The 115,343-nt window shown below is 63.8% G+C and carries 101 protein-coding genes, 1 tRNA gene and 2 riboswitches (2 of these 104 cut by a window edge); of the genes, 61 read left to right on the forward strand and 41 right to left on the reverse strand.

Features of this window, described 5'->3' with window-relative positions; all coding sequences use genetic code 11:
* The 6 genes from PI93_RS23650 to PI93_RS23675 all read right to left on the reverse strand — a co-directional run.
* On the reverse strand, positions 1-705 hold the 5' end (the start) of the coding sequence (locus PI93_RS23650) for a ShlB/FhaC/HecB family hemolysin secretion/activation protein (protein ID WP_236105672.1). It extends 936 nt beyond the left edge of the window; 705 of the gene's 1,641 nt are visible here — the first part of the coding sequence; it begins with the start codon at positions 703-705; its stop codon lies off the left edge, out of view.
* Positions 706-1,029: 324 nt separating this feature from the next.
* Positions 1,030-2,325, reverse strand: a complete 1,296-nt coding sequence (locus PI93_RS23655) for an NAD(P)/FAD-dependent oxidoreductase (RefSeq protein WP_039372953.1) — start codon at positions 2,323-2,325, stop codon at positions 1,030-1,032.
* On the reverse strand, positions 2,312-2,824 hold the full coding sequence (locus PI93_RS23660; RefSeq protein WP_144400466.1) for a c-type cytochrome: 513 nt from the start codon (positions 2,822-2,824) through the stop codon (positions 2,312-2,314). The genes PI93_RS23655 and PI93_RS23660 overlap by 14 nt, the downstream gene beginning before the upstream one ends.
* A gap of 29 nt (positions 2,825-2,853) precedes the next feature.
* Positions 2,854-3,627: a BON domain-containing protein gene (locus PI93_RS23665; protein ID WP_039372951.1), complete on the reverse strand. Its 774-nt coding sequence runs from the start codon at positions 3,625-3,627 to the stop codon at positions 2,854-2,856.
* 115 nt (positions 3,628-3,742) lie between these two features.
* Positions 3,743-4,330, reverse strand: a complete 588-nt coding sequence (locus PI93_RS23670) for a phosphoheptose isomerase (RefSeq protein ID WP_039372947.1) — start codon at positions 4,328-4,330, stop codon at positions 3,743-3,745.
* A gap of 145 nt (positions 4,331-4,475) precedes the next feature.
* Positions 4,476-4,829, reverse strand: coding sequence for a YraN family protein (locus PI93_RS23675; protein ID WP_039372945.1), 354 nt, complete (start codon positions 4,827-4,829; stop codon positions 4,476-4,478).
* Between the two features lie 95 nt (positions 4,830-4,924).
* Here PI93_RS23675 and rsmI point away from each other — a divergent pair, with 95 nt between their 5' ends.
* Positions 4,925-5,809 carry a 16S rRNA (cytidine(1402)-2'-O)-methyltransferase gene (gene rsmI / locus PI93_RS23680; protein ID WP_039372943.1) on the forward strand — a complete coding sequence of 295 codons (885 nt, stop codon included), beginning with the start codon at positions 4,925-4,927 and terminating at the stop codon, positions 5,807-5,809.
* Positions 5,810-5,940: 131 nt separating this feature from the next.
* Here the strand turns inward: rsmI and PI93_RS23685 are convergent, their stop codons facing one another.
* From PI93_RS23685 to PI93_RS23700, 4 genes are all read right to left on the reverse strand, one after another.
* Positions 5,941-6,735, reverse strand: a complete 795-nt coding sequence (locus PI93_RS23685; protein ID WP_039372940.1) for an ABC transporter ATP-binding protein — start codon at positions 6,733-6,735, stop codon at positions 5,941-5,943.
* A gap of 2 nt (positions 6,736-6,737) precedes the next feature.
* On the reverse strand, positions 6,738-7,646 hold the full coding sequence (locus PI93_RS23690; protein WP_039372936.1) for an ABC transporter permease: 909 nt from the start codon (positions 7,644-7,646) through the stop codon (positions 6,738-6,740).
* Between the two features lie 231 nt (positions 7,647-7,877).
* Complete coding sequence (locus PI93_RS23695) at positions 7,878-8,864, reverse strand: ABC transporter substrate-binding protein (RefSeq protein ID WP_039372934.1); 987 nt, start codon at positions 8,862-8,864, stop codon at positions 7,878-7,880.
* A gap of 440 nt (positions 8,865-9,304) precedes the next feature.
* Positions 9,305-9,901 carry a septal ring lytic transglycosylase RlpA family protein gene (locus tag PI93_RS23700; protein ID WP_052240841.1) on the reverse strand — a complete coding sequence of 199 codons (597 nt, stop codon included), beginning with the start codon at positions 9,899-9,901 and terminating at the stop codon, positions 9,305-9,307.
* 258 nt (positions 9,902-10,159) lie between these two features.
* Between PI93_RS23700 and PI93_RS23705 the strand changes: the two genes are divergently transcribed.
* Both PI93_RS23705 and PI93_RS23710 read left to right on the forward strand, forming a co-directional pair.
* The gene (locus PI93_RS23705; protein WP_039372932.1) at positions 10,160-10,816 is read left to right on the forward strand and encodes an MBL fold metallo-hydrolase; all 657 of its coding nucleotides are present in this window, start codon (positions 10,160-10,162) and stop codon (positions 10,814-10,816) included.
* A gap of 8 nt (positions 10,817-10,824) precedes the next feature.
* Positions 10,825-11,574: a 3'-5' exonuclease family protein gene (locus PI93_RS23710; protein WP_224786205.1), complete on the forward strand. Its 750-nt coding sequence runs from the start codon at positions 10,825-10,827 to the stop codon at positions 11,572-11,574.
* Between the two features lie 109 nt (positions 11,575-11,683).
* On the opposite strand, the gene arsC is transcribed toward PI93_RS23710, so the two are convergent.
* Positions 11,684-12,040, reverse strand: coding sequence for an arsenate reductase (glutaredoxin) (gene arsC, locus PI93_RS23715; protein ID WP_039372929.1), 357 nt, complete (start codon positions 12,038-12,040; stop codon positions 11,684-11,686).
* 344 nt (positions 12,041-12,384) lie between these two features.
* Here arsC and PI93_RS23720 point away from each other — a divergent pair, with 344 nt between their 5' ends.
* The 5 genes from PI93_RS23720 to PI93_RS23740 all read left to right on the forward strand — a co-directional run bounded on the left by PI93_RS23720 (position 12,385) and on the right by PI93_RS23740 (position 17,342).
* Entirely contained in the window at positions 12,385-13,620 is a 1,236-nt protein-coding gene (locus PI93_RS23720; RefSeq protein WP_039372927.1) for a dienelactone hydrolase family protein, read from the forward strand.
* 102 nt (positions 13,621-13,722) lie between these two features.
* The gene (locus tag PI93_RS23725; protein ID WP_039372924.1) at positions 13,723-14,238 is read left to right on the forward strand and encodes an energy transducer TonB family protein; all 516 of its coding nucleotides are present in this window, start codon (positions 13,723-13,725) and stop codon (positions 14,236-14,238) included.
* A 57-nt stretch (positions 14,239-14,295) separates the two neighbouring features.
* Positions 14,296-15,084 carry a 2-oxo-tetronate isomerase gene (otnI, locus tag PI93_RS23730; RefSeq protein WP_039372922.1) on the forward strand — a complete coding sequence of 263 codons (789 nt, stop codon included), beginning with the start codon at positions 14,296-14,298 and terminating at the stop codon, positions 15,082-15,084.
* 763 nt (positions 15,085-15,847) lie between these two features.
* Complete coding sequence (locus PI93_RS23735; protein ID WP_052240854.1) at positions 15,848-16,321, forward strand: CoA-binding protein; 474 nt, start codon at positions 15,848-15,850, stop codon at positions 16,319-16,321.
* 82 nt (positions 16,322-16,403) lie between these two features.
* The gene (locus PI93_RS23740) at positions 16,404-17,342 is read left to right on the forward strand and encodes an alpha/beta hydrolase (protein WP_039372918.1); all 939 of its coding nucleotides are present in this window, start codon (positions 16,404-16,406) and stop codon (positions 17,340-17,342) included.
* Positions 17,343-17,353: 11 nt separating this feature from the next.
* Here PI93_RS23740 and PI93_RS23745 read toward each other — a convergent pair whose 3' ends face one another.
* Positions 17,354-18,157: a transporter substrate-binding domain-containing protein gene (locus PI93_RS23745; RefSeq protein WP_039373053.1), complete on the reverse strand. Its 804-nt coding sequence runs from the start codon at positions 18,155-18,157 to the stop codon at positions 17,354-17,356.
* Between the two features lie 291 nt (positions 18,158-18,448).
* Here PI93_RS23745 and hemE point away from each other — a divergent pair, with 291 nt between their 5' ends.
* The 7 genes from hemE to PI93_RS23780 all read left to right on the forward strand — a co-directional run bounded on the left by hemE (position 18,449) and on the right by PI93_RS23780 (position 31,619).
* On the forward strand, positions 18,449-19,519 hold the full coding sequence (gene hemE, locus PI93_RS23750) for a uroporphyrinogen decarboxylase (RefSeq protein ID WP_039373050.1): 1,071 nt from the start codon (positions 18,449-18,451) through the stop codon (positions 19,517-19,519).
* A gap of 395 nt (positions 19,520-19,914) precedes the next feature.
* A complete protein-coding gene (locus tag PI93_RS23755; RefSeq protein ID WP_080759310.1) occupies positions 19,915-22,392 on the forward strand; it encodes a primosomal protein N' in 2,478 nt (825 codons plus the stop codon).
* A 129-nt stretch (positions 22,393-22,521) separates the two neighbouring features.
* Entirely contained in the window at positions 22,522-23,835 is a 1,314-nt protein-coding gene (gene sorA / locus PI93_RS23760; RefSeq protein WP_236105674.1) for a SorA family sulfite dehydrogenase catalytic subunit, read from the forward strand.
* A 14-nt stretch (positions 23,836-23,849) separates the two neighbouring features.
* The gene (sorB, locus tag PI93_RS23765; protein WP_052240838.1) at positions 23,850-24,191 is read left to right on the forward strand and encodes a SorB family sulfite dehydrogenase c-type cytochrome subunit; all 342 of its coding nucleotides are present in this window, start codon (positions 23,850-23,852) and stop codon (positions 24,189-24,191) included.
* 137 nt (positions 24,192-24,328) lie between these two features.
* Positions 24,329-28,252: a trifunctional transcriptional regulator/proline dehydrogenase/L-glutamate gamma-semialdehyde dehydrogenase gene (gene putA / locus PI93_RS23770; protein ID WP_039372915.1), complete on the forward strand. Its 3,924-nt coding sequence runs from the start codon at positions 24,329-24,331 to the stop codon at positions 28,250-28,252.
* A 471-nt stretch (positions 28,253-28,723) separates the two neighbouring features.
* Positions 28,724-30,268 (forward strand): sodium/proline symporter PutP, encoded by a 1,545-nt coding sequence (gene putP, locus PI93_RS23775; protein ID WP_039372913.1) that lies wholly within the window; start codon positions 28,724-28,726, stop codon positions 30,266-30,268.
* A gap of 208 nt (positions 30,269-30,476) precedes the next feature.
* Entirely contained in the window at positions 30,477-31,619 is a 1,143-nt protein-coding gene (locus PI93_RS23780) for a branched-chain amino acid ABC transporter substrate-binding protein (protein ID WP_039372911.1), read from the forward strand.
* 184 nt (positions 31,620-31,803) lie between these two features.
* Here the strand turns inward: PI93_RS23780 and PI93_RS23785 are convergent, their stop codons facing one another.
* The 9 genes from PI93_RS23785 to PI93_RS23825 form a co-directional block, all read right to left on the reverse strand.
* A complete protein-coding gene (locus PI93_RS23785; protein WP_039366571.1) occupies positions 31,804-32,733 on the reverse strand; it encodes a hypothetical protein in 930 nt (309 codons plus the stop codon).
* A 261-nt stretch (positions 32,734-32,994) separates the two neighbouring features.
* Positions 32,995-34,434 (reverse strand): alanine/glycine:cation symporter family protein, encoded by a 1,440-nt coding sequence (locus PI93_RS23790; RefSeq protein ID WP_039366569.1) that lies wholly within the window; start codon positions 34,432-34,434, stop codon positions 32,995-32,997.
* Between the two features lie 267 nt (positions 34,435-34,701).
* Positions 34,702-36,519, reverse strand: coding sequence for a hypothetical protein (locus PI93_RS23795; RefSeq protein ID WP_144400384.1), 1,818 nt, complete (start codon positions 36,517-36,519; stop codon positions 34,702-34,704).
* Between the two features lie 214 nt (positions 36,520-36,733).
* Positions 36,734-38,656, reverse strand: a complete 1,923-nt coding sequence (locus tag PI93_RS23800; RefSeq protein ID WP_039366565.1) for a hypothetical protein — start codon at positions 38,654-38,656, stop codon at positions 36,734-36,736.
* 221 nt (positions 38,657-38,877) lie between these two features.
* A complete protein-coding gene (locus PI93_RS23805) occupies positions 38,878-40,281 on the reverse strand; it encodes an L-serine ammonia-lyase (protein ID WP_039366563.1) in 1,404 nt (467 codons plus the stop codon).
* Between the two features lie 139 nt (positions 40,282-40,420).
* Entirely contained in the window at positions 40,421-43,348 is a 2,928-nt protein-coding gene (gene gcvP, locus PI93_RS23810; RefSeq protein ID WP_052240432.1) for an aminomethyl-transferring glycine dehydrogenase, read from the reverse strand.
* A 111-nt stretch (positions 43,349-43,459) separates the two neighbouring features.
* On the reverse strand, positions 43,460-43,843 hold the full coding sequence (gcvH, locus tag PI93_RS23815; protein ID WP_039366561.1) for a glycine cleavage system protein GcvH: 384 nt from the start codon (positions 43,841-43,843) through the stop codon (positions 43,460-43,462).
* A 78-nt stretch (positions 43,844-43,921) separates the two neighbouring features.
* Positions 43,922-45,028, reverse strand: a complete 1,107-nt coding sequence (gene gcvT, locus PI93_RS23820) for a glycine cleavage system aminomethyltransferase GcvT (RefSeq protein WP_039366559.1) — start codon at positions 45,026-45,028, stop codon at positions 43,922-43,924.
* A 145-nt stretch (positions 45,029-45,173) separates the two neighbouring features.
* Positions 45,174-45,310: riboswitch (glycine riboswitch) on the reverse strand.
* 8 nt (positions 45,311-45,318) lie between these two features.
* Positions 45,319-45,415: riboswitch (glycine riboswitch) on the reverse strand.
* A 151-nt stretch (positions 45,416-45,566) separates the two neighbouring features.
* Positions 45,567-46,553, reverse strand: a complete 987-nt coding sequence (locus tag PI93_RS23825) for a zinc finger Ran-binding domain-containing protein (protein WP_144400382.1) — start codon at positions 46,551-46,553, stop codon at positions 45,567-45,569.
* 268 nt (positions 46,554-46,821) lie between these two features.
* On the opposite strand from PI93_RS23825, the gene PI93_RS23830 reads away from it, so the two are divergent.
* Together PI93_RS23830 and PI93_RS23835 are read left to right on the forward strand one after the other, a co-directional pair.
* Positions 46,822-48,927, forward strand: coding sequence for a UvrD-helicase domain-containing protein (locus PI93_RS23830; protein WP_039366552.1), 2,106 nt, complete (start codon positions 46,822-46,824; stop codon positions 48,925-48,927).
* A 480-nt stretch (positions 48,928-49,407) separates the two neighbouring features.
* The gene (locus PI93_RS23835) at positions 49,408-50,184 is read left to right on the forward strand and encodes a metallophosphoesterase (RefSeq protein ID WP_039366550.1); all 777 of its coding nucleotides are present in this window, start codon (positions 49,408-49,410) and stop codon (positions 50,182-50,184) included.
* Between the two features lie 91 nt (positions 50,185-50,275).
* Here PI93_RS23835 and PI93_RS23840 read toward each other — a convergent pair whose 3' ends face one another.
* Complete coding sequence (locus tag PI93_RS23840; protein ID WP_039366548.1) at positions 50,276-51,172, reverse strand: c-type cytochrome; 897 nt, start codon at positions 51,170-51,172, stop codon at positions 50,276-50,278.
* A gap of 378 nt (positions 51,173-51,550) precedes the next feature.
* On the opposite strand from PI93_RS23840, the gene PI93_RS23845 reads away from it, so the two are divergent.
* The 5 genes from PI93_RS23845 (at position 51,551) to PI93_RS23865 (ending at position 56,485) form a co-directional block, all read left to right on the forward strand.
* A tRNA-Arg gene (locus PI93_RS23845) sits at positions 51,551-51,626 on the forward strand.
* 605 nt (positions 51,627-52,231) lie between these two features.
* Positions 52,232-53,875, forward strand: a complete 1,644-nt coding sequence (locus tag PI93_RS23850; RefSeq protein ID WP_224786208.1) for a flavin monoamine oxidase family protein — start codon at positions 52,232-52,234, stop codon at positions 53,873-53,875.
* A gap of 73 nt (positions 53,876-53,948) precedes the next feature.
* Positions 53,949-54,335, forward strand: a complete 387-nt coding sequence (locus PI93_RS23855) for a c-type cytochrome (RefSeq protein WP_039366546.1) — start codon at positions 53,949-53,951, stop codon at positions 54,333-54,335.
* A 140-nt stretch (positions 54,336-54,475) separates the two neighbouring features.
* Positions 54,476-54,970, forward strand: coding sequence for a RidA family protein (locus PI93_RS23860; RefSeq protein ID WP_039366544.1), 495 nt, complete (start codon positions 54,476-54,478; stop codon positions 54,968-54,970).
* Positions 54,971-55,414: 444 nt separating this feature from the next.
* Positions 55,415-56,485: a porin gene (locus PI93_RS23865; RefSeq protein WP_039366542.1), complete on the forward strand. Its 1,071-nt coding sequence runs from the start codon at positions 55,415-55,417 to the stop codon at positions 56,483-56,485.
* 198 nt (positions 56,486-56,683) lie between these two features.
* Here the strand turns inward: PI93_RS23865 and PI93_RS23870 are convergent, their stop codons facing one another.
* On the reverse strand, positions 56,684-58,096 hold the full coding sequence (locus PI93_RS23870) for an MFS transporter (protein WP_052240431.1): 1,413 nt from the start codon (positions 58,094-58,096) through the stop codon (positions 56,684-56,686).
* Between the two features lie 329 nt (positions 58,097-58,425).
* On the opposite strand from PI93_RS23870, the gene PI93_RS23875 reads away from it, so the two are divergent.
* The 4 genes from PI93_RS23875 to PI93_RS23890 are packed head-to-tail and all read left to right on the forward strand — an operon-like array spanning position 58,426 to position 61,609.
* Positions 58,426-59,448, forward strand: coding sequence for a DODA-type extradiol aromatic ring-opening family dioxygenase (locus tag PI93_RS23875; RefSeq protein WP_039366540.1), 1,023 nt, complete (start codon positions 58,426-58,428; stop codon positions 59,446-59,448).
* A 50-nt stretch (positions 59,449-59,498) separates the two neighbouring features.
* Positions 59,499-60,179: an RraA family protein gene (locus tag PI93_RS23880; RefSeq protein ID WP_039366538.1), complete on the forward strand. Its 681-nt coding sequence runs from the start codon at positions 59,499-59,501 to the stop codon at positions 60,177-60,179.
* Positions 60,180-60,224: 45 nt separating this feature from the next.
* A complete protein-coding gene (locus PI93_RS23885) occupies positions 60,225-60,887 on the forward strand; it encodes an RraA family protein (RefSeq protein ID WP_039366536.1) in 663 nt (220 codons plus the stop codon).
* A 50-nt stretch (positions 60,888-60,937) separates the two neighbouring features.
* Positions 60,938-61,609, forward strand: a complete 672-nt coding sequence (locus tag PI93_RS23890; RefSeq protein WP_039366648.1) for an RraA family protein — start codon at positions 60,938-60,940, stop codon at positions 61,607-61,609.
* A 186-nt stretch (positions 61,610-61,795) separates the two neighbouring features.
* Here PI93_RS23890 and PI93_RS23895 read toward each other — a convergent pair whose 3' ends face one another.
* Positions 61,796-62,545, reverse strand: a complete 750-nt coding sequence (locus PI93_RS23895) for a FadR/GntR family transcriptional regulator (protein WP_052240429.1) — start codon at positions 62,543-62,545, stop codon at positions 61,796-61,798.
* A gap of 49 nt (positions 62,546-62,594) precedes the next feature.
* Complete coding sequence (locus PI93_RS23900; RefSeq protein WP_039366534.1) at positions 62,595-63,689, reverse strand: CobW family GTP-binding protein; 1,095 nt, start codon at positions 63,687-63,689, stop codon at positions 62,595-62,597.
* A 359-nt stretch (positions 63,690-64,048) separates the two neighbouring features.
* Here PI93_RS23900 and PI93_RS23905 point away from each other — a divergent pair, with 359 nt between their 5' ends.
* The 7 genes from PI93_RS23905 (at position 64,049) to PI93_RS23935 (ending at position 72,211) form a co-directional block, all read left to right on the forward strand.
* Positions 64,049-65,437 (forward strand): aromatic ring-hydroxylating dioxygenase subunit alpha, encoded by a 1,389-nt coding sequence (locus PI93_RS23905; RefSeq protein WP_080759039.1) that lies wholly within the window; start codon positions 64,049-64,051, stop codon positions 65,435-65,437.
* Positions 65,430-66,452, forward strand: coding sequence for a DODA-type extradiol aromatic ring-opening family dioxygenase (locus tag PI93_RS23910; RefSeq protein ID WP_039366532.1), 1,023 nt, complete (start codon positions 65,430-65,432; stop codon positions 66,450-66,452). Before PI93_RS23905 ends, PI93_RS23910 begins: the two co-directional genes overlap by 8 nt.
* Positions 66,453-66,515: 63 nt before the next feature.
* Positions 66,516-67,793: a Rieske 2Fe-2S domain-containing protein gene (locus tag PI93_RS23915; RefSeq protein ID WP_039366529.1), complete on the forward strand. Its 1,278-nt coding sequence runs from the start codon at positions 66,516-66,518 to the stop codon at positions 67,791-67,793.
* A gap of 82 nt (positions 67,794-67,875) precedes the next feature.
* A complete protein-coding gene (locus PI93_RS23920; protein ID WP_039366526.1) occupies positions 67,876-68,895 on the forward strand; it encodes an amidohydrolase family protein in 1,020 nt (339 codons plus the stop codon).
* Between the two features lie 24 nt (positions 68,896-68,919).
* Positions 68,920-69,897, forward strand: coding sequence for a PDR/VanB family oxidoreductase (locus PI93_RS23925; RefSeq protein WP_039366639.1), 978 nt, complete (start codon positions 68,920-68,922; stop codon positions 69,895-69,897).
* 51 nt (positions 69,898-69,948) lie between these two features.
* Complete coding sequence (locus tag PI93_RS23930) at positions 69,949-71,406, forward strand: aldehyde dehydrogenase family protein (RefSeq protein ID WP_052240428.1); 1,458 nt, start codon at positions 69,949-69,951, stop codon at positions 71,404-71,406.
* Positions 71,407-71,431: 25 nt separating this feature from the next.
* The gene (locus tag PI93_RS23935) at positions 71,432-72,211 is read left to right on the forward strand and encodes an HD domain-containing protein (RefSeq protein WP_201278417.1); all 780 of its coding nucleotides are present in this window, start codon (positions 71,432-71,434) and stop codon (positions 72,209-72,211) included.
* A gap of 81 nt (positions 72,212-72,292) precedes the next feature.
* Here PI93_RS23935 and PI93_RS23940 read toward each other — a convergent pair whose 3' ends face one another.
* Together PI93_RS23940 and PI93_RS23945 are read right to left on the reverse strand one after the other, a co-directional pair.
* Positions 72,293-72,826 (reverse strand): hypothetical protein, encoded by a 534-nt coding sequence (locus PI93_RS23940; RefSeq protein ID WP_039366523.1) that lies wholly within the window; start codon positions 72,824-72,826, stop codon positions 72,293-72,295.
* The gene (locus PI93_RS23945) at positions 72,826-73,527 is read right to left on the reverse strand and encodes a flagellar basal body L-ring protein FlgH (protein WP_052240427.1); all 702 of its coding nucleotides are present in this window, start codon (positions 73,525-73,527) and stop codon (positions 72,826-72,828) included. The genes PI93_RS23940 and PI93_RS23945 overlap by 1 nt, the downstream gene beginning before the upstream one ends.
* A 287-nt stretch (positions 73,528-73,814) precedes the next feature.
* On the opposite strand from PI93_RS23945, the gene PI93_RS23950 reads away from it, so the two are divergent.
* The 4 genes from PI93_RS23950 (at position 73,815) to PI93_RS23965 (ending at position 77,242) form a co-directional block, all read left to right on the forward strand.
* Complete coding sequence (locus tag PI93_RS23950) at positions 73,815-74,933, forward strand: ATP-binding protein (protein WP_052240426.1); 1,119 nt, start codon at positions 73,815-73,817, stop codon at positions 74,931-74,933.
* A gap of 71 nt (positions 74,934-75,004) precedes the next feature.
* Positions 75,005-75,802, forward strand: coding sequence for a response regulator (locus PI93_RS23955; protein ID WP_039366624.1), 798 nt, complete (start codon positions 75,005-75,007; stop codon positions 75,800-75,802).
* A gap of 41 nt (positions 75,803-75,843) precedes the next feature.
* Entirely contained in the window at positions 75,844-76,317 is a 474-nt protein-coding gene (locus tag PI93_RS23960) for a hypothetical protein (RefSeq protein WP_039366520.1), read from the forward strand.
* 322 nt (positions 76,318-76,639) lie between these two features.
* On the forward strand, positions 76,640-77,242 hold the full coding sequence (locus tag PI93_RS23965; protein WP_039366516.1) for a BPSL1445 family SYLF domain-containing lipoprotein: 603 nt from the start codon (positions 76,640-76,642) through the stop codon (positions 77,240-77,242).
* Positions 77,243-77,328: 86 nt separating this feature from the next.
* On the opposite strand, the gene PI93_RS23970 is transcribed toward PI93_RS23965, so the two are convergent.
* The 3 genes from PI93_RS23970 to PI93_RS23980 all read right to left on the reverse strand — a co-directional run bounded on the left by PI93_RS23970 (position 77,329) and on the right by PI93_RS23980 (position 80,264).
* Positions 77,329-78,198 (reverse strand): ABC transporter permease, encoded by an 870-nt coding sequence (locus tag PI93_RS23970; RefSeq protein ID WP_052240425.1) that lies wholly within the window; start codon positions 78,196-78,198, stop codon positions 77,329-77,331.
* Between the two features lie 95 nt (positions 78,199-78,293).
* Complete coding sequence (locus tag PI93_RS23975; protein WP_052240424.1) at positions 78,294-79,127, reverse strand: ABC transporter ATP-binding protein; 834 nt, start codon at positions 79,125-79,127, stop codon at positions 78,294-78,296.
* Between the two features lie 186 nt (positions 79,128-79,313).
* Positions 79,314-80,264, reverse strand: a complete 951-nt coding sequence (locus PI93_RS23980; RefSeq protein WP_370834582.1) for an ABC transporter substrate-binding protein — start codon at positions 80,262-80,264, stop codon at positions 79,314-79,316.
* Between the two features lie 351 nt (positions 80,265-80,615).
* Between PI93_RS23980 and PI93_RS23985 the strand changes: the two genes are divergently transcribed.
* The 11 genes from PI93_RS23985 to PI93_RS24035 all read left to right on the forward strand — a co-directional run bounded on the left by PI93_RS23985 (position 80,616) and on the right by PI93_RS24035 (position 92,772).
* Positions 80,616-81,287 carry a response regulator transcription factor gene (locus tag PI93_RS23985; protein ID WP_039366513.1) on the forward strand — a complete coding sequence of 224 codons (672 nt, stop codon included), beginning with the start codon at positions 80,616-80,618 and terminating at the stop codon, positions 81,285-81,287.
* Positions 81,280-82,674, forward strand: a complete 1,395-nt coding sequence (locus PI93_RS23990) for a sensor histidine kinase (protein ID WP_039366510.1) — start codon at positions 81,280-81,282, stop codon at positions 82,672-82,674. The genes PI93_RS23985 and PI93_RS23990 overlap by 8 nt, the downstream gene beginning before the upstream one ends.
* A gap of 370 nt (positions 82,675-83,044) precedes the next feature.
* Positions 83,045-83,932 carry a sensor histidine kinase gene (locus PI93_RS23995; RefSeq protein ID WP_052240423.1) on the forward strand — a complete coding sequence of 296 codons (888 nt, stop codon included), beginning with the start codon at positions 83,045-83,047 and terminating at the stop codon, positions 83,930-83,932.
* Positions 83,929-84,588 carry a response regulator gene (locus PI93_RS24000; RefSeq protein ID WP_039366508.1) on the forward strand — a complete coding sequence of 220 codons (660 nt, stop codon included), beginning with the start codon at positions 83,929-83,931 and terminating at the stop codon, positions 84,586-84,588. The genes PI93_RS23995 and PI93_RS24000 overlap by 4 nt, the downstream gene beginning before the upstream one ends.
* 496 nt (positions 84,589-85,084) lie before the next feature.
* A complete protein-coding gene (locus tag PI93_RS24005; RefSeq protein WP_039366505.1) occupies positions 85,085-86,515 on the forward strand; it encodes a flagellin N-terminal helical domain-containing protein in 1,431 nt (476 codons plus the stop codon).
* 156 nt (positions 86,516-86,671) lie between these two features.
* Positions 86,672-88,717, forward strand: coding sequence for a flagellar filament capping protein FliD (gene fliD, locus PI93_RS24010; RefSeq protein ID WP_080759037.1), 2,046 nt, complete (start codon positions 86,672-86,674; stop codon positions 88,715-88,717).
* Positions 88,718-88,756: 39 nt separating this feature from the next.
* A complete protein-coding gene (fliS, locus tag PI93_RS24015) occupies positions 88,757-89,191 on the forward strand; it encodes a flagellar export chaperone FliS (RefSeq protein ID WP_039366498.1) in 435 nt (144 codons plus the stop codon).
* Complete coding sequence (locus PI93_RS24020; protein WP_039366495.1) at positions 89,184-89,522, forward strand: flagellar protein FliT; 339 nt, start codon at positions 89,184-89,186, stop codon at positions 89,520-89,522. Before fliS ends, PI93_RS24020 begins: the two co-directional genes overlap by 8 nt.
* A gap of 24 nt (positions 89,523-89,546) precedes the next feature.
* Entirely contained in the window at positions 89,547-90,959 is a 1,413-nt protein-coding gene (gene fliK, locus PI93_RS24025) for a flagellar hook-length control protein FliK (protein ID WP_039366493.1), read from the forward strand.
* Positions 90,956-91,321 (forward strand): EscU/YscU/HrcU family type III secretion system export apparatus switch protein, encoded by a 366-nt coding sequence (locus PI93_RS24030; protein ID WP_080759036.1) that lies wholly within the window; start codon positions 90,956-90,958, stop codon positions 91,319-91,321. The genes fliK and PI93_RS24030 overlap by 4 nt, the downstream gene beginning before the upstream one ends.
* Before the next feature lie 254 nt (positions 91,322-91,575).
* Positions 91,576-92,772: an ATP-binding protein gene (locus tag PI93_RS24035; protein ID WP_039366490.1), complete on the forward strand. Its 1,197-nt coding sequence runs from the start codon at positions 91,576-91,578 to the stop codon at positions 92,770-92,772.
* Between the two features lie 147 nt (positions 92,773-92,919).
* Here the strand turns inward: PI93_RS24035 and fliE are convergent, their stop codons facing one another.
* A complete protein-coding gene (gene fliE, locus PI93_RS24040) occupies positions 92,920-93,255 on the reverse strand; it encodes a flagellar hook-basal body complex protein FliE (protein ID WP_039366487.1) in 336 nt (111 codons plus the stop codon).
* Positions 93,256-93,592: 337 nt separating this feature from the next.
* Here fliE and fliF point away from each other — a divergent pair, with 337 nt between their 5' ends.
* The 13 genes from fliF to fliR all read left to right on the forward strand — a co-directional run bounded on the left by fliF (position 93,593) and on the right by fliR (position 105,216).
* Complete coding sequence (gene fliF, locus PI93_RS24045; protein ID WP_039366484.1) at positions 93,593-95,281, forward strand: flagellar basal-body MS-ring/collar protein FliF; 1,689 nt, start codon at positions 93,593-93,595, stop codon at positions 95,279-95,281.
* Positions 95,268-96,266, forward strand: coding sequence for a flagellar motor switch protein FliG (fliG, locus tag PI93_RS24050; protein ID WP_039366481.1), 999 nt, complete (start codon positions 95,268-95,270; stop codon positions 96,264-96,266). Before fliF ends, fliG begins: the two co-directional genes overlap by 14 nt.
* Before the next feature lie 19 nt (positions 96,267-96,285).
* On the forward strand, positions 96,286-96,945 hold the full coding sequence (gene fliH, locus PI93_RS24055) for a flagellar assembly protein FliH (protein WP_039366477.1): 660 nt from the start codon (positions 96,286-96,288) through the stop codon (positions 96,943-96,945).
* On the forward strand, positions 96,939-98,678 hold the full coding sequence (gene fliI, locus PI93_RS24060; RefSeq protein WP_236105675.1) for a flagellar protein export ATPase FliI: 1,740 nt from the start codon (positions 96,939-96,941) through the stop codon (positions 98,676-98,678). Before fliH ends, fliI begins: the two co-directional genes overlap by 7 nt.
* 12 nt (positions 98,679-98,690) lie before the next feature.
* Positions 98,691-99,143: a flagellar export protein FliJ gene (gene fliJ, locus PI93_RS24065; RefSeq protein WP_039366474.1), complete on the forward strand. Its 453-nt coding sequence runs from the start codon at positions 98,691-98,693 to the stop codon at positions 99,141-99,143.
* 17 nt (positions 99,144-99,160) lie between these two features.
* Entirely contained in the window at positions 99,161-100,603 is a 1,443-nt protein-coding gene (locus PI93_RS24070) for a flagellar hook-length control protein FliK (RefSeq protein ID WP_052240421.1), read from the forward strand.
* A gap of 201 nt (positions 100,604-100,804) precedes the next feature.
* Positions 100,805-101,287, forward strand: coding sequence for a flagellar basal body-associated protein FliL (gene fliL, locus PI93_RS24075; RefSeq protein ID WP_039366471.1), 483 nt, complete (start codon positions 100,805-100,807; stop codon positions 101,285-101,287).
* A gap of 7 nt (positions 101,288-101,294) precedes the next feature.
* Complete coding sequence (fliM, locus tag PI93_RS24080; RefSeq protein ID WP_039366468.1) at positions 101,295-102,293, forward strand: flagellar motor switch protein FliM; 999 nt, start codon at positions 101,295-101,297, stop codon at positions 102,291-102,293.
* Positions 102,293-102,733: a flagellar motor switch protein FliN gene (fliN, locus tag PI93_RS24085; protein ID WP_039366465.1), complete on the forward strand. Its 441-nt coding sequence runs from the start codon at positions 102,293-102,295 to the stop codon at positions 102,731-102,733. Before fliM ends, fliN begins: the two co-directional genes overlap by 1 nt.
* Positions 102,730-103,326 carry a flagellar biosynthetic protein FliO gene (gene fliO, locus PI93_RS24090; RefSeq protein WP_144400380.1) on the forward strand — a complete coding sequence of 199 codons (597 nt, stop codon included), beginning with the start codon at positions 102,730-102,732 and terminating at the stop codon, positions 103,324-103,326. Before fliN ends, fliO begins: the two co-directional genes overlap by 4 nt.
* Complete coding sequence (fliP, locus tag PI93_RS24095) at positions 103,326-104,126, forward strand: flagellar type III secretion system pore protein FliP (RefSeq protein ID WP_039366462.1); 801 nt, start codon at positions 103,326-103,328, stop codon at positions 104,124-104,126. The genes fliO and fliP overlap by 1 nt, the downstream gene beginning before the upstream one ends.
* 16 nt (positions 104,127-104,142) lie before the next feature.
* A complete protein-coding gene (fliQ, locus tag PI93_RS24100; RefSeq protein ID WP_010807718.1) occupies positions 104,143-104,412 on the forward strand; it encodes a flagellar biosynthesis protein FliQ in 270 nt (89 codons plus the stop codon).
* Between the two features lie 12 nt (positions 104,413-104,424).
* Positions 104,425-105,216, forward strand: coding sequence for a flagellar biosynthetic protein FliR (gene fliR, locus PI93_RS24105; RefSeq protein WP_039366456.1), 792 nt, complete (start codon positions 104,425-104,427; stop codon positions 105,214-105,216).
* 122 nt (positions 105,217-105,338) lie between these two features.
* On the opposite strand, the gene flgL is transcribed toward fliR, so the two are convergent.
* From flgL to flgC, 10 genes are all read right to left on the reverse strand, one after another.
* On the reverse strand, positions 105,339-106,577 hold the full coding sequence (gene flgL, locus PI93_RS24110; protein ID WP_080759035.1) for a flagellar hook-associated protein FlgL: 1,239 nt from the start codon (positions 106,575-106,577) through the stop codon (positions 105,339-105,341).
* A 13-nt stretch (positions 106,578-106,590) separates the two neighbouring features.
* Entirely contained in the window at positions 106,591-108,579 is a 1,989-nt protein-coding gene (gene flgK / locus PI93_RS24115; protein ID WP_039366452.1) for a flagellar hook-associated protein FlgK, read from the reverse strand.
* A 175-nt stretch (positions 108,580-108,754) separates the two neighbouring features.
* A complete protein-coding gene (gene flgJ, locus PI93_RS24120; protein WP_052240419.1) occupies positions 108,755-109,642 on the reverse strand; it encodes a flagellar assembly peptidoglycan hydrolase FlgJ in 888 nt (295 codons plus the stop codon).
* Position 109,643: 1 nt separating this feature from the next.
* On the reverse strand, positions 109,644-110,813 hold the full coding sequence (locus tag PI93_RS24125) for a flagellar basal body P-ring protein FlgI (RefSeq protein ID WP_370834583.1): 1,170 nt from the start codon (positions 110,811-110,813) through the stop codon (positions 109,644-109,646).
* 8 nt (positions 110,814-110,821) lie between these two features.
* The gene (locus PI93_RS24130; RefSeq protein ID WP_039366449.1) at positions 110,822-111,535 is read right to left on the reverse strand and encodes a flagellar basal body L-ring protein FlgH; all 714 of its coding nucleotides are present in this window, start codon (positions 111,533-111,535) and stop codon (positions 110,822-110,824) included.
* Between the two features lie 43 nt (positions 111,536-111,578).
* Positions 111,579-112,361 carry a flagellar basal-body rod protein FlgG gene (gene flgG, locus PI93_RS24135; RefSeq protein ID WP_039366446.1) on the reverse strand — a complete coding sequence of 261 codons (783 nt, stop codon included), beginning with the start codon at positions 112,359-112,361 and terminating at the stop codon, positions 111,579-111,581.
* A 66-nt stretch (positions 112,362-112,427) separates the two neighbouring features.
* Positions 112,428-113,171, reverse strand: coding sequence for a flagellar basal body rod protein FlgF (locus tag PI93_RS24140; protein WP_039366443.1), 744 nt, complete (start codon positions 113,169-113,171; stop codon positions 112,428-112,430).
* A gap of 40 nt (positions 113,172-113,211) precedes the next feature.
* Positions 113,212-114,468: a flagellar hook protein FlgE gene (gene flgE / locus PI93_RS24145; protein WP_039366441.1), complete on the reverse strand. Its 1,257-nt coding sequence runs from the start codon at positions 114,466-114,468 to the stop codon at positions 113,212-113,214.
* A 79-nt stretch (positions 114,469-114,547) separates the two neighbouring features.
* Positions 114,548-115,279, reverse strand: coding sequence for a flagellar hook assembly protein FlgD (gene flgD / locus PI93_RS24150; protein WP_052240417.1), 732 nt, complete (start codon positions 115,277-115,279; stop codon positions 114,548-114,550).
* Between the two features lie 23 nt (positions 115,280-115,302).
* A protein-coding gene (gene flgC / locus PI93_RS24155) for a flagellar basal body rod protein FlgC (RefSeq protein WP_023598365.1) crosses the window boundary here: on the reverse strand, positions 115,303-115,343 show its end. Its footprint extends 364 nt past the window's final position; only the last 41 of its 405 coding nucleotides appear in the window; the start codon falls outside the window, past its right edge; the stop codon is at positions 115,303-115,305.

The raw sequence follows: 115,343 nt of genomic DNA on the forward strand, positions 1-115,343 counted from the left end.
AATCTGTTCGCCAAGCGGTGTGAGCGCGTTGCTCGACACGGTAAATACGCCGCGAATGCCCGGGTTGTTATACGAGAGCGACGTGCCCAGCGCCACGGGCTGACGCGACACATCCAGCGAAAGCTCGGTCGCGCCGTCGGTCTGCGTGGGTGGCTGCACGTCGGCCTTGATCTTCATGCCGGGCACGAGCGTGAGCAGATTCAGATACCGCTCGAACGTCGCACGCTTGAGCGGACGCTCCGCCTCGATATGCGCCGCGATATCGCGCAGGCGCTGCTCGGACGGCCCCGGCTTGCCGGTGATTTTCGTGCTCGAGATATAGCCTTCGACCACGGTCACGCGCACGAAGCCGTCGTTGAAATCCTGCGCCGGGACGAACGCGAAGGACAGCAGGTAGCCCGCGTCCTGATACATCTTCGTGACCTGATTGGCTTTCTCGACCAGATCGCCGATGGTCACTTCCTTACCCGCCATCGGCGCGAACAATCCCGCCACCGACTCGAAAGGCAGGGACTTGACCCCTTCGATACCGAAACGCTGAGGCGTGATCTTGCGGGCGAGCAGCGACTTGAGGGCGTCTTCCTGCGTCGGCGCCTGAATGTGCAGTGTCGGGGCGGCGGCTTTAGGGACGTCAATCTTCGGAAGACTTTGCAGCGGATCGCCGCGCACGGGGCTGGCGTCGGCCCAGGCTTGCTGCGTGCCCAACAGGCTGATGGCTGAGAGTGATACGGCAACAAATCGAACGACGACTTTGCGGTTGCGAACAGACTTGCCCGAGCCCCCACGCGCAATGCGTGACGCTAGACGGGACTCTCCCTGGCGATGCGCCATCCCTATGCCCCCCAACGCTTATTTTTTCGTCCGGCCAGTGTAACCGAGAGGCGTGAGGCCCCGTCAACGGGGGATTTCGGGGAGATTCGGCACCGACACAACAACCGGATCGTGCGCGTCGGCAGCACGTACATGGCGTCGCTTAGAGACTATCCTCCAAACGCATTTCGACAGCAGTGCATGCCGCCGACATCCCCGTCAGGCCAGCATGTCTGCCCAGATGCCTTGTGCCCATGCGAGTCCCAGCGCGAATTCGTCTCGCGTGGCGCGCGGCGAGGCGCCGCCTGTGCCCGGCACCGGGAGCATGGTGCGCTGTGCCGCGTCATATCGGTGAACGCTCGCCACGTGCATCGCTTCGGTGGCCGACACGAACGTGTAGCAAGTGTTGCTATAGAGCGGCGCGGAGTTGACCGTGCGGCCGGACAGGGTCGCCACGATGGCGGCGGCACAGACCTTGCCGTGCTGGTTCGCCATGTGGCCCGACTTCGGCATTTGCGGCGCGATCTGGATGGCGTCGCCGAGAACATGAATGTCGGCGTGCGCCTTGGAAGCGAACGTCAGGAAATCGACATCGCACCAGCGGCCGTTGGCCGTAGCGAGTCCGCTCTCGACGGCAATATCGCCTGCCCGCATGGGCGGGATCACGTTGAGCACATCGGCCCGGACCTCCTCCCCTAGTTCGAAGCGCGCGATCTGCCGGGTGCCGTCGATGGCCACGTCGGTGCAATTGAACTGCGGGTGATACTCGACGATACCGGCGAACTGCGTGCGCCAGACCTCTTGAAACTGCTCCGCTTCGGCAAGCACCTGATCGTTGGCGTCGAAGACGAGCACCTTCGCCCTCGGCTTGTGCTGCTTGAGCCACGCGGCCACCTGACACGCGCGCTCGTAGGGCGCGGGGGGGCAGCGAAACGGCGCGTCGGGAATGGTGATGGCGAATACACCGCCGTCGGGCATCGCTTGCAGGCGGGCGTGCAATGCAGTGCTTTCGCGTGCATCGGTCCATGCCACCGGCAAGGCGTCGCGGATCGCCGGATCGGAGAGCCCGGCGATAGCATCGCGGCGCAACGATACGCCGGGGGCAACGATCAGTTTGTCGTAGGAGAGGCGGTTGCCGTCTGCCAATTGCACGTGTTTGCCGGCGGCGTCGATGGCGGCGGCTCGCGTGCGCCGCCAGACCACGCCGTGGCGCGCGACGAGCGCGTCGTATGACACCGTCAGGTCGCTGACCCGCAGATTTCCACCGACCACCAGATTCGATAACGGCGACGAGACGAATGCCGGATTCGGTTCAACAAGCGTGACATCGATCGTGTTGCCGGAGAGCACGCGTAATGCCTTCGCGGCCGTGGCCCCGCCGAACCCGCCACCGATGACGACCACGCGCGCGCGCCCCTTTACCGGCGTCGGCCAGAGAGGTGCGGCCCTCGTGGGAGTGGCACCGGCCAATGCCGCCGTCGCGCCCAATCCGAGAAGAAAATTACGGCGACGCATCGTGTCCGCCTGATGAAGATTGACGCTCGGATGCTGACGGCATTTTCGCTGCCGGCTGCGCCGCGAAATACGCGGCGATGCGCTGCAACTCGTCGTCGCGGTAGCCTTTGAGAAGCTGTGGCATCAGTGTGGCGGGCCGCCGCCCGTCACGCATGGCCTGCAATAGCGTCATGAGTTCCGCCGCCGGGCGGCCCTCCAGCGTTGGTAGCGCCGGCTGACCGGCACTCACTGGCGCCGACGCATTGTGACAACTCATACACGCCATCGCCCAGTCGCGGGCCTGCCAGTCGGGCCGCGACGTTTGCGAAGCCGTTTGCGCGGCAGCCACCGGAGACGCGGCACGCGCGCCGGACGCGGGGGCAGCGAACGCGGCACCCGTGACGGCGAGCCATGCGGCGCTCGTCAGAACGAACGCCGCCGCTATCGACGGGTTCGTCATGGCATGACGAGGTCGATAGCGGCGGCTTCCTGCTGAGTCGATGTCAGCACGCATGCGCACGGAGGAATCCGGGGCGTGGGGTGCGTGCGTCAGTTACCGGTCTTGGTCGACGGGCCCGGCTTGACGGGGCCCTCGCTGATCGGGGCAGGCGAGGACAGCGGCTTGGCCGTCACCGTGTCGGTGCCGATCGGCGTGGTCGTGACCGTCGCGGCGTTCGCGTCGTCCGCCTGAGCCGGCGCCGGGTTCTTCTCGGCTTCGGTCGACAGGCGCTGCGCCTCTTCAGGCTTCACGTATTCGTAGAGCTTGATCACCTTCTGCACACCATCGATCCGGCTCGCTACGTTCGCCGCGATACGGCCTTCCTCTTCGGAGACCAGACCCAGCAGATAGACGTCGCCCCGCTCGGTGACCACCTTGAAGACGTTGGCCGAGATTTCCTTGGTGTTGATCAGGTTGGCCTTCACTTTGCTGGTGATCCAGGCATCGTTCGAGCGGGAGCCGAAGGAACTCTTCGGTCCAATGGCGATTTCGTCGACGATGCCGCGCACATTGCTGATCTGCTTGACGATGTCCACCGCGCGTTGCTTGCTCTTGTCGTCGGGCACTTCGCCGGTCAGCAATACGCGACGGTTGAAGACGGTCACGTTCACATGGACGGCGTCGTCGGTCAGGGTATTGGCGATGTTGGCTTCGGCCTTGACCTGAATTTCGCGGTCTTCCGTCTGCGCGCCGACGGAACGACGATCGGTGGCGACCAGTGCGCCGGTCGCAGCGCCGCCGAGGATGATAGGGGCGCAGCCGCCCAGGGTTGCAACAATCAACGCTGCCGCAGCAAGCGGCTTAACCACGCGTTGGAAACTCATCGGGCTTTCTCCTTATTGGATGGTCGAACGGGGCGGCCCCCGCCGCACTCAGCCGGCACCGCCCGCCCCCGCGACCCGATGCCCGTCATGTTGACGCCCTACGATGACAATTGGTTCATTCGTCGCCGAGCAGCAACGAGTCAATCAGATCGCAAAGGCAGTGAATTGTCAGCAGGTGAACTTCCTGAATTCGCGCGGTACGATCGGCCGGCACGCAGATGTGTACGTCGAGCTCGCCGAGCACATCGTTGACCTTGCCGCCGCCCTTGCCGGTGAGGGCAATCACATGCATGTCACGCTCGTGCGCGGCTTCGATCGCGGCGAGCACATTGCTGGAATTGCCCGATGTGGTGATGGCGAGCAGCACGTCGCCTTCCCGGCCGAGCGCCCGCACCTGCTTGGAGAAGATGGCGTCGAAGTTGTAATCGTTGCCTACGGCCGTGAGGATCGACGAGTCTGTCGTCAGCGCAATGGCCGGCAGTTCCGGACGCTCGCGCTCAAAACGCCCGACCAGCTCCGCCGCGAAATGCTGACAGTCGGCCGCCGAGCCGCCGTTACCGCAAGCGAGAATTTTATTGCCGTTGGAAAGCGCTTCCACCATGAGGTCTGCCGCTGCGGCGATGTACTCCGGCAGCGCATCGCGCGACGCCTCTTTGGTAAGGACGCTATCCGTGAAGTGTTGCTGAATTCGTTCGATCGACATGGTCGTTTGCCAGGGTATCGGAAAAGCTGCCGGCCTCGCGTGGAAACCCCTTGAGGACTTGTCTGCGTCGGCCGGCATTCACAGGCCATCAGTCTTGAAAACGGCACTTTCGCAAGTGTAACAGGGCCGGGGGACGCGGGTTTCGTCAACCGTCGTCGGCGCCAAAGGCGTCAGGCAGCCAGCGCACCACCGGCGGATGGCCATCGAACGCCACGACGTCGAAGCGGCAACGCCCCGCAGGACGCCGCAAAAGGTAATGACGCGCGGCGAGCATCAGGCGACGTCGCTTGGCACGCGTAATGCTCTCGGCCGCTCCGCCAAAGTCGCTGCGCGCGCGGGCGCGCACCTCGACGAATACCAGTACCCCGGCGCGATCCCGCATAATGAGGTCGATTTCGCCGCCGCGACACCGATAGTTGCGCGCGACAAGCCGCCAGCCGCGTCGCTCCAGCAGCGTCTGCGCGCGGCCCTCGAACGATTCTCCAAGCTGATTCGACATGGTTGTTCCGATGTTTACCCAGACCGGCGATGCCGGTATTCCCCACGCCCGCAGACCCCGCGAGGCAGCCCTTTCGTTGGCGGGAGCCCTTCGACATGGATGATCGTCTGATGTCGCTGGCCGAAGGCCAGCATTACCCGACCGGCACGCTGTACGTCGTGGCCACGCCGTTGGGCAATACCGCCGACATCACCGTGCGAGCGCTTCACATCCTCGGCCTGGTCGACGCCATCGCCTGTGAAGATACCCGTAACAGTGCGCAGTTGCTGCAACGGTATGGCATCGACAAGCCGCTGATTGCGGCCCATCAACACAACGAGAATGAGGCGGCAACGCGACTCGTCGAGCGCCTGCGCGGCGGCGAGCGCATCGCCTACATTTCGGATGCCGGCACGCCCGGCATCTCGGACCCAGGTGCGCGGCTGGTCGACGCCGTGCGGGCTGCGGGCCTCGCCGTGGTGCCGGTGCCGGGCGCAAGCGCGGTGATCACGCTGCTCTCGGCGGCCGGCGCCTGGGTGGAGTCGTTCACGTTCGTGGGATTCCTGCCGTCGAAGGCGCAGCAGCGGGCTCAGGCGATTGCAGCACTCGCGGCGTCGACGTCGGCGCAGGTCTTCTACGAGGCGCCGCATCGGATCGTGGAGACGGTCGCCGCACTGGCTGACGGCCTGAGCGGCGATCGACGACTGTTGATCGGGCGCGAATTGACCAAGCGCTTCGAAGACATTCACGAGTGCGCGCTGAGTGAAGGGGTGACGTGGCTGAAGGCCGACGCGAATCGTCAACGCGGCGAATTCGTGCTGGCGGTTTCCGGTGCGACGGCGAGTGCGAGCGAAGACGGCGTCGACGCCGAAGCGCAACGCGTCCTCGCGCTCCTCGTTGCGGAACTGCCGACGAAAAGCGCCGCCAAGCTCGCGGCAGCGATTACCGGCGCCCCAAAGAATGCCCTTTACGAACGCGCGCTCGCGTTGAAAAACGGTTGATTGCCGGGACGCGGGAAGCGGTGTCCTGAGACGTCAGGAATCGGAAGCTTCCGATACCGATTGCTCCGTTCCCCAAGCGCCGCCAAATAAAAAAGCCCGCCGAAGCGGGCTTTTTCATCGCGTAACGACGATCAGCTCAGCAGCAGCGCGTCGTCGTCGAGTTGTTCGCCACGCGTGCGTTCGAACATTTGCAGCAGATCGGGCACATCCAGGCCCTTACGCGCCTCGCCCGACACGTCCAGCACGACCTTCCCCTGATGCAACATCACGGTGCGGTCGCCGTAATCGAGTGCCTGACGCATGCTGTGCGTGACCATCATCGCCGTGAGCTTGCTTTCCTGCACAATGCGCGCCGTCAACTCCAGCACGAACGCCGCCGTTTTCGGGTCCAGCGCGGCCGTATGTTCGTCGAGCAGCAGAATTCGCGATGGCTGCAACGACGCCATCAACAGACTCACCGCCTGACGCTGACCGCCGGAGAGCAACCCGATACGGTCCGACAGCCGGTTCTCCAACCCGAGATTAAGCAGACTCAGCTTCTCGCGGAACCGCTCGCGCAGCCCCCGATTCAGCGCAAAGCCGAAGCCCCGGCGCTCGCCGCGCTTGACCGCCAACGCCATGTTTTCCTCGATGGTCAACGCCTCGCACGTCCCCGCCATCGGGTCCTGAAACACGCGCGCCACCTGACTCGCGCGCTGCCACGCCGTTTTCTTCGTCACGTCGTTGCCGTCGATGGAAATCGTGCCCGAATCCACCGACAAGTCACCGCTGATCGCGTTCAGGAAGGTGGATTTGCCGGCACCGTTCGAACCGATGACCGTCACGAACTGGCCCGTCGGGATCTCGAGCGACATGCCTCGCAGCGCGCGGTTCTCGATGGGCGTGCCCGGGTTGAAAGTGATCTTGAGGTCTTTTGCGCTCAACATGATCAGGCGCCTCCGTTCTTACGGGCGAACAGCTTGCGACGCGTCGCCGGCAGCACCAACGCCACCGCGACGAGCAAGGCCGTCACCAAATTGAGGTCCTGCGCTTTCAGACCGATGAAATCGCTGTTGAGCGCCAGCGCGATGAAGAAGCGGTACAACACCGCCCCGACGACCACCGCGAGCGTGGTGAGAATGAGGCGTCGCGCCGGCAGAATCGTCTCGCCGATGATCACCGCCGCCAGACCGATCACGATGGTACCGATCCCCATCGAAATATCCGCACCGCCCTGAGACTGTGCAAACAGCGCACCGGCGAGTGCCACCAGCGCATTCGACAGCGCCATGCCGGCCAGAATCTCGTGTCCCGTGTTCACGCCCTGTGCACGAGCCATGCGCGAATTCGCGCCCGTCGAACGCATGGCGAGACCCTGCTGTGACGAGAAGAAATAGTCGAGACCGAGCTTCGCTACGACCACCACCACCAGCAGAAGGAGCGGACGCAGCACGAAGTCCGGCAGCCAGTCCGGTGCATTCTCCGGCAGGATCATCGTGAAGACCGTCGGCGACGTGATCAGCGGCACGTTCGGCGCGCCCATCACACGCAGGTTCACGGAATAGAGCGCGATCATCATCAGGATACTGGCGAGCAGATCCATGATCTTCAGACGCACATTGAGCCAGCCCGTGATGAAGCCCGCCAACGCCCCGGCCGCCATCGCCGCGACGGTCGCCGCAAAGGGATTGGTGCCGCCGGCGATCAGCGTCGCCGCCACCGCGCCGCCAAGCGCGAAGCTGCCGTCAACGGTCAGATCGGGAAAATTGAGGATGCGGAAGGAAATCAGCACCCCGAGCGCCACGAGGCTGAAGATCAGACCGATCTCCAGTGCGCCCATCATAGAAAAAAGGGACATTTTCGTTATTCCACTGCGCAAGACGGCCCATGCCGGGTCTCGGCATCAGCGCTCGCACGGCCGACATAGGCCAGTTCGGGTCATAGCCGGTCGTTGTGCGACCGCGTTCGGGGGGAGCCGTCCCACCCATTCGATAGGAAAAGAGCGGCGGGGACAGATCGTGTCCGGACGCCGCCCTGTCACTCGCCGGTGCCGCAGGCATTCGCCCGCCTCACCGGTGTCGCGCGCACTTTACTGCTTGATGACCGTCTTGGCTTCCTTCACCAGATCGTCCGACAGCGTCACGCCTTGCTTGGCGGCCGCAGCCGTGTTCACGAACAGTTCCAGATTCGAGCTGGTCTGCGAAGCGATCGCACCCGGCTTCTCGCCCTTCAGGATACGGCCGACCACCTTGCCCGTCTGACGGCCCAGGTCGTAATAGTTGATGCCCAGCGCCGCAATGGCCCCACGCTTCACGCTATCGGTATCCGACGCCACCAGCGGGATCTTGCGGTCGTTAGCCACCTTCACCAGCGATTCGTAAGCCGACACGACGTTGTTGTCCGTGTTGGTGTAGATCACGTCGACCTTGCCGGCCAGGCTGCTGGCAGCCGAGCTGATGTCGACGGTGCGCGGTGCAGCGGCTTCGACCAGCGTCAGGCCGGCGGCGGGCAACAGCTTCTTCAGCTCGTTGACGACCACGACCGAATTGGCTTCACCCGGGTTGTACACCATGCCCACGCGCTTGGCGTTCGGCACCACGCGCTTGATCAGCGCGACCTGCTTGTCCAGCGGCAGCTTGTCCGACACACCGGTCACATTGGTGCCCGACGGCTCCCAGCTCTTGACCAGTTGTGCGGCGACCGGATCGGTCACGCCCGAGAACACCAGCGGCACCGACTTGGTGGCGGCCGCGACGGCCTGTGCCGTCGGCGTGGCGATGCCGATGATGGCGTCCGGCTTGTCGCCCACAAACTTGCGGGCGATCTGCGCGGCCGTGCCGACATTGCCCTGTGCGCTCTGGTATTCCCACTTGAGGTTCTTGCCGACCTCGTAGCCTTCCGCCTTGAGTTCGTCGCGCGCGCCATCACGGATGGCGTCGAGTGCCGGATGCTCCACGATGGCGAGCACGGCCACCGACTTCGTCGTTTGCGCGAATGCCGCGCCGGTCGTCCCCAACAACGCTGCGGCCACGGCGCACAGCAGAGTGCGCTTGGCGTGTTTGCCCATTGTCGACATCAAAACTCCTCCAGGAATACTTTTTGATAGGTGCGCCGTGCCCGGGTCTCTGCGGGCCTCATTCGGATGCACACAAAGCGTGCACCTGCGCGTGGGGCACAGTCTACCCACATCCCCGGCAGCGAACAACGGTTGCCAGCGCAACGGCCCCGGAGGCCCGCGGAACGTCGGATTGCGCCCAATTGGTGGCAGATTGATGCGGCAATCGGAAAAAAAATAGACGATTCGGTCGCCCATGATCGTCAGCACGCACGTTCATGCGATGCGTTCAATCCATGAGATACGCCAAAAAACGAAATAATTCGGATAATTCCAATGAGAACGTGCGCTTTCACACAATAAATGCGCGAGCGGCGTCCCATTTTTTAAGAGGGTTCCGAGGCAGATTCGGAATGAGGTTCAGAGATGAGATGCGGCGACAAACCGCAAATGGGGGCGCGTCAGGGCGTGTTGCTGTCCAGGCCGAGGGCCGCGACTTCGCTGCGGGACAGGCGACGGATTTCGACCTTGGCGTGGCCGGCACGAATGAAGTCGAGTTGCTTTGCCGCGCCAAACGACAGATCGATGATGCGATTTCGGGCATAGGGCCCGCGATCGTTGATTTTGACGACGACGGTCTTGTTATTGGCGACGTTGCGAACCAGCGCGAAGCTTCCCAGCGGCAACGTCGGATGCGCGGCGGTCGGCTCGTTCATGTCGAACGCTTCCCCTGTAGCCGTGCGTCGGCCGTGGAATTTCTTGCCATACCAGGACGCCATACCGCTCTGAAAGAACGTGCCGGCATCGGCGCGCAGACGAGCTTCACCGTCGCGATCCGGTGCATCGGGGTCGCCGGGATTGAGGCCTTCGGCGCGATACGACCGGCCCGGCCAGTGCAAATCGAAGCTCGAGCCGACCGGTGCGTTGGCTTCGCGCGCACGGGCGCGCTCGCCTGTCGCCGAAGTGGCGGCAGCCGTTTGGCTGGGGGGTTCGAGCGGCGTTGTGCAGGCTGTCAACGTCAGGGCGAGGACGCAACCAACCGCGAACCGTGTGAGCATGTCGCGTGTTCGCATAGCCTGCGAGTTTAACACGTCGTCAAAGTCAACCCATCAGCGAGCGTTCACTTACATGGAGAGACTTGTTTACAAAGCGTTACCTCATTCGACAGTTCACGCTGTCCGGACGCTTTTGGAAACGCCTGGCATCCCCTCCGGCAAGGGCGCGACACTCGTCGGGTGCATCGGGCTCGCGCGGGACGCCGGGCGGTGGCACCCCCGCCCGAATTACAATAGCGAAAACTGCGTCCCCGATAACTCATGAACGTCACCCTGATTCCTGTCACGCCTTTCCAGCAAAACTGCACCCTGCTCGTCTGCGATGCGACGAAGCGCGCCGCCGTGGTCGACCCCGGTGGCGATATCGACCGGATCGCGGGCGAGATCGAACGCCAGGGGGTGACGCTCGAAAAGATCTTCCTGACGCACGGCCATCTGGACCATTGCGGTGGCGCAGGCGCACTCGCGGCGAAGTACAACGTGCCGATCGAGGGCCCCCACCCGGACGACGCCTTCTGGATCGACCAGCTCGAGGCGCAAAGTGCGCGATTCGGCTTCCCCGAGCCCGAGCCGTTCACCCCCGACCGCTGGCTGGGTGACGGCGATACCGTCCAGTTCGGCGACGTCACCCTGGACGTGTTCCATTGCCCCGGCCATACACCGGGCCATGTGGTGTTCTTCTCGGCAGACGAGCGTCTGGCGAGCGTCGGCGACGTCCTGTTCGCCGGCTCCATCGGCCGCACCGACTTTCCGCGCGGCAATCATGCCGACCTGATCGCCTCGATCCGCGACAAGCTCTGGCCGCTCGGCAGCGACGTGACGTTCATTCCGGGACACGGCCCCGTGTCCACGTTCGGTCAGGAGCGCGAGACCAATCCTTATGTTGCCGACGCCGTACTCGCCCGGAGCGCCGTATGAGTGAGGCCATGTCCCGCACCCCGTCGCGCATCATTCCCGTGGACGAGGAGATTTTCGTCAGCACCGATGTCGAAGCCGACGGCCCGATCCCCGGGCCGCATTCGATGCTGAGCTTCGCCTCGGCGGCCTACACGGCGGACAAGGAATTGATCGGCACCTTCAGCGCCAACCTCGAGTGCCTGCCGGATGCGAAGGGCCATCCGCTGACGATGAAATGGTGGAAGACCGAGCCCGAAGCGTGGGCTGCTTGCCGCGTCGACCCGGAAGATCCGGCCAAAGCGCTCAAGGCGTATGTGAAGTGGGTAGAGAAGCTACCGGGCAAACCGGTGTTCGTCGCTTACCCGGCGGGGTTCGATTTCACCTTCATGTTCTGGTACATGATGCGTTTCGTCGGACGTTGTCCGTTCTCGTGGTCGGCGCTCGACATCAAGACGCTCGCGTTCGCGATGACCGGCATGCCCTACCGCAAGTGCATCAAGCCGCGCTTGCCGCAAGTCTGGCTCGACCCGCTGCCGCACACGCACGTGGCGCTCGACGACGCGCTCGAACAAGGCGCGCTCTTCTGCAACATGCTCGCCGAGCTGCGCGAACAGCAGAAGACGTTGTCCGAACTCCCGGGCTGGCGGGGTGCCGGACTCACGGCCAACGCCGATGCGCCGGTATTCGGATCGGCGGCGGCAGCGCAGGCATCCGTCGCCGAAGCGGACGCCGAATCGCCTGAAACCGGGCCCGGCAAAGACAGCACGGCCCACGGCTGAAGCGCCGCGCGGCCCTGGTCACTCCCGCGGACCACACCCGCTCAACCCACACAGCCCATCGCGCGACGTGTCATGCGTCGCGCGTCCTTCTCCTTCTGACGCCGGCCGCTTACAGCACGTTGTTCGCCAACTCGGGCGGACGTGCAATCACGGCTTTGTCTCCGTTCACCACGATAGGACGCTGCAATAGCTTCGGGTGCTTTGCCACGGCGGCGAGCAACGCGTCGTCGGTCAGCGTCGTGTCGGCCAGCCCCAATTCCGCATACTCGGCTTCGTTGCTGCGAATCATGTCGCGCACAGGCACGCCAAGCAGTTTGTGCAGACGCTTGAGTTCGGCCAGTGTGGGCGGCGTCTTCAGATATTCGATGATTTGCAGATCGCTGCCCCCCACGGCCGGAGACCCCTCCACCAGGGCCAGTGCTTCGCGCGACTTCGAGCAGCGCGGGTTGTGATACACGGTAATCATGGTCACTCCATTGCGTACAAAAAGCGTCCGACGCGACATCGTCGTTCGCGTCTGGAACGTGCGTTCCGAGTATGCATGGTATCGTCAGATGCCGCTACCCAAGGGCCTCCCAGGTAGCAGTGGCCGCATCTCCCCGGCTTTCCCCCTTAACTTCACGCATCGTCCGACGTACGCTTCGCCGCAGGGCTTCACGTGCTTGTGATGCCATGTGCCGCGTTCTACGTGTCGCCCATTACGTGCTGCCTTCTACGTGTTAACCGCGCTGCGGGACACGCATGGGCCACCTAAGATAGGCAGAGAGCGCACTGTGCGTCGCACGATCCGGTGTTTCAGGAGACAGTGACATGGCAGGACGCTTCATCAGCATCAAGTCGCGCGACGGCAAAACCTTTCAGGCCTATCTGGCGCTTCCCAAAGGGCCGGGAAAAGGTCCGGGACTGGTGCTGTGTCAGGAGATTTTCGGCGTGAACGCTTACATACGCGAGCTTGCCGATCGATACGCCGAAGAGGGCTACGTCGTGCTGGCGCCCGATCTGTTCTGGCGCATCGAGCCGGGTATCGAGCTGGGCTATTCGTCCGGCGACTGGCAGCGCGCGTTCGCCTTGTTCCAGAGCTTCGATGTAGACCTTGGAATGGAAGATGTCGGCGCGAGCGTCGACGCCTTGCGTGCGTTACCCGAATGTGTCGGGGGTGTGGGGGTCGTCGGCTACTGCCTTGGCGGCAAGCTGGCCGCCCTGTCGGTCACGCGCACGAGCGCAGACGTGGCCGTGGGCTATTACGGCGTGGGGTTGGAGCAGCACATCGACGAACTGGCCGGCGAGCACCCGCCACTCGTGCTGCACATTGCCGAACTCGACAAATATGCACCCGCCGAAGTCCGGGAGACCCTCGCCACACGGTTGGGCGAGCACGCCAACATCACGCTCTACAGCTATCCCGACGCCGATCATGCCTTCGCCCGCCCCGGCGATCACTTCAACCGGGCGGCGACGCAGCTCGCGCATCAGCGCACCATCGGTGCCGTGCGTCGTGTCCTGGGCCCGCACTATGACTTCGCGTCGCTCTGGGAGACGCATTGCGCGTATGAGTTCGCCATCCGCGAGATCGATCCGTTGATGAAGACGATGGTGGCCGAGCCGTATGTCAATCACATTCCGACGATGACGGGCGGGGTGGGCCATCAGCAACTGGCGCACTTTTACCGGAACCACTTCGTCAACAGCAATCCACCAGACACCAAGCTGATTCCGATTTCGCGAACGATCGGCGCGACGCAACTCGTCGACGAATTGCTGTTCTGCTTTACGCATACGACGCCGGTCGACTGGATGTTGCCGGGTGTCGAGCCCACCGGACGCCGCGTCGAGATTCCGCTGGTCGCCATCGTGCGGTTCCGGGGCGACAAGCTCGAGCATGAGCATATCTATTGGGATCAGGCGAGCGTGCTGGTGCAGATCGGCCTGCTGGACCCCACCGGTTTGCCGGTGTCTGGCGTGGAGACGGCGCGAAAGTTGCAGGACGAGAATCTGCCGTCCAACACGCTGATGCCGAATTGGTCATTCGGGACGCGACCGCACTGACCGCAAAGGTGTTTTCCCCGTCGCGCGGCAATAGACGCTGCGTGACGGGCGCAAGCGTGTGAATTACAAGAACAGTGTCGCGAACGTTGCGGGAGACAGCGCATGAATACGCAACTTTCCCGGTGCCAGCGGGCACCGTCCGCCGCCGCATGGCTCGTCATCGTTGCCGGGATTTCGGGCGTTCTGGCCGTCGCCGGTTGCGCCAATCCGGATTTCGAACCCAAGAAGCCGCTCATCCTGAATCTGTCACCCGGTCAGCCACCGGTCACGGCGCTCGATCAGTACAAGATCGTGGCCGCGCAACGCGTGACGGAAGTGAACGCGAAGGAAATCACACCGGGCAATCCACAGCCGATGTTGCGCTCGGTGGTCTCGCTCGAGTATTGGGTCGACCGTAGCGGAAACGTGACAAGCGTCGCGCTCTATCGCAGCAATGGCGATCGCGAGGCGGAGCGCATCGCGGTGGCCAGCCTGCGACGGGCCAGCCCGTTGCCGGCCCCCAGCCGGGCGTTGGTCGACAGTAGCGGACGTGTGCGCGCCGTCGAGACCTGGCTCTTCAACAACGATGGCCGGTTCCAGTTGCGCAGCGTGGCGGCGCCTCAGATCGACGGGCAATGATATTGTGACGGGCATAGGCCCACCCAGCCCGGCCCGCATCGGGCGACGGAGACTCTCATGCCGCGATTTGCCGCGAATCTGACGCTGCTTTATCAGGAATTCCCGTTTCTGGACCGCTTTCGCGAAGCGGCGAGCGATGGCTTCCGGGGCGTCGAATTCCTGTTCCCCTACGACCATCCCGCGCAAGCGATCCGCGCGCGTCTGAACGACGCCGGACTGACGCAGGTGCTGTTCAATACGCCGGCGGGCGACTGGGCAAGCGGCGAGCGCGGACTGGCCGCCCTGCCGGGTCGCGAAGCGCAATTTCGTGATGGCGTCGAACTCGCGCTCGACTACGCCGACGCCCTCGGCTGTCGTCAATTGCATGTGATGGCCGGATGCCCCGACGCCTCGGCCTCACCCGATCGCTGCCGCGAGGTCTATCTCGAGAACCTCGCTTACGCGGCCGGGCAAGCCGCCGCCCACGGCGTCACGATCCTGATCGAACCCATCAATCCGCGCGACTTCCCCCGTTACTTCCTTACGCGTCAGGATCAGGCGCATGCCATTCGTCAGGAAGTGGGCGCCAGCAATCTCAAAGTGCAGTTCGACGCCTATCACTGCCAGATCGTCGAAGGCGATCTGGCAGTCAAGCTACGTCAATACATCGCGAACATCGGACATGTGCAGGTGGCGGGCGTCCCCGCGCGTCACGAACCGGACACCGGCGAGGTCAACTACCCCTTCCTGTTCCGTCTGCTCGACGAGTTGAACTACGCGGGATGGATCGGGTGCGAATACCGGCCGCAAGGCGCAACACGCGACGGGCTGGGCTGGCTCAAACCCTGGCTCAGAGCCACACGGTGAGCCGACCTTGAAGGTGGATTCGGAACGGATGACGCAGCAGAACGTCGCGTCGTTTCTCAGGCAATCCCGACACTCGGCCGGCATTGCCGCCGCCAATTTACGCAGGAGTGAATCGATTTCCGGAAATGAGTCGGAGGGCGAATCAATTCAGGGGAAATGTCGGAGAAAGGTTTAGGAAAGATGTAGGTCTTCGCAGGCAAAAAAAATGGCGGGACACACGGGCCCGCCAAAACCACACGCTACGGGGTTAGCGCGAGGAGACCAGATTCGGAGCACTGCATCGAATTGCGCTGCAAATTGCGCCGGGGGACGCCATCTGCCGATACAGTCGCGCTGCTGTGTTACCGGGGGATAAGCACATCAGCGTTGAGATGCATTGTGGTGGAAACGTTTGGCGTGAGGGGTAACAAAGTGTTTCAGGTTGTAACACCTAGAGCGTGCCACCCACGTTGCAAGCCGTTGCCCGGCCTTGCGCGACAAGGACTTCACGATTGCCCTCGTCACTGCGACTTGGTTCGCCATCCTGAATAACTCGTCGGGCGAAACATCCTCCCTCGAGTGACATGAAGACGGGCCGCTCCACCGGGACCCGCCATGGCACCGCATTTCACGCCCGATTCCCCGATGTGCTAAGTTCATTCTTTGTGCGTGGCAACAAAGTAGGCGTGCGCGATACGGACGCGCCAACTTCATGGCGCAACAGCGCACCGAGAGCAAGCATTTCGTCCAACGACAGCACCGGCCCGAACGAGGCCGCACCCGCATGGAAACCATGGAACGTCTGGGGAAGATACTGGCGCGCGACCGCGTTATCGGGGTTGTGGGCCTGTCGCCGCGGCCCGACCGGCCGAGCTACACCACATCTCGCTATATGCAGCAGCAGGGATACCGGATCGTGCCGGTCAACCCGCAGGCGGCCGACTCCGGCGAGAAGATTCTGGGCGAGACCGTCTACGCCAGCCTGACGGACGCCGCCGAAGCCCTGCGCGCCGAAGGGGTCCGGATTCAGATGGTCGACTGCTTTCGCCGCAGCGGCGACATTCCGCCGATTGCGGAAGAGGCCATCGCTATTGGCGCCCACAGTTTATGGATGCAGTTGGGCATCGAGAACGACGAGGCGGCAGCCGTTGCGCTGGCCGCCGGGCTCGACGTCGTGATGGATCGCTGCGTCAAGATCGAGCACCAGCGCTGGCAGATGCAGGGCGGCGACGCCCCCGCGCAAGCGAACCGCCGCTGAGTCGGTCGCCCCGTCCGCCGCTGCCGAACCAACACAAGACCGCCTTCTCCTCCAACCGCTTTTACGCCACTCGCCTGCCGACATGACCATCGACGCCGATCTACTCGCCTACTACGACCAAATGGCGCGCAAGTATCCCGACGCGGCCGACGCGCCAACGCCCAGCCCGCAGGACGTGCGCGCCAAGTTCGCCACCGTCGCTGTCGAGGCATTGCGCCCATTACCGGCCGGGTTGAAAAGCGAGACCTTTGACATTCCGCTGCCGGGCCGCAATCTGCGCGCACGACTATATCGGCCGGTCGGCCGCGAAGTGCCGCTGGTCGTGTATTTCCACGGCGGTGGCTGGGTCGTCGGCGACGTCGATACGCATGGCACGCTGGCCGCCTTCCTCGCGCAGGACGGCGACGTGGCAGTGCTGAGCGTCGATTACCGGCTCGCGCCGGAGCACCCGTTCCCCGTCCCCGTGGACGACGCACGCGAAGCGTTGGCGTGGGCGGCAGAGCAACGCGCCCGGTTGGGCGTGCGCGTCGATCGTCTGGCAGTTGCCGGCGACAGCGCGGGAGGCCATCTGGCGGCGCAGGCGGCCGCCTGGTTCAACGATCAGCATCCAGGAATCGTGGACGCGCAATTGCTGATCTACCCGGTCGTGCAGTACCGGTTCGACACCCCGAGCTACGACCGTCTGGCCGACGGTGTGGGTCTGACGCGCGACGAAATGCGTTGGTACTGGCGCGAATTCCTTGGCGGCGTGGAACCGTCGGCAGACGATGTGCGCATCAATCTGACGGCGCAGGCCCCGCGTCACCCGTTGCCGAACGCGCTGGTGATTGCGGCGGAATATGACCCGTTGCATGACGAAGCCGTGTCATACGCACAGTTCGTGGCGCAGTCGGGTGGCCGGGCGGAGATCATCGAAGCGCCCGGCCTCACGCACAGTTTTGCGAGGCTACAGCCGTTTGTCCCGCAAGCGAGACTGATCATGCACGACGCCGCACAGCGTCTGCGCGACTGGCTGGGCTGAGCCCCGCGCGCTCACTTGAGCCACTTGTCCACGACGGCCTGATATTCCCCGGTCTTCTGCGCGAGGTTGAGCCACTGGTCGACGTATTGCTTGAGGATGTCGTCGCCGCGCGGAATCAGATAAGCCTTCTCGCCGAACTGAAGCGGCTTGTCGGGATTGACCGGGCACAGCGAAGGAATGAGCTTGTGTTGCAGCAGGGTTTCGGACGTGTCCGTGACCATCACGTCGGCGCGACCTTCGGCAATCTGCTGAAAGATCGTGACGTTGTCGGGATAGATCGTGAGCGTGGCTTTGGGCAGGGACTGACGGGCGAAGCGTTCGTTCGTGCCGCCCGGATTGGCGATGGCCCGCGTGCTGGGCTGGTTCAGATCGGCGAGCGTCTGATACTTCGCTACGTCGGCGCAGCGCACGATCGGAGACTTGCCGTCGACCATCACCACGCTGCTGTAATAGGCGCGTGCCGCACGATCGAGCGTCACGGAGATACCGCCCACCGCGATATCGCACTTGCCGGCGGTGAAATCGTCCATCAGCCCTTTCCACGTCGTGGGGACGATCACCGGCTTCACGCCGAGCGACTTCGCCAGCGAGGCGACCAGATCCACGTCGATCCCCTCGAACTGGCCGTCCGCACGGCGATAGGTATACGGCTTGTAGTCGCCGGTCGCGCAGGCGCGCAGCGTGCCCGACTTCACAATGTCGTCGAGCCGGGAGTGCACGGCAACGGGAGCGACAGGGCTGGCGGCGGCCGATTGTGCGTGAGCGGTGAGGGAGGTAGCGATGGTGGCAATGGCGGCGAGCGCCGCCCCGGCCATGAGAACCGCGCGGGCGGCCTTCTTCGTGGCTTTCATACTTGTCTCCAGAGTTTTGACGTGATGACGCACGTATTTCGCGAACTGTCTGACGCAGCTCGTGGGGCTCAATACTAATGACTCGCCTGCCCGACGCCAACCGTCACGACGCAAGCCCTCCCGATCCCCGTCGCAAGACCGCCAACCCTTACCGCCAACCGCTTATGTGCGGCATAACGGCCCGCAAAGCGACCGGCCCCCGGATACCCGAGTAAAATGGCCGCTTGCTCAAATCATCCAACCCACCGCCGCGACGTGTCCCAAGCTCTGCAAAACGATACTTTCCTGCGCGCCCTGCTGCGCCAGCCGACCGAGTACACGCCGATCTGGCTGATGCGCCAGGCGGGCCGGTACCTGCCCGAATACAACGCCACCCGCGCCAAGGCCGGTAGCTTCCTGGCGCTGGCCAAGAACCCCGCCTACGCCACCGAGGTCACGTTGCAGCCGCTCGAGCGCTTCCCGCTCGACGCCGCCATCCTGTTCTCGGACATCCTCACCATTCCCGATGCCATGGGCCTCGGTCTGTCGTTCGAAGCCGGCGAAGGGCCGCGCTTCGCGCGTCCGCTGCGCACCGAAGACGACGTGCGCCGTCTTCAGGCCCCGGACCTCGACAGCCTGCGTTACGTGTTCGACGCCGTGACCGAGATCCGCCGTGCCCTGAACGGACGCGTGCCGCTGATCGGTTTCTCGGGCAGCCCATGGACGCTCGCGTGCTACATGGTCGAGGGCGCCGGGTCGGCCGACTTCCGTACCGTCAAGACGATGATGTACGAGCGTCCCGATCTGATGACGCATATCCTCGAGACCAATGCCCGCGCCGTGGCGGCCTATCTCAACGCCCAGATCGAAGCGGGCGCACAGGCCATCATGGTGTTCGACACCTGGGGTGGCGCGCTGGCCGACGGCCTCTACCAACGGTTCTCGCTCGCTTATATGCAAAAGGCACTGGCAGGCGTGCACCGAGAGTGGAACGGCGCGCGGATTCCGCACATCGTCTTCACCAAAGGCGGCGGCCAGTGGCTCGAAGCCATTGCCGACACCGGCCCCGACGCGATCGGCCTGGACTGGACCGTCGATCTTGCCGCCGCGCGCCGTCGCGTGGGCGAGCGTTGTGCACTGCAAGGCAATTTCGACCCGACCGCGCTCTTTGCATCGCCCGAGGCCATCCGCACCGAAGTGCGCCGGCTGCTCGACGCCTATGGCAATGCACCGGGCCATGTCTTCAATCTGGGCCACGGGATCTCGCAGTTCACCCAGCCCGAGCACGTCGCGGCGCTTGTCGACGAAGTGCATAGCTACAGCCGAAAGCTGCGCCAGACGGTGTAATCGGCCATCCTCACAAGCGGTGGTGCGGGTTCGCGGGGCATTTCGCTGCGCAAACCCAACCGCCGTTTCAAGTGGGGAATGTCAAGGGAAACGCAGTGGAATAACCCCTCCAATTTGCGGAGTTGTCCCGAAGACTTATGCACAAATTCTCGCTGCGCCGCCGCAAGTGAGAGTCTTTGGGGATGCCCCTTCGGGGTTATTCATAAGCTATTGATCAAAAAGCATTTTTGATTCTGGCAAAGTCCAGGCGTTACGCGATGTGAGGGCCGCGCCGCGTGGCAAGCGGACGATAATCCCCACAGTTCTCAACATAGTTATCCACAAGCGTTTTGCCTCCGCCGGAAAGCCGACTCAAATCCGGGGTTTAGCGAAACTTCTCAGGATTCACTTTAAGTTTGACCCGCGCCGACGCCCTGTCCGAACCGTCTTGCGCATCGACCGACGATGCGTTGTCTCCGGTAGCCAATCCACGCACCGGCACGCCGGCGATCGCCCGCGTGGCGCTCGACACGCCGCTGCTGACGCTTTTCGACTACCGGCTCGATCAGGCCGCGAGCCTCGGTCAGTTGGTGCAGGTGCCGTTTGGACGACGACAGGTCGTAGGGGTCGTCTGGGAATTGACGCAGCGCAGCGAAGTCGACCCGGCAAAACTGCGCGATGTGACAGCCGTCTGGCACGAATTGCCACCGCTCGGCGACGACTGGCGCGACCTGATGCAATTCGCGGCACGCTATTACCAGCGCGGCGTCGGCGAAGTCGCGCTGCCCGCCATCCCGGGCCATTTGCGCACGCCGATGCGCTGGCCGCGACTCCTCGCTCAGCGCGGCGTGCAGCGCTACCGGATCGCCGACGGCGCCCTGCCAACGCTCATGGACAACGTGCCCGCCCGGTTGCGGGCGCAGCGTCGACTGGCCGAAGGGCTCGCGCAAGCCGGCACACTCGATGCCGACGAGGCCAAAGCCCTCTGCTCGAAAGCCGCCGACGTGCTCAAGCAATGGGCCGCCGCCGGATGGGTCACGGTTGAAACCGTGCCGTTCCACGAAACGATACGTGAGGACGATGAGGCGCACGCAACGCACGCAACGCAGATGGATGACGCGTCGGACGCCGCACAGACCGACCCGGGCGTCGATCCCGTCGCGGGCGACACTCCCGGCGTCACCAAAACGCTCACCGCCGGACAGGCCGATGCGGTCGCAGCGATTCACGACGCCCTCGAAGCGGCAGGCGCCCAGCGCCTCGATCCTTCGCCGCTGGCGGTTGAGGGCACGGGCGAAGGGGCCGACACCCCCGCCTGCGCGCCTTTCCTGCTCTACGGCGTGACCGGCAGCGGCAAAACCGAAGTCTATCTGCGCGCCGTCGCCGAAGCGCTTCGTCAACCCGACGCGCAAGTGCTCGTCCTGGTGCCGGAAATCAATCTGACGCCGCAACTCGAAGGCGTCTTCCGCAAGCGATTCCCCGACGAGACGCTCGTCACCCTGCACAGCGCACTGGCCGAAGGCGAACGCGCCCGGCATTGGCTCGCGGCGCATCGCGGCGAAGCGCGCATCGTCCTCGGCACACGGCTCGCGGTCATGGCGTCGCTGCCGCATCTGCGCCTGATCGTCGTCGACGAAGAGCACGATCCGTCATACAAGCAACAGGAAGGATTGCGCTACTCGGCCCGCGACCTCGCCATCTGGCGCGCGAACCGGCTGCGCATTCCCGTGGTCCTCGGCTCTGCCACGCCGTCGCTCGATAGCTGGCGACGGGCCGAGCAGGGCCGCTACGTGCGCCTCGCGATGCCCGAGCGCGCCACGCCCGACGCCGTGCTGCCACGCGTCTCGCTCATCGACATGGAGATCGAGCGAAAGCGACAGCGCGCAGTGCACGAAGGACTATCGCAGCCCCTGCTCGCCGCCATTCGCGCGCGCTTCGAAGCCGGCGAGCAAAGTCTGCTGTTCCTGAATCGTCGCGGTTACGCGCCGGTGCTCAATTGCGACGCCTGTGGCTGGATCAGCGACTGCCGCCGATGCAGCGCGCACATGGTGCTACACAAGCCCGAACGGCGGCTGCGCTGCCACCATTGCGGCGCGGAGTCGCGCATTCCGCATGCGTGCCCCGACTGCGGCAATCAAGACCTCGCGCCGCTGGGACGCGGCACGCAGCGCATTGAAGAAGCGCTGGCCGAGCACTTCCCCGACGCACGTCTCGCCCGCATCGACGCCGACAGCACGCGCCGCAAGGGCAGCGCTCAGGCGTTGTTCGCACAGGTGCATGCGGGAGAGGTCGACATCCTGATCGGCACGCAAATGGTCGCCAAGGGGCACGACTTCCGCAACGTCACGCTCGTGGGTGTGGTCAACGCCGACAGCGCGCTGTTCTCGCACGACTTCCGGGCAGCCGAGCGTCTCTTCGCACAACTGATGCAAGTGGCCGGACGTGCCGGTCGCGCCGCCCGCGCCGACGGCCCCGGCGATGTGCTGATCCAGACACGCTACGCATCCCACCCGTTGTTCGCGTCGCTCATGCGTCACGACTACGCGGGCTTCGCCGCACAACAACTGGAGGAACGCCGCGTCGCCCTGCTGCCGCCGTACACCCATCAGGCGCTGCTGCGCGCCGAAGCACGGCGTCTCGACGACGCCATGACGTTCCTCAAGCAAGCCCGCGAAATCGCCGCCACGCCCGCGTTGAACGACCCGCGCATTTCCCTTTGGGACCCGGTGCCGATGACCATGGTGCGGATCGCCGGCACCGACCGCGCGCAGCTCGTGGTCGAGAGTCCGCATCGCGGCGCCCTGCAACGCTTCCTCACGCATTGGATGGGCGAGTTGCGCGCACTCAAGGCCCCCGTGCGCTGGCATCTTGAAGTCGACCCGCTCGAAATATAAATCGGTATATAGCGTTCCGGAAATTTGACAACATCGTCAGAATCTCCGACGATGCGGCCATTAGTCGAACGCCGCATGTCGCACGATTCCAGTCATCCGCACGACAAGAAGTCCTACAGGAGACACACGATGAAGTCGCACGACCGGAGCGCCGCCCCCACGGCGCCGCACCTCGCCACCCCGTCCCTCCCACCGTCCGAATCCCCGCTGGCCGAAGCCTCGCGTCGTCGCTTCCTGCGACGCGCCGGTGCACTGGGCGTCGGCGCCAGTCTCGCGGGACGCGCACTCGATGTCCTCGCCGCCACCGCCGCGCCGCAGACGGTCACGCTGCCGTTTGCGAACGGCGAGCGCGACCTCGTGGCGTATCCGCAGAAACGGCCGCTGATCCGGCTCACGGCACGGCCGCCGCAACTGGAAACGCCGTTCGAAGTCTTCAACGACGGCCTGATTACGCCGAACGACGCGTTCTTCGTGCGCTATCACCTCGCGGGCATTCCCACCGACATCGATCCGGCGAAACACCGGATTCGCGTGGGCGGCAGCGTTGCCAGGCCGCTCGACATCTCGCTTGCGTCGCTCAAGAAGGATTTCGGCGCGCCGGTGGAAATCGTGGCGGTGCATCAGTGCTCGGGCAACAGCCGCGGGTTTTTCGAGCCGCGCGTCGGCGGCGGGCAGATCGCCAACGGGGCGATGGGCAACGCGCGCTGGCGCGGCATTCCGCTCAAGCGGATTCTCGAGCGCGCCGGGGTGTCGTCCAGCGCAAAGCAGGTCACCTTCGAAGGCCTCGACCGGCCGATCGTTCCGGCGACGCCGGAGTTCGTGAAGGCGCTCGACCTCGATCACGCGATGGATGGCGAAGTGATGATCGCATTCGCCATGAACGGGAAGGATCTGCCGATGCTCAACGGCTTTCCCGTGCGTCTGGTCGTGCCCGGCTACTACGGCACGTACTGGGTGAAGCATCTGGCGGACATCAACGTCGTGGACAAGGTGTTCGACGGCTTCTGGATGGCCACCGCCTATCGCATTCCGGACAACGACTGCAATTGCGTCGCCCCCGGCAAGGCACCCGAGAAAACCAAACCGATCGGACGCTTCACCGTGCGCTCGTTCGTCACCAGCCACACCGACGGGCAGCACGTTGCGGCGGGCCAGGCCACGCGCGTGCGCGGCATCGCCTTCGATGGCGGCGAAGGGATTCGCGACGTGCAGTTCTCGGCCGACGGCGGCCAGACATGGCAGGCCGCGCAACTGGGCAGCGAGTTGTCCAGGTATTCGTTCCGCGAGTGGACGGTGTCGTTCACACCGCCGCAGCCGGGCGAATACGCGTTGAAAGTCAGGGCAACGAATCGCGCAGGGGTCTCGCAACCGCTGCAATCGCTGTGGAATCCGGCCGGCTATCTGCGCAACGGGGTGGAAACCGTGCGCGTGATCGCGGCATGAGACGGGGGACGATCATGAACGTTTCGAAGTTCGCCAACCGCGTCACTTGCGCGGCCGCACTGCTCGGTCTGGCCGGCGCGCTCGCCACCGCCCCGGCGCATGCGCTCGACATCAAGCTGCCGCAGGAGACATCCCAGCTGAAAGCCTCGACCCTTGCGGGCCATCAGTCGGCCAGCGCGTGGTGCGTGATGTGCCACTCGGTCGATTACATCAACAGCCAGCCACCGATGCCGGCGGCCTTCTGGAGTGCGGAAGTCACCAAAATGGTGAAGGTGTACGGCGCACCCATCCCGGAAGACCAGGTCAAGCTGATCTCGGAGTATCTGGGAACGGCCTACGGCAGCGATTCGAAGTAACCCCACCCGGGGGTCTACCACGGCATTAGGTGCAACCCGAATATTGATGCTGGTTGCACCTCTTATCAAACCCGGTTACGATGCCGCAATTCACCCGCTATGGGTGTCACGTTTTCGCGTCATCAGGTAACCCTTCCATGGCTAACACCACTCTTGGCGTCAAGGTCGACGACGTCCTGCGCACCCGGCTGAAAACGGCCGCCCAGCAAATCGAGCGCACGCCGCACTGGCTCATCAAACAGGCAATCTTCGCCTATCTGGAGCGCATCGAAAGCGGCGCGCTGCCGCCCGAACTGAGTGGTGCCGTCCAGTCCGGGACCGAGGTGATCGACGGCCACGCGGGCGACGACACGGTGCCGCATCCGTTCCTCGAGTTCGCGCAGAACGTGCAACCGCAGTCGGTGTTGCGCGCGGCGATCACGGCGGCCTACCGCCGGCCCGAGCCGGAGTGCGTGCCCGTGCTGGTCGGTCAGGCCAAGCTGGCCCCGGCGACCGCCACGTCGGCGTCCGACCTCGCCCGCAAGCTCGTTGTCGCCCTGCGCGGCAAGAGCACCGGCGGCGGCGTGGAAGGTCTGATTCACGAGTTCTCGTTGTCCAGCCAGGAAGGTGTGGCGCTCATGTGCCTCGCCGAAGCGCTGCTGCGCATTCCCGACAAGGCCACGCGCGACGCGCTGATCCGCGACAAGATCAGCAAGGGTGACTGGCACGCCCACATGGGCAACTCGCCATCGATGTTCGTCAACGCTGCCACCTGGGGGCTGATGATCACCGGCAAGCTCGTCACCACGACCAGTGAAGCCGGTCTCACCAAGGCGCTCACACGTCTGATCGGCCGTGGCGGCGAGCCGCTCATCCGCAAAGGTGTGGACATGGCCATGCGCCTGATGGGCGAGCAGTTCGTCACTGGCGAAACCATCTCCGAGGCTCTGGCCAACAGTCGCAAGTACGAAGCTCAGGGCTTCCGCTACTCCTACGACATGCTGGGCGAAGCGGCAACGACCGAAGAAGACGCGCAACGCTACTACGCGAGCTACGAGCAAGCCATCCACGCCATCGGCAAAGCCTCGGCCGGCCGTGGCATCTACGAAGGCCCGGGCATCTCGATCAAGCTCTCGGCCTTGCATCCGCGTTACTCGCGCAGCCAGCACGAGCGCACGGTCTCGGAACTGCTGCCGCGCGTGCAATCGCTCGCCAAGCTGGCGCGCTCGTATGACATCGGTCTGAACATCGACGCCGAAGAAGCCGACCGCCTCGAAATCTCGCTCGATCTGCTCGAAGCGCTGTGCTTCGACCCGGAGCTGGCCGGCTGGAACGGCATCGGTTTCGTGGTGCAGGCTTATCAAAAGCGCTGCCCGTTCGTGATCGACTTCATCATCGATCTGGCGCGCCGCAGCCGTCACCGCATCATGGTGCGTCTGGTCAAGGGCGCTTACTGGGATACGGAAATCAAGCGTGCGCAGGTCGACGGCCTCGAAGGCTATCCGGTCTACACGCGCAAGATCTACACCGACGTGTCGTACCTCGCCTGCGCGAAGAAGCTGCTCGCCGTGCCGGACGCGATCTATCCGCAATTCGCCACGCACAACGCCTATACGCTCTCGGCGATCTATCACCTGGCGGGCAACAACTACTACCCCGGTCAGTACGAATTCCAGTGTCTGCACGGCATGGGCGAGCCGCTTTACGAAGAAGTCGTCGGCCCCATCGCCTCGGGCAAACTCGCACGACCGTGCCGCGTGTACGCCCCGGTCGGCACGCACGAAACGCTGCTCGCCTACCTCGTGCGCCGTCTGCTCGAGAACGGCGCGAACACCTCGTTCGTGAACCGCATTGCGGACGAAACCATCAGCGTGGACGAACTGATCGCCGATCCGATTTCGGAAGCCGAGAAGGTGCAACCGCTCGGCGCACCGCACGCGAAGATTCCGCTGCCGCGCGATCTGTACGGCACGTCGCGCGCCAACTCGTCGGGCTTCGATCTGTCGAACGAGCATCGTCTCGCCTCGCTGTCGTCCGCCCTGCTCGCCAGTGCCGGCACACCGTGGCGCGCCGCGCCGCTGCTCGCCGATGGCGAACGCACCACGGGCACGCCGCGTGCCGTGCGTAACCCGGCCGATCTGCGCGATGTCGTCGGTCAGGTCATCGAAGCCACCTCGGCAGATGTGGAAGCCGCGCTCGCACACGCCGTGGCCGCCGCCCCGATCTGGCAAGCCACGCCGGTCGAAGCGCGCGCCGACTGCCTGATGCGCTCGGCCGATCTGCTCGAAGCGCATATGCCCACGCTCATGGGTCTGTGCGTGCGCGAAGCGGGCAAATCGCTGCCCAATGCCGTGGCCGAAGTCCGTGAAGCCGTCGACTTCCTACGCTACTACGCCGCGCAGATCCGTCAGGGCTTCTCCAACGACACGCACCGTCCGCTGGGTCCGGTGCTGTGCATCAGCCCGTGGAACTTCCCGCTCGCGATCTTCGTGGGCCAGGTCGCCGCAGCGCTGGCCGCCGGCAATCCGGTCATTGCCAAACCGGCCGAGCAGACGCCCCTCATCGCCGCCGAAGCCGTTCGCCTGATGCAGGCCGCCGGCGTACCGGCCGGGGCATTGCAACTGCTGCCGGGCACCGGCGAAACCGTGGGCGCTGCGCTCGTGGCCGATGCCCGCACCAAGGCCGTCATGTTCACCGGCTCGACCGAAGTGGCCCGCATCATCGCCCGCACGCTGGCCGACCGCCTCGACGCCAACGGCCGTCCGATTCCGCTGATCGCCGAGACCGGCGGTCAGAACGCGATGATCGTGGACTCCTCGGCGTTGCCCGAACAGGTCGTGTACGACGTGCTCGCCTCGGCCTTCGATTCGGCCGGTCAACGCTGCTCGGCACTGCGCGTGCTGTGCCTGCAGGACGACATTGCCGACAAGACCCTGCACATGCTCAAGGGCGCGATGCAGGAGTTGGCCATCGGCAACCCGGACCGTCTGGCCATCGACGTCGGCCCGGTGATCGACGCCGAAGCGCAAGACGGCATCAACCGCCATATCGAACAGATGCGCGCCAAGGGCTTCCCGGTCGAGCAACTGATGCTGCCGGAGGCCGCTCGTCACGGCACGTTCGTGCCGCCGACGCTCATCGAACTGACCGATCTGAAGGCACTGCAACGCGAAGTCTTCGGCCCGGTGCTGCATGTGATTCGTTTCAAGCGCGCGCAACTCGACAAGCTGCTCGATCAGATCAATGGCACCGGCTACGGCCTGACGTTCGGTGTGCATACGCGTATCGACGAAACCATCGCCTATGTGACGGAGCGCGCCCATGTCGGCAACGTCTACGTGAACCGGAACGTGATCGGCGCTGTGGTCGGGGTGCAACCGTTCGGCGGCGAAGGTCTGTCTGGGACAGGTCCGAAAGCCGGTGGTCCGATGTATCTGCCGCGTCTGCTGGCGACCCGTCCGGCCGCGCTGGCCCCGGAACTCCATCGCAACGAAGCCGCGCTCTCGCCACTGGTGAGCTACCGCGACTGGCTGCACGCCAAGGGCAACACGGCAGACAGCACCGCTGCGATCGATCGCGTCGACCGTTACCTGGCAACGTCGGCGCTCGACGCCACGGCCGTTCTCCCGGGACCGACCGGCGAGCGCAACACCTACGGTCTGGAGCCGCGCGGCCCGGTACTGTGCGTGGCAGCCACGCCGCTCGGCGCGCGCACGCAACTGGCCGCCGTACTGGCAACGGGCAATCACGCCGTCTTCACCGACAGCGCCGCCGCCCGCGATCTCGTCAGCGCTCTGCCCGCCCCCCTCAAGGGCCGCGCCTCGGTGCTGGCCGCCGGCGCGGATGCTGCGGCAGAACCGTCGCTCGCCGCAGTGCTGTTCGAAGGCGACAGTGACGAACTGCGGGCGCTGAACCGCCGCATCGCCACCCGTAACGGCCCGATCCTGTCGATGCAAGGCCTCGCCCCCGAGGCACTGGCGGCTGGCGACGACTACGCGCTGGAGCGTCTGCTGTGCGAGCGCTCGGTGTCCGTCAATACGGCTGCCGCAGGGGGTAACGCCAACCTCATGACTATCGGTTGAGACGTCGGCCGGAATCTCCGTCGATCGGTCGACTCGGGGCCGACGTATCGAGACACGTCGTCAGGTCTTGCGACGAATCGCATTGGATTCGTCCTAAATCTGACGGCCGACCTCGATGACCGGACGCCCCGTCAGCTACGTCACGCAGCACCGCGCGGCCGCCCATGTCCTGTGTTTCGGGACATCGGCGGCCGCGCATCGTTGATGGCCAGGCCACGCGCCCTCGCCTGCACAACGCCCTCTACGCCCCTCCGCATCTGCCGTAGTCACGCGCATTGAGCGCATTCGCGGTATCTTCGCGCCCGCCCCCGACATCTCATGTGCCTTGCCGCTATGGCGCGGTTGGCACTGTTAACCCGTGCCGGCGACACGCATCGCCGGCCACAGCGGTCGTCGTCCCGCGTTTGCGCCTCTTTCGTCATGCCGCGAGAAGCGCCCGACGCGCGTGACACCGACGCTCGAGGAGGCTACATGTCCCTTTGGAATCCCACTGCGGTGTCTTTCACCGTCTATCTGTTACTGATGTTGGTGATCGGATGGCTCGGCTATCGATCCACCCACAACCTCTCCGACTACATCCTCGGCGGACGGCGTCTCGGCAGCTTCGTGACAGCACTCTCGGCCGGCGCTTCCGACATGAGCGGCTGGCTGCTGCTCGGCTTGCCCGGTGCCATTTACGTGGGTGGCCTCTCCGGCGTCTGGATCGCCATCGGCCTCGCCATCGGCGCATGGGCCAACTGGCGCCTCGTGGCGGCACGCCTGCGCGTGCATACGGAGGTCTGCGGCAATGCGCTGACCCTGCCTGAGTACCTCACCCAACGTTTCGGCGACCGCAGCCATGTGCTGCGTATCGTCACGGCACTCGTGATCCTGATCTTCTTCACGATCTATTGCGCGTCGGGGGTGGTGGCCGGTGCCCGTCTGTTCGAGACGATGTTCGGCTTCGAGTACCGCACGGCGCTGTGGATCGGTGCGGTGGCGACCATCGCCTACGTTTTCATCGGGGGCTTTCTCGCGGTGAGCTGGACGGATACGGTGCAGGCGTCGCTGATGTTTGCCGCGCTGGTCGTGACCCCGATTGCGGTGATCGCGCTCGACGGCAGCCCGGCGGCGGCCGTCGATGCCGTGACCGCCGTGCACCCGGCACACACCGACTGGTTCGGCGACCTCGCGCCCATCGGGGTGATTTCGATGCTCGCCTGGGGGCTGGGCTACTTCGGCCAGCCGCACATTCTCGTGCGCTTCATGGCGGCGCGCTCGGCGGCGGCGATTCCGCAGGCACGCCGCATCTGCATGACATGGATGGTGCTGTGCCTGACCGGCGCGGTCGCCGTGGGCTTCTTCGGGCTGGCGTTTTACAGTGCACGACCGGATCTCGGCGCAGGCGTGGCCGCGAATCCGGAAACGATTTTCATGGCGCTGACGACGCAACTCTTCACGCCGTGGCTCACCGGCATCCTGCTCGCCGCGATTCTCGCCGCCGTGATGAGTACCTTGTCGTGCCAGTTGCTGGTGTGCGCCAGTGCGTTGACGGAAGACCTCTACAAGACCTTCGCGCGCGGGCCGGTCAGCCAGCGCCGTCTGGTCTGGATCGGCCGGGCCATGGTGCTGAGCGTGGCCGTGGTCGCCGTTCTGCTGGCGCTCGACCCGGAAAGCCGCGTGCTCGGCATGGTGAGCTACGCGTGGGCAGGGTTCGGCGCGGCCTTCGGACCGCTGGTGCTCGCCACCCTGTTGTGGCCCCGCGTCACCCGTAACGGGGCGCTGGCGGGCATTGTGACCGGCGCGGCGACCGTGCTGATCTGGAAGCAGTTCGGATGGTGGGATCTGTACGAAATCCTGCCGGGCTTTGTGCTGGGAAGTCTGGCGCTCTTCGTGGTGAGCCGTCTCGACCGGGCGCCCGGCGCCGATGTTCTCGCCCGCTTCGCCGCCGCCGAAACCGCTCTGCGCGAGATCCAGCAAGGCGCGGCGGACGGTCCGGGTAGCACCGGCACGCCGGCGGCGCAACCGTCACCATAAACCGGTAACACCATCTATCGGATTATCCCCTCTTGACCGGCGCGCGCAGCCATCCAATACTGCCGCGTCGGACGCATTCTGCGTTTGATTGCGATTGATGCCGTTCCGGGCCTGACCGGCCTTGTCTGGACGGCGTTCCAAGAAAGGCGTACCGCGGCGATCCCGCAGGTGGGCCACTCAACGACATACACATGCAAGGAGAGGGTTGATGCAATCGAAGCTTACGCTCAGCGCAGTCGCGCTCGCGGGTCTGCTCGCGTTCGGCACCGCCGGTGCGCAACAGGCGCAGGAAGTGAAGCTGGGTTTTGCCGCACCGCTCACGGGCGCTCAGGCGCACTACGGCAAGGACATGCAGAACGGCATCCAGCTCGCCGTTGACGAGTACAACGCCACGAAGCCGACCATCGAAGGCAAGCCGGTGAAGTTCGTGTTGCAGGCCGAAGACGATCAGGCCGACCCGCGTCAGGGTTCGCTGGTCGCTCAGAAGCTGGTCGACAACGGCGTCAAGGGCATGCTCGGTCACTTCAACTCCGGCACCACGATCCCGGCGTCGCGTATCTACGCGCAAGCCGGTATCCCCGAAATCGCCATGGCGACGGCACCGGAATACACCAAACAGGGTTTCAAGACGACGTTCCGCATGATGACCTCGGACATCCAGCAAGGGTCGGTCGTCGGTAACTTCGCCGTCAAGAAGCTGGGCTTCAAGAACATCGCCATCGTCGACGACCGCACCGCCTACGGTCAGGGTCTGGCCGACGAGTTCGAGAAGGCTGCCAAGGCCGCCGGCGGCAAGATCGTGCGCCGCGAGTTTGCCAACGACAAGGCCGTGGACTTCCGCGCCATTCTGACCAACCTGAAGCGCTCCAACCCGGACGTGATCTTCTACGGCGGCGCCGATGCGCAAGCCGGCCCGCTCGCCAAGCAGATGCGCGAACTGGGCATGAAGAGCACGCTGATGGCCGGTGAAATGGTCAAGTCGGACGCCTTCCTGAAGATCGCAGGCGACGCCGCCAACGGCTCGGTCGTCTCGCTCGCCGGTCTGCCGCTCGACAAGATGCCGGGCGGTGCCGCATACGAGTCGCGCTACAAGACCAAGTTCGGCAGCGGCCCGGAGACGTATTCGCCTTACGCCTACGACGGCGCAATGGCGATGATGTCGGCCATGAAGAAGGCCAACTCGACCGATCCGGCGAAGTACCTGCCGGTGCTCGCCAAGACGAGCATGCCCGGCGTGACCACGCGTGAGCTGGCTTACGACAGCGTGGGCGATCTGAAGTACGGTTCGATCACGGTGTACAAGGTGGTCGACGGCAAGTGGACCGTGCTGGAGACCGTCGGCGGCAAGTAAGCTGACAACGCATCGATAGCAGCACCATCAACAAGGGCCGGTGAGGATAACTCACCGGCCCTTGTGTTTGACGCGCATCACCACGACTCAGCACGCACACCTTGGACGTCCCTCGCAACTGCCGAAGTGATTACGCCGTCGCGATGCCCGATGCCCGATGCCCGATGCCGTCACATCATGCGTCTCAAAGCCGTTCGTCGTCAGCGTGCCATCGCCGGCCTGGCTCGGTGATGCCCCGACTGTGTCGATCCGCATCGTCGCTCAGCTGAAGCGGTGTCTGAGGGGGCGCCTTGCGCTTGATCTCCGGCTCGTTCATTTCAGGCTTCCCCACTCCGACGATGCCCTTGATGGTCTTGACGCCCTTGATGCTCCGATTCGTGTCGTCGCTTTGCCCCTCCAGATCGGCGGCGGTATCGCGCACTCCGTCACGCGCGACGTCAGTGTCCCGGCTTTGCATCTGGAAGCTACCGCGCATGGCGACCAGCCCGGGCTTTCTCAATGGATTCGGGATCGTGTCCGGTGTCGGCCGCTGGTACTCGTCGACGAATCGGAATGCCTCCGGCCGATCGATGGTCGACCTTCCCCCACGCACCCCGACCGTCTTCGCGACAATGATCGCGAAGTCGTGATCGGGCGAAGCGGAGTAGGCAAGCTTTGCCGGTTCGGTGAGATAGGTCACCGAATTGATCCGGCAATTCGACGGATTCGTCCGATCGCACTCTCGATACACACGAATCTCATAATTGCCCAAGCCGTGCGGTGGCTTGGTGGCCACGCCGGAAATATCGAGTGCGCTCGTGAGTGAGGTAGCGTCCAGATTGCCCACGTAGGCATAGTCGAACGACGAGGAGGCCGGCGTGTAGATAAACGTATGGTCGTTGAGCGTAAAGGTGCTACCGGGCGTCGATAGCATCTCGTTGATGTCTTTGTGGTATTTCGCGATGAATGTATCCGTCGCGTTACCGATCATGTTCAGGCTATGACCCACACGTTCGGCTCGCTCGACACGCATCTGACGCATCTGGTTCACGCCCCAGAACGTCGCCAGCAGACCCGCGACAGCAATCGCAATAGCGACCGAGACGAGAAGAATGCCGGATTGGTTGCTTCGCATTGACGCGCCCTCAGTTGAATCGTCCGGCAACTACGCTGCGACACATGCGCGCGATTGCGAGATCGTTGAAATGTGGCATTGTCAGTGAGGTCACTCGTTAGAAGCTTGGGAAATACCCGTTAACGCTTCATCGGTGACGGCGAATACCAAAACCAGAGCCCGAAATAAAAAACCGCGGGACTTTCGTCACGCGGCTTTTTCATATTTTGACCATCGGCAGCACTTCGACAGCCCCTAATTGCGTGTCGTACCGGAACGTTGTTAACGTCCGCCACCCCGCTCTGCATGCCAGACGTCCTTTGACAAGCGTTCGCGCATCTCCGGTGGCAGTACGTCGCGGGTAAAGACAGGCTCTGTAATGCCAGCTTTGCGTTGTGCCTGATAGTCGCGCCATGCAATCAACGCGTACTTCATCAACATACCGATCGCGATCAGATTGATGAACGCCATCAGCGCGGTGCCGACATCGGCGAAGCTCCACACCAGCGGCAGACTGGCGACTGACCCAAGCATCACAGCCAACAGCACGAGCGCGCGGAAGATATTGAGAAGCCACGGACGTTGCGTCAGATAGTCCATGTTCACTTCGGCATAGGCATAGTTGCCAAGCACGCTCGAGTAGGCGAGGAAGAACACGGTGATGCCAGTGAATATGACGGCCCAATTGCCAACATGCGCCGCCAGGGCGCGTTGCGTGAGCACAGCACCTTCCGGTGCAGCCCCCGGGATGAACTGACCCGATAACAGAATCATGAACGCCGTGGCCGAACACACGACGATGGTGTCGAAGAACACGCCGAGCATCTGCATCAACCCTTGTTGCACCGGATGTCGGGTCGTCGCCACCGCTGCTGCGTTGGGTGCGCTGCCCATGCCCGCCTCGTTGGAGAAGAGACCACGCTTGACGCCCATCAACACCGCCTGACTCACCGCGTAGCCAGCGATGCCGCCCGCGGCCGGTTCAAGTCCGAAGGCGTGCCGAAGGATCATCGACATCATGCCGGGAATCTGATCGATGTTGGCGATGCAGATGTACACGGCAAGGCCGAGATAAGCGATGGCCATCACGGGCACGATCCATTGCGCTACGCGCGCCACGCGCCGGACACCGCCATAGATGATTGGCGCCGTCATCAACACGAGTGCAATGCCGATCCAGGTCCGTTCCCAGCCGAACGACGCCTCCAACGCCTCCGCAATTGAATGCGACTGCACGGAGTTCAGCGCGAAGCCGAACGTAAATAGCAATGCCAGCGCAAAGAGAATGCCGAATTTGCGCGAGCCAAGGCCCATCTGAATGTAGTACGCGGGGCCGCCACGAAAGGTGCTGTCGTGGTGCGGAATCTTGAAGATCTGTGCCAGCGTCGATTCGACGAATGCGGACGCCATGCCGAGCAGCGCCGTCATCCACATCCAGAAGATGGCGCCCGGCCCCCCGATGGTCAGCGCGACGGCGACGCCGGCAATGTTGCCGGTCCCGACGCGACTCGCCAGCCCCGTAGCAAACGCCTGAAACGGCGAGATACCCGAGGTGGTTCCCGCGGAACGCAGCAGACAGATGCTGTGCCAGAGTGCACGAATCTGAATCCCGCCGAATCGAACAGTGAAGTAGAACCCCGCACCCAGCAAGGCGACGACGAGGGGGTATCCCGACAACACCCCGCCAACGGCATCGATCAACGGCTTGAGCCAACTTTCCATGTCACGCGTCTCCTGTCGCAACCACTCGAAGGCCCTCTGAAAATAGAAGGTTAGCGACGAAGAATCTCAAGATTTGGCCCGGTGCGATAGAACGTAGCGAGACTTTCCGCCAATTCCCATACGTAACCGCGCGACAAGAAAAAAGCCGCCCGGCAAACGCCGCGCGGCTTAAAGACAAGGCAAGGAGACATCGAGGACTAGCTTAACGAGGAAATATGTCTGTCATGTGACGCCCGCAAAGCCATCGTCAATGCATCGTGCCGCTCATCAGAACAGCGATCGCCACTCGCCGTTGTTGGATTGCACCGTATCCACAGCGCCCGCAAACACCTGCACTCCCGAATTACGCATCATGAGGAATTTTCGCAGCTCGGCATCGAAGTCAGCATGTCCCTGGGGCAGATAAAAGTAGGAACCCAGGTCGCCTGAATATCCACTGGACCCGTCGCCGTCCTTACCACCCGCCCACCTGCCGATGAAGAACCGACCGCCTATGCGACTTCTCTCTGTACTGCCCCTTGCAATCTCATAGCCACCCATTTGCAGGTACGCAATGCGTCCCTTGGTCAGGCACATCATCCTTCCCGTTCCTTGGCCACGCGAGACTTGAAATCCTACCTGGTCATAGCCCCAACTATTCCGGCGCCCGGTCTCCCAGTAATCATAGAGCATGACAAAGCTACCGCCCTCAGCCTTGCACACCCCGCCTTTACTGCCGAGGAGAAGCGGAAACCCAACGGCATCTTTGCCCTGTCTGGGACTGGGTATGGTGAAACTTGAGATGTACAAGCTGTCACCGCGATTGTCGTTGACGATTTGCTCAACCACTGTCTTGGGCACTTCGTCTTTGGTCACAGGCGCAGACTGCATGGAGAGCTTCCACTTCCACTTCTCGCCCTTCTCTTGTTGGCAGGACAGGATTCTTCCAGCGCCGTCTCGTCCGAGCCCCCAAACGTCACATTCACTTCCTTCAATAACAGCTTCGCCGAGCTCGACGACACCCGAGGTCGATTTCAGGGATCGTGACTCCACATTCTTCGCTCGAACCGACGTGGCTTTCACAGCATTGGCACCGTCGATATCGTTGTTCTGCAGATCCAGGTTGCCGCTGATCGTCGCACCTTCAGTGGCAGTCAAGGCACCCACCGTCGCGCTTTTCGCTTGGATGCCCGCCATTTTCAATCGCCCCGTCCCCTCAATATCGCCCGCGTTGACGATATTGTTGTTGACGATCTTATTGTCCTTTTTCGACTCCAGATTCAGCGTTCCCTTGATAGACGCTTCGCCCACATCCAGACTTCCCATTTGGAGCGTGCCCTTTCCCTGGATATTTCCCGCCCCGACGATATTGTGTCGGGTCGTCGCGCCATTCGCGCCGCCGTTGGTATCTTCCAGATTCAGATTCCCTGTCATCGACTTGCGTCCATCAAGGCTGAGCAGGGTGTCCATCGCGCTCGTCTGATGTCCGCCGCGCACGGCGATCAGGCCCGGCTGTGCAGACGGATTCACGACCGCGCGCTCCGACCCGTCATTATCGAGAAAGCGGAATTGATCCGGCGAGTCCTGTCTCGACATGCCGCCCAATGCACCGATCTTCCGTATCGCTGTGGCCGCTGCGTCGTAATCGGGCGCGTTAGAATAGGCACGCTTCATCGGCTCGGTGAGATACACCAGCGTCTTGATGTCGCACTTGTTGTCGACGCAATCTTCATACACACGAATGGCGTATTCGCCCATCCCGTTCGGCGGCCGGGTCGCGGCACCCCGAACGTTCATGACCTTGATCAGGCTTTCCGCCGTCAGATTGCCGACCACGCGAGGCGAAGTTCCCTCCCGCGTGAACTGAACGTCACCGATCGCAAACGATTCATTCTTTTCGAACAATTTATTGAGTCGATCGTGATACATCACCGCGAAGCTCTGCGTCGCCTCGCCCATGATCTTCAGCGACTCCCCGATTCGCTCCGCGCGCTCGACGCGCAACTGGCGTGTGTAATTGACGCCCCAGAACGTAATCAGCATGCCGGCCACGCCTACGGCGACGGCTGCTGAGATCAGAAAAATGCCGGACTGCTTTCTTCGCATGGTCGTGTCCCTCGGAACGGCTGGCAAACGTGCCACGCGAGGCGTCGACGATTGCGGCAGCATGAAAAAGGACATTCTGAGTTGAGCGGCAGGCTTCAGGGTTAGGATTTGACCGATAAAATTCTTCGGCGGGCTCAGATACCGAAGTCATGCCGCAAAAGGAGAAAGGCGCGTTGTGAAATGCCGCAACGGTTCTCCTGATCACCCCCCGCACTTACAACACTTCGTCAAAGCCAGCGTCGCGAACATCCTGCAAGGAATCGAAGCGGCACGTCGCCCGAAGGTAGTTGCTGAAGGGCAGATTCGAATATGAAACATACATGCCGTCATTGCGAGTCTCCGCATGAAGGCTACCGAGACCGTATTCGACGTTGTCGCCGCGGACCCTAAAGAATGTCTCCACATTGCACATCCGCGCCTTCTTGATGAAGTACCCCGTGTCGAGCGCCAAACGTTCAAAGTTCGACGGGTACCACACGCGCTTTCCGATCACGTGCGTGCCAACCCGATTCATATCGATGCCACCGAGCCCCAGTGTCAGATCGGCGAGCCATCTCTCAAACTCGACGTGATCGCTCGAATAGTTGACCACACCTTTGACATCGAAAAGCTCGTCCACTTTGAACACGGCGCCTTGCGCACCGTAGTATTTGGATTGCCGGGCCGCGTTGGTGTCGTACCGCCACAGACACAACAGAGGATGCTTGCTCGCCCCGGCAAGCGTGTACTTGCCGGCACTATCGCGCTCGAGCTTCGCCGGTTTGTTGCTCCAACGGCTGCCGACGTGACTCTCGGACCGAGACGAGAATCCACAAAGCACCACGTTCGATGCGGAGTAACCATTTAAGGCAGGTCGATATCGATTTCCTCCGATCCAGGCCGTTCCGCCGACGGGAACCTTCGAGATATTCCATCTCTCACCTCGCCCAATGCCGACAAGCACCATGTCGGTAATTGTCTCCTTGGCGATTGCCATGAGCACGTTGTCCGGCACATCGGCCTTGCTGTTCGCAGTCCCCGAGAGCTTCCATAACCTTCCCGTCGTGCTTTTGTCGTCGGGCTGACACGACAACACCCTGCCGTCGCCATTCACCGCGATACCCGAGCCCTTGCACTCGTCGTTCACCGCTTGCACTTCATTGAGCTCAACGATGCCGGACGTCGACCGGAGCCGTTTCGATTTCACTTCCTGCGCCTCGATGGTCTTCGCATTCGTGACATTTTCTTTCCCCATATCCAACGAACCGCCGAACCTCGACGGACCTTTGGTTGTCAGGGAATCGGTCGACAGGGTCGCGGCATTCAACTCCCTGGCCACCGCCTTGTCGGCAATGTTGAGTTGACCGACGTCCAGCGCGCCTTCGGCTTTAATGTTGTGGACACCCACGATGCTGTGCTTCTGCGACGTATTGGGATCCATAAAATTCAGATCCCCCGTCATCGCTCGCGAGCCGTCGCGCGTCACGACGTTGTTCAGATCCTTTGTCTGTGAACCACCGCGCATGGCGATCAACCCGGGCCGCCCCAGAGGGTTCGCTACGGGTAGCGCACCGTTGACCTGTTCGATGAATCTGAACTCGCCCGCGTTATCTGGCGTCGACAGTCCGCCATAAACCCCTATCTTTTTCGCAGCGACGATCGCCAGACTGAGATCGGGTTCTGAGGAGTACAGCTTCTTGATCGGCTCCGTGAGATACGCAAGCGTCTCGATCCTGCAAGACGACGTGCTGCCAGCGTCGCAGATCCGGTACACATGCAGCCTATACTCTCCAACGCCACGAGGCGGCGTCGCGCCAACCCCCGGGAGTGCGAGCGCCTTGATCAGACGCGTTGCATTCAGATCGGCGATCTCGGTGGTCGCTCCCGGCCCCGGCGTTCCTTTGACTGTGAAGGTCTCCCCACCCGCAGAGAAACTTCCTGTCGTGCCTGAGAGCACCTTCTCGATGTCGCCGTGGTGTTTTACTGTGAACGTTTCGACGGCATTGCCGATGACTTTCAGCGATTCTCCGATACGCTCCGCACGCTCAATGCGCATTTGACGGCTCTGCTGAACACCAAAAAAAGTAATTAGCATGCCGACAATACCTACGGCAATCGCAGCGGAGATGAGAAAAATTCCAGACTGTCCGATTCGCATTACGTCGCCCTCTCATTGAGTCGACGGTCGTCATCTCATGTCACGCATTTGAGATTCCGACGACGCCGAAAGCAGACATTTTCCGCGAGTAGAACGTGCTCAGGCTTGGGATTTCCCCGGTAAACCCGGATGGCGATGACGTATACAGAAGCCTCACCGCAAAAAGAAAAAGCCGTGCGGCTTTCACCGCACGGCTTTTTTCGTTCATCGCGACGAAACGCTCAGCACTCCACGATATTCACCGCCAAGCCACCGCGCGCCGTTTCCTTGTACTTCGTCTTCATGTCGGCACCGGTCTCGCGCATCGTCTTGATGACGGAGTCGAGTGACACATAGTGCGCGCCGTCACCGCGCAGCGCCATGCGTGCCGCGTTCACCGCCTTCACCGACGCCATCGCATTACGCTCGATGCACGGAATCTGCACCAGTCCGCCCACCGGATCGCACGTCAGACCAAGGTTGTGCTCCATGCCGATTTCCGCAGCGTTCTCAACTTGCTCGACCGTGCCGCCCTGCACCGCAGCGAGCGCCCCGGCAGCCATCGAGCACGCCACACCGACTTCGCCCTGACACCCCACTTCCGCGCCCGAGATCGACGCGTTGAGCTTGTACAGAATGCCGATGGCCCCGGCGGTCAGCAAGAAGTCGATCACGCCCTGCTCGTTCGCACCGTGCACGAAACGGTCGTAGTAGTGCAGTACCGACGGGATAATGCCGGCCGCGCCGTTGGTCGGCGCCGTCACGACACGTCCACCGGCGGCGTTCTCTTCATTGACGGCAATCGCGTACAGGTTCACCCAGTCCATCACCGACAGCGGATCGGACAATGTACGTTCAGCACGTTGCGTCAGTTGACGATACAACTCCGGCGCACGACGGCGCACATGCAACGGTCCCGGCAACTCGCCGTCGGCCTCGTCGTTGCCGATACCGCAACCGCGCGTTACACACGACTGCATCACATGCCAGATGTTGAGCAAGCCGCGACGAATATCCTCTTCCGCCGTTTCGCCGTGATGCCAGACCTTTTCGTTCTCCCACATCAACTGCGCGATGCTCTTGCCACTCGCGCGGCACATCTCCAGCAGTTCCTTGCCCGTGCGGAACGGATACGGCAATTGATCGTGCGCGGCAAGCACCTGCGCATTCGACGCACCGGCCGTCACGACGAAGCCACCGCCGACCGACAGGTAGCGCCCTTCGCGCAGCTTGTTACCGGCACCGTCGAAGGCATGGAATTTCATGCCGTTGGGGTGCTCCGCCATCGCCTCGCGACGGTAGAACACCATGTGCTCCTTCTCGACGAACGGCACTTCGTGCTTGCCGAGAATCGACAGCACCTTCGCACGACGCAGCGTCGCCAGACGTTCTCCGATCGTTGACGGATCGACGGTATCGGGCGCTTCGCCCATGAAACCGAGCAACACGCCCTTGTCGGTGCCGTGGCCCTTGCCCGTGGCACCGAGCGAGCCGTACAGCTCGGCGCGCAGCGCCGCCACCTGCGGCAGCAGGCCGTCGCGCTCCAATCCCTGCACAAACATCAGCGCCGCGCGCATTGGCCCCACGGTATGCGAACTCGACGGTCCGATACCGATCTTGAATAAGTCGAAAACTGAAACGGCCATGGGGCTTCCCTGAAGTTCTGAAACGATTTTGTAACGCCACGAATGCCGTCAGGCTGACGCATCCGTGTTACATCCATAGAGACAAAAAAGGGCCGGCAATGTTTCTGCCAGCCCCCGTTTGTCGAGATTTCGCGACGTTTTACTCGTAGTCGCTCATCGGTACGCAGGCGCAGAACAGGTTCCGGTCGCCGTAGACGTTATCGGCACGTCCCACCGGCGGCCAGTACTTGCGCTCGCGCAGTGCCTTCACCGGGTACGCAGCCTGACTGCGGGCGTAGGCGTGCGGCCATTCGTCCGCCGTCACGACGTCGGCCGTGTGCGGCGCGTGCTTGAGCGGATTGTCCTCGCGATCGGCACGACCCTCTTCCACCGCGCGGATTTCCTCGCGGATCGCGACCATCGCTTCGATGAAGCGGTCGAGTTCGTGCTTCGATTCCGACTCGGTCGGCTCGACCATCAGCGTGCCCGGCACCGGGAAGCTCATCGTCGGCGCGTGGAAACCGAAGTCCATCAGGCGCTTCGCAACGTCGTCCACGGTGATGCCGCTGGTGTCCTTGAGCGGACGCAGATCCAGAATGCACTCGTGCGCGACGAGGCCGCCCGGGCCCGAGTACAGCACCGGGTAATGCGGTGCAAGCTTCTTCGCGAGGTAGTTCGCATTGAGGATGGCCGTTTCCGTCGCGGCCGTCAGCCCCTGCGCGCCCATCATGGCAACGTACATCCACGAGATCGGCAGAATCGACGCCGAACCGTATGGCGCGGCCGACACAGCACCGATGCCGTCAGCGTCGCGCGAATAGCCCGTCGAGCGCTGATTCGGCAGGAACTGGGCCAGATGTGCGCCCACGGCCACCGGCCCCACGCCCGGGCCGCCACCGCCGTGCGGGATGCAGAATGTCTTGTGCAGGTTCAGATGCGAGACGTCGCCACCGAACTCGCCCGGTGCGCACAGGCCCACCATCGCGTTCATGTTCGCGCCGTCGACATACACCTGACCGCCGTTCGCATGCACGATCTCGCAGATCTGACGGGCACCGGCTTCGAACACGCCGTGCGTGGACGGGTACGTCATCATGATCGCGGCCAGACGATCACGATGCTGCTCGGCCTTCGCCTGCAGATCGGCCAGATCGACGTTGCCGTTCGCGTCGCACGCAACCACCACGACCTGCATGCCGGCCATCTGCGCCGACGCCGGGTTCGTGCCGTGCGCGGAGGCGGGGATCAGGCAGATGTCGCGATGCGCTTCACCGCGCGACGCGTGATACGCCTGGATGATGAGCAGACCGGCGTACTCGCCCTGCGAGCCGGCGTTCGGTTGCAGCGACACGGCCGCGTAGCCGGTGGCCGCCACCAGCATCTGCTCGAGCTGATCGATCATCGAGCGATAGCCGACCGTTTGTTCCGTCGGGGCGAACGGGTGAATCTGACCGAATTCCGGCCAGGTCACCGGCAGCATTTCCGAGGTGGCGTTGAGCTTCATCGTGCACGAACCGAGCGGAATCATCGTGCGGTCGAGCGCCAGATCCTTGTCCGACAGGCTGCGCAGGTAACGCAGCATTTCGTGTTCGGAGTGATAACGGTTGAATACCGGGTGCGTCAGGTATTGGCTTTGACGCGCGAGCGCCAGCGGATACCCGTTCGACACCGTGGCTTCGATGGCGTCGAAGTCCAGCGAGACAGCGCTCTTGCCGAGGCCTTCGGCTACCACTTCCCACAGCGCGATCACGTCGTCACGGGTGCTCGTCTCGTCGAGCGAGATGCCCACGGTGTTGTCGTCTTCGCGACGCAGGTTGAAGCGGCGTGCGGCGGCCACCGTATGGACGGTATCGGCACGGCCGCTCACCGGCACGGTGAGCGTGTCGAAGAACGTGGCGTTGCGCGGGGCGGCGCCCAGCGTGGTGAGACCGGCGGCCAGCACGGCCGTCAGACGATGCACACGCTCGGCGATGACACGCAGCCCCTGCGGGCCATGATACGCGGCGTACATGCTGGCCATGATGGCGAGCAATGCCTGTGCGGTACAGATATTCGACGTCGCCTTCTCGCGGCGAATGTGTTGTTCGCGCGTTTGCAGCGCCAGACGCAGGGCAGGCTTGCCTTGCGAATCGACCGACACGCCGACCAGACGGCCCGGCATCGAGCGCTTGAGCTCGTCGCGCGTGGCCAGATACGCCGCGTGCGGGCCACCGAAGCCCATCGGCACGCCAAAACGCTGGCTGTTACCGACGGCCACGTCGGCCCCCCACTCGCCCGGGGGCGTGAGCAGCGTGAGCGACAGCAGATCGGCGGCAGCGATCAGCATGCCGCCCTTGGCATGGATCGCATCGGCCAGCGCGCGGTAATCGCGCACGTCGCCGCCCACACCGGGGTATTGCACCAGCACGCCGAAGGCATCGACTTCGGTGGCGGCGGCCACCGGGCCGATCTGGACCTCAATGCCCAGCGGCTTGGCACGCGTTTGCACCACTTCGATGGTCTGCGGCAGCACGTCGTCGGCCACGAAGAACGTGTTCGACTTCGACTTGCCCGTGCGCTTGACCAGTGTCATCGCCTCGGCGGCAGCGGTCGCTTCGTCGAGCATCGACGCGTTGGCGATCGCCAGCCCCGTCATGTCGATGATCATCTGCTGGTAGTTGAGCAGCGCTTCGAGGCGGCCCTGCGAGATTTCCGGCTGATACGGGGTGTAGGCCGTGTACCAGGCCGGGTTCTCGAGCACGTTGCGCAGGATCACGCCCGGCGTGAACGTGTTGAAGTAGCCCTGACCGATGAACGACTTGAAGACCTGATTCTGGTCGGCGAGCGCGCGCAATTGCGCCAGCGCCTGCGACTCGGTTTTCGGCGCAGCGAACTGGCCGAGCGACGTGGCGAACTGGCCGCTGTCGCGGCGAATCGATGCGGGAACGACCGCGTCGATCAGTGCGGCGCGCGAGGCATAACCCAGTTCGGCGAGCATCGCCTGTTGTTCGGGGGTGTCCGGGCCGATGTGGCGCGCGGAGAAGTTATCGCGCTGCTCAAGCTCGGCGAGCGAGCGGCGCGGGGCTTGCAGGTCAGTCAAAGCATTCATGGGTCAAATCTCTCGTTCGATCACGGCAAGTGACGGCGGGGTATGACGGGCACAACGTCAACGCAGACGGCGCCGGGAGAACCGGGGTTCCCACGGCGCCGCGCGTCGTCATCAGCCGCCGATCTTCTTGGCGTATTGCTCGGCGCTCAGCAGCTTGTCAAGCTCGGCAACGTTCGACGGCTTCACGCGGAACAGCCAGTTGTCGTAAGCGTCGCTATTGACCAGATCCGGCGAGCCCGACACTTCCGTGTTGGTCTCGATGATCTCGCCGCTGACCGGCGAGTGGACGTCAGCCGCAGCCTTGACCGATTCGATCACGGTCGATGCCTCATCGGCGGCCACCACGCGGCCGGTATCCGGCAGCTCGACGAACACGATGTCGCCCAGGGACTCCTGTGCGAAATCGGTGATGCCCACGGTCACGGTGCCGTCGGCTTCGAGGCGAGCCCATTCGTCGGACTCGGTGTACTTCAGTTTATCGGGGATATTCGCCATGTTGACGCTCCGGGATTCAGTGTTTGGGGTATTCGGTTATCGGTATTTCGTGTCGCCGCACCGTGGCGCCGATCTTTCTTAGGCCACCACGGCCTTGCCGTGACGCACGAACGGTAATTTGACCACACGTGCGGGCAATTGCTTGTCACGAATTTGCACATGGACGATGGCGCCGTCCGGCACACCCTTCGGCAGGCGGGCAAATGCAATCGATTGTTGAAGGCTCGGGCTGAACGTGCCGCTGGTGATTTCGCCATCGCCCGCCTCGGTCACCACGACCTGATGCGCGCGCAGCACTCCGCCCTTGCCGTCGAGCACGAGGCCCGCGAAGCGCCACGTCTGACCGCGCGAGAGCAAAGAATCCTTGCCGACGAACGTGCGCTCGCTTTCCTTCTCGACCGTCCAGCCGAGGCCGGCATCGAGCGGCGACACGTCGTCGTCCATGTCCTGACCGTACAGATTCATGCCGGCCTCCAGACGCAGCGTGTCGCGCGCCCCCAGCCCGGCCGGGCGCACGCCCACCGCGACCAGCGCGTTCCACAGCGCCGCCACATGGTCGGCGTTCACGATGACTTCGAAGCCGTCTTCGCCGGTGTAGCCGGTGCGCGCGATCATCAATTCGCCGAACGGGGTGTCCTTGGCGAATGCCGCGTTGAACGGCTTGAGCGCTTCGCTCACGTCCTGACTGCCCGGCACGGCTTGCCAGAGCTTGGCGCGTGCATTCGGGCCCTGCACGGCAACGATGGACAGATCGCGGCGTGGGGTGATCGTCAGGCTGTAGTCGCCGTGGGCGTTGAGCTGACCGAGCCAGGCGAGATCCTTGTCGGCCGTGCCGGCGTTCACTACAACACGGAACCAGTCTTCGGCGATGAAATAGATGATGAGGTCGTCGATCACACCGCCGCTCGGGTTGAGCATGCAGGTGTAGAGCGCCTTGCCCGGGGTTTGCAGCTTGTCGACGTTATTGGCAACGGCGAAACGCAGGAATTCGCGGCAGCTCGGGCCATGCAGATCGACCACACACATGTGCGAGACGTCGAACATACCGGCGTCGGTGCGCACGGCGTTGTGCTCTTCGATCTGGGAGCCGTAGTTCACGGGCATGTCCCAGCCGCCGAAATCGACCATGCGGGCGCCGGCAGCGCGGTGCGTATCGTTGAGCGGAGTACGTTTGAGTTCGGTCATCGGAGCGTCGGGGCCTCAGAGGCACAAGGGTCAGGGATTTCGGAAAACACTGTCCGAAAACGCAAAAAGGGGTCATCTCGACGACCGGCACTTTTCGCGTCCGACGCGTGCTTGTGCACGAATCCGGCGCAATGCCAGTTGGCGAGATGACCCCTCTGTCCTTGGTACCTGAGAGATTGCCCGGAGCGTGCAACGCGCGATGCGCCATGCTGCACTGACCGGCCCCTTCGGTGGGTTGTTCGCGTGGCCTGCACGCCGCAACCGCTCTCCAGAGATCGAAGGCAAAGCCTTCGGCGCGGACGGTCCTTGATGCCTGAGAGTTTGTGGGTATTACCCCTTCGGCGGCGCCGGCATGTGCTTCCCGGTGCGCTCTCCCGACCACGCTCGCGCACTTTACGGGGAAAGCGCAGGACTGTCAATTTGGCGCAGGCTGCCTGAGTGCGAATCGGTGCGGCGCACCGCCCGGCGGGCATCTCCGGCTGGTCGGCGTGCCGTGGAAGCGCCAGTCAATTTTGATCGCGCTGCGCGTGATTCCTGCTCAGCGCGACTCGCCCGGATTCGTGCCCGCCGGACAGCCGTCCTTCCCCCAGCGGCCATTACAGACCGCCCAGATACAGCGCTGCTTCGGTATCACCTCGTACCAGCGATAGCGTTCGCATTGCGCGAGCGCTGCGGCAATCGTGGCGGCCGCCGCCGGGGCCGATGCCGCACTCGCGGCTGCGGGCTGATGCTGCGCTTCGGCAGCGATCGGGCCGATGTCGTTATTGTCGTAGTGTGCGGGAAGATCGGCATTGGCCATGGGCCGAGGCGTGCTGCCACCGGCATCGCGACGGCTGAGCAATTGCATCATGTCGTCCGGGGTGTCGTGGCGAGCGGGGGCCAGTGACGTCGCCGCAGCCGTCAGCGCGGCGGTCGCGGCCGAGGCGGTCAGCGGCGCCGGCTGGCTGGCGGCGGCAACGTCGGCGGCGGCGCCGGAAGCGGCCGCATCAACGGCGGCCAGTGCCTGCGCACGCGCCAGTGCAGCAGACGCTTCGCTCTCGCCAGCGCCAGTAGTCACAGCAGTAGCGGCTGTGTTGCCCGACGCGACGGTGGGCGGCGCATCTATCGGCGCGCCGAAGGGCGTGACGGCAATCCCGCCCGGCGGCTTCGGGGCAGGGTCGACATACGGGGCACGCAGGTTCCACCAGATGCCGAGCAACGCGACGGCGGCAAAGATCGCGGTGCCGAGTACCAGCGCGCCATTGAGCCAGCCGGGCGATTCGCCCCGCTCACGTTTGACGCGCCGCTTCGGCGCCTCATCCGGCGCGCCTGCCGTGGACGTCGATGGCGCCGTGCCGGCGCGCGCCCCTGACATGGGCGCGTTGCCGGACGCACCCACAACAGCGTCGAGCGCGCCAGCGCCTGCGGCGCCCGTCACCCGACGGTCATCCCGAAAACCGGGTTCGGCATCCGCGAGTTTCGCACCGCACTTCACACAGTACGGCGCACGCGGCGCGTTGTTCGTCCCACAGGTTGGACATTGCACGGCGACCCCACCACGATGGCAACGTTTTTTATTATAGGCACCGCGTCTCCCCCGACGCCAGCGTGCAGCGCGAACCCTGCGGCGAGGCGTCGCGCCAGCCCCACAGTGGGGAGCCACGCGAGCGCCACGGTGTCACGGCCATGCACACCCCGCGTGATAGACTTGCCCACCCCTTGGCGCTTGCCAACTTCGATGCCCGTGCCGGCGCGCGCCCACCGCGGCTCACGCGTGCCCGCCGATCGCTGCTCATATCCCACCGTTTCACGCCATGTCGTCTTTTCCGCTCAATCCTGCCCAGAACGAAGCCACGCATTATTTCGATGGCCCATGCCTCGTGCTGGCCGGCGCGGGGAGTGGCAAGACGCGCGTCATCACGCAGAAAATCGCGTGGCTGATCGAAACGAAGGGATTCGAGCCGAAGCACATCGCCGCCGTGACCTTCACGAACAAGGCCGCTGCCGAAATGCGCGAGCGCGTGGCCAAGCAGCTCGAAGGCAAGACACTCAGCACCCCAGGCAAAGAGGGCCGAAAGGTGCCGGTCAATCAGCTCACGATCTGTACCTTTCACTCGCTGGGCGTACAGATTTTGCGACGCGAGGCGGAGAACGTCGGACTGAAGCCGCAGTTCTCGATCCTCGACTCGGACGACTGCTTCGGCCTGATTCAGGAACAACTCGGCACGACCGACAAGGCGATGATCCGCGGCGTGCAGACGGCGATCTCGCTCTGGAAGAACGGACTGGTCACGCCCGAGACGGCACTGGCCGCCGCCGAGACTGCCGACGAACACCAGGCCGCGCTCGTCTATCGCAATTACATGGCTACGTTGCAGGCCTATCAGGCCGTCGATTTCGACGACCTCATCCGTCTGCCTGCCGAACTGTTCGCCCGCGACGAAGACGTGCGCGATCGCTGGCAGAACAAGCTGCGCTATCTGCTCATCGACGAGTATCAGGACACCAACACCTGCCAGTACCTGCTGCTCAAGCTGCTGGCGGGCCCGCGTGCGGCGTTCACCGCCGTGGGCGACGACGATCAGGCGATCTACGGCTGGCGCGGCGCGACGCTGGAAAACCTCAAGCAGTTGCAGGTGGACTTCCCCACGCTCAAGGTCATCAAGCTGGAGCAAAACTATCGTTCGACGTCGCGCATCCTGACGGCGGCGAACAACGTCATCGCGAAGAATCCGAAAATCTTCGAGAAGAAGCTGTGGAGTGAGCACGGACTCGGCGATCCGATCACCGTCACGGCAATGAACGACGAAGAGCACGAGGCTGAGTCGGTGGTGTTTCGTCTGTCGGCACACAAGTTCGAGCGCCGCGCCGAGTTTCGCGACTACGCCATCCTCTATCGCGGCAACCATCAGGCGCGCATCTTCGAACAGGTGTTGCGGCGCGAGCGCATCCCTTATGTGCTCTCCGGCGGTCAGTCATTCTTCGACAAGGCGGAAATCAAGGATTTGTGCGCGTATCTTCGCTTGCTGGCCAATCCCGACGACGATCCCGCGTTCATTCGTGCGGTGACCACGCCGCGCCGTGGTGTGGGCAGCACCACGCTCGAAGTCCTCGGCAGCTTCGCCGGGCAGGCGAAGGTCTCGCTGTTCGAAGCCGTCTATATGGGGGCGGTCGAAGCGCGCTTGCAGCCTCGCCAACTCGAACCGCTGCGGGCCTTCTGCGATTTCATTCAGCGCATCGCGGCGCGAGCGGCGCGCGACCCGGCCAACGAGGTCATCGATGACCTGATGGAAGGCATTCACTACGAGGCGTATCTGTACGACACGTTCGACGAGCGTCAGGCGCAGTCGCGCTGGACCACCGTGCTCGAGTTCCTCGAATGGATGAAGCGCAAGGGCACGCGTGCCAGCGGCGCAGATGCCGCCGGTCTCGACAACCCCGACGATCTGGACGACGACGCCAAAAGCCTGATGGAACTCACCCAGACCATCGCCCTGATGTCGATGCTCGAAGGCCGCGACGGCGACGATCCCGATGCGGTGCGTCTGTCAACGTTGCACGCCTCGAAGGGGCTGGAGTATCCGCACGTATTTCTCGTTGGTGTGGAAGAAGGCATCCTGCCGCACATTCGCGAGGATGAGGAAGTCACCGCCGAGAAGATCGAAGAAGAGCGCCGCCTGATGTATGTGGGCATCACGCGGGCGCAGCGCACGTTGCAACTGTCGTGGTGCAAGAAGCGCAAACGGGCGCGGGAGACGTTCTCCTGCGAAGTGTCGCGTTTCGTGCCGGAGATGCAACTCGACGAAGCGCCGCCCCCGCCCCCTGAAGACGCGCCCATGTCGCCGAAAGATCGCCTCGCGAGCCTCAAGGCCATGCTCGCCGGTGGCAGCAACAAGACGCCATCATCGTCGGGCGCCTGACGTCATCCTGCGTGCCTTGCGCACAAACGAATAGCCCCCGCGTGCGGGGGCTGGCTTGAGGAACGGCGACATCCGACCGGGGCTGTCTGCGGCGGTAGGGCGTACCGTGAAGTCAATGCTTGCTGCTATTTGCCACTACCCGAAGACGTCTGATCACAGGCGGCTGCCGGGCTCGACGCCACGACCACACCTGCCAGACCGGTCAAACAAAGCAGAACAGCAACCAACAGTTTGCGCATAGGCTCGCCTCCACTCGTCAGGTGAAGTTTCACTATAGAGGCCCATCCTTTCGATGACAAAGACATCTTGACCATCGGCGCAGCGCGGGCGATAGTCGGTAAAAAACGGGCGAAACAGCGCGCGAATTGCGTTGATTTCGGTCCAATGCCCACACCTCCGGCGCGCATGTGATGCGTCTGGCACACACGACTTCGACGGGGGGTGCGGCACCGATCCTCAAGCCTTTGTGGAGCGTGGTGCGTGAGACTGCATATCCTGTCAGACCTGCATTTGTCCGTGGCGCCGTTGGCCATTCCCGACGTCGAGGCGGATGTCACGATTCTTGCCGGCGATATCAGCCGGCCGGCGCAAGCCATCGAGTGGGCGAAGCAATTGCCGCGCCCTGTCGTCTATGTCCCCGGTAATCACGAGTTCTACGGCGCGACGCTCGCGGGCACACTGGCAGAACTGCGACGCCTCACGGCCGGCACCCACGTTCATCTGCTCGAGCGTGGCACGGTCGTGATCGATGGCGTGCGCTTCGTAGGCACCACGCTGTGGACGGACTTCGCGCTGTACGACGCCGAGGGCAAGCACGATGCTGTCATCGAGGAATCGCAGAAGTTCGTGCGCGACTTCACGCGCATTCGTATTGGCGACCCGGCTGCACCGTGGTCCGATCTGCCGTTTTTCTCGCCGGACGACTGTGCCGCGTTGTGTCGTGAGAACGTCGCGTGGCTCTCCCGAACGCTTGCCGCGCCGCATGACGGCCCGAGCGTCGTGGTCACGCACCACGCCCCGACGCCGCAGAGCATTCACCCGCGCTTCGCGGGATCGCTCGTCAATCCGGCCTTCATTTCGGATTTCACTTCGTTTGTCGACCAGTCCGACGCCGCGTTATGGGTCCACGGCCATACGCACGATTCGTTCGACTACCGGGTGGGCCGCACCCGGGTGCTGTGCAATCCTCGTGGCTATTGCTTCGAGGGCCGCGTTGAGAATGCGGCCTTCGATCCGCAGATGGTCGTGCGGGTGTGATCCGGGACTTCGCTGCGTTGCACTGACAGAAATCAAAATCCCCGCCGAAGCGGGGATTTTTTATGGCGATGCGGCAAGCCCGATATGCCGCTTACTTGGCCGCGCTCACCATGTAGTCGACGGCCGCCTTGACGTCGTCATCCGACGCATTGGCGGCACCGCCCTTCGGCGGCATGGCGTTCAGCCCCTTGAGAGCCGCGTTGTGCAGCGTGTCGATACCGGTGGCAATACGCGGTGCCCATGCGGCCTTGTCGCCGAACTTCGGGGCATTCATCACACCGCTCGCATGGCAAGCCATACAGACGGTGTCGTAGAGCTTCTTGCCTGCGTCGAGATTGCTGCCCGCGCCGGCAGCGGCCGGAGCGGCGGTCTTGAGCGAGGCCATGGCGGCGGCGGCAGCCGCGGCGGAGCCGGCGTCGGCGCCCGACGCAGCGGCCGGAGCCCCCGAGGCGGGTGCCGCAGCGGCGCCCGAAGCGGGCTGAGCCGGCGCAGTCGGTTCCTGCAGCTTGCCGCCCGAGGCGTTGGCCATGTAGACGATGGCGCGGCCGATTTCGTAGTCCGTCACGTCGTCGGGACTGGTGCCGCCACGGGCGGGCATCGCGCCTTTCCCGGCCAGCGCGATCTTCAGCATTTCGTCATAGCCCTGAGCAATGCGCGGCGCCCAGTCGGCGGAACCGACTTTCGGCGCACCGGCGGTACCCGCGGCGTGGCAGGCGGCGCAAACGGCCTTATAGAGTTGCTCACCGGTCTGATAGACGCGGGGCGCGCTGGCATCCTTCACTTCGACCTTGGCCACGGGCGCAATGCGCTCGGCAATGGCTTTTTCGGTCATGGCGGAACTGCCGGCGCCGGTCAGGGCGTTGTTGCCCACGTAATTGACCAGCAGGACGATGATAACGATCGGTACGAGAAAACCTGCGATGACTGCGGCGATGAGCTGCTTGGGTGTTTTGATCAGGGACTCATGCTCGTTATGTGCTTCACTCATGCGGATCTCTCAATAGTTTTTGTGGAAACCGAGTGCATCACACCGGACGGTCGGCACCATCCAGTCAAAATAACGAGCCATTGTAGCAACAAACCCTCGACCGATGACACGCCAAGACGGTGCGCAGACGCCGCAAAAGTCCCGTATTTTCCCTAACTTACGCGAAAGCTAAAGCCATGTTCCGCATGCTTCGTGCGCAAACTGCGGGGGCGTTGCAGTCACACGAAATCCGCGCAAGTGAGGCGCCCGGCATCGAATTGCCGCATTGTGGGGCATTGGTATGCACGGGGCATGGACGCCGCGCGGCAAAACCGCTATGCTTCTACCTCTTTGCCTACCGGCAGCGCGTTCGCGCCCTCTTCGCCGGTGGTCAGCATAGCGCCCGTAGCTCAGGGGATAGAGTATCGGCCTCCGAAGCCGAGGGTCACTGGTTCGATTCCAGTCGGGCGCGCCAATCCAATCCATCGATTAACGAGATGTCACTCGGACACCCCGTTCGAAGCCGGATTGCGTGTTGGCGCGACGACCTGTAGAAGACCTCGCCCCGGAAAGCCCTGCCGAAGCCCCCCTCATCGTTCGCCACATCCATACGCACGCTAAGTAGTAACGCTAATATCTCAAGCCATAACACGCATATAGTATGGTCGTTATGGTGGCTGGCAGACCTGGGACATCAGGCGAGCAAGCATACCCGATTCCCCTGAGCAGGATTGGCTCCGCAGTGCAGCGTCGGCGTGATTGATATTCGACCGGCCGCACGTCCCCCCGGAGCGCGCAATCGGCCGGCTCTGAGGGTGACGTTTCACGAGAAGACAAGAACCCGGCGTTACGACGGCGCAAGACCGTCGAGCTCGCCCCGGAATTCGCGCTTAAGGAGACATCATGCGGTCCTCTGGCCACTCGCCCTGAGCCTTCTCACTATCCCCCGTTTTCGTTCGCCGAAGCGCTGCATGCGCTTGCCGGTTGCGCTCGTCCGCAAGGTCGTGGCGCGCCCTCGCACATCAGGCGCACGGCGTTGGCATTCGCGACAGGTTGCATCATCCAAGAGTGAGGAGAGTCATGTCAGACGCGCAACAAACCACGGGTAAGTCGTTCGGTTCGATGGATTCGATGGCTGGGGCAGACGTACAGGGAGGCGGGGGCCGGTTGCGGCGCCGGGATTTCCTGATGCGTACACTCGCCATTGGCGGCAGCGGTCTCATGCTGGCCACGATGAAGGCATGGGGCGTGGATCTCGCCTCGGTACGCACGTCGCCCCCGAGGCTCTCGGGCAGCGGACGCGGCAAGCGCGTGGTGATTCTCGGCGCCGGCCTTGCCGGCATGACCGCCGCCTACGAGCTTTCAAAGCTCGGCTATCAATGCGAGATCGTCGAAGCGCGCGGCTTTGCCGGTGGCCGTTGTCAGACCGCCCGCCGGGGCTTCGAGCTGACAGAGCTGGGCGGCGAGCGCCAGGTCTGCAACTTCGACGAAGGGCAGTACATCAACCACGGCCCGTGGCGCATTCCGTTCTGCCAGCAGTCCACGCTTCACTACACGCGCGAATTCGGCGTGCCGCTCGAACTGTTCAACAACGACAACGACGCGGCCTACGTCTACAAGGAAAACATCGACGGCCCGCTTGCGGGCAAGCGTCTGCGTCAGTTCGAGATCAAGGCGGACATGCGCGGCTACACCGACGAACTCTTCGCCAAGACGCTGCGCGCGGGCAAGCTCAACGACCAGCTCAACGAAGGCGACAAGGCACTGTTGCTCGACTACCTCGTGCACGAAGGCTATCTGAACAAGAAAGACCTCGACTACAAGGGCACGTCGGCGCGCGGCTACAAGACCTACCCCGGCGTGCAGGCAGGCGAGTTGACCGATCCGCTGCAATTCGGGGATCTGCTCAAGTCGAAGCTCGGCAACATCTATCGCTCGGCCAACGACATCGAACAGCAAAAGACGATGCTCCAGGCCGTGGGCGGCATGGACCATGTGGCCAAGGCGTTCGAGGCCCGCACGAAGAAGATGATTCGCTACAACACCGAAGTCGTGAGTCTGCGCAACACCGACAGCGGTGTGGTGCTGCAGTGCAAAGACACGCGCACCGGCGCGGGACGCACGATCAAGGGCGACTTCTGCCTGTGCACGATCCCGCTGTCCGTGCTCAAGCAGATCGACACCGACTTCTCCGACGGTTTCAAAGACGCCATGCAGGTCGCCTACGAGCCGGTCGGCAAGCTGGGCGTGCAGATGAAGCGCCGTTTCTGGGAAGAGGATCACTTCATTTACGGTGGTCACATCCAGACCGACATCAAGGGCGCCACGCTGATCTCGCTGCCGTCGACCAACTGGCAGGGACAGAAGGGCACGCTGCTGTCCTACTACAACTTCGGTGCGATGGCGGCACAGGTCAGTGCGATGTCCCTGAAGGAGCGCACGGACTTCGGTCTGGCCGCAGGCGAAAAGGTGTTCCCGGGACAGTACCGCGACTCGGCCGAGTCGTCGTTCTCGGTGGCCTGGCATCGCGTGAAGTACAACCTCGGCGGCTGGGCCGACTGGAGCGAAGCCGGACGCCGCACCGCCTATCCCCGCCTGCTCAAGGGCGAAGGACGCACGTTGCTCGCCGGCGAACACATGAGTCATCTCAATGGCTGGCAGGCCGGCGCCATCGAGTCGGCCTGGTACCAGATCGAGCAATTGCATGCGCGTCTGAGTGCGTGAGCCCGGCGCACAGCAAGCACGGTTTCAGAAGCAAAGTCAGTGGCAGTCAGAAGAAAAGGACAGGAGTGAGGCAATGAAAAAGTTGTGGTCGATCGCGTTGTTCGGTCTCGCGGCCGGTATCGCACACGCACAGACGCCGTCGGGCAAAACCCTCTTCGGCAACAACTGCGCAGCGTGCCATCAGGCAGGCGGGCAAGGGATTCCCGGTGCATTTCCCGCACTTAAGGGCGACAAGTTCGTCCTGGGCGATCCTTCCAAGGTCGTCGAGACCGTGATCGGCGGACGAGGTGGCATGCCAACGTTCAACTCGTCGCTCAACGACACGCAGATCGCCGCGGTCGTGAGCTTCATTCGCGGCGAGTGGGGCAATAACGCCGCCCCGGTCACGGTCGAACAGGTCGCGGCCGTGCGCAAGACCGTGGCGGCGAAGGAAGCGGAAGGCGGCTCCAAAGGCAACTGACGCCCACGGCGTGCTGCGCCATACCGCACAGCACGCCGGCCCCGGGTAGCAGGAATAGCAAGCACGACAGTCACGCGTCGGAAAATCCGGCGCGCGTGGGCACGCGCGCGCCATCGATTCAACACTCTTCAGGAACTCATATGACGATATCAGCGAAAGGATGGTGGAAGGTCGCGGCGCTTGGCGCTGCCATGTGGTGGACACATGCCGCAGGCGCGCAGGAAGTCGTGCGCCATCTGCCGAAGACCCCCGGCCCGCTCGCGCTCGCCGTCGAGGTGCCGGCCAACGCGTCAACCGTGTATTTGAGCGGCCAGGTGCCCGAGAAGCTCGAAGGCGGTGGCTACGGCAACACCGAGCAGCAGACAGTCAGTGTGCTCAAGCGGATTCAGGCGCTGCTCGCGAGCATGAATCTCGGCATGAAGGACGTGGTCAAGATGCAGGTATTCCTCGTGGGAGACCCCGCGAAGAACAACGTCATGGACTTCGGTGGCTTCATGAACGGTTACTACCAGTTCTTCGACAAGAACGGTCCGAACCTGCCGGCGCGCTCCGTGTTGCAGGCGGCACGTCTGGTCGATCCGGGCTGGATGGTGGAAATCGAGGTGATCGCTGTGAAGCCGGCCGGTGCGAAATAAGTCGGGCGGTCATGGCAGGGTGGACGATGCGCGCCAACGCTGGGCATCGTCCGTCACGGGAGTTCGGGAAATTGCGACGCTCCGGACAGGGAGCGTCGCGCCTCCGGACCACTTCAACGGCGTGCGCAACGCTTGCCATTCGGGAGGGGACTACGACGGAAAGCATACATCAAAATAATTAGGTATACAAATTTATAGTCGCGGCAAGGGAGACCGTCGGCGCCAGATGCGCCGGGTGGTTTGGGTATCGTCATTGTCCGGATTTTCTTCGCTATCGCTTTGGAGGCCGGCGAGGAAGATGTGCATCCTCAGGTACACGACAATTGATTAGTTATACGAAATATATTGCCGGAACCTGTACGATCTGACGACAGTAACGAGGCCGCGGCGGTGCTACTATGACCGGCCGCTGCAGGGCGGTTGGCGCATTGGGGAAGGCATTAAATGAAGACATGGGCATTTCCTCTGGCCGCCGGGGCGCTGATCGCCTCGCCGGCGTTCGCGCAATCGAGCGTGACAATGTTCGGCGTGGCGGATGCGAGCCTTCGCTATCTGTCTGGCGCTACCAGTGACAACAAGAGCAGTTTCGCGCTCACCGACGGCGCCATCTCGCAAAGCCGTTGGGGCATCTATGGCAAGGAAGACCTCGGTCAGGGCATGAAGGCGCTCTTCATGCTCGAGGGCGGCTATCACCTGAACAACGGGACGTCGCAGCGCACCGGCAAGATTTTCAACCGTAAGGCATACGTCGGCCTCGAGGGCGACTACGGCAAGGTCACCATCGGCACGCAGGACAACCCGCTCTGGGAGCTCCTGATCGAGGGCTGGGATCCACTCACGGTCGGCAACTACGACCAGAACGAGTGGATGCCCGTCGTGTTCGGCACTAACGGCCCGAACGGTGCCAACAACGCCGTCAAATACTCGAAGCGGTATCAGGACATCCAGGTCGGCCTGGAATACATCGTCGGCGGCGTGGCAGGCAGTACGGCGCGCAATTCCGGCTACGTGCTCTCGGTGGCCTATGTGGGCAAGCCGTTCGGCATTGCCGCGAACGTGCTGCAGAACCGGGACATTCAGGCCAATACACAGATGATCTACAACCTGGACCTCAAGTACGAATGGGGTCCGGCCACGCTCACACTCGGCTACTACAACAGCAACGACAAGACCGGCTTCGTCGACGGTTTCCTCTCGGGCCGTGGGGTGGCAGGCGGCCCGAACCCGCGCAAGGACAACGCGTTCTTCGCGGGCGTGGCGTATCAGGTCTCGAAGCCGCTCACGCTGTCGGCCGCCGTGTACTACGACCGTGCCAGCAACGTGAACGGCGTGACCGGCGATGCCGGCGACGGATCGCGAGAGACCTATGTGCTGCTCGCAGAGTACGGCTTCTCGCGCCGCACCACGCTGTACGGCACGGTGGACTACAGCGTCGGTCACGGGGCTCAGCGCGCCGAGTTCCCGAATGGCCGCGACCAGACAGGTGTCGGCGTCGGCTTGCGGCACCGCTTCTGAAAAGCATCCCCTGAAGGCTTCATGCGTCGTACCTTGACCACCGCGATCGTTGCGGTGGTTTTTTTATGCGCAGCATCTCGTGCACGTCGACCGGTGGAAGGCGGTCGGTCCGATCGATCCGGCGTGTCGCGGACGCAAAAAAAGCGCCGTTGCCCAAAGGCAGACGGCGCGTCGTGTGCCGGAAAGCCGGCAGCGGCGTTACTCGAAGTTTCGGCGGCGGACTTGCGCGGCGACCAGAGCGTACATCACGCCGGCGATTGCCGTACAGCCGCAGAAGGTCGTGATGATGGCGTACCCCATCGCCATCGGGCCGCTGAAGAACAGATGCGAGATGGTGGCCGCGACCGTCGGTCCCAGGGCGAGGCCGAGCAGGTTCTGCACCAGAAAGAAAAGCGACGAGAGCTTGCCCATCATGCGTCCCGGCGTGATCTGCGCCATCGTGGCGCCGGCAGACGACGGAATCGGGCTGGCAAAGAACGTGTGGCAAACGTACAGCACGACGGCCAGCACATGGTTATCCGTAAAGGCGAGGAAGAGCGTGGCGAGGCAGGAGAGGAACGTCGAGACCATCGCCACTTCGAGCGGCGCCGCACGGCGCCCACGGCGCGACAACCTATCCATGACGGCACCGAGCAACACCAGCCCCGCAGGCACCGACACCATCATCAGCGGCCCCAGCATGCGGCCGATACTCGGCAGCGGCAATTGCCAGGCGCGCGCGATCACCGTCGGCAACCAGGCGTTGAAGCCCGAGATCGCCATGGCGTAGAGCGTGGCCGCCGTCCACAACGGCACATACAGACGCCACTCGCTACGAATGAAGCGCAAGGCGTCGCGATAGCCCGCCGCATCCGAGGCCTGCTGCCTGGCGGCGCGCTTGGGCTCTCGCAACGTGAGCATCAGCAGTGCGAGCGGAATCCCCAGCAGTCCGGGCACGACAATCACGAACTGCCACGGCCGGAGCGAACCGAGAATCGGCCAGTGCGCCACGTCGCCGCTCTGCGACAGGCTAAGCAGCGTGCCGCCGACGAACAGCGAGAAGCCCACGCCGAGCATCGGCCCCATGTGGTAAATGCCGAACGCACGACCGCGCCGGTCCGGCGGGAAGGTGTCGCGAATCATGGAATAGGCGGCCGGTTGCAGTGCGCCCTCGCCGATGCCGATCCCCGTGCGTCCGAGAAAGAGCTGAATGTAGTTCGACGCGAAGCCGCACAGCACCGTCATCGACGACCAGACGAACACGGCCCAGCCGATGATGCCGCGACGGCTGAACCGGTCGGCGAGATACCCGGCGGGAATGCTGAACGTGCTGTAGAGCACCACGAACGAGAGCCCGAGCAACAGGCTCATCTGGAAATCGCTCACGCCCAGTTCCTGTTTGAGCGGGCCGACCACGAGCGAGAGAGACGACCGGTCGATGAACGACAGCACGAAGATGGCCGTGAGCACGATCAGCATGTACCAGTCGCGCAGCCCCACGCGGCGTGTGTCGCTGCCGGAGGTCTGTGCCGCCAACGCAGCGGAGGCCACGGATGGCGCCGACGGCGTGGCGTGCGCGGGATCTAGCGGGGGCGCGTTCGCCGGGCTGGCGTCCATCGCGGATTGGGTCATGTCTGCCTCCAGTATCGTTATCGTATTGAGTGTTGCGCGCGACTTGCGGCTCGTGAACCGGTGCCTGCCCGCACTACGACGCGGCATAACACGCATACTATATGTCTGTTATGACCCGTGTCAAACACGACGAAAAAATAGTCGAACAGGCGTTGACAACCCAAATGCAACCCGCCTATTCTTCGATCAAACACGCATACAGTAATACTGATTAAGCGAGATCGGCATCGCGACTTTTCGGGTGGATGCCGTCACACGGAGACACACATGAGGCAAGCAGAAGTCGTGCGTCGGCGCGAAGCGCCGGTGTCGTGCCGGGGAGCGTACTGATGGCACGGATCGTTTTCGCAATGGGGTGTTCGCATGGACCGATGCTCGCGACCCCGCCCGAGATGTGGCATCTGCGCGCCGGGGCGGATCGCAAGAATGCACAGCACTGGTTCCGGGGCGAGTCGATGCCATACGACGCCCTGCTGGCCGCACGCGCCGAGGATTCGCCGTACTTCGCCGAGGCCATCGAACCCGAGGCAAAGCAGGCGCGCTTCGAGGCATGTCAGCGTGCGCTCGACACGCTCGCGGATCGGTTCGCCGCCGCGCGGCCCGATATGGTGATCCTGCTGGGCAACGATCAGCGCGAAGTCTTCAAGGAGGATCTGACGCCGTCGATCACGATCTACGCGGGCGAACGTATCGAGAACATTCCGCTCACCGAGGCGCAAGTCGAACGGTTGCCGCCGGGGGTCGCCGTGGCGGAAGCGGGACACTGCCCGCCCCAGGGCGCGACCTATCCCGGATCGCCGGACGTGGCCGATGCACTCATCCGATCGTTGTGCGATGCGCACTTCGATGTCGCGCGTTCGGTGCGGCTGCCCGGCGGGGAGGATCGCCAGCATGGCATTCCGCATGCGTTCGGCTTTCTCTACCGGCGCATCATGCGCGACCTGCCCCCGCCCAGTGTGCCGATCTTCCTGAACGTGGGCGTGGCGCCCAATCAACCGCGCGCGGCACGGTGTCTGGCGTTCGGTCACGCCTTGCGCGCTGCCATTGAGCGGTTGCCCGGCGACCTGCGCGTGGCGGTGCTCGCCTCGGGCGGCATGACGCACTTCGTCATCGACGAAGCGCTCGACAAACGGGTGCTGAATGCTTTCGTCGCGCGTGACGAGGCGGCATTGGCCGACATTCCCGAGTCGTACTTCAACGGCAATACGGCGGAGATCAAGAGTTGGTACCCGCTGGCCGCCGCGATGCACGACATCGACTGGCAGATGACGCTCGTCGACTACGTGCCGTGCTATCGCACCGAAGCCGGCACGGGCAACGCGATGGCGTTCGCCTACTGGGCCCCGGCGTGACGCACGCCGCGCCGCCTCCGACCTCTCACATCACTTAGCAAGGACCCGTCATGAACGCTCCTGCCAACGCCGTCTCGCGACTGCGAAAACTCGATGCCTGCGCCGTCTCGGACGCCCTCGACAAGCTCGGTCTGCCCAGCACCGTCAGTCATCTGCCACAACGCTCGGGCGCGCGACGCATCGCCGGACGTGCGATCACCGTGAAGCTCGTTGCGGCGGCCGATGCGCCACCCGTCACCGGCACGCCGCGTCATCTTGGCACCACCGCCGTGATGTTGGCGGGGGCCGACGACGTCATCGTCGTCGAGCAACGCACAGGACTCGACGCCGGTAGTTGGGGCGGCATCCTGTCGCTCGCGGCGGTACAACGCGGCATCGCAGGCGTCGTCGCCGACGGCCCCGTGCGCGATATCGACGAGGCCCGCGACTATGACCTGCCGGTGTTCTGCCGCTCACTGACGGCGCGCACCGCTCGTGCACGCGTCGCCGAGGCCGGCACCAACATTCCCATCCACGTGGACGGCTTCCCCGTCGCGCCCGGCGACTTCGTGATTGCCGACAACAGCGCGGTGGTCTTCGTGAGCGCGGCGAACATCGGCCGTGTCCTCGACGCCGCAGAACAGATTGCCGCGCGCGAGGCGGCGATGGCCAAGGCACTGCTCGCCGGCCACCCGGTCACCGAAGTGATGGGGGCGAATTACGAACACATGTTGCGCGACACCGCCGCCTGAGCGGCGGGCAGAACACGCGCCAGACCCCTTATCAGGAGACACGTCATGACTCAATCGCAAGACACCAACGTCGCCCGCGCGGCGGCACTCGACACCGCTACGCTGAGCGACGCGCTCGATCGGCTCGGCATCGCCGGCCAATGTCATCAGGTTAAGGCGCGCGCCAGCGGCTTTCGCATGGCCGGTCGTGCCTACACATTGCAATATGGTCCGGCCAGCACGCCGCCGGGCACCGTCGGGGACTACATCGACGACATCCCGCCGGGCACAGTGCTCGTGCTCGATAACGGCGGACGCGAAGACTGCACCGTGTGGGGCGACATTCTCACCGAGATCGCCCATCGACGCGGCATCGCCGGCACGGTGATCGACGGCATCTGCCGCGACGTCTCGCTCGCGCTCGAACTCGGCTACCCGATCTTCAGCCGGGGCAACTGGATGCGCACCGGCAAGGATCGCGTGCAGGTCGAAGCAGTGGGCGTGCCGGTCAACATCGGCAATGCACGCGTAAATCCCGGCGACATCCTGCGCGGCGATGCCGACGGCGTGGTCGTGATTCCGAAGGAGCACGAAGCCAATGTGCTGGATGCCGCCGAGGCCATCGACGCGGCGGAACGTCATATCCGCGAAGCGGTTCGCGGCGGCAAGCGTCTGGACGACGCCCGTAAGGATCTGGGCTATCACCAGTTGCAAACACGCCAACGCTAAGGAGACGACGCATGGACGCCACTTCGCGCACGACGTCGCCCACGTCGCTCATGTCGCAATATCCGTTCGCCCGTCTGCCGACGATCAACCTCGACTTCGCGCGCCCGGCGCCTGCGCTCCTGGCGCGTGTCGCGGCCTTACCCGTCGCCACCCTTCACGAAGCTGCGGGCAAGATCGGCGCGCTACCCGCCGCGATCAAACCGATGGCGCCGTCGTTTCGCGTGTGCGGACCGGCGCTGACCGTGGATGCGCCACCGGCCGACAATCTCTGGCTGCATCGCGCACTGGCGTTGGCCACCCCGGGAGACGTGCTCGTCGTTCGAGTGGCCGGGCATTACGACGCCGGCTATTGGGGGGAAGTAATGTCGACGATGGGTCGTGCGCGCAAGCTCGGCGGACTCGTGATCGACGGCTGCGTGCGCGACGGTGCGATTCTCGAGCGTTTCGGCTTTCCTGTCTTTGCGCGAGGCTTGTGCATTCGCGGCACGGGCAAGGACTTCGATGCGCGGGGATGGATCGGCTATCCGGTGCGCTTCGAAGACATCGTGATCCAGCCCGGCGATGTGGTCGTGGGCGATGCCGACGGTGTCGTGGTGTTGCCCCAGGCGTCGCTCGACACGGTGGTGAGTGCCGCACACGAGCGCGAGGCGAAGGAAGCGGACATCATTCGCCGCCTTGAAGCGGGTGAGGCGTCGCTGGACATCTACGGCTGGAATCGTTGAAGCAGGATTGAAGGGCGCAGGCATCGTCTGTCGGACGAATGCCGCGCCCGAGTCGGGCAGTGCTGGTCCGCTTGGGGGCGGGCCGGTTTTGCGAACCGCGTCGGGGGACGCGGTTCTTTTTTTGCTGGGTGAGCTTTGCGTGGAACGGCCGCGCTGAACTGCCGCGTCGAGCAGGAGCGCCGGTGCTCAGCGCTTGGCAGCGGCTTTGGCAGCCGTATCGCGCGCGGCGAGATACTTCTCGCGCAACACGGTGAGGTTCTGCGAAACCACCTGACGAGCCGCCTCGTCGTTACGCGCACGAATCGCATTGAGCAGTTCGCGGTGACGCTTGATCACGCCTTTGGCGACTGTCTCGGTGGTGTACGGCGTGAGCGAGCGATACAGCACATGCACGATTGCCTGCATCATCGCTTCGAGGAAGTGGTTATGCGAGGCCTGCGCCACGGCGTTGCGAAACACCATCGACGCCTGCGTGAACTCATGCTGCGTACCCACGAGCGCCTGCGCATTCTCCAGCGCCAATTCGAGCCCTTCGATATCTTCCGGCGTAGCCGCCTGAGCAGCGAGTCCGGCGACGGCGACTTCTATCGTGAACTGGGCGTCGAAGATCTCCTCGGCCGACATGCCAACGAGCTTGAGCTGAATTGCCAACGCTTCGGAGAAGAGCGACGGATTGCCCTGGGCGATACGTGCACCGCCACCGGCGCCCGTGCGGATATCGACCACACCCAGCGCCTGCAAACGGCCCAGCGCTTCGCGAATCGGCAGTCGGCTCACGCCAAACTGCGTGGCGAGATCGTTTTCCGAGCCGAGGAAATCACCCGGAGCGAAGTGCCCGTCGAGCAATGCCTCCTTGATCTGACGTTCGACGCGCATGGCGGTCGATTCGGCGCGGCCGAGTTTCCAGACGGGTGTTTCTGCTTTTTCGCGTGGCATGGGATTCCTGGTCGTTTTGTCGGCAACAAGATACTACATTGCGCATCACCTATGTCGGTACGCGCTGCGCTTCGGTCAGGTGCGCCAACAGGGCGTCGCGCGACACGTTGCGCATGATGAAAACGAAGCGTGAGCGTCGTTCGGAATGGGCGGCATCGGCACGCGCGGGCCATGCCGGCAGCGTCTCGGGAGGGTGCAGGCGATGTTGCACGCCATGCACCACGACCGGCCCGGCTTCGCCCTGCACATCGACCAATCCCTTCACACGCAGCAATTCGTTGCCGTGATGAAAGGCGACGGCGCCGAGCCAACTGCTCAGCACGTCCCAGTCGAGAGGCGTCTCGAGCGTGATGCAATGCGCGGCGACGTCGGTGCGGTGCGGCGCATCGTTGCCGGGCAGCAGCTTGAGCGGCGCGCAATCGGCGCACGCCGACGCGCCGTGGGTATGACACACCGATCGATAGCGCGGCGACGGCGTATCGTGCCAGCGCAGCGTCACGTCCGCCACGGTCTCCGGCGTGTGCATCCCGAGGCCCAGCACATCCGATGGCGCGATGCGGCCGTGGTCGCACAACTGCTGCGACGCAGCCGGGTTTCGCTGCGTCAGCGTCGCACGAAGCGCGTCGAGCGCATCGGCATCGACAAGATCCGCCTTGGTAATGAGCAACCGGTCGGCAAGCAGCACCTGACGCTGGGCTTCCGGTTGCTGCGCAAGCTGGGACATCGCGTGCGCGGCGTCAACGGTAACGATGACCGCATCGAGCGTGAAGCGTTTCGAGAGCGCCGGGTCGCGCAGCAGTGCCGCCACCACCGCGCTCGGATCCGCCAGACCGCTGGTTTCGATCACCACGCGCGAGAACGGCATGATCTCGCCATCGATCGACTGCGCATGCAGCAATAGCAGCGTCTCGCTCAAGTCGTCGCGTACCGCACAGCACACGCACCCACTCTCCAGCAACACCGTATGGGCATCGAGCGTCTCCACCAGCAAATGGTCGAGCCCCACTTCGCCGAACTCGTTGACGATCACGGCCGTGTCGCTCATGCCTGGGTGCGCGAGCAACGCCCGCAGCAACGTGGTCTTTCCGCTGCCGAGAAAGCCCGTAAGGAGTGTGACCGGCAAGCGGGCATCGGTGGCTGACATGGTGGATTCGGAGAAGCGTGATGACGGTGAGTTGGCCAGGCAATCAGGCGTTCGGAACAGGGTCGTCGCAGCGTAGAGCACGCCCTGCCCACAAACCTTGACGCTGATCGAGCAGTGCGTGCAGTTTGATGCAATACGCATACAGTATGTTTATAATCACATCCAGTCAATAGGCGCCCTCCCCTAAATACGGGGCTTTGCCGGGAATTTCCAGGCAGTAACAAGGGCACCGAAAGCCGCCAAGGGAAGGCAAACCGCACGACAAAGGGCGTTGACACGCCAAATAAACACGCATACAGTATGCGCAAATGCACTATCGAAAGCGGTGCGCATCCCACAAGAAACGGACGGAGACATCCATGCTCAGCGAGGCAAAGAACCAGTTGTTGACGCAGGTCGGGCCCGGCACGCCGATGGGCGATTTGCTGCGGCGTTACTGGCATCCGATCGGGGCCGAAAGCGAGTTCGACGAGATGTCGGTGCGTCCGGCGCGTTTGTTCGGGGAAGACCTCGTGCTCTACAAGGATCTGTCGGGCAACTACGGGCTGGTGGATCGTCAATGTCCGCACCGTCGCGCCGATCTGGCTTACGGTTTCGTGGAGAAGTGTGGTCTGCGCTGCAACTATCACGGCTGGCTGTACGACGAGACCGGCCAGTGCACCGAACAGCCATACGAAGACATTGCCAATCCGCAGGTACGCCTGAAGGACCGCATCAAGATCAAGTCGTATCCGGTGCAGGTCAAGGCCGGCATGATCTGGGCCTACATGGGGCCGCTACCGGCACCGCTCGTCCCGACGTGGGAGCCCTTCACCTGGGCGAACGGCTTCCGTCAGGTGGTGATTTCGGAAGTGCCGTGCAACTGGTTCCAGTGTCAGGAGAACTCGATCGACCCGGTGCACTTCGAATGGATGCATTCGAACTGGAGCGTCCGGTTGCGCGGCGATACCGGCCCCTACTCTCCTACGCACACCAAGCTCGGCTTCGAGGAATTCGAGTACGGCCTGATCTACAAGCGCGTTCGCGAAGACACCGACGAGAAACATCCGCTGTGGGCTGTCGGCCGTCTGGCGTTGTGGCCGAATGTCTTCTGTCTGGGCGATCACTTCGAATGGCGGGTACCCATCGATGACGAAAACACGCTGTCGATCACATGGGCCTTCAACCGCGTGCCGCGTGAGCGCGAGCCCTACGTGCAGGAGAAAATTCCGGCGTGGTACGGCCCCGTCAAGGACGAAGCGACCGGACAGTGGATCTCCAGCCATGTGATGAATCAGGACTTCGTGGCATGGGTCGGGCAAGGACGCATTGCCGACCGCACGCAGGAGAATCTCGGCGCGAGCGACCGGGGTATCGCGATGCTCCGTCGGCACTTCTTCGATGAACTCGATGCCATTGCACAGGGCCGCGATCCGAAGGGGCTGGTGCGCGACGCCGCGAAGAACGAATGCATCGACCTGCCGGTCGCGGCCCGCCGTCTGTTCGTGGACGGGCTGACGCGCGACGAACTGAAGGCGCACCCGATCATCGGCAAGCACCTCAAGGAATATGCGTTTCAGGCCGGTCAGCCCGAGGCCGTCAAGCGCGCCTTCCACGATGCGATGGGCATACGTGTGGACGCTCAAGGCAATGTCGTCGACGTCGACCTGACGGCGCCATCGGGCCACTCGCTCGATCCACAGGCATCGCAGGCGTCGGGCAAGCAGACCTTCCCGATTCATCCGATCCGGGACGAACGCCATGCCTAAGATCGTGCTGGCCATGGGCACGTCTCATGGTCCGATGCTCTCTACGCCACCTGCCGACTGGGATTTGCGCGTGCGCGCCGACCGCGCCGAACCGTCGCATCCGTTTCGCGGCCGGACCTACGACTTCGACGCGCTGACGACATTGCGTGCGAGCGAGAACCTCGAAGCGCAGGTCACGCTCCCGGCACGCGAAGCGCACGCGGCTCGCTGCACCGCCGCGCTCGAAGTGCTCTCGCAGGCACTGCACGACGCCGCCCCCGACATCGTCGTGATTGTCGGCAACGATCAGCGCGAAGTCTTCGGGCCCGCAATCACACCGGCGGTGTGGCTCTACGGCGGCGAATCTGTCTTCGACGAACCGGTCAGCGCCGCCCGTCTGGCGAAGATGCCACCGGGCATCTCGATCTCGTCGGCGGCCATCAAGCCGAGTACGCGCACGGCATACCCGGCGCATGCACCGCTCGCGCGGCATCTCGCAACGGCATTCACCGACCGGGGTCACGACATCACGCTCTCGACCGAAGTCCCGCAGCGCGGCAACGACGGCCCCACCGGCATGCCCCACGCCTTCGGCTTCGTCTATCAACGGCTCATGCACGGGCGCGTGCCACCGCATGTGCCCATCATGCTCAACACGTTCTATCCGCCGAACCAACCGCGCGCCACGCGTTGCGTCGACCTCGGGCTGTCGTTGCGCGACGCGTTGAATGCCTGGCCGCACGACGCGCGCATTGCCTTGATCGCCTCCGGTGGATTAAGTCATTTCGTGATCGATGAAGCCTTCGATCAGGCGCTGCTCGACGCAATGGCGCGAGGCGATACCGGGTATTTGCGCAGTATCGACGAAGCGCTGCTGCAATCGGGGACTTCGGAAGTGAAGAACTGGCTGCCGGTCATTGCGGCGGCCAACGCCGAGGCGATGACGATGCAATTGGTCGACTACGTGCCGTGCTACCGCTCGGCGGCCGGCACGGGCAACGCCATGGGCTTCGTGCTCTGGCATCCGGCCGATTAAGGCCACCGGCCGCGCACGCCCCGCAGAGGGCGACGCGCCGGCCCCACCTGCAAGGAGGCAGGCATGCTTTCCACGCAAGACAACGAAACCCTCACGCGAGTGGGTCCCGGCACGCCCATGGGCGAACTGTTCCGCCGCTTCTGGTTGCCCGCGCTGCTCTCCGAGGAAATCGCCGAGCGTGACGGCGCCCCCGTGCGCTTGCGCTTGCTGTGCGAGGACCTCGTCGCGTTTCGCGATACCGAAGGCCGCGTGGGCATTGTGGACGCGTATTGCGCGCACCGCCGGGCCGGGCTCTTCTTCGGACGCAACGAAGACTGCGGCTTGCGTTGCGTCTATCACGGCTGGAAGTTCGACGTGAACGGACAGTGCGTGGAGATGCCGTCCGAGCCACACGAGAATCCGCAAACGCACAACGTGCGCATCAAGGCGTACCTCACGGCCGAACGTAACGGCGTGGTGTGGGTGTACATGGGGCCACGCGAGTCGGTGCCCGCGCTGCCCGACTTCGAGTGGTCCCGATTGCCCGAACGTCAGCACACGGCGACCAAGCGTCTACAGTCGTGCAACTGGGCACAAGCCGTGGAAGGCGGCATCGATTCGAGCCACATCTCGTTCCTGCACAGCCGCACCGAACCCGCAGCCGGCGCACCAAGCAATCGATATCACGCGTCCGACCGCCACCCGGTCTTCGAAGTGAGCGACGCCGACCATGGACTCGTGATCGCCGCACGCCGACACGCCGAGCCCGGCACCTACTACTGGCGAGTCACCCAATTCCTGCTGCCTTGCTACACGATGATTCCGCCCGTGGGCAATTTTGCCGAATCCAGTCAGGAACCCTACGACGGCCACGCCTGGGTGCCCATCGACGACGAGACCACCTGGACGTGGTCGTTCAGCGCCAGTCCCGCGCGCGCTTACCGCGACGACGAAATCGCGTTTCGCGGCGGACGTCAGGGCTTCTGGGGACCGGTCGACGACGGCTATCGCCCGTTGCTCCATCGCGGTAACGACTACGGTATCGACCGGGCACGGCAGCGCACGTCCAATTTCACCGGCATCGAAGGCATTCCGAATCAGGACGCCGCCGTGCAGGAAAGCATGGGGCCCATCGTGGACCGGTCGCAGGAACGGCTCGGGGCGTCCGATCGCGGCATCGTGCGCTTTCGCCGGTTGATGCTCAAGCTTGCACGCGATCTCGCGCAGGGACAGGTCCCCGTTTGCGCGAACGACGGCGCGCTCTACAACGTGCGCCCCGTATCGATGCTGCTGCCGCAGGACATTCCCGTGCTCGCCGGCGCGGCAGCCCTGCTGCGCGGCGCGCCGGCGCCAGCCTCGTGAGAACGAACGACACACGCTACGCAACGTATTTCCTATCGCCTTTCCATCGCAACTCAGTCTCAACCTGACACCGGAGTTCAGCATGATCATCGATTGCCACGCCCACGTAAGCGCACCGACCGAACTGTGGGCCTACAAGGCCAGCCTGCTGGCGAGCCGCGGCTCGCACGGACGCGGGCGCATCAATGTGTCCGACGACGAGATTCGCGCCGCCGCCAATCGCGCGGAGACGTGGCCGAAGGGGCACCTCGACTACATCCGCGAGCACGGCACCGACCTGCAACTGGTGTCGCCGCGTCCGTTCCAGCTGATGCAGTCCGAGAAGCCCGCGAAGCTGGTGCACTGGTTCACCGAAGAGTGCAACAACATCATCTATCGCCAAACACAACTGTTCCCGCAAACGTTCGCTGGCGTCGCCGGTCTGCCGCAAACGGCAGGCGACCCCATCGAACAGGCACTGCCGGAGCTGGAGCGCTGCATCAACGAACTGGGCTTCGCGGGCTGCCTGCTCAATCCCGATCCGTTCGAGAACGGCATTGCCGAAGCGCCGCCGCTGGGCGACCGTTACTGGTATCCGCTGTACGAGAAGCTGTGCGAGCTTGACGTGCCTGCGCACATCCATGGCACCGGATCGCGCTCGGAACGCGTGCCGTACTCGCTGCACTTCATCAACGAGGAAACGATTGCCGTGTTCGGACTGGTGAACTCCGACGTCTTCAAGGACTTCCCGAACCTGAAGATCGTGGTGAGTCACGGAGGTGGCGCGGTGCCTTATCAGATCGGCCGCTTCGATGCGCCGACGCTGCGCCGCCCGAACGGTCAGCGTTTCTCGGAGCGTCTGCGCAACCTGTACTTCGATACCGTGCTGTACACCGAAGAGGCGCTGTCGCTGCTGATCAAGACCGTCGGCGTGGATCGCTGTCTGTTCGGTACCGAATGCCCGGGCGTCGGCTCGGCCGTGAATCCGGCCACCGGCCGCTCGATGGACGACGTGCGCTCGCTCATCGACAACCTCGACTGGCTGAGCGCCGACGACCGCCGCAAGATCTTCGAAGACAACGCGCGTCACGTCTTCCGTCTGCCCGCCAAGGTCGCGGCATAACCGGCTGCGCGCTACGCCATGAACATGTCCGACTTCACCGACACGCTGATCGTCAACGTCGCGCGACGCGAACAGGAGACAGCCGCCGTTGCCGTCTTCGAACTCCACGCGTCCGACGACAATGCGCTGCCACCGTTCACGGCAGGAGCGCATATCGAGGTGTTCCTGCGCGACGGGCTGTCGCGATGCTACTCGCTGCTCAACGATCCGGGCGAACGGCATCGCTATGTCATCGGCGTGAACCGTGACGCGGCCAGCCGTGGCGGCTCCGCCTTCGTGCACGAGCATCTGCACGAAGGCGCGACACTCAGGATCAGTGCGCCGCGCAATCACTTCCCGCTCGACGAGACAGCGGCGCGCCACGGGCACACGGTGCTCGTGGCGGGCGGCATCGGTGTCACCCCGCTGTTGTCGATGGCCGCGCGTCTCGAGGCAATGCAGCGCCCCTGGACATTGCACTACTGCGCACGCAGCCGCGAGACGGCCGCCTTCGCCGATCGTCTTGCGGCCACCGCGTTCGCATACGGGCGTGTCGAGTGGCACTTCGACCGCGCACCCGGACAAGGTTCACTCGATCTCGGCAAGCTCGTCGACGACGTGCCTGCCGGCACCCACCTGTACTGCTGCGGCCCGTCGCCGATGCTCAAGGCGTTCGAGGCGGCGGTGGCGCGGCGTGCGGATTGTCACGGGCATGTGGAGTATTTCGCAGGCGTCGGCGCCCCCGAGGGTTCCGCTGGGCAATACGACGTGGTGCTCGCAAAAAGCCAGAAGATTGTCGTGGTCAAGCCGGGGCAAACGATGCTCGATGCGTTGCTCGACGCCGGCGTGGACGCCCCGTATTCTTGTCGCGAAGGGGTTTGCGGGACGTGCGAAGTCGCCGTGCTCGAAGGCACACCCGAGCATCGCGACCTCGTGTTGAGTCAGGACGAACGGGCCAGCGGCCGCACCGTCATGATCTGCTGCTCCGGTTGCCGTGGCGACCGGTTGGTGCTCGATCTGTAGCAACGCCTATCACTATCAATGCGTCCGGCACAGGGCGCTGGAGGAGACGACATGCAAAGCGGTTTCACTCATACCATCGACGGTCGCGGCGAGCCAAGCGACGCTTCGTTCGATGTCATCAATCCGGGCACCGGCGCGCCGTTCGCGGTGTGTCCGGACGCCTCGCGCGATCAACTGGATCGTGCCGTCGCCGCCGCGCGCCGTGCATTCGTCACATGGCGCGAGACAACCCCGGCAGCCCGCCGCGACATGCTGCGCGGATTTGCCGAAGCGCTCAAGGCGCGCAGCAAGGAAATCGCTACATTGCTCACCCGCGAGCAAGGCAAACCGTTCGCCCGGGCGCAGGATGAACTGGGTCGCGCCTTCGCCAATCTGGAAGGGTTGCTGGCGATCGAGCTCAAGCCCGAACTGTTGCGCGATAACGAACGCGGTCACGTCGAACTGCAATATCACCCGCTCGGTGTCGTCGGTGCGATCACACCGTGGAACGTGCCCGTGTTGCTCGCGCTGCCGAAGATCACGCAATCGCTCTACACGGGCAACACCATCGTGCTCAAGCCGTCGCCGTACACGCCGCTCACGACGCTGCTCATCGGCGAGATCGCGCGCGAGCATTTCCCGCCCGGCGTGGTGAACGTCGTCGCCGGCGGCAACGATCTGGGCGCCTGGATGACCGAACACCCCGGCATCGACAAGATCTCCTTCACCGGGTCGGTCGCGACCGGCAAGCGGGTCATGGCGAGTGCGGCCAGCACGCTCAAGCGCTTGACGCTGGAGCTTGGCGGCAACGATGCGGCCATCGTGCTCGACGACATCGATGTGAAGGCACTCGCACCGCGTCTGTTCTGGGCGTGCTTCGGCAACAGCGGCCAGATCTGCATGGCGATCAAGCGTCTGTACGTGCACGAGAAGGTATACGACGCCGTGTGCGACGCGCTCGTGGAGATCGCCCGCCGGGTGAAGGTCGGTGAAGGCTTCGAAGAGGGGGTGCTCATGGGGCCGGTGCAGAACCGCATGCAGTACGAGCGGGTGCTGGAGCTCATCGAAGACACGCGCCACCAGAACGCGCGCATTTTGTGCGGCGGCGAAGCGCTGCCGCGTCCGGGCTATTTCATCGCGCCGACCATCGTGGCCGATATCGCCGAAGGCACGCGACTGGTGGACGAGGAGCCGTTCGGGCCGGTGCTGCCGGTGATCCGGTTCAGCGACGTGGACGACGCCGTGCGTCGCGCCAACGACACGCGGTTCGGCCTGTCGGGCTCGGTCTGGAGTGCCGACCCTGCGCGGGCACGGGCGATTGCGCAACGGCTCGAAGTGGGCACGGCGTGGATCAATCACCACGTCGGGGTGGAGTACGACGTGCCGTTCGGCGGCACCAAGGAGTCGGGCCTCGGTCGCGAGTACGGCGCACAGGGCCTGAAGCACTACACCGAAACGCGCGCCGTCAGCGTGCCCATCCTGCCGCCCATGCCCCCGATGTCGCCGCCTGCCGGCGCTCCGCAGCGCTAAGCACACATCGTTCAGGAGAGACGACATGTCCACCACGAATGCGCCGGCTCACGCCGGCATGAGCCTGTCGGCGCGTGCCGACGCGCTGGAACACCAGATGATCGAGGAACTCGATCGCAAGATCGTTCGCTCCGTGCTGTTCACCTCGGGCGATCGCGATCCGACAGCGCCGATCATGCCGCCCCCGGGCGGCAAACCCGATCCCCGGCATTTCCTGATGGGCGACGATCCGCGCCTGCAGAAGATGCCCGAGCGGCCCACGTTGCTCGACTTCTTCCGCCATCGTTTTGCGCCGGCGAACCACCTGCTGCAAAGCGCGACGCACGCCCTCAAGGCCGGGCATGACGAGAAGACGATTCTCGCCTGCCTGCTCCACGACATCAGCGTGTCCGGGTTCATTCGCGCCGATCACGGCTACTGGGGCGCGCAGTTGATCGCCCCTTACGTCGACGAGGAAGTCAGTTGGGCGATCCGCTATCACCAGGCGCTACGCTTCTTCCCGGATGCCTCGGTCGGCTATGACTATCCCGAAGCGTATCTGCGCTACTTCGGCGCGGATTACGAGCCGGAGGACTACGTCAAGGCCGACTGGGAGTACGCGCGCAACCACAAGTGGTACATGACGAGCCGGCTGATCACGCTCAACGACATCTATTCGTTCGACCCGAACGCACAGGTGAGCTGGGACCCGTTCATCGATATCATCGGCCGGCATTTCAAGCAGCCCAAGGAAGGGCTGGGCTTCGACGGATCGCCGTCTGCGCACATGTGGCGCACGATCATCTGGCCGACGAAGTTCCTGTGAGCGCAGCCGGTGGCGGCGCATTCGCCGAGAGACGGTTGCCCGCCACCGCCCTGCCTCATTGCGCGTCGATCACGGAGGCGCTCAAAACACCACCAGTCGGTCAACGAGTTGCGCCATGCGGGAATTCGACGCCGACCACGACTCGACCGTCGACGTGCGGCCGTCGAAGTACACGGTATTCATGACCGACCCGTTCTGGCTGAGCGTCAGCGTGGCATACGCCAGGTATTCGCTCGGCGCACTCCCCCATAACGAATTCCGCCAGGCGCGCCGCACCGTGTAGTTGAGCACGACGCAGCCCGTCGGCCAGGTGCCGGGGCTGTAGATCGTGCTCACGATTCCATAGGCGCGCAGCCGCCCCTGAATCGCCGGCAGCAGATCGGAGATGCCGTCCGGTGCCAACTCGATGCACAGACTGCGCGAGAGCAGCTCCGGAGCGGCAGGCTCGGTCGGCGGGACAACGGACGGTAGTTGATCCGACAGCATCACCCCGGTGGTGACGACACTGGATGCCACCTGCGCGGCGATCACCGGCACCGGCGTTGCGAACAGGCACCCGCCCAGGGTCGCACTGGCAGCCGCCGCCAGCGCCAGCACTATCGCGAGGCGCGTCATCAGAAAGGCGACACGCCAAGCAGAATGCCCTGCAACCAGCCGCCACTGCTACCGTCGGCGATCTGGCCGTCCTCCACCCGCCCCACCTTGGCCTGTCCGACCTTGCTCGACGCCACCACATTGCCCGGCGAGATATCGAACTTGTTGACCACACCGGTGAAGCGGAACGTCTCGATGTTGCGCCCTTGCATCACCTGCTTTTCCCCGCCCACCACATAAGCGCCGTTGGGCAGCACCTCCACGATCGCCACGGCAATCGTGCCCGTGAGCGCCGTCGTCGAACTGTTCGTGCCATTGCCCTTGAAGCTACTGGCCGACTGTCCGATGTTGAACCAGCGCTCGAGCACCGAATCGGTCCCGTCCGGCTTGGCGCTCTTGGCGGTCACACTCGCGTTACGCGAAATGTCGCTTTGCGACTTGTTGCTGCCCGACGAGTTTTCCGCCACCGAGATCGTCAGCAGATCACCCACGCGATGCGCCACCGGCGTCTCGAACCAGTTCGTGGCGGTCGTCGGCTGGTAGATCGAGCCCGCCGTTTGCACGTTGGCTACGCGTGGCATGGGCATCACGGCCATCGGCGTCGCCGCGACCGTTGCGGGACTCGAACAGGCGCTCAACATGACGCTCATGATCGCCAGCAACGCGACCGTCCCCATAAGGCCGCGCGCCGCAGCGCACGGTGGCATCGACAGATTCGACATGATGAGGCGCCCCCGCGCCGGGCCCGGATGCCGTATCCGGTCTGGTTCGAAAAATGTGATTGGTTTGCAGATCGGGAAGACGGCACGGCGGCCAGCTTCGTGAGGGATAGTAAGAAGCGGGCGTGCAGTCACTAAGCACAAATAGAGGAAAATTTGTGGAGGCACGGCGCGCACCGCTCCGAAGCTGAGAAAATGGCACGCCAACGTCGGGGGCCACGCCACCGGCTCGCCTCGTCAGGCTTTCACGCCCTTTACTTGCCGCCACCCTTAGCCCGGTTATCCAACGCATGAACTCCGGCATCACTCGCAAGCTGTTCCTCGCGATCTTCGCGACAGGACTGGTCACCATGACGGCCACGGCACTCGTCGTGCGCGCCGCCATGGCCGGTCACAGTTGGCTGCGTGGCGACAACCTGATGTATCTGGCGGTACTCGGCGTAGCACTCCTGGGCGCCATCGCGCTTCGCGCGGCCCAGCGACTGCTCGTGCCCGTCACCCCATTGCTGGACGCGACTCACCGCATGGCGATGGGCGACTACAGCGCCCGTGCGCCAAGCGCCGGTGCCGACGAACTGGCGCGCCTCGCCGTCGACCTGAACCGGCTCGCCGACACGCTTTCGCGCAACGACCGTCTGCGCCGCGACCTGCTGGCCGACATCTCGCACGAGTTGCGCACGCCGCTCTCGGTGTTGCGCGGCGAAATCGAAGCGATGGAAGACGGTGTGCGCCCGCTCACGCAGGACGCACTCGCCTCACTGCGCGTTGAAATCTCACTGCTCTCCAAGCTGATCGACGATCTGTACGAACTGTCGCTCTCGGACGTGGGGGCACTGACCTACGCGTTCGCACCCGTCGACATGACCGAGCGTGTCGCCACGTCAGTGGCCGCCTTCGGTGACTGGTTCGACGCCAAGGGCATCTCGCTCAATGTGCATATCCCCGACGCGCCCCTCTTCGTCAACGGCGATCTGCACCGCCTGACGCAATTGCTGGGCAACCTGTTCGAGAATTCGTTGCGTTATACCGATGGCAGTGGCGCGGTGCGCGTCTATCTGTCGTCGACGGACACGCAACTGCGTCTCGAAATCGAAGACTCGGCCCCCGGCGTGCCGGACGACGCCCTGCCTCGCCTGTTCGAGCGCCTGTTCCGCGTGGAAGCGTCGCGCAGCCGGCGCAGCGGCGGCGCCGGTCTGGGGCTGGCGCTGTGCAAACACATTGTGGAAGCGCACGGCGGTCTGATCGTCGCGCGGCACTCCCCTCTGGGCGGACTGGCCTTGACGATCACCCTGCCCCGCCACCGCAGCGCCTCTGCCAGCACGAGCAGCCCGTGCGCGATATCGTCTTGCGCGTCCCGCGGTGCGAGCGAGTCCGGTTTCGCCACTCAAGCCCTCACGACCCTGTGTTGAGTCCGTCTCCCATGCACCCGAACTCGCAGACTACCTCGCCTCATTCCGCCCTTCGATCGCCGACCGACGCGATGACACTCTCCGACGCCGCCCCGATTCTGATCGTCGAAGACGAGCCCAAGCTTGCCGCGTTGCTCGCGGAATATCTGCGCGTGGCCGGCATGCCGTGCCGCATTCTCTCCGACGGACGCGACGTGCTCCCGGCCGTGCGGGCGACCGAGCCGCGTCTGGTGCTGCTCGATCTGATGCTCCCGGGCATGGACGGTCTCGAGGTCTGCCGCGCCGTGCGCGAAATCTCCGAAGTCCCGATCGTGATGCTCACGGCCCGCGCGGCGGAAACCGACCGACTGCTGGGCCTCGAACTCGGCGCCGACGATTACATCTGCAAGCCTTTCAGCCCGCGCGAGGTGGTCGCGCGCGTGAAGGCGATCCTGCGCCGGGTTCGCGGCACGGCAATCGGCGTCGCCGCGGCCAATGGCGCCGCCAATCCCACTGCGCTGCAACAGCCCGCCCTCGTGATCGACGCCGTGCGTCATCACGCCCGACTCGACGGACACGAGCTGCCGCTCACCCCGGTCGAATTGCGCTTGCTCGCCACGCTTGCCAGTCATCCCGACAAGACTTTCCCGCGAGCCCACCTGCTCGACCGGATGTACGACGATCACCGGGTGGTCGCCGACCGGACGGTCGACAGTCATATCAAGAACCTGCGGCGCAAGCTGCAGGCGATCCGGCCCGACGAGGAAATCGTGCGCTCGATCTATGGCGTGGGCTACCGGCTGGAGTTGCGCACCGACCGCCCGGAGGCCCTGGCCGCGCGGCATGGCGTCGCGGCTATCGACAATTCGGCCGGCGCGGTGCCAGAATAGGCGAACCCGCGCCACGGCGGGACCCATTGAGGAGATTGACGATGCCACGCCGCAGCGCCACGCCGTCCCCGATGTCCGCTTCATTCGCACCCTTCACTGCCACCTCCGGCATTCCGTCCTCAGTGCTTCGCACTGCCGAGCTTGCCAATCCGCGCGGGCCGATCCAACGCCTCGTGCAAGCCGCCATCGCCGCCACGCTGTTCGGCATCAGCGGCTTCGCGTTCGCACAGACGCCCGTGTGTTTCGATAACGTCGGCCGGGCGCTACCGCCCGAGCAATGCTCGAAAGCCGCACGCGATCAGGCAGCCGAGCAAGCCGTCGCTTCCGGTGCCGGTTCGGCATCCCTGCGCGACGAATGCCGCGCACTCGCCGACAAGATCGCCAATACGCCAGACAAGCCGGTCTACACGCGTGACAAGCGTGTCGACTCGCCCGCCGGCGATCGCGTCGACATTCCTACACGCACCAACCCGCGCAAAGCGCTCAAGGAAGAATACGTGCGCAAGTGCACGTAGGCGGATACCTACAAGTTAGCAAAAGATAGGCGCACGTTAGCGGAACTTGTCACGCTATTTTCTTGACAATATCAACAGAGACCGCATAATCGACGTCATGCCGACGCCTTGCAGGCCATGCTCGCAATATCGCGAAACGGGTTCTCGGGCGTCGCGCGCTGGTCGACCCGCGCATTCCTCGGATGCCGAACGATCGATCTCATCATCCGCTTCAACGCCGAAGCGTCGCACCCCTCACAGGGTGCTGCATCGGTCAGACGTTTTGTCCACATCCATGCCGTCGCGCATTGCGCCCGGCACACGCGCTACCTGGAGGGAAAAAATGCAAAAACGCGAATTCCTGATGAAAACTTCCGTGGCGGTTGCCGCCGCTGCGTTCGCGCTCGCCGGCTGTACCACGACTACGCCGTCGCAAGCCGACAAGAGCGACAACTCGGCCGGCGCCAATGCCAACAAGCGCCGTGAAATCGATGCCTCCGTGAACGGAGCGCTCGACAAGATGTATGCGTCCGTGAAGGGCTCGCGCGAGTTGGTGAACAAGGCGCGCGGCGTGCTCGTGTTCCCGTCGGTGCTGCAAGCCGGTTTCGTCGTCGGTGGCGAATATGGCGAAGGCGCGCTGCGCGTGGGCGGCGCCACGAAGGGTTACTACAACACGGTGACCGCGTCGTTCGGTCTGCAGATCGGCGCACAGTCGAAGGCCGTCATCTTCCTGTTCATGACGCAGGACGCCCTCGACAAATTCCAGCGGACCGACGGCTGGACGGCCGGTGCCGACGCTTCGGTCGCCTTGGTCAAGATCGGCGCGAACGGTGCGGTCGATCTGAACACCGCCACTTCGCCGGTGGAAGTGATCGTGATGACCAACGCCGGTCTCATGGCCAACCTGAACATCGAAGGTACCAAGGTCACGAAGCTCAACATCTGAGTCTCTCATCAAACGACAACGGCGCCGCCCGCAAGGGATGGCGCCGTTTCTTTATGCAACGAGCCGTTGGCGTTACGGGTTCAGACTCATTCGTTGGAGAATGCCGCCGGACGCCACTTCAGCAAACGCTTCTCCAGTGAGGTCAGCAAGTAATCCGCCCCCAGCGCCACGACGGCCAGCACGATCATGGCGGCGAACACGCCGCTCGCGTTGAATGCCCCTTGCGCGGTCGAGATCAGCAGGCCGATGCCCTGCTTCGACCCCAGGAATTCACCAACCACCGCACCCACGAGCGCGAAGCCGAAGCTCACGTGCAAGCTGGCGAGAATCCACGACAGTGCCGAAGGAATCACCACCGACATCGTCACCTGACGACGCGACGCCCCGAGAATCTGCGCGTTCGCGATCATGTAACGGTCGGCCTCGCGCACCCCCTGAAAGGCGTTGGCGAACACGACGAAGAACACCATCACCACCGCGAGCGCCACCTTCGATGCCATGCCCAGACCGAAGGCGATCACGAAGATCGAGCCGAGCACCACGCGCGGGATCGAGTTGGCAATCTGGATGTAGAGACTGAAGACATCCGAGAGCAATTTGTTGCGCCCGAGGACGATGCCGCAGATCACCCCCGCCACGCCGCCGATCAGGAAGCCCAGCACGGTCTCTTCGAGCGTGACGAGCACCTGCGTCCAGAGCGGCCCCTGCGACGTGCCTTCGACACACCAGTCGTAGATCTGCTGAACGATCAGACTCGGCTGCGAGAAGAAGAACGGATCGATCCAGCCCAGACGCGCCGACAACTCCCAGCCGCCCAGTCCGACCACCAGAATCGCCACGCGCAGGAAAACCACCAGCGCGCGACGTTGTTTGATGCGGCGCTGCGCCGCGGCTTCCTCACGCGCGAGATCGGCGTCGCCGAACCCTGCCATGACAGCCTGTTCACTCATGTTCATGCCCTCCTCCTGACGACAAAGGCACACGTCGCCACTCACGGCGGCGCGGCCCGCTAAATCACTCACTGGTGCGACCCCGGCGGGGCCGCCCACCTTCAACCGATCTTCACTTCCTCGCGCAGATCGGCCCAGATCTCACGCGAGATGTCGATGAAGCGCTGTTCGTAGCGAATCTCCGACATCACGCGCGGACGCGGCAAATCGATCGTGTAGACGTTCTTCAACGTGGCCGGACGCGCCGTGAGCACGAACACGCGATCCGCCAGCGCGATCGCCTCTTCCAGATCGTGCGTGACGAACACCACCGAGCCCGACGTCGACGACCACAGTTGCAGCAATTCGTCCTGCATGAGCGTGCGCGTTTGCATGTCGAGCGCGGAGAACGGCTCATCCATCAGCAGAATTTCGGGGTTGTTGATGAACGTCTGCGCCAGCGCCACACGTTTGCGCATGCCGCCCGAGAGTTGATGCGGGTAGTGGCTGCCGAACTTGTCGAGGCCCACGCGCTTGATCCACTCGTCGGCCAGCGCATAGGCGGCGTCTTTTGACTGGCCGCGAAACAGCGGGCCGGCGGCAACGTTATCGCGCACGCTGCGCCACGGAAAAACGGCGTCGTTCTGAAAAACGAAGCCAATGCGCGGATCGATACCGTTCACGGGTTGACCCATGACTCGCACGCTGCCCGCCGTCGGGCGCAGCAGACCGGTAATCATCGACAGCGTGGTCGACTTGCCACAACCGGTCGGGCCGACGATGGCCACGAACTCGCCGCGGGCGACCGACATGCTGAAGTTGCGCAGCGCCACGGTGGCTTTGCCATCGGGCGAGATGAAGCGGCACGACACGTTGTCGAATTCGATGGCGGGCGTGTCACGCGAGACAGGGCTCGCGGCGCGTGCCGGCGCCGTAGGGGTGATGGTCTGGGTCATATGCCCGGCTCCTCGGTGGCTTCGTCGAAGGTGCGACGGTGTCGTTGCGGTTTCTTGGGGGTGAGCCCGCCCGCACACCGGACGGTCGTCGGGGTGTGGGCGGCTCGGTTGGCTGCGCGTCGGGGGGACCGCGCGCCGGCACTACAGGGTCAAAGGATCGCGAACGGGTCGCGCCGGATCGGCAAGTTACTTGGCCTGATCGACGAACTCGTTGGTGTACGTCTTCGACAGATCGATATGCTTGCCCTTGACGTTCGGATTGAACGCCGAGAGCACCTTGAGCACGGTCTCGGGACCGTCCTTGGGCATGCGCCCGTCAGGCGAATACATCGGCAGCGAGTTCTGCAGCGCCTGAACGTAGAGCGCCTTGTTGTTGCCGTAGTAATCCTTCGGCATCTTGTCGGCGATCTCGGCGGCCGAGTGCGTGTTGATGAACTTGAGCGTCTTCACGAACGCGCGGGCGAGCTTGGCGGCTTCCGGCTTGTGCTTGTCGAGCCATACACGCTGCACATACAGGCTCGATGCCGGGTAAGCGCCGCCCAGCGCGGCGACGGTGCCTTCCATCGTGCGCATGTCGACCAGCACGGCGGCGTCGCCCGTCTTGAGCAACTGCGAGGCGGTCGGCTCGGTGGTCATGCCGGCGTCGATACGGTTCTGCTTGATGGCGGCGATAAACGTGTTGTCCGCACCGACCGGCAGCACCGAATACTGCGAGGACGTCAGGCCGTGTTTGGCCGCGAGATATTGCGTGAGGAAGTTCGTCGACGAGCCCAGACCGGTCACGCCAAGGGTCTTGCCCTTCACGTCGGCCATGCTCTTGATGGTGTCTTTGCTCTTCGCGTTGACCAGCTCGACTTCGCCGGGCACCTGACCGAAGATCACGATGGCCTGGATCTCCTTGCCCTTGCTCTGCAAATCGATCGAGTGATCGTAGAAGCCGACCACGGCCTGCACGGCCCCGGCGAGCAATTCGTTTTCGGCATCGACACCGGCGGGCTGCGAGAGCAGCTCGACGTTCAGGCCCTCTTCCTTGAAGTAGCCGAGCTGCTCGGCGAGCTTGGCCGGCAGATAGACCATCTTGGTGATGCCCCCGACCATGATCGTGATCTTGCCGCTGTCGGCAGCGAAACCGGGCATGGCGGCCAGCGCCAGCGACGCGCCGAGCACGGCGGCCAGAACGGGTTTCACGAAGGCTTTCGGCGCACGCACGCCAAGGCTTGCTCGCATTGTGGTGTCTCCATCGTTTTTAGGGATAATGGCCCGAGCCTTCCGTTGCGGCGCCGGCCGACCTCGCGTGGTTGCCCACGGGGCCAGGGCAGGGGTCGTCTCGACCGACACCTCTGCCGTGTTGACGATTGTAGAGAACCGAATCTTTCATCCAGCTTTCACCGCATGCAGGTTTTCGTCCACGCGTGATGGGTGTTTACCCGCTGTTGGCTTGCGCAGGTTCCGCGGGCACACTCGCCGTCGCATTCCGCTTTCGCCGTTATGAAACTGCTGCTGATCGAAGACAACGACACGCTGGCCCACTGGCTCGCCCGCATGCTGCGCGACGACAACTTCACTGTCGACGCCGCGCGCGACGGCGATGCCGCCGACCGGCTGCTGCAAACCGAGACCTACGACGTGGTGCTGCTCGATCTCATGCTGCCCAAGCTCGGCGGCAAGCATGTGCTGCGGCGTTTGCGCGAGCGGCGCAACAACGTGCCCGTAATCATTCTCACGGCCAGCGGTTCGGTCGACGAAAAAGTCGACTGTCTCGGCGCCGGGGCCGACGACTATCTGGTGAAACCGTTCGAGGTGCGCGAGCTGATCGCACGCGTGAAGGCGCTGGCGCGTCGCCACTCGCCCGAGCAGGGCGCCGATCTCGTGTGCGCCGACCTGAGCTACCAGACCGGCACGCGACAGTTCACCATTGCAGGCGTGCCGCTCGCGCTGCCCTCGCGCGAACATGCCGTGCTCGAGATTCTGATGCGCAAGCAGGGTAAGACCGTTGCCAAAAGTGCGCTGGTCGACGGGGTCTTCGGTCTGGACGACGAACCGAGTGCCGACGCCATCGAGATCTATATCCACCGATTGCGCAAGAAGCTCGAGACAAGCCGTGCCGCCATCATGACCCTGCGCGGTCTGGGCTATTTGCTGCGCGAAAAAGATGCTTAGTCTGCGCGTGCGGCTGCTGATGTGGCTGATGCTCCCGCTCTCGCTCTATATCGGAGCGAGCGCATGGCTGGCCTATCGGAGCGCGCACGATACGGCGGAACTCGTGCAGGACCGGGCCCTGCTCACGTCCGCGCAGGTGATTGCCGGCGAACTGACCTGGGTTGACGGCGCCCTGCGCGCGAGCGTGCCGCCCTCCGCACTCGAATTGTTCGCATCTCCCGCGCGCGACCGGGTGTTCTATCAGGTCATCACGCAAGACGGCCGGCTCCTCGCAGGCCCGCCGGACTTCCCGCATCCGCCGCTCTTTCCGAAGACCGTGCCGGCTTACTCGAACATCGAGGTGAACGGCGAGCCGCTGCGGGCCATCAGCTTCGTGCGCACGATGTACGACTCGGGCACCCCGCACAAGGTGGCCGTGGTGGTGGCCGAAACCATGCACGCGCACGACGACATGCTGGCCCAGTTGTGGGAGCCGTCGCTGCACCGGCAAATCGCCATGGCCGCGCTCGCCGCCGTGCTGGTGCTCATCGGCCTGACGGTCGAGCTGCACCCCCTCATTCGCCTCAAGGACGAAGTCGCCGGACGCGCCCCGCAGGAGCTGGTGCCGATTCGTGCCGGACAACTGCAAACCGAATTGCGACCGATCGTCGATGCGATCAATTTGTGCATCCAGCGCCTCTCGGCGCAGGCACAGCAGCAGCGGCGCTTCGTGGCCGACGCAGCCCATCAGTTGCGCACGCCGCTCACGTTGCTGGACACCCAGTTGCAGTTCGCCGCCCAACTCGACGACCGCGCGGCACTCGCCGACGTACTCGCCGCCATGCAGACGAGCAGCCGCGGACTGGCGGACCTCACCAACAAACTATTGCTGCTCTCGCAGGCCGAGGCGGCCGACACCCCGGCGTTCTCCCGCTCGCGGGTCGATCTGGTCGCCGCGGCAGCCGGGGTGCTCGAGGAGCTCGTGGCGCTCGCGCAACGGCGCGACATCGATCTCGGGCTGGAAACTTCGGAGACCCATGTGTGGGTGGCGGGGAACGGCGAACTGTTTCACGCGATGGTCATGAATCTTGTCGACAATGCGATCCGCTATATCCACGAAGGTGGACGCGTCACGGTGGCTATCGACCGTCGGGATGGCGCCGCCCGCCTGCGGGTGATCGACGACGGGCCCGGGATTCACGCCGAGGCGCGTCAGCGGGTGTTCGAGCGCTTCTATCGGAATGCGTTGCCGGGTCAACCCGGCACGGGCCTCGGGCTGGCCATCGTCAAGGAAATCGTGGCAGCGAGTCACGGCACGGTAACGCTGGCGCCGGGCGACGACGGGCGCGGCCTGATCGTGACCGTCACGCTCCCCCTGGATTCGGAGACCGAACACAACGCCCTATAAGGCACGTTGCTCGGGTCAATTCACCGATGAGGTGCGTGGTAAACCCCTGCCCTTGCCTGAAAGAAAATCACAACCGTATGAAGTCGCGATAAAAATTAAGGCGTTACAATTGTTTATATCGAAAATGTCGTTTGAAACATACGCTCGACTGGATGCGCTAGGACAAACCCTGATATATTTGGGGTCTTCGCAGAATCCTCCTCAAGCAAGCGAAAACTTCTTGATACAAATCAATTAGTTATGCTTCGCTGTCAACCACGCGGGTGCCCGCCGCGTGTAATTGTGACGAAATGTAAAGTTTGTTAAATTGAATGTGGGTCTCGCCGCGTGGGTTGCGGCACGGGACTTTTTCTCTCAGGGATTTGCCTCCATGCCGTATCTCGTCGATCCTGCCGCACAGGCTGCGAGACGTCGCGTGTCGCTTGACGACACGTTGCACGCGCGCGCCACGACGCCGGTATCGGATCAGCCTGCCACCTGCGACCTCGCGTTGCCGGCAGAGCCTGCCTCGCGCGCTGCGCGGGCTTCGGCACGTCCGCTGGCGCAATCGGTCGCCCGCAAGATCGACGCCGCACGCGAAGGCGAGCGCACGCGACTGGCGCAGGAAATCCACGACGGCCTTGGCGCACAGCTCACGGCATTGCAATTGGTGGTGGCGCGTCTGGCGATGCGTCCGCCGGCCAACGCCGCCGAATGGCAATCCCTTTGCACCCAGATTCAGAACGCGGCAACCGCGGCACAAGACGCGGCAGATGAACTCGTCGGCCGTAATCGACCGCCCGTACTCGACGCGGGCCTCGTCACGGCGCTGCGCGTCTGGTTGCGCGGCTTCGGCGAGCAAAGCGGTCTCACGTGCATCTGGCGCTGCGACGACATGACGCGCCTGCGCGTCGCCAATCTTTCCCCCGACGCGGTACTGGCGTTGTACCGTATCGCGCAGGAAGCGCTGACCAACGTTGCCCGGCATGCACGCGCCTCGCGCGTCGTCGTGGCGCTCGACGGCAGCCATCGTTCACTCAAACTCACGATTTCCGACGACGGTTGCGGCCTGGGCCGCGGCGCGCGTCGCAAGCAGGGACATTTCGGATTGGTGGGCATGCGCGAGCGCTGCACGGCGCTCGGCGGCACGCTGCGTATTGGTAGTGCGCAAGGATCAGGGACGCTCGTGAGTGCACGGCTTCCCTGGCATCAAATCCTGCCGGCCCCGGCCGGCCTCCATGACCCGGAATCGCTTGCCCTTCACGGATACGCATCATGACGCTTAGAGTGCTCATCGTCGACGACCACGCCATCGTGCGCCAGGGCGTCCGGCAGTTGCTCTCCGATAGCGGGAGCATCGCCGTCATCGGCGAAGCCGATTGCGGCGCGGAAGCGCTGGAGATGACCGACGCAGCGCAGTGGGACATCGTCCTGCTCGACATTTCGCTGCCCGACACAAACGGTCTTGAGATTCTCAAGACGTTGCGACGCAAACATCCTCGTTTGCCGATCATGATCTTCAGCATGTACGGGGAAGGCCAGTTCGCGCTGCGCGCACTCAAGGCCGGCGCTGCCGGTTATTTGAGCAAGCGCTCGAACGCGCAACAACTGGTCTCGGCCGTGCGACAAGTGGCCTCGGGCCGTAAGTACGTAAGCCCGATGGTCGCCGAGACGCTCGCCGACTACCTCGGCCCGGACGCCGACCAGCCGCCCCACGAGCGCCTGTCCGACCGCGAGTATCAGACGCTTTGCATGATCGGCTCGGGCAAGCGCCTGACCGACATCGCCAACGCGCTCTCCCTCTCGGTCAAGACCGTCAGCGTCTATCGCACCCGCCTGCTGGAAAAGATGCGCCTGAACAACAACGCCGAACTCACGTATTACGTGATGCAACACGGCCTGGTCAGCGCCGAGATGGGGCCGGTCTGCGCGTAGCGCCATCGACGCCACACTTTTTGCGTTTTTGGCGACGCTTTTCCGCGAATTAAGTACTCACTACATGGCCCGCCGTTGCGGGCCATGTGCTTTTCGGGCGCCGCCGACCCTCGGCGCGAAGAATTTTCATGGCGTCGGGAAAAAATATTTTCTCAGCCGCCAGGCCGTACCGCCGGTTGAGAATTGCCCGCCCCGCCATCCGTGCGACGTCACACGTCGCCACCTCTCCAAGCCTTACAGGACATGAATAGGCGGCACATTGCCCCTTTCCTTGGCGAATCAATCGTGGAGGAAATTTGTAGACTGGCCTACTAGCGTTTTTCCGACATCGACGAGGCAAGTCGATGGGGGGTGAGAGAGCATTTTGTGAAATCACCCTAAATTTTCCCAATGGCTGTCCGATATCCCCTACAACGGCGGCTTTCGGCGATTGGCTGGTGAGCCAAAGTTACGGCGCTTAAGCCGGAGCCAAAAATTTTGGGAAAGGAGTGGCTAAATGTCATCTGTCATCAATACCAATATCTTCTCGCTGGTTGCTCAACGCAATCTGAGCTCGTCGCAAGGCGCGCTGCAAACCTCGATCACGCGTCTGTCGTCGGGCCTGCGCATCAACAGCGCTGCTGACGATGCTGCCGGTCTGGCGATTACCGACCGCATGACGTCGCAGATCAACGGTCTGACGCAAGCGTCGCAAAACGCCAACGACGGTATCTCGCTGGTGCAGACCGCTGCCGGCGCCCTGTCGTCGATTACGGACAACCTGCAACGTATCCGTACGCTGGCCGTGCAAGCCACGAACTCGACGAACTCGGATTCGGACCGTGCAGCCCTCGACCAGGAAGTCCAACAGCGTCTGGCCGAAGTGAACCGTCTGGCTTCCCAGACCCAGTTCAACGGTCTGTCGGTGCTCAACGGCACGATGGGCGTGGCGAACTTCCAGGTTGGCGCCAACGCCGGCCAGACCATTTCGGTCAACCTGACGCAAAGCATGACCACGTCGAGCATCGGCGCCGTGGCACAAGCGACGTCGACCACCAACCCGCTGTCGTACACGATCTCGGCCACCAACGACCTGAAGATTCAGGACGGCACGGGCTCCACGATCGACGTTGCTGCCGGCACGTACAACAACGCCAACGACCTGGCCGCCGCCATCAACACCGCCGGCGCGAAGGCTGGCTTCACCGCCAACATCGCTTCGGTCAACTCGACCGGCCAGCTGGTCATCAGCAACACCGACCCGGCTGCCGCTCTGAATATCACCGGCGCTGCCGCTGCCAACACCCAACTCGGCCTGCCGGCGACCATCGCCGCTGGCGCTGCCGCCGTCACGTCGACTGGCGTGGCGTCGCAGTTCCAGACCACGCTGGGCACGGGCGACCTGACCTTCACGGTCAACGGCGTTGCGCACGACATCACCGGCACGTTCAAGAGCTCGGCTGACCTGGCCACGGCGATCAACTCGGCCAACATCGGTGTCAACGCGTTCATCGATTCGACCGGCGCAATGCACATCAGCTCGGGTCAATCGTTCAACATTTCGTCGACCAACGGCGGCACCCCCAGCACGTTGACGCAGCTCGGCCTGACCGCCGGCACGTACACGACGTCGGGCAGCCTGGCTACCGCCGACGTGAAGTCGGTCAACAACGCCACGCTGATGCTGTCGCAGATCGACGCCGCCATCACGACCGTTGACTCGTTCAACGCCACGCTGGGTGCTACGCAAAACCGCTTCCAGTCGACGATTTCGAGCCTGTCGACCACGACGCAAAACCTGACGCAAGCGCGTTCGGGTGTGCAAGACACGGACTACGCTGCGGAAACGGCCAACCTGACCCGCACGCAGATCCTGCAACAAGCCGGTATCTCGATGCTGTCGCAAGCCAACCAGTTGCCGCAGCAAGTGCTCAAGCTCCTCCAGTAAGACCGGAGTAGTCCATAGCATGGCCGGTGCGCGCATGTGCACCGGCAAGCCGGCGGCGTCACTGCATAGCGGTGCCGCCGCCGCACGCTTTACAGACCGACAGATATACACGACGGTCTGGCAGTAAAAACCAGTTCAACGAAGCGAGAGCAAAAAATGGCAACTTCGAGTTCAGCAGGCAGCATTTCCTCCCCCGGCATCGGCTCGGGTCTGGATGTCAACGCCCTTGTTACGAGCCTGATGCAGCCTGCCAACAACAAGCTCACGCTCCTGAAGAACCAGGAATCCAGTTACCAGACCAAGCTCTCTGCACTCGGTCAGTTGCAGTCCTCGCTGTCTGCGTTCCAGGCGTCGCTCCTGACCCTGTCGAGCGCTTCGCAGTATTTGCAGATGTCGGCAAATGTTGCCGACAACACGATTCTCACCGCATCGAGTACCACGGGTGCTGCGGCCGGCGCTTATACCGTCAACGTCTCGCAACTGGCGCAGGCGCAAAGCCTGACAACGAGCGGCGTGGCCAACCAGACGAGCGCCATCGGTTCCGGCACGGCCACCAAGCTGACCTTCTCGTTCGGCACGATCTCGGGCGGCACGCTCACCGACGGCACGTACTCGGGCGCAAGCTTCGCTGCCAACGCCTCGCAACAGCCGGTGACGATCACCATCGACAGCAGCAACAATTCGCTGCAAGGCATTCGCGATGCGATCAACGCGTCCGGCGCGCCGGTCAATGCAACGATCGTCAACGACGGCAGTGGCACCCCGTATCGCCTTGTGCTGACGTCGAAGACAACGGGCGAGAACATGAGCATGAATATCACCGCGGCCGCCGGGGGCGACGCGACGATTACGAACATGCTCACCTACGACGCGACGGGTGCGCAAAACCTCACGCAAACCGCCGCTGCCCAGAACGCGAAGCTCACTGTCAACGGTCTGGCCATCACCAGCGCCACGAACAGCGTGCAGAATTCCGTGCAGGGCCTGTCGCTGTCGCTCATCAAGACGGGCACCACGACGGTCACGATGACCAACAATTCGAGCGCGGTCACGCAGGCCGTGCAGAGCTTTGCCACGGCGTACAACACGCTGCAAAGCACGATGACCACCCTCACCAAGTACGACCCGACGGGGCAGGCCACCGGCGCGCTGATTGGCGACTCGACGGTAAATCTCGTTCAGAGCCAGTTGCAACAGATCCTGAACGGCCGCCTGCCTGGCGTGCAGGGTAACGGGCTGACCTCGCTCGCGCAGATCGGGGTGAACTTCCAGACGGACGGCACGCTCACGGTCGACACCTCCGCCCTGAGCAAAGCCATGTCGAGCGGCAACGGCTTCCAGCAACTTGCCTCGCTGCTCGCCACCAACGGCATCAGCACGGACAGTCTGGTGACGTACAACAGCTCGTCGAGCAAGACGCAGCCGGGCAACTACGCCGTGAACATCACGCAGATCGCCACGCAAGGCACGGCGACCAGCTCGGTGTCGCTGCCCGCGAGCACCACGATCACGGCATCGAACAACCAGTTAAACATCATGCTCGACGGCAACAACGCGAGCGTGGTCATCCCGGCCGGCACCTATACGCCGGACCAACTCGCCACGGCCATCCAGTCGGCGATCAACGGCAACAGCGTGTTCTCCACTGCCAGCTCGGGGGTGAGCGTCACGCAGAAAAATGGCCTTCTGACCATCACGTCGAATCGCTACGGTTCGGCCTCGCGCGTACAGGTCACGGGCGGCTCGGCTTTCGACGCCGTGTTCGGCGCCAACACGCTCAAGACGGGCGTAGACGTGCAAGGGACCATCGGCGGCCTGTCCGCAGTGGGCAGCGGTCAGACGCTCACGGGCGGCGCCGGCACAGCCGTCGACGGCCTGAAGCTGACCATTGGCGGCACGAATACGGGCAGCCGCGGCACGGTGGCATTCTCGCAAGGCTATGCCTCGTTGCTGAACAACCAGGTGTCGGACTTCCTGAGCACGTCGGGCGCGATCTCGTCGGCCACAAGCAGCCTGAACACCACGATCAAGCAGATCCAGCAACAGGAATCGGACTGGCAGGACCAGATGACGCAGATGCAGAATCGCTATCTGGCGCAGTTCACGGCGCTGGATGCGACGATGGCAAAATTGCAGAACACGAGCGACTACCTCAAGCAAGTGCTTGGCGGTTCGTCGTCCTCGTCGTCATCCTCGAAGTAAGCGCGTCGCGCTCCATCGCCGCGCGCTCCGGAGAAAGACATGTACGGTCAAAACGCCGCCAACGCATATCGCAAGGTCGGGCTCGAAACAGGCGTGATCGCAGCGAGTCCGCACCAGCTCATCATGATGTTGTTTGACGGGGCCAAAGCCGCGCTTACCAAAGCGCGCGTTCACTTCGAGGACGGCCGCATTGCAGATCGCGGCCAAGCCATCACGAAAGCCATCGGCATCATTGGCGGCCTGCGCGACGGGTTGAACATGGAAGTCGGCGGGGAACTGTCGCGCAATCTGCGCGATCTGTACGACTACATGGGGCGGCGTCTGCTCGAGGCCAACCTCGAAAACGATGTCGCCAAAGTGAGAGAAGTCGACACCCTGCTCGACACGATTGCATCGGCCTGGCGAGAGATCGCTCCGGCTGCCGGCACGGGTGCCCCCGCCGTACAGGCGGGCACCGGAGTGCGTTATGAATGAAGCCACGACCTTGTTGAACTGCTACGAAAGTATTGCCGGTCTCACGGAGCGCATGCTCGGCGTGGCACGTGACGGCGACTGGGATGCCCTCATCGACCTCGAGACGCAGTATCGTGCGCAGGTCGACTCGATCAAGCAGCTTGACGCAGCCCTGCCGCTCACCGACGATGAGCGCTCGCGCAAGCACGCGATCATCCGTCGCATTCTGGCCGACGACGCGGCGATTCGTGACCTCGCAGTGCCGCATCTGGCACACCTCGATGCGATGATCAACAACACGCGCCGTCAACGTGCATTGCACGAGGTCTATGGCCTGAACCTGGGCACCTGAAGCGCCCGCATTTCGGAGTAAGGCATGGCCGGTCTGGACTCGGTGCTGGCCACAACGCTCGCACGGCGACTCGACTCATTGCTCGGTCTCGGACAGGGCGCGTCGTCGACGAACGCGCCGAGCGCCGTTGCCGGCACACAGCCCACGGGTGACGCCACCTCCGCCCTCGGCGACCTCGCCACTCGTACCTCTCCCGCCGCTGTCGGTCTCGGCAACGCGCCGACGCAAACCGCGGCGCGGCTGCCCACTCCCGTTCAGCAGGCAACACTTTCCGCCGCGGCGCGGACCATCGATACGATCCTGCGCCTCGCGCCCGATTCGCCCGGCCCCGTGCAAGCGAGCACACCCGTGTGGCCCGCGGCACCCGGCACCGGCGCACCGGCGCTCGCCCCGCTACTGGCCGCTGCACTGAAGGAAGCCTTGTCGACGAGCGGCCTTTTCTATGAATCGCATCTGGCGCAATGGGCGTCAGGCAGCCGCTCGTTCGAGCAATTGCAGGCCGAGCCGCAATTGCGCTGGCCGGCGTCGGCGAATCTTGCGGCGCAGTTGCGCGCCGCGGGTGCCGACGCCACGCTGCCCGGTCCCGGCCCGCTGACCCGCTTGCTGGGTCCCGCAGCGGCGGAGGCGTCGCTCGCCGCCGCCTGGCCGCTGCCGGGTGCGTCAGGGTCGACGACCACGGGGGCGCCCACACCATCGGGGCAACCGGGACTTCCGGTCCCGCCCGCCGCAGGCGACGCTACCGATGGCGGTCTGCATGCCACCGCCAACTTGCCCAACACTGCGAACGCGTTGGCGCACGCCGCCAGCGTGGCACATGCGACAAGCAGCGTGCTGCCCAGCGGCCGCGAGGGCGATGCATTGCTCGCCGCGACTGGCGACGGCAATACGGCCAATGCCGCGCAGCACGGTCCGGCCGGCGCCATCGCCGCCGTCGCGAATACCCCCGCCGAAAGCGTGACGCTGGTGCGTCAACAACTCGACATGCTGGTCAATCCGCAGTTTCAGTGGAATGGCGCGGCATGGCCGGGCGCATCGATGGAATGGCAAGTCGAAGAGCGCGCCGGACAACCGGCGCCGGGCGAGGCTGCTGCGGCGTCGACATGGCACACGCATCTGCGCTTGACACTGCCCTCGCTGGGCACGGTCGACGTCAATCTGGGCTTGTCTGGACAGCAATTGCAGGCGCGTTTGCTGACTGACTCGATGGCGTCGGCGGATCTGCTCTCCCACGAAGGTGAGGAATTGCGTCAACGATTGGCAGCGGTCGGTCTCATCGCAAGCCAGTTGTCGTTCGGTGCAATGCGCGACGAATCCGATGCCGGTTCTGCGGATGTGGCGGCGCAGCCGGTGGACATTGCGGCAGCCGCGGCAGAAGGCGCGGCCGAAACTGTCGAAAGGACCGCCCCGCCCCCACCGTCTTCCGGAGGTGACGCATGACATTGCCACCGGAACGCCGGGCAGCGGTTGCGCTCGCTTATGGCGCGAAAGACACGGCACCACGCGTGGTGGCGAAAGGCTACGGCCTGCTCGCCGAGACCATCGTGCGCACGGCGCGCGAGCACGGGCTGTACGTCCACGAGTCGCCAGAACTCGTGAGCCTGCTCACACAGGTCGATCTCGATCAGCGAATTCCCGCTCAGCTTTATCAAGCGGTGGCGGAATTGCTCGCATGGCTCTACAAGCTCGAAGCGGGCCGGGGCGGCAAGCCGCCGCCGCTGCCGCCGGGCATCCTTCCCCCCGACGTTCCGGCGAGCCCTTCGGCCGCCATGCCGCCCTCATCTTCGGAACCGTCCGCCTGACTACGCAGGCGCTAAGCCGTGCTGCGATTGATTCATTCACGTTAGCGCGAGACGTTTCCGAATTCCCGTCAGAGCTACCAGGTGTCGTACTTCCGTCGAGCGCCCGTGCATAAGGCTGAGCGCGATATCGTCGTGCCATACCAACGGGGTAGTTTCCCCGCAGTGCACACCATCTCACTAGCATGTCCTTCGAGTGTTTCGGCACGTCTTGCCAAGCACCAATCTTTGGTCATTTCACTAGTCGAGGCTCCCTCATGGACGGCATCCTGAACCCCTTTAATCCCGGCGCCGGCACACCGCCGCCATCGCTTAGCGGACGCGACGACATTCGCGAAACCGTGCGCATATGTATCGAGCGTCTTCGCATCGGTCGGCATTCGAACGGGCAACTTCTAGTTGGTCTCCGCGGTGTCGGCAAGACAGTGCTTCTCGAACGCCTCTTGTACGACACCGAGCAACAAGGCGCGATTACTGTGCAGCTCGAAGCGCCGGAGGTGAAATCACTTCCTGCCTCCCTCGCACCGGCGTTGCGCGTCGCGCTATTGCGCATGAATCAGACACAATCGGCCAGGCACACCGTCGCCCGGGGACTGCAAGCGCTCGCAGGTTTCGTCACCGGGTTGAAAGTGACGTATGCCGGTATCGAAGTCGGTTTGGACTACGCACCCGAACCCGGTCTGGCAGATTGCGGCATTCTTGAACTGGATCTGTGTGCGTTGCTCGTGGAGGTCGGGCGAGCGGCCCGATCTGCGCAAACGGTGCTCGCCATCTTCATTGACGAATTGCAGGGAATGCCGAAACGGGAATTGGCAGCATTGCTTTACTCACTCCATCGATGCGCGCAACTCCAGTTGCCGGTAATTCTGATCGGCGCCGGCCTACCGCCGTTGATCCGGCATATCGGGGATGCGAAGTCTTACGCCGAACGCATGTTCGAAATCTCCGATATCGGACCGCTTTCAGCGGCCGACGCACGCGCCGCCATCATGACGCCGGCGACGCAGGCCGGCGTCGACATCACCGCCGAGGCGCTAGACGAAATCGTGGAGCGAACCGGTGCTTACCCATATTTCCTTCAGCAATGGGGGATGCTCACCTGGACGGTGGCAGACCAGAGTCCGATCACGTCGGATCACGTTCGAGTCGCGTCCAGCGCGGCCATCAACGCACTCGACAACAACTTCTATCGTCTTCGCTTCGAACGCCTCACCCCGGATGAAAAACGTTACCTGCGTGCGATGGCTGAATTGGGCGAAGGTCCGCACGACCTAAGCGATGTCGCCGCCGAGTTCGGTCGGCCAGCTTCTGCACTCGAGCCAATTCGACTCGAACTCATTAGCAAAGGCATGCTTTACAGTGCTCTGCTGGATGAAGCCGCCTTCACCGTTCCGCGCTTTCATGAGTTTCTGAAACGTTTTATGCCAGAGACGCCGGCGCACGCCACGGTGTGACGGAGACACCGGCACATTCAACGCTCGACGCCCCGTCTTTCTCACCGCGCCCCAACAAAAAACCCCGTCATTCGACGGGGCTTCTTCTGCTGCCGGAGAAACCGCCCAACCCGCTATCGCCGTGAAGCGGCAGCCGGTTGAACAAACTCAGACCTGCATATTCATCACGGTTGTGTAGGCCGAAACGAGTTTGTTGCGAACTTGCAGGCTCATTTGAAAGCCGATGTTGGCTTTCTGCAGGTCGACCATGACGTCGTTGAGCGCTACGCCCGGCTCGCCCATTTCGAAGGCACGCGCCTGCGATTCGGCACCGTTCTGCGCCGACGACACACGCTTGAGCGATGCCTCCAGTTCAGACGCGAATCCGCCCGTGGCCGACGCAGCCCCCGCGCCAGCGTTGGACGTGCCCATGATCGAGCCCGCCGCCTGCGACGCAACGCCGCCCAGCTTCTGCAATACCGATTCGATCCCCGGAATGGCCATGTTGCTTGTCCTCAATGAGCACCGGCTGCGCGCGAGATCGCGCCGCTTCGACCGGTTTGCCTTTTATCAGTCACGTCGGAGATTACCACCCTATGGCAAGCCCCCAATACCCTAATTAGCGGCAAAACACCCGCCTAATCCACAGAACGATTCCATATTCGCCAACGAATAATCAGGACCATCGGCATCGTGCGCACCGGGACCGGATTCTTTCCAATCCTTAGCCTCCCTGGAACGTGAGTGCGACGCCACGCGTACCCGGAGAATTCTGTCGCATGTTAGTGAGCACTTCCACCGCGATGAACGTCATATCAACGCCCCTGGCGTGGAGCCGCGCATGAACGCCGCCACCCAGACGGCGGACGTTGCCGCCAAGCCGCCCCTGCTGACGCAGTTGCGCTCGCGCGAGCGCCTGCCGTTGCTCATTGGCGGCGCGGCCCTTGTCGCCCTGCTGATTGCGGTTTTCCTGTGGAGCCGTGCCCCGGACTACAAGGTGCTGTACAGCAACCTGAGCGATCGCGATGGCGGCGCCATCATCACGTCGCTGCAACAGATGAACGTGCCGTACAAGTTCGCCGAGGGCGGCGGTGCCATTCTGGTGCCGTCCGAACAAGTGCATGACGTGCGGCTGCGTCTGGCCTCGCAAGGCTTGCCCAAGGGCGGTCTGGTCGGCTTCGAACTGATGGACAACCAGAAGTTCGGCATCAGCCAGTTCGCCGAACAGGTCAATTACCAGCGCGCGCTCGAAGGCGAACTCGCCCGCTCGGTCGAATCGCTGTCGGCCGTGCAGGCCGCCCGCGTGCATCTGGCGATTCCCAAGCCGTCGGTCTTCGTGCGCGAGCAACAAAAGCCGAGCGCCTCGGTATTGGTCACGTTATACCCGGGCCGCGTACTGGACGACGCGCAAGTCAGCGCCATCGTTCACATGGTCGCCTCGAGCGTGCCGGAACTGCCGGTCAAGAACGTCACGGTGCTCGACCAGAACGGCAATCTGCTCTCCGCCCAGAACGGCAACGCGCTCGGTCTGGACGCCAGCCAGCTCAAGTACGTCCGCGAACTCGAACAGTCGTATGCGCGTCGCGTCGAAGCGATCCTGAACCCGATCGTCGGGCCGGGCAATGTGCACGCGCAGGTGACGGCGGATGTCGACTTCAATCAGGTCGAACAAACCTCCGAGAACTACAAGCCGAATTCGGGCGAGCAGGCGGTACGCAGCCAGCAGAGCAGCGAAGCCACCCAGATCGGCATTACGCCGCCGGGCGGTGTGCCGGGTGCCCTGTCGAACCAGCCGCCGGGTCAGGCCACCGCGCCGGTCACGCAGCCGCAACAACAGTTTGCGCAACAGAACGCCGCCAATCCGGCGAGCGCCGCCAGCGCCCCGCAGGGCCCGCGCAGCGACCGCAAGGACGCCACGGTCAACTACGAGATCGACCGCACGATTCGTCACGTACAGCAGGCCACCGGCGGGCTCAAGCGCCTGTCGGCGGCCATCGTCGTGAACTATCGTCCGGGCACCGACGCGAAGGGCAAGGCCGCGATGGTGGCGCTCACCCAGGCACAACTCGACCAGATTCAGAATCTGGCGAAGGAGGCCATCGGCTTCTCGGGCCAGCGCGGCGACACGCTCAACATCGTCAACAGCCCGTTCACGGTCGAAGCCGATCCGGAAGCCAACCTGCCGTGGTGGCGTCAGCGTCAGAACATCGAACTGGCCAAGCAAGTCGGCAAGTGGGCGTTGATCGGGCTGATCGGCATTTATCTCTGGTTCGGCGTCATACGTCCGGCCATCCGCAAGCACCTCACCCCGCCGCCACCGGCCGAGCCGTCGCTCGCCAGTGCGGCAGGCGGTGCCGCGGGGGCCGAAGGGGCCGACGGCGCGGGTGCCGACGGCGAATCGGGCAAGAGCGGTGAACTCAGCGCTTACGAGCGCAACTTGCAGTACGCGCGCCAAGTCGCGCGACAGGATCCGAAGATCGTGGCAACCGTAGTCAAATCATGGGTAGGTGGTGGCGATGAGCGCGGCTGAGGGACTCCAACGCAGCGCCATCCTCCTGATGTCGCTGGGTGAAGACGAAGCGGCGGAGGTCTTCAAGTACCTCGCGCCACGTGAGGTGCAGAAGCTCGGCGCGGCCATGGCCTCGCTGCGCCAGGTCACGCGCGACCAGATCGCCGACGTGTTGCAGGACTTCGTGCTCGAAGCCGAACAGCATTCCGCGCTTTCGCTCGACTCGTCCGAATACATCCGTTCGGTGCTCAACAAGGCACTGGGTAACGACAAGGCCGCCGGCCTGATCGAGCGCATTCTGCAAGGTGGCGACACCAGCGGCATCGAAGGCCTGAAGTGGATGGATTCCACGGCCGTGGCCGAACTGATCCGTCACGAACATCCGCAGATCATCGCCACGATCCTGGTGCACCTCGACCGCGATCAGGCGTCGGAAGTGCTGGCGCTCTTCACCGAACGTCTGCGTAATGACGTCGTGCTGCGTATCGCTACGCTCGACGGCATTCAGCCGGCCGCGTTGCGCGAACTCAACGACGTGCTCACCAAACTGCTCTCGGGCAGCGAGAACATCAAGCGCAGCCCGATGGGCGGTGTGCGCACGGCGGCGGAAATCCTCAACTATCTGGGCGGTGTGCACGAAGAGTCGGTCATCGAAGCCGTGCGCAACTACGACTCGGACCTCGCGGCGAAGATCGTCGAAGAGATGTTCGTGTTCGAGAACCTGCTCGACGTGGAAGACCGCAGCATTCAGGTGCTGCTCAAGGAAATCGAGTCCGAGTCGCTCATCATCGCGCTCAAGGGCGCGCCGGTCGAATTGCGCGAGAAGTTCTTCAAGAACATGTCGGCGCGTGCCGCCGAACTGCTGCGCGAAGACCTCGAATCGCGCGGTCCGGTGCGTGTCTCGGAAGTCGAAGCCGAACAGAAGAAGGTGCTGCAAGTCGTGCGGCGCCTGGCCGATCAGGGCGCCATCATGATCGGCGGCCGCGGCGACGACGCTTACGTGTAACCGGACGGGGCCCGCGCGTATGTCGACCATCATCCCGAAAGAACGCCTCTCCGCCTGGCAACGCTGGGAGATGGCGTCGTTCGACCCGCCGCCGCCCCCGCCACCGCCGCAACCCAAGCCGCCCAGCCCGCTAGAGGATCCCGCGCTCGTCGAACAGATCGCCGCCTGGCGCGAAGCGGCGCGTGCCGAAGGCCATGCTCAGGGTTACGCCGCAGGTCAGGCCGAGGGCTACGCGGCGGGCCAGGCGGCCGGTCAGCAGGAAGTCGAAGCGCGTGCCGCGCAACTCGCCGACATCGCGCATGGTTTCGGCACCGCCGTGAACGCCATCGATCGCGAAGTCTCCGAACCGCTGCTCGGTCTGGCGCTCGACATTGCGCGTCAGGCCCTGCGTCAGACACTCACCATTCATCCGGAAACGTTGCTGCCGATCGTGCGCGATCTGCTTTCCAACGATCCGCTGACCGGCTCGCCGCGTCTGCTCCTCAATCCGGAAGACGTGGCGCTGGTCGAAGCGCATGTCGGTGCAGAACTGCGCGCCGCCGGCTGGAGCGTGCGGGCCGACCCCGCCATCGAACGCGGCGGCTGCAAGGCCGAAGCCGCCAGCGGCGAGGTCGACGCCACCGTCGCAACTCGCTGGCAACGCGTGATGGCCGCGCTGGGCAAGGATCTGCCATGGTGAACGCCGAACTCACCCCGCTCGCCGCACATGCGCCGGTGCTCCCCAGCACCGAGAACACGCATGACGAAGCGACGCCGAACGCCTCGTCCACGCCCTCGCCGGCGAACGACGGCACGACGCCTTCCGTGCGCCTGTGGGACGAGATCGACACCACCCAACACACCGTGCAGGCCGGCGCCCTGCAACCCGACGATCACGACGAGGCCCCGGTGCCGTCTGAAGCCGCCGAGGCCGCCGATGCGGCCGATGCGGCCGACTCGACCAACGCCGCCGATCCGGCATCCGTCGCGCAGTCCACCGCACCGAAAACCGCTACGCACGCCCTGGGCGCTCGCGAAATCGCACGCGATGCGCATCTGCGTCGCTGGCAGAACACGCTGCGCGAGCGCATCGCGCATGTCCACGCGGTCGAGCCGACCCGCCGTTGCGGCCGTCTCACACGCGCGGCCGGCCTCGTGCTCGAAGCCGTCGGCCTGCGTCTGCCGGTCGGCGCGGGTTGCCTGATCGAACTGCCGGTCCACGATCCCTCGCGCGAACCGGCCACGGCAGAAGCGGAAGTCGTCGGCTTCGGCGGCGATCGCCTGTTTCTCATGCCGCAAACGGAAGTCGCCGGCTTGCTGCCGGGCGCCCGTGTGTTCCCGATGGAACCGGCGGCCGATGGCCCGCTGCCGAGCCAGCGTCACAACGGCAAACGGCTGCCCGTGGGCGAAGCGCTGCTCGGCCGTGTGGTCGACGCCGCTGGCCGCCCGCTCGACGACTTCGGCCCGCTCGGTCTGACCGACAGCGCCTCGCTCGCGTCGGCGCCGATCAATCCGCTGGGCCGCGCGCCCATCGAGTCGGTGCTCGACGTCGGCGTGCGTGCCATCAACTCGCTGCTCACCGTCGGGCGTGGCCAGCGCATGGGCCTCTTCGCAGGCTCGGGCGTCGGCAAGAGCGTGCTGCTCGGCATGATGGCCCGCTTCACGCAAGCCGAAGTCATCGTCGTCGGCCTGATCGGCGAGCGCGGTCGAGAAGTGAAGGACTTCATTGAGAACATTCTCGGGCCGGACGGCCTGGCGCGCTCCGTCGTCGTGGCGGCACCGGCCGACGTCTCGCCGTTGCTGCGCCTGCAAGGCGCGGCATACGCCACGACACTGGCCGAGTACTTCCGCGATCAGGGCAAAGACGTGCTGCTGATCATGGATTCGCTCACGCGCTACGCCATGGCGCAACGCGAGATTGCACTGGCCATCGGCGAGCCCCCGGCCACGAAAGGGTATCCGCCCTCCGTGTTTGCGAAGCTGCCGGCCCTGGTCGAGCGCGCCGGTAACGGTCCCGACGGCGGCGGCTCGATCACGGCGTTCTACACCGTGCTCACGGAAGGCGACGATCAGCAGGACCCGATTGCCGACTCGGCCCGCGCCATTCTCGACGGCCACATCGTGCTGTCGCGTCAGTTGGCGGAATCGGGGCACTACCCGGCCATCGACATCGAACAATCGATCAGCCGTGCCATGGCGGCCCTCATCGACGACGGTCAGTTCGACAAGGTTCGACGCTTCAAACAGATGCTCTCGCGCTATCAGCGCAATCGCGACCTCATCAACGTGGGCGCCTACGCGCCGGGCAGCGATCCGATGCTCGATCAGGCGATCGAGCTGTATCCCCGTCTCGAAAGCTTCCTGCAACAGGGAATGCGCGAGCGGGCCAGTTATCCGGACGCCGTGCACCAGTTGCATGGTCTGTTCCACTAAGCGGAGGCGGCCATGAACTCCACCCTGCCCCTCAAGTTGCTCATCGAACTCGCCCAGAAAGACGTGGACGAAGCCGCCCGGCTGCTCGGCGAACGTCAGAAGCAACGCGCCGAAGTCGAGCGTCAGCTCGAATCGCTGCGCGAGTACCGTCACGAGTACCGCACGCGGATGCAGACGGCGACCCTTCAGGGCATGGCCGGCTGCGACTGGCGCAATTTCCAGCAATTCATCGACACGCTCGACACGGCGATCGGACAGCAAACCATGCTGCTCGAACAGGCTGACGAGCGTCTCGCGGCCGCACGCCGCGAATGGCAGGCGCAGCAGCGCCGCCTGAACTCCTTCGGCACGCTCGCCTCGCGCGAAGCCGCCCGCACTGCCGTGCGGGTCGCGCGTCGCGAGCAGAAGGAAAACGACGAGTACGCCGCGCGCAGTCTGCGCCGCCGTGCCGAATCCCAGATTTGAAGGAAAAGGAAACCGACATGTCGATTCTGAGCTTCCTCACCGATTCCGCCGCGGCGGCCCAGCAGGCGCTGAAGGCCAACCGCGCTGGCGCGTCGAATACCGACGACAGCGGCGTATTGCCGTTCTCCGCCGTGCTCTCGCAGCAGACGCGCCAGACCGTGCAACCCGCCAGCAGCGTGAACAATACCCCGCCGCAAGCGAGCCAGAGCAATCCGTCGACGTCGGGCAACAGCGGCACGAAGTCCACCGACAACAGCGCATCGGCCGCTCAAACCGGACAGACGGGACAGACTGGGCAAACCGGGCAAACGAACGCTTCGAAGACGCCTTCGAAAACGACGACCGCCGACAGCGACAAGGACGAGAACGCCGACGACGAAGCGCAAGCCACTGCGGTGCCCGGCGATCCGGCTGCCGCCCTCGCCGTAGCGCTCGCCGCCATGAACAATGCGCCGCTGCAACCGCAGACACCCGTGCCGCCGACCACCACGGACGCCAGCGCGACGAACGGCAAGCCTGCCACCGGTGCGGCCATCGCCGCTGCCGTCAACGGCGCACTGCAAGCGAGCGGCGCCGCCCAACTGACCGGCCAGCCACCGGCCGGTGCAACGGCCGACGCAAAAACCGCGCCCACGACCGCCAACGCCGGTGCACCGGTCAACGGCACGGGCACGGCGGCCGCCTCGAACGCCAGCAAGACCGGGGGTATCTCGCTCGACACATTGGCCAAGAACGCCACGACAGCGTCGGCGACGCCGACTGCGCAACCGGCCGCCACGGACGCCAAGGCGGCAACGCCGCCGGTGGGCACCGATGCACAGGCCGCGCAACGCATGGCCGACGCGATGGCGCAGGCCCAGGGCAATCGCGACGCCGCCGCACAAGCCACCACCGCCGCCACACAGGCGGCGGCTCAAGCCGCGCAAGCCGCCACGCCTGCCGTCGACGCCCAGCCGCCATTGCCAGCGCAGGCCAATCTGCCGGCCGCCCTTGCACTGAATGCCCGCGTCGGCACGCAAGACTGGAACAATCAGCTTTCGCAGCAAGTGGTATGGCTCTCGTCCGCGCATGCGCAGACGGCACAACTGAGCCTGAATCCGCCCGACCTCGGCCCGCTGCACGTGGTATTGAATGTGGCGAACGACTCCGCGCAAGCCATGTTCGTTTCGCAACACGCAGCGGTACGCGACGCCGTACAGGCCGCGTTGCCGCAACTGCGCGAAAGCCTGGCCAACAACGGCATCGCGCTGGGCAACACGACCGTGAGCAGCGACAACGCCCAGCAGCAAGCCTTCGCACAGCAAGGTGCGAACGGGAATGGCGGCGGGACTGGGAACGGTAGCGGTCAGGGCAACGGACGCGGCACACCAGGCTTCGGTCAGGCCGACGACGCCGCGATTGCCACGACGGTAAGCGTTCCGGTACGCGTGAGCAACGGTCTCGTCGACACGTTTGCCTGATCTCCCGGCCCCGACAGCCACGCATGGAGGGCAGTGAAGCGCGGCGCAAACCAGCGCGACCGGACGTCGCACTGCCCTAAAGCAAGCGGGTTTTTCTGCCGTTAAGACAAAGACGCGAGTTAGACGCGATTGTCCCTTCTTTTCGGCCGATCACCCCTTGGCGGGTTAGCCGACAATCATTACCCAATAGCAGGCGAATACATGGCAAATCCCGCACCGACGCAAGCCGCGGCTCCCTCCGGAGGGGGCATGCGCAAATGGATTCTGTTGATCGTTGCGGTTGCGCTCATGGCCGCCGCGGGTGCGGCAACGGCCGTGTATTTGCTGACCGGACGTAGCGAAGCGGCAAAAGCACCGCCGCCCCCGCCGCCGCCCGTATTCGTCGGCATGGACCCGTTCACGGTGAACCTGTCGGGCGAAGACGGCGAGCGATACCTGCATATCGGCCTCTCGCTCAAGGTGGCGGACGCCGAGACGCAAGCCCGCATCACGCAGCACATGCCGGAAGTGCGCAGCCGTGTGTTGCTGCTGCTGTCGTCCAAGCAGCCGCAGGATCTGGCCACGATCGACGGCAAGCGCCGTCTGGCGAGCGAGATTCGCACCCTGGTCGCGCAACCGTTCGCGGCCAACATGCCGCAGCAGGCCGTGGGCGAAGTGCTGTTCACCGCGTTTGTAATTCAGTGAGTGATTCATGGCGCATGAGGAGTTCCTGTCGCAGGAAGAGGTCGATGCCCTTCTGAAGGGTGTCACCGGCGAACAGGATGACCGGTCCGAGTCGGAAGATCATTCCGGCATCAGGCCATACAACATCGCGACGCAAGAGCGTATCGTGCGCGGGCGCATGCCCACGCTCGAGATCATCAACGACCGCTTCTCGCGACTGTTCCGCATCGCGCTGTTCAACTTCATGCGCCGCAGCGCCGAGATTTCGGTCAGTCCGGTGCGTGTGCAGAAGTACAGCGAATTCATTCGCAACCTGCCCGTCCCGACCAATCTGAATCTGGTCCACATCAAGCCGCTGCGCGGCACGGCGTTGTTCGTGTTCGACCCGAACCTCGTGTTCCTGGTGGTGGACAACCTGTTCGGTGGCGACGGCCGGTTCCACACCCGTGTCGAAGGGCGCGATTTCACGCAGACCGAGCAACGCATCATCGGGCGTCTGCTCGATCTGGTGTTCGAGAACTATGGCGCGTCGTGGAAGCCGGTCTATCCGGTCGAATTCGAATACGTGCGCGCCGAAATGCATACGCAGTTCGCCAACGTCGCCACGCCCAACGAGGTCGTGGTCACCACCACGTTCGATATCGAGTTCGGTTCGGTCGGCGGCGAATTCCACATCTGCATGCCGTACTCGATGATCGAGCCGATGCGCGATCAGCTCTCGAGTCCGTTGCAGGGCGAAACGCTCGAAGTCGACAAGCGCTGGGTGCGTCTGCTCTCGCAGCAGGTGCAGGCCGCCGATGTCGAAATCGTGACCAACCTCGCCCAGATCGACATGACGCTCTCGCAGTTGCTCAACATGCGCGTGGGCGACGTGATTCCGCTCGACGTGCCCGAGGTACTGGAAGCCAAGGTCGACGGCGTGCCCGTGATGGAATGCAATTACGGCGTCTTCAATGGTCAATACGCGCTGCGCGTGAACCAGATGATCAACCATTCGCACAGCGATTACACGAAGGACAACGAGTGATGAGCGATACCCCTCAAACGCCCGGTGAAGACGCCCAGGCCATGGCGGACGAGTGGGCCAGTGCCATGGCGGAGCAGACGGCTGCCGAGCCGGCGCCCGCTGCCGCACCACAACCGGCCGCCGCCCCTGTGTTCCAGCCGCTGGCCGCCACCGCGGGCAATCCCGCCACGACGACGCACAACGACATCGATCTGATTCTCGACATCCCGGTGCAGATGACCGTGGAGCTGGGCCGCACGAAGATCGCCATCAAGAACCTGCTGCAACTGGCGCAAGGCTCTGTCGTGGAACTCGACGGCATGGCCGGCGAACCGATGGACGTGCTGGTCAATGGCTGCCTCATCGCTCAGGGCGAAGTGGTGGTCGTGAACGACAAGTTCGGCATCCGCCTGACTGATATCATCACGCCATCCGAACGCATCCGTAAGCTCAACCGATGATGGCAACAAAAGTCCACGGCAAGCCCGTGCGGCATGCCGTGGCAAGCGCCACGACCTCCCGCACCGATCCCCGTATCGCCCCGGGCGTCCCGCGCACCACGCCCACCATACGGGCCAGGACGGGTCTGACTCGCCTGCGCGGCATCTCCGGCCTCCTGGGCCTCGCCTTCCTGACGATCTCCGGCGCCCACGCGCAAGGCACTGCCTCGCAGGCGGCGGCCGTGCCGAGTCTTGGCGGCGCAGGCATCGTGCAGACGGGGCTCGGCCTCGTGCTCGTGCTGGCCCTGCTGTTCGGCCTCGCGTGGCTCGCCAAACGTTTCGGGCTGCAACGCCCAATGGGCGGTGGCAATGTTCGTATCGTCGGCAGCGCTGCTGTCGGTCAGCGCGAGCGCGTGGTGGTCGTGGAAGTCGCAGGCGACTGGATCGTGCTGGGAGTGGCGCCCGGTCAGGTTCGCAGCCTGCACGTGATCGACGCGGATCGCGTCGCCGATATGCCTGCCGCGCCCAGCGTCGCCCACCCGGGCGCGCAAGCCAACCGCGCCGCGCAGGCCTTTGCGCAAAAACTGCGCGAATCGATGAAAAAGGATTCCTGATGTCGTGTGGCTTGCTGTGCGCCGGAAAGCCTCGGGGTCCGGTGGGTCCGACGCTTGCGCTGGCTTTGGGACTCGGGCTGGGACTGACCTGCCTCGCTTTGCCAGGCACCGCACTCGCACAGGCCACACTGCCCGCGCTGACCACGACACCGGCCCCCGGTGGCGGACAGACGTATTCGCTGTCCGTGCAGACGATGCTGCTGCTCACATCGCTGGGCTTCCTGCCCGCGATGCTGCTGATGATGACCGCGTTCACGCGCATCATCATTGTGCTCTCGCTGCTGCGCCATGCCATTGGCGTGCAGACCTCGCCGCCGAATCAAATCCTGATCGGGCTGGCCCTGTTCCTGACGTTCTTCGTCATGTCGCCGGTCTTCGATCAGGCCTACACCAACGCCTATCAGCCGTTCGCCGCGAACAAGATCAGCTTCGAGCAGGCGATCGACACCGGGGCTAAACCCTTTCACGCATTCATGCTCAAGCAAACGCGTGAAGCCGATCTGGCCCTCTTCGCCAAACTCGCCAAGACCCCGCCGATGAACGGCCCCGAGGATGTGCCGATGCGCATTCTCGTGCCCGCCTTTGCGACGAGCGAACTGAAGACGGCATTCCAGATCGGCTTTACGATCTTCATCCCGTTCCTGATCATCGATCTGGTGGTCGCGAGCGTGCTGATGTCGATGGGGATGATGATGGTCTCGCCTTCCACGGTGTCGCTGCCGTTCAAGCTGATGCTGTTCGTGGTGGTCGACGGCTGGCAACTGCTTCTGGGCTCGCTCGCCCAGAGCTTCACGATGTAGCGACGAGGAACGCGAAATGACTCCGGAAACCGTCATGGCGCTGGCCCATCAGGCAATGCAGGTCACGCTGCTGCTGGCCGCGCCGCTGCTGCTCGTCGCGCTCGTCTCCGGTCTGCTCGTGAGCTTGTTTCAGGCCGCCACGCAGATCAACGAAATGACGCTGTCGTTCATTCCCAAGCTGCTCGCGGTGTTCGTCACGCTGGTCATCGCGGGCCCGTGGATGCTCAACCTGATGGTCGACTACATGCGTCAGTTGCTCACCGGCATTCCCGGCCTCGTCGGGTAAGCCGCGCCGGCTTTGATCAGCTTCACTTACGAACAACTCTCGGGCGTCATCGCGACGTTCCTGTTTCCGTTCGTGCGCCTGCTGGCGTTGTCCATGAGTGCGCCCCTGTTCGGCGACGCGTCCGTGCCCGGCACGGTCAAGATTGGCCTTGCCGCGATTGTCGCGCTGGCGCTCGCGCCGGTCCTCGGGCCGATGCCCGCCGTCTCGCCATTCTCGTGGGAAGGGCTCTGGATTCTCGTCCAGCAGATCATGATCGGCGCGGCGCTCGGCTGGTGCATGCAGATCGTGTTCTCCGCCATCAGCATGGCAGGTGACTTTGTCGGGTTACAGATGGGCTTGTCGTTCGCCACCCTGCTCACCCCGAATAGCGACGGCAGCACCGCCGTGCTGGGCATGCTGCTCAATGTCGTGGCCATGCTGATTTTCCTCGCCACTAACGGCCATCTGGTGATGTTCGCCACGCTCGTGCAGAGTTTCACGGTGTTGCCGATATCCGGCACGCCGATCTCGGTGGCCGGCTGGCATTACCTCGCCATGCTCGGCGGTCAGCTCTTTACGCTCGCGCTCATGCTGTCGCTGCCGCTCGTGGCTGCGCTGCTGATCTGTAATCTGGCGCTGGGCATTCTGAATCGCGCCGCGCCGCAGCTCAATATCTTCGCCGTGGGCTTTCCGCTGACACTGGCCGTCGGCCTCGTGGTACTCGAACTGATGATGCCGCGCATCGCGCCCGTCATGGATCACTTCATCTCCATCGGCATCGACATGATGATGCGCACCACGGCCGCCTTCGTGCCGAAAGCCTGAGCACGCAACACGCGCCGGCACGTTCTGACTCCTGAATGACAACGGGCCACCCGGCAATGCCGCGTGGCCCGCTTTCGCTCGATTCGATACGTGCAGCGCCGCCGCTGCGCGCCGCCCTGGAATCAGAGCAGACTGAACAGCGAGAGTTTCTGCGTCTGGAGGAAGCTCTGCTGCGAAGCCTGCAACGCAGCCTGCAACTGTGCGAACTTCGTTACCGACGAGTTCCAGTCGACATCCAGCAGGTCGGACAACTGCGACTGGTAGTTCAGCGAGTTGGTGTCGCCAATGTTGTTGAGCGTGCTCAACTCGTTCATCCGCGAGCCCGTGGTGGTGCGAATCGTCGTGATGTTGTCGTATGAATTGCCGAACATCTGACTGAACGTCGTCAACGCGTTGTTCAGGTTCGCCTGACCCGTGCCGTTCGTGCTGTTGATCGGTGTCTTGAGCGTGTTGATCAACGCCTGGAGGTTGTCGAATACGTTCGTGTTGCCCTTGCCCGCCGGCTGCACGGTGTAGTTGTCGCCGTTGGCCGGGGTGCCGGTAAAGGTGACCGTCTTGCCGCCGAAGCTGATCGGCTGGCCAGCCGTGTACGCGCCGGTCACGTCGGCCACCGTGGTGTCCGTCATGTCCTTGACCGTGTAGTTGGTTGTGGGCGGCGTGGTCGTGCTGTCGATCGCAAAACTGATCTGATACTGGTGGTTCGCACCCGCATTGGTCACATCGGTCGTCGACACCGTTGAATAGACGGCAGTGCCCTGATTGGCGGTGCTGCCGCTGATCAGCGTACCGGCGGTGCCCGCCTGAATGCCTTCGAAAATGCTCGATCCGATATCGTTGGTCGCGATCTGGCGGTTCGGGCTCACCTGAACGTAACGCACGCCCGTGTCGCCCGCATAAGACGCGCCCGTCGCCGACGCCACATACGCCGCCGAGTTGCCCATATAGCCCGAGAACAGATACTGACCGTTGGCATCGGTCGTATTGGCGAGCGAAAGCAACTGCTGAAAGCTCGATTGCAGGTCGGTGGCGATCGTGGCGCGATCATTGTCGTTGAGCGTGGCGTTGCCCGCTGCGACGACCTGTGACATGACATGTTGCAACGTGTTGACGATGCTGCCGAAGGTCGAATCCTCAAGCTGCAACTGCGTGTTCGCCGACGCGCGATTCGACGCGTACTGCGTGTTCATGTCGTTGTCCTGCGATACCGCCACCGCTTGCGCCGACGCAATCGGGTCGTCGCTCGGCGTGGTCACCCGTTTGCCCGACGAGAGCTGCGCCTGGGTGTTAAGCAGATCAGAGGTGTTCTGGCTCATCGAGCGCATTCCCTGATCGAAAATCATGTTGGTGCTGATACGCATCATCTTGCCCCTGCGCTTAGTTGACCATCTGGAGGATGGTGTCGAACAGCGTCGACGCGGTCTGAATCACCTTCGAGTTGGCCTGATAGAGCTGCTGATACTTGATCAGGTTGGCCGCTTCTTCGTCGAGGTTCACGCCGGAATTGGATGACTGAGCTTCCTGCGTCTGCTGCAACAGCGTTTGCTGCGCGGCGCTGGTCGACTTGTAGGTGTTCGTGGTCGAACCGACATACGAGACGAGGTTCGCATAGGCCGACGCGTAGCTCTGCGAGCCCCCCACCTTGGACTTGTCGTTCTGCAATGCCGACAGGGCCAGTCCGTTGCGGTTGTCGGTCACCGCGCCCGAGGTGTTCGGCGCGATCGTGAACGTGTCGCCGTTGTTCGGCGTACCGGTCAGGTTGACCGTCATGCCGTTCATGGTGATCTTCGCGCCGTTGGCGGCGTCATACGGCACGGTGTCGCCGGCGGCATAGGAGGTCGTCACGCCGTTGACCGTCACGGTCATCGGCGACGGTGCGACCAGCGTGAGCGCGCCGGTCGTGGCGTCCTTGCTGAAGGTGAAGTTGACCGGCGAGGTCAGCACGTTCGACAGGTAGGACGCGTCCACGCTGCCCTGATCGACCTTGAGCGAGCCACCGTTGCCGGTGCCCGTCGAGGCGATGATCGGCGCGGCAAGTGCGATCTTGCCCGGATCGGTGATGGCCACTCCGATGTTCTGGGCGGCATTGCGCGTGGGCTGAATCGTGAAGCTGTCGCCCGCGACCATGCCGCCTGTCGTCACCGAGAAGCCATCGGCAAACGCGGCACCACTGCTGTCCTGGAAGGCCAGAGCGGCGCCCGGCGTGGCCGGTGCACCGGCAGTCCACTTTGCGCCGTCTGTCAGTCGCGTGAGCGTGTAGTTGGTGCCGTCGTAACTCACGGTGTAGTCGCTAGCGGTCACCTTCGAGGCATCGGTGATCGAGGCGTTGAGCGTGGCTGCGTTGGAGTTGCTCGTGTTCGCGATGATCGTCGGGTTCGGTACGGAGAAGAAGTTGCCACCGAGTTGGCCGTACAGATCCAGACCCAATTGGTTCTGCGCGTTAAAGGTGCCCGCCAGCGACAGGGCGATCTGACCGAGGGAGTTCTGCGCTTGCGTGAGCGCGCCGCTGCGGAACGACAACAGCCCCGCCAGCGAGCCGCCAGTGATCGACGACTCCGGAATCGCGACCTTCGTGCCGTTGCCCATCACATAAGCGACGGTCAGTTGCGACGGGTCGCTCGTCGACGGGATCGTCGTGAGCTGATACGCCGAGTTGCCCGATACCAGCGTCTGACCGTTACCGATGAACACGTTGTATGAACCGCTGCTGTCCTTGACGACGTTCGTCTGGACGATGGCATTCAGGTTGGCGATGGCCTGGTCGCGCTGATCGAGCAGGTCGTTCGGCGTAGCGCCACTGCCATTGGCCTGCGCCTGTACGATCGCATCGTTGAGGGTAGCGATCTGCTTGGCGTAGGTGTTGATCTGGTCGGTCGACTGCGTAATATTGCCGTTCACGGCGGTGCGCAACGACGACAACGTGCCCGAGAGCGACTGGAACATGCTCGTGAGCGTTTGCGCCGACGAAATCACCGTCGCACGCGTGGCCGAATTGTTCGGCGCGGTCACGATCGTTTGCAGGTTCGTAAAGAACGTGGACATCGAGGCCGACAAGCCGGTCGTGGAGCTACCCAGCGCGTTGTTGATCTGCGAGATCTGCTGGTAATAGGTGTTGAGCTGGCTGTACTGGGTCTGCGCCTGATTGACCTGATTCGCCAGGAACTGGTCGTACACGCGCGACACGTCGGTCACGAGCACGCCCTGACCGAGGTAGCCCATGCCCGTGAACTGGCTGTTCTGCTGCGCGTAGTTGACGATCTGGCGGTTATAACCGGCCGTCCCCGAATTGGAGATGTTGTTGCCGGTGGTATTCAGGGCGAACTGGGAAGCGTTCAGCCCGCTCATGCCAATATTGATTAGGCTCATGATCTCGCGGCTTGATTTGGAGGCACGCCCCGCGGCCAAAGGCCCGCTCGCGCACCGTTACCGATGTGTTTACGGCAGCCCGGCGGCAATATTGAGGCCACCGCGCCAGATGATGTCGTCCCGTTTTCCGTACTGCCTGCCGGCCAATCGCCGAGCGCCCCTGCGCGCCTTGCGCTCAGGCGAAGTGCTTCATGATCTTCATGAGCTTGCTGGCGTACTGCGGATCGGTCGCGTAGCCGGCGCGCTGGAGATTCGTGGCAAAGCCAGCGGCGTCGTTGGCGCTTGCCACGACCGACGCGTACCGCGGGTTCTTGGAGATCAGGTTCGCGTAATCGGCGAATGCCTCGTCGTATGAGCCGTAGGCCCGGAACTTGGCCATGACTTTGCGCGGCTGCCCGTTCACGTACTCCGTCGTGGCCACTTCCACGGTCGGACCGTTCCAGTTCTTGCCCGCCTTGATGCCGAATACGTTGAAGCTGGTGCTGCCGTCGCTGCGGCGGATTTCCCGCTTGCCCCAGCCGGACTCGAGCGCCGCCTGGCTCAGCATGAAGCGCGCCGGAATGCCGCTTTGCGCGCTGGCGTTCTGCGCGGCCGTGGCCATGCGGTCGACGAATTCGCCCGCGGCGGCCGGTGCGCCGTCGGCCACACCGATAGCGTCGGCCGAGTTGTAGGCGCGCCCCTGAAGCGACTGCTGACGCCCCATGGCGGCAGGCGGAAGCGTGGTGCCAGTATTGGCAAGCTGCTTGAGCATCAGATCGGCCAGACCGATGCCCTTGTGCGACGCGAATTGCTGGGCAAGCTGGTCGTCGAGCATGCCGTTGAACATCTTTTCCTGATCGTTGCCGAGCAGCCCGCCGGACATCGTGGCCTCACGCATGCTCTTCATCATCATTTGCGTGAAGACGGCCTCGAACTGCTTGGCGGCCTGCTGCGTGGCCTGTGGCGTCTGCTGGTGCGCCGCAGCGCGCAGGGCGGTGAGGCCCTGCATGTCATACGTGGCGCGCTGCGTCAGGTCGGGAACGGTCTTGCCCGCTGCGCCGGTGAGTCGGTTGCCGTCGGCCATATCAGATGATCTCCAGATCGGCGCGCAGGGCGCCCGAGGCCTTCATGGCCTGCAGAATCGACATCAGGTCAGCCGGACTCGCACCCAGCGAGTTCAGCGCCTTGACGACGTCGGCGAGGTTGGCGCCCGCTTTGACCATCTTGAGCGCGTTGTTCTCCTGTTGAACGGAGATCTGCGAATTCGGGGCCACCACCGTCTGCCCGCCCGAGAACGGCGCCGGCTGGCTCACGTTGTTCTGCGTATCGATGACCACGGACAGATTGCCGTGCGCCACCGCGCATTGCTGGATCGTCACGTTCTGGTTCATCACGACCGAACCGGTCCGCGCATTGATGATCACACGCGCGGCCGTATTGTCCGGACGCACTTCCAGACTCTCGAGTTGGGCCAGAAATTGCACGCGCGACGCCGGGTCGGTGGGCGTGCGCAGGAGAATCACGCGGCCGTCCAATGCCTGTGCGGTGCCGTAGCCGAAGCGACGATTCACGGCGTCGACCACGCGCTGCGCGGTCGAGAAGTCGGTGGCGTTCAGTTCCATCTGCACCGTGCCCGGCTGGCCACCCATGGCCGTCGGCACGGCGCGCTCGACGATCGCGCCGCTCGGGATGCGGCCCGAGGCCAACTGGTTGATGGTCACGCTCGAACCGTTGGCCGACGCGCCAGCGCCGCCGATCAGCAAGTTGCCCTGAGCAAGCGCGTAGACCTGCCCGTCCGGTCCCTTGAGCGGCGTCATGAGCAGCGTACCGCCGCGCAAGCTCTTCGCATTACCCATCGACGACACCACCACGTCGATGGCCTGCCCCGGGCGCGTGAATGCCGGCAGCGTGGCCGTCACCATCACGGCCGCCACGTTCTTCAACTGCATGTTGGTGCCGGGCGCCACCGTGATGCCCAATTGCGAAAGCATGTTGGTCATGCTCTGCACGGTGAACGGCGTCTGCGTGGTCTGGTCGCCCGAGTTATCGAGGCCGGCCACGAGACCGTAGCCGATCAGCTGGTTGTCGCGCACCCCTTGAATCGACGCCAGTTCCTTGAGCCGTTCGGCGTGTGCAGCGCCCGGCGTCAGCAATGCGGCAGCGGCCGTGCCCGCCACGGCCAGCGTGGCAACGACGCGGCGGGCTGCCTGGCGAAGGTGACGGTGATGGGGCGCGCGGCGCGACAGGAACGACATGATCGACATCAGAAAGGCGAAACGTTGAGGAAGAAGCGCTGCAGCCAGCCCATGGTTTCGGCTTCATTGATGTAGCCCTTGCCACGGTATTCGATGCGCGCATCGGCCACCTGCGTCGAAGGCACGGTGTTTGCGCCCGAAATGGTCTGCGGGGCGACGATCCCCGAAAACTTGATGTACTCCGTGCCCTGATTGATGGCGATCTGCTTCTCGCCGGCCACCGCGAGGTTGCCGTTGGAGAGCACGTCCATCACGGTCACGGTGATCTGCCCGGAGAACACGTTGTTGGCATTGGCCGCGCCCTTGGCATCGAACTTGTTCGCGCCGCTCGCGTCCAGTGCCTGATTGTTCAGCACGCCGCCAATCACGCCCGGCGTCTGGTTCAGCGTCAGGTTGCCGCTGCCCGCACGGGTTGTATTGGCCGCCGAGTTCTTGCTCGCCGCCGTGTTTTCGTTGATGACGATCGTGAGAATGTCGCCAACGTTACGCGGACGGCGATCTTCGAACAGCGGACGGTTCGAATACAGCGGACGGTAGATCGAGCCCTCCGGATCGGCCGCCACCGGCGGGGGCGGCGGGCGCGTCGTCGTCGGGCCGGTCACCACCGGCTCTTGCGGGACGTAGGCACAGCCCGCGAGACCGCTCAGCGCGGCAGCGGCGACGAGCGCTAAGTACCGCACGTGGCCAGCGCTGCGTTGAGTAACGGTCGTTGAAGCGGACATATCGACGTTCATTCCTAAGGACGTTCAGCGGACGAACCGCTGCTTACATCTGCGTCAGACGTTGCAGCATCTGATCGGATGCCGTGACCGCCTTCGAATTGATTTCATAGGCACGCTGCGCCGAAATCATGTTCACCAGCTCTTCGACCACGTTCACATTCGACGTTTCGACGTAGTTCTGGTTGAGCACGCCGGCACCGTTCGTGCCCGGCTGTGCGACATTCGGCGCCCCCGAGGCGGCCGTCTCGGCGTACAGGTTCTCGCCCAGGCTTTGCAGGCCGGCGTTGTTGATGAACGTGGCGAGCTGGAACGTACCGATCTGCACGTTGGCCGTGCTGCCCGGCTGCGTGACCGAGACCGTCCCGTCGCGCGCGATGGTCAGCGACAGGGCGTTCGCCGGAATCGTGATGGCCGGCTGAATCGGGAAGCCCGATGCCGTCACGAGCTGGCCGTTGTTGTCGACCTGGAACGAGCCGTCGCGCGTGTAGGAGGTCGTGCCGTCCGGCATGAGCACCTGGAAGAAACCGTCGCCGTTGATGGCCACATCCTTGGCGTTGCTCGTCGAGGTCAGGTTGCCCTGAGTGAAGATGCGCTCGGTCGCGGCCGGGCGCACACCGGTGCCCAGTTGCAGGCCCGAGGGCAGCAACGTCTGCTGCGACGACTGCGCGCCAGGCTGGCGGATCGTCTGATACAGCAGATCCTCGAACACCGCGCGGCCCTTCTTGAAGCCGTTCGTGCTGGTGTTGGCGAGGTTGTTCGAAATCACGTCCATGTTCGTCTGCTGGGCGTTCATGCCGGTGGCAGCGATGTAGAGCGAACGGATCATTGGGTCATTCTCCCCGTGTACGGTGACGGCGCCGGGTCATCGAGGACCCTGGACACCGTCCTCGCGTTAGCTGAAGTTCAGCAACTGGTTGGCGGTTTGCTCATTGGTATCGGCGCTCGAGAGCATCTTCATCTGCATCTCGAAAGCCCGCGACTGCGAAATCATGTTCACCAGGCCACTGACCGGATTGACGTTGCTGGCCTCGATCGAGCCTGCGACCACCACGACATTCGGATCGACTTGCGCCGGTGCGTTATTCGCCGTGCGGAACAGGCCGTCGTCGCCGCGCACCAGATTGCCTTCCGGCGGATTCACCAGCTTCAACTGCCCCATGACGGCGATGGAGTTGGGCGGATCGCCCTGCCCCAGCGCCGAGAGCGTGCCGTCGGTGCCGATGGTCACGGCCGCGCCCGGGGGCACGGCGGCCGGACCGGCATCGGTCATCACCGGCAGCCCGTGCAGCGTGATCTGACCGTCGGCCGTCATTTCGAGGTTGCCGCCCCGGGTGTAGGCTTCGCGGCCTTGTGCGTCGCGCACGGCCAGCCAGCCCTGTCCCTGAATGGCAACGTCGAGCGCCCGGCCGGTCTGTTGCATCGCGCCCGGCGTGAAGTCGGTGCCCGGCGTCGACGTGGTCACGAACGTGCGCGTGCCCGTCGTGCCGTCTGCGCCACGCACGGGGGTCTGGCGGAACGCCGCGAGCTGGGCGCGAAAGCCCGGCGTCGACACGTTCGCCAGATTGTTGGCGGTGGTCGATTGTTGCTCCATCGCCTGCTTCGCGCCCGTCATGGCGATATAGATCAGACGATCCATCGACAACCTCCGTCCAAATTACGCATACGCGCCGTCCGCTTTACAGGTTCACCATCGTCTGCATCAACTGGTCTTCCGTCTTGATCGTCTGCGCGTTCGCCTGATAGTTGCGCTGCGCGGTGATCATGTGGACCAGTTCAGCCGTCAGGTCGACGTTCGACGCTTCCACGGCGCCGGCCTGCAACTTGCCGAGGTTGGTGCCGCCCGGCACGCCGACGATCGGAATGCCCGAATCGGCCGACTCTGCCCACAGGTTGTTGCCCAGCGGAATCAGGCCCTGCACGTTGTTGAAGTTGGCGAGCGCGACCTGCCCCAGCGTGATCGACTTCGTGTTCGAGTACGTGCCGACGATCGTGCCGTCTGCATTGAACGTGAAGCCCGTCAGGCGGCCCGACGTGTAGCCGTCCTGCGTGAGCGTGTTCGGCGTGTACGTGTTGCCGTATTGCGTCGTGCCGGACAGATTCAGCGTCATGGCGGCGTTCGACGCGCCGTTGCCGTAGGTGATCGTCGGCAACGTCATCGGGCCGGTGACGGCTGCGCCGGTCGAATCCGTCTGCGAAACGAGGCTACCCGCCGAGTTGAACGTCATCGTGCCGATCGGGCCCGTGCCGACTTGCGTCGTGCCATCGACCGAGGCGTACAGCGTCCACGTGGCGTTGTTGGTAGTGGTGTCGACGCTCGACTTCACGAAGTACAGGTTCACGTCGTGTGAATTGCCCAGCGAGTCGTAGACCTTGAGCGACGTGGCGTTCGTGTACGAGTTCGGATCGGTGATCGAGAACGGCGTGGTGTTGACCGCGCTGCGCGAGTCCAGATTGAACTGGCCCGTGATCTTCGTGGTGGCCGTCGGCGCCAGATCGCCCGTCGGGATCTGCAGATCGACCGGCGAAACGCTGTTGATGATGCCGTTCGGGCCGGCGAGGTAGCCGGTCAGGTGATCCCCGTTGGCGTCGACGATGTAGCCGTTCTTGTCGAGCGAGAACTGACCGTTACGCGTATAGGCGATGGTGCCGTTGTTCGACACGCGGAAAAAGCCGTTGCCCGAAATGGCGAGATCGAGCTGACGGTTCGTGACCGTGATGTCGCCCTGCGTGAACTGTTGTGCCACGGTCGACACACGCGTACCGATACCGACGGTGTTGTTGCCCGCACCGAACAGCGAGTTGGCGTAGATGTCGGCGAACTGCGCCTGACCTTGCTTGAAACCGACGGTGGCCGCGTTGGCCACGTTGTTGCCGATGACGTCCAGGTCCTTGGAGGCGGCGTTCAGGCCGCTCAATCCGGTCGAAAATGCCATGGTGATACTCCTGAAATTCGGTTGTCGACGATGTCTGTCGCGATGAAAACGGTTGAGGGCTTACGTCGTTTGAGATCGGTTACAGGATTTCGCGCACGTCGGAGAGCTTGATGTTCGAGCCCGTGCCGACGTTGAGCAACGGCGCACCCGTCGTGCTGGCGACCACGCTCTGCACCTGCGCATACGACAGCAGGTTCGGCGTGATGGCCTGGCCATTGGCCGAAGCGGTCACGCTCAGCGTGTACTTGCCGTCGGCCACTGCGGTGCCGGCGTCGTCCATGCCATCCCACGTGAGGGCCTGCACACCGGCGTCGAGCGCACCGGCGTTGACCGTGCGCACCACCTTGCCGGTGGCGTCCTTGATCTGAATCGTGACGGTGTCGGCGTCGCTCGGCAGTTCGAAGCCGAACGGCGTGGCGGTCTTCGTGACGGTGCCGTCCGTGGCCGTGGTGCTGCCCACACCGATGTTGTTGCCCGGAATCAGCACGCCCTTGCCGACCAGCGCGGCGGCTTGCAGGCTCTGCGTCGAGTTGAGCTGCGAGGTCACCGACGACAGCGTGGTATTCAACTGGGTGATGCCCGAGACCGTGCTGATCTGCGCGAGCTGCGAGGTCACCTGCGAGTTGTCCATCGGGTTGAGCGGGTCCTGGTTGTTCATCTGCGCGACGAGCAACTTCAGGAAGCTGTTCTGCAGATCGTCTGCGGAACCGGCCGAGGACTTCGAGCTGGAGCTGTTGCTCGCCGTGCCGTTGATCGAATCAAGGAACGACTGCGAGAAATTGGCAGCGTTCGACGTGTTGATACTTGCCATTGTTCTGGTCTCCGCGCGGCCCCTTACTGGCCGACCGTGAGGGTTTTGAGCATCAGCGTCTTGG

The sequence above is a fragment of the Pandoraea fibrosis genome, assembly GCF_000807775.2.
GTDB lineage: Bacteria > Pseudomonadota > Gammaproteobacteria > Burkholderiales > Burkholderiaceae > Pandoraea > Pandoraea fibrosis.

Excerpts from the sequence above, each read along its gene's own strand:
- PI93_RS23655 (WP_039372953.1), bottom strand. The coding sequence starts at position 2,325 with ATGCGTCGCCGTAATTTTCTTCTCGGATTGGGCGCGACGGCGGCATTG.
- PI93_RS23665 (WP_039372951.1), bottom strand. The coding sequence starts at position 3,627 with ATGAGTTTCCAACGCGTGGTTAAGCCGCTTGCTGCGGCAGCGTTGATT.
- PI93_RS23670 (WP_039372947.1), bottom strand. The coding sequence starts at position 4,330 with ATGTCGATCGAACGAATTCAGCAACACTTCACGGATAGCGTCCTTACC.
- PI93_RS23675 (WP_039372945.1), bottom strand. The coding sequence starts at position 4,829 with ATGTCGAATCAGCTTGGAGAATCGTTCGAGGGCCGCGCGCAGACGCTG.
- rsmI (WP_039372943.1), top strand. The coding sequence starts at position 4,925 with ATGGATGATCGTCTGATGTCGCTGGCCGAAGGCCAGCATTACCCGACC.
- PI93_RS23685 (WP_039372940.1), bottom strand. The coding sequence starts at position 6,735 with ATGTTGAGCGCAAAAGACCTCAAGATCACTTTCAACCCGGGCACGCCC.
- PI93_RS23690 (WP_039372936.1), bottom strand. The coding sequence starts at position 7,646 with ATGTCCCTTTTTTCTATGATGGGCGCACTGGAGATCGGTCTGATCTTC.
- PI93_RS23695 (WP_039372934.1), bottom strand. The coding sequence starts at position 8,864 with ATGTCGACAATGGGCAAACACGCCAAGCGCACTCTGCTGTGCGCCGTG.
- PI93_RS23700 (WP_052240841.1), bottom strand. The coding sequence starts at position 9,901 with ATGCTCACACGGTTCGCGGTTGGTTGCGTCCTCGCCCTGACGTTGACA.
- PI93_RS23705 (WP_039372932.1), top strand. The coding sequence starts at position 10,160 with ATGAACGTCACCCTGATTCCTGTCACGCCTTTCCAGCAAAACTGCACC.
- PI93_RS23710 (WP_224786205.1), top strand. The coding sequence starts at position 10,825 with ATGTCCCGCACCCCGTCGCGCATCATTCCCGTGGACGAGGAGATTTTC.
- arsC (WP_039372929.1), bottom strand. The coding sequence starts at position 12,040 with ATGATTACCGTGTATCACAACCCGCGCTGCTCGAAGTCGCGCGAAGCA.
- PI93_RS23720 (WP_039372927.1), top strand. The coding sequence starts at position 12,385 with ATGGCAGGACGCTTCATCAGCATCAAGTCGCGCGACGGCAAAACCTTT.
- PI93_RS23725 (WP_039372924.1), top strand. The coding sequence starts at position 13,723 with ATGAATACGCAACTTTCCCGGTGCCAGCGGGCACCGTCCGCCGCCGCA.
- otnI (WP_039372922.1), top strand. The coding sequence starts at position 14,296 with ATGCCGCGATTTGCCGCGAATCTGACGCTGCTTTATCAGGAATTCCCG.
- PI93_RS23735 (WP_052240854.1), top strand. The coding sequence starts at position 15,848 with ATGGAAACCATGGAACGTCTGGGGAAGATACTGGCGCGCGACCGCGTT.
- PI93_RS23740 (WP_039372918.1), top strand. The coding sequence starts at position 16,404 with ATGACCATCGACGCCGATCTACTCGCCTACTACGACCAAATGGCGCGC.
- PI93_RS23745 (WP_039373053.1), bottom strand. The coding sequence starts at position 18,157 with ATGGCCGGGGCGGCGCTCGCCGCCATTGCCACCATCGCTACCTCCCTC.
- sorA (WP_236105674.1), top strand. The coding sequence starts at position 22,522 with ATGAAGTCGCACGACCGGAGCGCCGCCCCCACGGCGCCGCACCTCGCC.
- sorB (WP_052240838.1), top strand. The coding sequence starts at position 23,850 with ATGAACGTTTCGAAGTTCGCCAACCGCGTCACTTGCGCGGCCGCACTG.
- putA (WP_039372915.1), top strand. The coding sequence starts at position 24,329 with ATGGCTAACACCACTCTTGGCGTCAAGGTCGACGACGTCCTGCGCACC.
- putP (WP_039372913.1), top strand. The coding sequence starts at position 28,724 with ATGTCCCTTTGGAATCCCACTGCGGTGTCTTTCACCGTCTATCTGTTA.
- PI93_RS23780 (WP_039372911.1), top strand. The coding sequence starts at position 30,477 with ATGCAATCGAAGCTTACGCTCAGCGCAGTCGCGCTCGCGGGTCTGCTC.
- PI93_RS23785 (WP_039366571.1), bottom strand. The coding sequence starts at position 32,733 with ATGCGAAGCAACCAATCCGGCATTCTTCTCGTCTCGGTCGCTATTGCG.
- PI93_RS23790 (WP_039366569.1), bottom strand. The coding sequence starts at position 34,434 with ATGGAAAGTTGGCTCAAGCCGTTGATCGATGCCGTTGGCGGGGTGTTG.
- PI93_RS23795 (WP_144400384.1), bottom strand. The coding sequence starts at position 36,519 with ATGCGAAGAAAGCAGTCCGGCATTTTTCTGATCTCAGCAGCCGTCGCC.
- PI93_RS23800 (WP_039366565.1), bottom strand. The coding sequence starts at position 38,656 with ATGCGAATCGGACAGTCTGGAATTTTTCTCATCTCCGCTGCGATTGCC.
- PI93_RS23805 (WP_039366563.1), bottom strand. The coding sequence starts at position 40,281 with ATGGCCGTTTCAGTTTTCGACTTATTCAAGATCGGTATCGGACCGTCG.
- gcvP (WP_052240432.1), bottom strand. The coding sequence starts at position 43,348 with ATGAATGCTTTGACTGACCTGCAAGCCCCGCGCCGCTCGCTCGCCGAG.
- gcvH (WP_039366561.1), bottom strand. The coding sequence starts at position 43,843 with ATGGCGAATATCCCCGATAAACTGAAGTACACCGAGTCCGACGAATGG.
- gcvT (WP_039366559.1), bottom strand. The coding sequence starts at position 45,028 with ATGACCGAACTCAAACGTACTCCGCTCAACGATACGCACCGCGCTGCC.
- PI93_RS23830 (WP_039366552.1), top strand. The coding sequence starts at position 46,822 with ATGTCGTCTTTTCCGCTCAATCCTGCCCAGAACGAAGCCACGCATTAT.
- PI93_RS23840 (WP_039366548.1), bottom strand. The coding sequence starts at position 51,172 with ATGAGTGAAGCACATAACGAGCATGAGTCCCTGATCAAAACACCCAAG.
- PI93_RS23850 (WP_224786208.1), top strand. The coding sequence starts at position 52,232 with ATGTCAGACGCGCAACAAACCACGGGTAAGTCGTTCGGTTCGATGGAT.
- PI93_RS23855 (WP_039366546.1), top strand. The coding sequence starts at position 53,949 with ATGAAAAAGTTGTGGTCGATCGCGTTGTTCGGTCTCGCGGCCGGTATC.
- PI93_RS23860 (WP_039366544.1), top strand. The coding sequence starts at position 54,476 with ATGACGATATCAGCGAAAGGATGGTGGAAGGTCGCGGCGCTTGGCGCT.
- PI93_RS23865 (WP_039366542.1), top strand. The coding sequence starts at position 55,415 with ATGAAGACATGGGCATTTCCTCTGGCCGCCGGGGCGCTGATCGCCTCG.
- PI93_RS23870 (WP_052240431.1), bottom strand. The coding sequence starts at position 58,096 with ATGACCCAATCCGCGATGGACGCCAGCCCGGCGAACGCGCCCCCGCTA.
- PI93_RS23875 (WP_039366540.1), top strand. The coding sequence starts at position 58,426 with ATGGCACGGATCGTTTTCGCAATGGGGTGTTCGCATGGACCGATGCTC.
- PI93_RS23880 (WP_039366538.1), top strand. The coding sequence starts at position 59,499 with ATGAACGCTCCTGCCAACGCCGTCTCGCGACTGCGAAAACTCGATGCC.
- PI93_RS23885 (WP_039366536.1), top strand. The coding sequence starts at position 60,225 with ATGACTCAATCGCAAGACACCAACGTCGCCCGCGCGGCGGCACTCGAC.
- PI93_RS23890 (WP_039366648.1), top strand. The coding sequence starts at position 60,938 with ATGTCGCAATATCCGTTCGCCCGTCTGCCGACGATCAACCTCGACTTC.
- PI93_RS23895 (WP_052240429.1), bottom strand. The coding sequence starts at position 62,545 with ATGCCACGCGAAAAAGCAGAAACACCCGTCTGGAAACTCGGCCGCGCC.
- PI93_RS23900 (WP_039366534.1), bottom strand. The coding sequence starts at position 63,689 with ATGTCAGCCACCGATGCCCGCTTGCCGGTCACACTCCTTACGGGCTTT.
- PI93_RS23905 (WP_080759039.1), top strand. The coding sequence starts at position 64,049 with ATGCTCAGCGAGGCAAAGAACCAGTTGTTGACGCAGGTCGGGCCCGGC.
- PI93_RS23910 (WP_039366532.1), top strand. The coding sequence starts at position 65,430 with ATGCCTAAGATCGTGCTGGCCATGGGCACGTCTCATGGTCCGATGCTC.
- PI93_RS23915 (WP_039366529.1), top strand. The coding sequence starts at position 66,516 with ATGCTTTCCACGCAAGACAACGAAACCCTCACGCGAGTGGGTCCCGGC.
- PI93_RS23920 (WP_039366526.1), top strand. The coding sequence starts at position 67,876 with ATGATCATCGATTGCCACGCCCACGTAAGCGCACCGACCGAACTGTGG.
- PI93_RS23925 (WP_039366639.1), top strand. The coding sequence starts at position 68,920 with ATGTCCGACTTCACCGACACGCTGATCGTCAACGTCGCGCGACGCGAA.
- PI93_RS23930 (WP_052240428.1), top strand. The coding sequence starts at position 69,949 with ATGCAAAGCGGTTTCACTCATACCATCGACGGTCGCGGCGAGCCAAGC.
- PI93_RS23935 (WP_201278417.1), top strand. The coding sequence starts at position 71,432 with ATGTCCACCACGAATGCGCCGGCTCACGCCGGCATGAGCCTGTCGGCG.
- PI93_RS23940 (WP_039366523.1), bottom strand. The coding sequence starts at position 72,826 with ATGACGCGCCTCGCGATAGTGCTGGCGCTGGCGGCGGCTGCCAGTGCG.
- PI93_RS23945 (WP_052240427.1), bottom strand. The coding sequence starts at position 73,527 with ATGTCGAATCTGTCGATGCCACCGTGCGCTGCGGCGCGCGGCCTTATG.
- PI93_RS23950 (WP_052240426.1), top strand. The coding sequence starts at position 73,815 with ATGAACTCCGGCATCACTCGCAAGCTGTTCCTCGCGATCTTCGCGACA.
- PI93_RS23955 (WP_039366624.1), top strand. The coding sequence starts at position 75,005 with ATGACACTCTCCGACGCCGCCCCGATTCTGATCGTCGAAGACGAGCCC.
- PI93_RS23960 (WP_039366520.1), top strand. The coding sequence starts at position 75,844 with ATGCCACGCCGCAGCGCCACGCCGTCCCCGATGTCCGCTTCATTCGCA.
- PI93_RS23965 (WP_039366516.1), top strand. The coding sequence starts at position 76,640 with ATGCAAAAACGCGAATTCCTGATGAAAACTTCCGTGGCGGTTGCCGCC.
- PI93_RS23970 (WP_052240425.1), bottom strand. The coding sequence starts at position 78,198 with ATGAACATGAGTGAACAGGCTGTCATGGCAGGGTTCGGCGACGCCGAT.
- PI93_RS23975 (WP_052240424.1), bottom strand. The coding sequence starts at position 79,127 with ATGACCCAGACCATCACCCCTACGGCGCCGGCACGCGCCGCGAGCCCT.
- PI93_RS23980 (WP_370834582.1), bottom strand. The coding sequence starts at position 80,264 with ATGCCCGGTTTCGCTGCCGACAGCGGCAAGATCACGATCATGGTCGGG.
- PI93_RS23985 (WP_039366513.1), top strand. The coding sequence starts at position 80,616 with ATGAAACTGCTGCTGATCGAAGACAACGACACGCTGGCCCACTGGCTC.
- PI93_RS23990 (WP_039366510.1), top strand. The coding sequence starts at position 81,280 with ATGCTTAGTCTGCGCGTGCGGCTGCTGATGTGGCTGATGCTCCCGCTC.
- PI93_RS23995 (WP_052240423.1), top strand. The coding sequence starts at position 83,045 with ATGCCGTATCTCGTCGATCCTGCCGCACAGGCTGCGAGACGTCGCGTG.
- PI93_RS24000 (WP_039366508.1), top strand. The coding sequence starts at position 83,929 with ATGACGCTTAGAGTGCTCATCGTCGACGACCACGCCATCGTGCGCCAG.
- PI93_RS24005 (WP_039366505.1), top strand. The coding sequence starts at position 85,085 with ATGTCATCTGTCATCAATACCAATATCTTCTCGCTGGTTGCTCAACGC.
- fliD (WP_080759037.1), top strand. The coding sequence starts at position 86,672 with ATGGCAACTTCGAGTTCAGCAGGCAGCATTTCCTCCCCCGGCATCGGC.
- fliS (WP_039366498.1), top strand. The coding sequence starts at position 88,757 with ATGTACGGTCAAAACGCCGCCAACGCATATCGCAAGGTCGGGCTCGAA.
- PI93_RS24020 (WP_039366495.1), top strand. The coding sequence starts at position 89,184 with ATGAATGAAGCCACGACCTTGTTGAACTGCTACGAAAGTATTGCCGGT.
- fliK (WP_039366493.1), top strand. The coding sequence starts at position 89,547 with ATGGCCGGTCTGGACTCGGTGCTGGCCACAACGCTCGCACGGCGACTC.
- PI93_RS24030 (WP_080759036.1), top strand. The coding sequence starts at position 90,956 with ATGACATTGCCACCGGAACGCCGGGCAGCGGTTGCGCTCGCTTATGGC.
- PI93_RS24035 (WP_039366490.1), top strand. The coding sequence starts at position 91,576 with ATGGACGGCATCCTGAACCCCTTTAATCCCGGCGCCGGCACACCGCCG.
- fliE (WP_039366487.1), bottom strand. The coding sequence starts at position 93,255 with ATGGCCATTCCGGGGATCGAATCGGTATTGCAGAAGCTGGGCGGCGTT.
- fliF (WP_039366484.1), top strand. The coding sequence starts at position 93,593 with ATGAACGCCGCCACCCAGACGGCGGACGTTGCCGCCAAGCCGCCCCTG.
- fliG (WP_039366481.1), top strand. The coding sequence starts at position 95,268 with ATGAGCGCGGCTGAGGGACTCCAACGCAGCGCCATCCTCCTGATGTCG.
- fliH (WP_039366477.1), top strand. The coding sequence starts at position 96,286 with ATGTCGACCATCATCCCGAAAGAACGCCTCTCCGCCTGGCAACGCTGG.
- fliI (WP_236105675.1), top strand. The coding sequence starts at position 96,939 with ATGGTGAACGCCGAACTCACCCCGCTCGCCGCACATGCGCCGGTGCTC.
- fliJ (WP_039366474.1), top strand. The coding sequence starts at position 98,691 with ATGAACTCCACCCTGCCCCTCAAGTTGCTCATCGAACTCGCCCAGAAA.
- PI93_RS24070 (WP_052240421.1), top strand. The coding sequence starts at position 99,161 with ATGTCGATTCTGAGCTTCCTCACCGATTCCGCCGCGGCGGCCCAGCAG.
- fliL (WP_039366471.1), top strand. The coding sequence starts at position 100,805 with ATGGCAAATCCCGCACCGACGCAAGCCGCGGCTCCCTCCGGAGGGGGC.
- fliM (WP_039366468.1), top strand. The coding sequence starts at position 101,295 with ATGGCGCATGAGGAGTTCCTGTCGCAGGAAGAGGTCGATGCCCTTCTG.
- fliN (WP_039366465.1), top strand. The coding sequence starts at position 102,293 with ATGAGCGATACCCCTCAAACGCCCGGTGAAGACGCCCAGGCCATGGCG.
- fliO (WP_144400380.1), top strand. The coding sequence starts at position 102,730 with ATGATGGCAACAAAAGTCCACGGCAAGCCCGTGCGGCATGCCGTGGCA.
- fliP (WP_039366462.1), top strand. The coding sequence starts at position 103,326 with ATGTCGTGTGGCTTGCTGTGCGCCGGAAAGCCTCGGGGTCCGGTGGGT.
- fliQ (WP_010807718.1), top strand. The coding sequence starts at position 104,143 with ATGACTCCGGAAACCGTCATGGCGCTGGCCCATCAGGCAATGCAGGTC.
- flgL (WP_080759035.1), bottom strand. The coding sequence starts at position 106,577 with ATGATGCGTATCAGCACCAACATGATTTTCGATCAGGGAATGCGCTCG.
- flgK (WP_039366452.1), bottom strand. The coding sequence starts at position 108,579 with ATGAGCCTAATCAATATTGGCATGAGCGGGCTGAACGCTTCCCAGTTC.
- flgJ (WP_052240419.1), bottom strand. The coding sequence starts at position 109,642 with ATGGCCGACGGCAACCGACTCACCGGCGCAGCGGGCAAGACCGTTCCC.
- PI93_RS24125 (WP_370834583.1), bottom strand. The coding sequence starts at position 110,813 with ATGTCGTTCCTGTCGCGCCGCGCGCCCCATCACCGTCACCTTCGCCAG.
- PI93_RS24130 (WP_039366449.1), bottom strand. The coding sequence starts at position 111,535 with ATGTCCGCTTCAACGACCGTTACTCAACGCAGCGCTGGCCACGTGCGG.
- flgG (WP_039366446.1), bottom strand. The coding sequence starts at position 112,361 with ATGATCCGTTCGCTCTACATCGCTGCCACCGGCATGAACGCCCAGCAG.
- PI93_RS24140 (WP_039366443.1), bottom strand. The coding sequence starts at position 113,171 with ATGGATCGTCTGATCTATATCGCCATGACGGGCGCGAAGCAGGCGATG.
- flgE (WP_039366441.1), bottom strand. The coding sequence starts at position 114,468 with ATGGCATTTTCGACCGGATTGAGCGGCCTGAACGCCGCCTCCAAGGAC.
- flgD (WP_052240417.1), bottom strand. The coding sequence starts at position 115,279 with ATGGCAAGTATCAACACGTCGAACGCTGCCAATTTCTCGCAGTCGTTC.